Source organism: Sphingobium sp. SYK-6 (assembly GCF_000283515.1).
GTDB lineage: Bacteria > Pseudomonadota > Alphaproteobacteria > Sphingomonadales > Sphingomonadaceae > Sphingobium > Sphingobium lignivorans.
Map to the genome: position 1 here is coordinate 2,821,620 of NC_015976.1, position 111,081 is coordinate 2,932,700.

The following is a 111,081-nucleotide window of genomic DNA, read 5'->3' on the forward strand; positions in this document are numbered from 1 at the left end:
CTTTCCGCTAGAGCAGTTCGTCGACGGCCGGCCCGTCGAAGGCATCGCCGATGTGCTCAAGGCCGTCGGCAATCCGCGCCGTGCCTGGCTGTGGCTGGTCCAGCAAAGCCCGTTGCTCGCCAACAAGCGGCCGATCGACCTGCTCAAGCAGGATCGCAGGGACGAGGTCGTGGAAGCGGCCTGGACGGTCTTCGAACATCCGTGACTTTCGACGCCGCAATCCTGCGGGAGCTGGCGGTCGGTATCGACGTGCCCGGCTATCTGCGGATCATCGAAGCGCGCCGTCGCGCCACGCCGATGGGCGTGGGGCATGGGAAGACGCGCTTCTCCAGCGCGACCAACGCGTTCACCGTGCTCTATGCCGCGCAGGATCTGCCGACCGCCATTGCCGAGAAGGTCATCCGCGATCGCTTTCAGGGCAAACAAGCGCGTGTGCTGCTCGGAGCCGATCTTGATGAGTTGGTGGTCACGAACCTGATTGCGTTGAAACCGCTCAAGCTGCTGGATCTTCGCACCAGCGGAGCGAGCCGGCTTGGCGTGCCTACTGATGCCATTCGCGGCCGGGCACAAAAGGCCGGTCGCAGGTTCAGCCAGCAACTCTATGACGCGACCGACTTCGACGGCGTCGTCTATATGTCCAGGATCACCAACGCCGAGTGCGTCGCGATCTACGATCGCGCTGCCGAGGTGAAGCTCGATCCGCGCTGTCCGGTCGAGGATTTGACGCGCCTTGCCGATCTCATACCCGCACTGACGTCACTGAACGTTCAGCTCCGGCATTGACGTAAGCGCAATCGCTATATGGCCGAAGGAGAGCAAAATGGATTTCGACACCATCGTCATAGCCCGACGTCTGCAGGACACCGGCGCAACGATCCGGGTTCAAACGACCGCGGCCGAAGGCGAGCGGCAATTTCGGTTCGATGCTTCCGATGCGATGGATTTCTTGACCCATCCTCGTGCTTGGACCGCGACTGGTCTAAGGACGCCTGCCGACGGCCGGCTCGGCGATGAAAGGTACGAAGGCGATCCCGACGACTGGATCGAAATCGAGTTCGGCGAGCCGGATCCAGCCATTACTCCCTTTCGTTGAACCTGTGCCGATCAGGAAATGCTCGGCCCACTCCGTTGACGCCCTAGCGACCAACTGATCCCACCGTCGCGCATGATGCCGGACACCGACTTGCCAACATGCGGCCCCAGCACCGGGCGCCAAGGGACCAATGTGAAATCCCGCGAGCGCTCGATCAGCGCATGCCGGCCGCTCACCAGCTCGACCGTGCGTGCGAACCGGCCCTCGATCCGCTCATGCTGCCCTGCCTCGGCGAACGGCAGGCCCAGCTCGTCGGAAAGCTGCCCGGCCACGCGCAGCAACTCGCGCCGCTGAAGCGCGGTGAGCATATCTGGCCGCGGCGTCCATTGTCCGTCCATCTCCTCGGCAAGCCCCTGCGCCATCAGCCATTGCCGCCGCCGCGCCTGCGCCTGAACGGCATCTTGCCCGAACGCGGCGTCGCGCAGCGGCTCCGGCGTGGGCGCGACCAGCTCGCGGTCGAGCCAGGTCGCCGCATCGGCGTCGACCAGTTTCTCCAGGGGCAGGTGCGAGAGTGTTTCCACCGCAATCGGCCGATCCCTGGCGCGCGCCGCTTCATAGGCGGCGGCGCGGTCGAGATGATCGGGCGCGATGATCCAGGCGCCGTCGGGCTCCCGCTCAACCGCCTTCGTCAGTCGCCGCATCGCCTCCAGCCGGCGCACATGACTTTCGGCGAACGCTTCGGTGGCGCTCGGATCGTGGCGAAGATGCGCATCAACCGTAAAACGCCCGCCATTGGCGGCAGCGACTTCAGCCACGGTGCGATCGGCAGCGCGGATGCCCGTTTCGACCGGCGTAATGCGAACGATCGCGCCGGTCGCATGAGCCTCGACATTTTCGCCCTTGCCGATCGCAACATAGTGCGAGCGTCCGTCGGCCGCCTCGACGATCAGGTAATGGCGATCGGCATGTTCATCGGACAGGCCGCGCTCGGCGATACGACCGACCAGCGGACGGGCACCCGGCGCGGTGGGATCGTAGATTGCCTGGTCGGCGATCGCCAGCGCCTGGCCGCGCGCGGCATAAGCACGCTGCATCGTGCGGATGATGTCGCCGCGCTCGCCCATGCGCCGGAGCGTGCCTGCGAGATCCGGCGCAAGCCGCCAATGGGCCGCGCCGAACTGCGTTGCCAGGCCCAGGCGCTCCAGCTTCTTCAGCCGGCCCATGCGGATGGCCTGATCGAAGGCGCCACGCGCGTCCGAGCTGACGAGGATATTGGCGTCGGCCTCGCGGATCAGCGCGCGGTCGATGCTGGTCAGTCGTTCCTGTCCGACCTCGGCGCGCAGTCGCTGCTCGATCGCGTCGTCAGTGCGCGGTCCCAGGTCGAGATCGACCAGCTCGCAGGCGCGCTCGCGCAGGCCGTGGCTGATATAGTCGCGGGCGATGACGAGATCGCGGCCGCGCTCGTCGATCCCGCGGACGATGATATGGGTGTGCGGGTGGCCCGTATTGTAATGATCGACCGCCACCCAATCGAGCTTCGTTCCGAGATCCTCCTCCATCCGGGTCATGAGACGCCGGGTGAGCGGCTTCAGATCCTCATAGTCCGCGCCGTCCTCGGGGCTGACGATGATGCGGAACTGGTGACGGTCGTCCCTGGCCTGGTCGAGCCAGGCGTTGCGATCGACCTTGTCGGTTTCGGCGCCATAGAGCTGGCCGCGATCGCCATCGCGGGTGGTGCCATCACGCTCGACATAGCGAAGATGCGCCTTGGCGACAGCGAAACCCTTGCCGCCCAGGGTGACCGGCCTGATCTTGACGATGACGCGGCGCTGGCGAAACGCGGCGAAGCGGTCGCGGCTGGCGAGCACGCGGCCGACCCCGGCGCCGCGCCCGATCCGGCTGCCGGTGAAGCCCGGCTTGCGCGACAGTCCCGGCGCGCCGCCGCGCGCGAGGTTGGCGGCGGCGATGACGCGGTGGAGAAACTTGCGCGGCGACCGCGACTTGCTACCGCCGCGGATGCGGCCCAGCCGAGGCTCGAACTCGTCTTCGGTGCTCATGGAAAGGGTGATCCGGCCAGCGAAAAGCCGACCATGCGCGCTGGCGAAATCCATGAAAACCGGTGCCGCTGAACATGGCGGAAATCCGCCATTTCTTGCCCAACCGGCACTGCCTTCGCACCGGCGGCACTGTTTTCCGCTCTAGAAAAACAATGTGCAGACAATAACTTATGGCATGGCGGCGGAGCCGGTAGTGCTGTAGCTTCTCTATCTTGCCTTACCCCTTCTGCTCCTGCTCCCCGCCCCTGCTGCCACTTCGTGCTCGATCACGTTCTCCGTGCAACGATCAAAATGGGGGAGCGACGCCCTTGCGGACATCGCTCCGGACCGGTCATTCCAGCGCTGCGTTTCCTGTTCCCAACGCGGCCTCGAGCCGCGCTTTCTCCGTCAGCGCCATCGCCAGTTCGGCCCTGATCTGAGCCTCCTCGACAGGGTTCGATATGGCTCCTAGCTCGGCGCGCAGCTCCTCGATCTGAGCTTCGATTGTCATGTCCGGTTCCTCGCTTTGCTGTGAAAGACGAGGCTGGCCGCTGGGTGGATCGGGTCGGGTCAGGAGATCGTGGCGCTGGGCGCCACGACCGCACGAGCGGCGATGGGGGTCACGATTTTCCTGGCGCCGCGCGACGCTGACGAAGGAGAGCCGACGCTGGTTCGCCAGGAAAATGGTGGGGCCCCGTCGTCTCTTGAGGCGGCCCGATCCAGCCTGCACACTGGGACGAACTGAGCAGACATCCCCTTTCCGGGTTGCGCCGCCCTATGGTCGCGCGCGGTCGGAAGCCGTGTTTAGATCGACAAAAATGCCATTGCCATTCGGCTGTCGGGGGGGCTGTCCAGTAGCCCTGCCCGCAGAGAAAAACAGCCTGTCGCCGGAAAGAATGCCAGGCGGCATGGCAGGCGAAAATGGCATCCGGGCAAGCACCGCGAGATAGGCCCGGGTCTCGCCCGGAAGCGGACGGCCCGTCCGAAGGTGCTCCGCATAGCGTGTTGGGCCGGCATTGTAGGCCCCAAACAGCCCCGGGTAGCCGAACCGATCATGCATCAGCCGCAGATAGGCCGCGCCCGCCAGGATGTTGTCGCGCGGATCATGAGGATCGGGCCCAAGCCCGAGCCGGCCGCGCATTTCCGCATAGGTGCCCGGCATGAGCTGCATCAGGCCCATCGCTCCGGCACGGCTGGTGATCGGTTGGCCATCGAGGGTCGTCCTTCCGCGGCTTTCGGCGCGCATGACGGCAATGATCCAGGCTTCCGGTAGGCCGAAGCGCTGTGAGGCTTCGGCGATGATCGGCTGCCATCTCGAGACCGGATCTTCAGCGACACGAGCGCTTGCCGGGGCCGCGACCAGCAGTGCCAGCGCGACCGCGATCGTCTTCAGCGCCGCCACAAAAGATGCGCCTTGCCGATGATGCCATCCGCTTGGGTCGGCCCGAAATAGCGCCCGTCGAATGACGCCGGGTTGTCCATCAGGAGGAGCAATGCGCCATCGCGCAAGGTGACGCAGCCGGTCCACCAGGGCATCGGACGACCACGCGCATCGGTGGTCAGACGCCGCGCAATTGTCCGATCGTTGACGCTCAACGCCGACCCGGATGCGCAGACCCTGTCGCCCGGCGCGGCGGCGACGCGCTTCACCAGCGGTACATTGAAGGGGATGTAGCGGCGCTCCGCACCAAGCCGGCGCGCGGTCTCGGGTGGCCAGGCGATCACCATATCGCCGGTCCGAATTCGCTCGGGCGCGGTCACGGCATAGAGGCCGACCGGCGCGCTGGCCGATGTATTCCAGACCAGTAGCTGGCGCGGCGGCAGCGCGATCGTTGCGGCGAGACATGCGACCCCGATCCCGAGGATCGCTGCGCGATGGCGGAGCGTGCGGCGGCGCTGCCTGGCGTCCCGCAGCGCATCGCCCCAGCGGGAAAGCCCGCGCCCGCTCATCGCCGGCCTCCGTTGCGCGAGGCCTCGGACCAGGCGATGAGATCGTCGATATGGTAGAGGACATAGCGCGCGTGGCGGCGGAAGGCGGGACCTTCTCCGCGCCGGCGCATGCGCTCCAGTGTGCGCATCGACAGGCCGAGAAAGTGTCCGGCCTGGGCGGTGTTGAGAAACGGATTGCTGGTGCGCGCACGCTCGGCGCGCGTCATATCATCATCGTCCATGTCGGGCTCCGTTCCGGGCGGCGCCGTGCTGGTCTGGGGGCGGCCCGGTACGGCGTACTTCGCCTGCCGACGGCGATGGTGGGAGTGTCGAATCCGCCAGAGGCGAATTCGACACTCCTTTGGCCGGTCAGCGCGACCAGATGAGCTTGTGCTCGCCTTCGTCGCTCTGGGTGAGCGTCGCATAGATCGGGGCCGGGAAGGACGGATCGTCGAGCTTGAGGCTCAGATATTCGAGGCCGGTTTCGCGCGCCGCCTTGGTCCAGCCCGCGCCGAATTCGACGCCGTTGGCGTTGACGCGGTGGTCGGGCGCCTTGTCATGCTCGCGCTCGCAGGGCCGGATCGTGGCCTTGACGCGCAGGGTCAGGGTGCGGATTTCGCCGGTGTAGATGCCGTTCTCGCCGCGGATGAAGCTGCCAATCTGTGCCATGTCGTCATTCCTTTTCAGTCTCGACGCCGCCCGATTGCGGCCTCGATGCGGTTGTCGGGCCGCAGGCCGGACGGCGCGCACCCGCAGGGCCGAAGCGGAAGCGGAGGACGGCGGGAGGCGGGCTTCTTGCCGCGCGAGGAAGGCGTGGCACACGCCGGGGAAGAAGCCCGTCGGTTCGCCGTTGCGCGATGAAGGACGGACAGCGGCAAACCGCTCAATCGAACAGGCCGCCGGCAGCGCAGACCGAAAAGTCGGGCGACAATGAAACGGGAATGCGTCAGCCCCGATGGGACGGCCTACGCCCGAAACCAGCGCCTGTGGTCCCCCTGCCGCCCGTTGCCCGCCCGCCGCGACGCTCCTACAAGCGGCGGACGGAGGGGGAACGATGACGGTACTGGATCAGGTGCGGGGATTGGTCGAGCGGCTGGCGCCGACACCGATCTGCGACGACTGCATCACCGGCAAGCTCGGCCTTTCGGTGCGCCAGCATGCCAATCACAAGACACGCGAGCTGGCTGGCAGTGCGGGGTTCGAGCGCCGCAAGGATGTCTGCTCAATCTGCGGCGAGACACGAATCGTGATCCGCCGCGCGCGGAAATAGCATGCCGATCAGGCTGTCTTTTCCGGTCGGTGCGTTTGCCCTGCCGCTGACCGCGCCATTGGAGCACCTGTCACCGGTCGGATTGCTGATGTAACCGATGGCGATACCTTCCAGCTGGAGAGCGGCGAACGCATCCGGATCGGCGGTATCCATGCGCCGGAACTGCATCAATGCCAGGCGGCAAGAACAGCGGCAAGCGGTCGATCTGGTCCAACGGCAAGCACACGCGCGCAGACTGAGCCTGTAAAGCCGCAATATCAGAAATATGTCGCAACCGGTTTCCGCCGCATCGTCGAGGATGACCCGGACCTGCCCGTTCCCTGAAACGAAATGCCGCGCGCCGACGCCCGTCAGGGCCGAGGCGAGCGGCGAAATTTTCAACCAGCCGGAAAGAAGAGCGGACGGCGGAAAACCGCCGCCCGCATCGAGATCAGGCCGCGAGCGCCATCGGCTCGGCCTCGGCTTCGCCCGCAAGCATCGCCCGCGCCGCTTCGACCCTGGCATGGGCGGCGACGGTGGCGACGCCGCCGCGCGCGGTATAGGCGGCGGGGGGGAAGGCCATCCATTTCGGCACCCAGCGTTCGACCCTGGTCCTCCCATCCTTGCCGTCGAGATGATCGCGGACGATGCGCTTCAGGGTCATGGTCGTCTCGTCCGCATTGGCGCTGGCGACCTGCTCGCCCGCCATTTCGGCGACGATCTGGCCGAGCACTTCCTTATCACGGATCAGCTCGAACAAAGCCGCGTCGGCCTGCCACCAGTCGGCCATATCGACGGTCAGACAGGCGCCGACCGCATCGACGGCGGCGCTGCCGACTGCCAGCGTTTCGCCCATGACAAGGACGATGACCTCCATCAGCGCCGGGTCGGACAGGTTGAGCAGGCGCAGGAACAGGCTCGCCACGCCATAATCGTCGCCATTGCCGCCGGTCACGGTCGCTTCCTCGGGCGAGAAACCGAGCAGCGCGAACACGGCGCGGCGATGCTCGTCGAAGCGGGTTTCGGCAAGGCAGGTTTCGACGGACTCGCGCACCGCATCGTTGCGAGCGGTCTGCGGGTCGGGCTTCACGCTCCACAGGTGCGAGCCGACGATGGCATGGGCGACCATGAGACGCAGCGCGACCGCCGGATGGCTAAGGAGAGCGGCCCGCACCGCCGCATGGCGATGGAGATGGACATAGGCGGCGAGGGTGCTGGTGAGTTCGGCGCGCACCGGCTTCGTCCCGCTCGCGGGGGTCGCGCCCGTTTCAGCGCGGCGGGCTTCCTTGCGCGTGAGATAGCCCTCATGGAACACCACCTCGCCATTGGCGCGCAGGGCAATATAGACGCGCCCGCCCTTGCGCTTCTGCGCGCGTTCATGCTCCCAGGTCTGGAAATGCTCGCCGGGCGGCACGATCACGACATCGCTCCAGCCATTTTCCAGATAGGCGGCCTTCTTGGTCTCGATCGCCGCATTCTGTGCGGTCCAGAAAGCATCAGCGTCCGCGAAATAGCGGTCCTCGCCGAAAAGATCGCCGGTGATCGGCCCCTTGAAGCTGTCCACGTCGAACAGGGCGTGCCTGACCGGGATCGCCTGTCCTCCGAACAGCCATGCCTTCACCTGATGCCCGGTCGGCGCCCGGGCTTGCGGATCGTCGATCAGCGCCAGCCATGCCTTTTGCTGGCTCTCTCTGGCAAGGGTCAGGTGGCGGACAGTGGCCGCATCGATCTTCTCCCTGCGGTAGAGATCGCGGATACGCGGGAGCAGATTGCCAAGGGCGAGGACGCGCCGGACCGTCAACTCGGGCAGCCCGAAGGTCTCCGAAATGTCGGCCACGTCGCGGCCTTCCCTGACCAGCCGGGCGAAGCTCTCCCACTGGGTCACCTCGTCGGGGTCGAGCCGCGCCATGTTCTCGATCATCGAGGCTTCGATGGCGGCGGCATCATCGCCGTCCCCGAGAATGGCGCAGGGCAAAGGCCCGTGGTCGATGCCTTCGGCGCGGGCAATGCCATCGGCGGTCCAGCGCCGCGCGCCTGCGACGATGCCGCAACGGCCTTCGTCATTGGCGGGCTTGACCAGCAGCGGCAGTATGATGCCGCGCTTGCGGACAGTGGCGATGATGTCGCTCACGTCCAGGGCGCGTCTGCCGTAGCGCATATTTGTCTTGTCGATGAACAGCTTGTCATGATCGATGAAGTCGAGTTTCATGGGACTACTCCTTTTGAGTGCCGGTCCCGTTGATCTTGCCGGATGGCGGGACCGGCTTTCTGATCGGCGGCGAACGGCCGCCCGCGTCATCCGCCGTTGCCGGTCGGAAGCTCGGAAGCGCCGCGCGCTGCGCGGCGGAGCAGCGATTCGGCTTGGAGGATCGAACCGGCGCGGCGCGCCCATTCGGCCCAGACCGACAGCGGCCGGTCCGTCCCGAACGCGATGTCGCGTTCGATGCGCAGGCCGTACGGCAGGCGGACGCTGGCGATTTCGGACAGGCTGAACACCCCGAGCCCGGGGCAGCCGAACCCGAGATCGGCAAGGCCGAACAGGGTGTCGCCATCCTCGTAAAGCTCGGTCGCCAGCCATGTGGCCGCGCCCAGGGGATTGAACAATTTGACCAGGGGCAGCGGATCGTGGCCGGGCAGATTGATGTTGCCGGCGTTGGCCTGCAGGGCGGCGCGAAGCCCGGGCGTGAGGAGGATCATGCCGCGATCCTCCCTCCGACGCGCGCATCCTGCGCTTCGCGATGCCGGGTCAGCAGCCAGTCGGCGGCCTTGCTTGCCTGACTGGCGGCGCGGAAGATCGCCCGGCTGTCCTCCTGGCAAACCTCAAGCCATGACGCGAGGTAGTCGGCATGGCGGACGGTCGGCACGATGCCCAGCGCGGCGCACAGGAAGGCCGATCCCATTTCGGCGACCAGTTCCTCGCGGGCATAGTCGTTCGATCCGAAGGCGCCGGTCAGGTTGCGATTGAGCCGCCTGGCGTGGCCGGTGGCATGGGTCAGTTCGTGCAGGCAGGTGCGGTAATAATTGATCTGCTCGAAGAAAGCGGGCTGCGGGGGCACCTGTACGAAGTCATGGGCGGGCACATAGAAGGCGCGATCGCCGCCGATGCGAAAATCCACGCCGCTGGCCGCGATCACCTCTTCCGCAACCGGCACGATCTCGCGCGCGGGAAGCCGCACCGGATCAGGCATGAGACCGGGCCGCAGCCCCTCGCACTGCGCGACATTGAAGACGGTGAAGCGTCTGAGGAACGGGATCGCCCGGGCCTCGTCGCCGCGTTCCCGCGCGCGCTCGGCCTCGGCTTCGGGGACGAAGCGGTCGGCATAGACAACGGTCGTTCCGCGCTCGCCCTTGCGGACCGCACCGCCCGCTTGCGAAGCCTGACGGAAGGTGAGCCAGCCTTGTGAGGGCCAGCCCCGCTCGATGACCGCGCCCCACAGGATCAGGATATTGATGCCGGAATAAGCGCGGCGGGTCAGCGCGTTCATCGGCAGACCGGGAACGGGCGAACCGTCCCCGACCTTTCCCCACGGCTGTACCCAGGGGAAGCGGCCCGCCTCCAGTTCGGCGACGATGCGGGCGGTGACGGTCTGGTAGAGATCGGCGCGCGGCGAGGAGCCCTGTTCGCGTTCCTGTTTCCCGGCTTTGCCCCGCACACGGGCGTTGGATTGGCGCATGACGTTTCCTCCTTCGCCACCCAAAATGCGCTTGGCCTCCCCGGAAAGCGGGGGTGGGCGGCGAGATGCGGACGGAAAGGGCCGGCAGGCGACGGCGGCACCCGAAGGGGCGCAATGCAATGGAGCACCCGGCGCGAAGCGCAGGGTTGCAAGCCGGCGACCGCCGGCCCTAGCCGGGAGCGCTGCCCACTCCCGCGCCACCGGGAGAGGCTCCAGGCAACGCCGTCGCGCCGATGAGGCGCGGCGACTGCATTACGATCGTGACCGTCAGGCCGTGACCTGCAGGGGCCCGGCGGAGGCCGGCGGCAACGCCCCGGCCGGAGTAGAGCGCGGTCGCGCGTATGGGCGAGGCGCTATCGACCTTTTGGCCACCGACAGTCGACGCTCTTTCCGGACCGCCAGGCGATCCCGAAGCCGCTGACGAGGGCGAGTTCCATATCTTCCTTGCAGGGCTGATCGTCGATGACGATCAGCTTCGCGGGATTCCCCTTCGCGCGCTGATGAAAATCGAGAAGCTGCCCGATCGCGGCCCGAATAGCGAACCGGACCGTTGCCGGTTCCGTCGGCGTGATCCCGGCCAGGACCGGACCTTGCGTTGCATCCCGAAAGCGCACATCGACGCGGTCGGGCCTGGCATGGACGCCTGTGTCGCCAGCCGCCTTAAGGAAAGTCTCGAAATCCTGTTGCAGCAGATGATGCCCGGGCGAGATGACCAGCTCATGTTCCTGCATATGGCGAACCATCGGGTCGGTGGCGGTCGATGCCGGGCGGCGCCCTTCGTTCTATGGCGGCCGTGCGCTCTGGACGCCTTTGTTGCGGACGGGGTCGAAATCAGGCGTGGACTGCCAGGCACTCACGGAGTGATCCGGTGAGAGCGCGCGCTGAACAATCGACAGCGCCTGATCGGACGGGACAAACGACTATGCCGGCGATGGCGTGAAGGTGACCGCCCTGTTCGATACGGTGTGTGAGGGTCATTTCGGCCCGGCATCAAAAGGACAGGAGCAGACCGGACCTGAGCGCGGGCTATCGTCCTGGCGCGCCCGCAGCGCGCTAAGGCAGGAGCAGATGCCGATATTCACCGCTGGCCATCCGCCGCGCTTCGGCCACACGACGACGCACGCGGGAAAGGAGAAAGTCCGAGCGGCCACCCCATTCCTCGCGAACACGCCTGATGCCAAACAGCGCAATGGCGACATCCCGATAGGAGGCGCCGTCCGCCAGTGCGTCGGAGACGCGCAGGGCTTCCAGCCGCTGTGCCATCCGGGGGAGACGTGGAAAGAGAGAAGGATCGAAGCCGTCGTCGCGTTGGAGAGCGAGTAACTGGCGAAGTGCGCGAAGACGGGGCTCAAGGCCGGTAAAGCCGGACAGCTGATAGTGCAGCCTGACCTGCCTGGACGCGCATATTGAACCTTCGATCACATCGAGCCGGACACGGTGCCACCCATTCGACAGGGCAAGATATTCGCGGCCATCGTCGTCGCGGGCAAGGGTTGCCTGATGGCCGAGCCGGGTCAGATCAAGCGCTTCGGGGTCGTCAGGGGCAGTCGGCTCGGCGCGCACCCGCAGCACGTGCGGGTCAAAAGCGGCACGCCAGAGCAGCCGTGCGGCGGGCGCCGGACGATCTGGACATTCCGCGAAAGTGGAGCCCCCACGGCCGTGCCGACGCATCTGCCTGCAAAGGAAATACCTGCGTTCCGGGGGCCGAAGTCCCTCCAAAACCGTGCCAGGACGCCACATAGCCCGGATCGCGGCGCAACCATTCCCAGGCGAGGCCGGCACGATCGATGCCCTCCAGCGCGCAATAAGGCGCGCCGGAGCGCCAGTCAGGGCGATGATCAGCCCCGCGCTCCGCCGGCATGAAAGGAACAGCCGTACCGGGAACGAAAGCAAATATATTTGCACAGTCGCAACGGGCTACATAGCATTCCGCACTTGCCGAACGATCTGCCGCGCCGACTGAGAATCGGTGTCTGCAGACTCTTGAATGCTGTCACGGGAGCATCGCAGCCTGGGGCGTCTCCCGCATCGATGTGGCGCATGCTATGTTGCTGACCAGGATCGCCCGGGAGTTTGCAGATGCGGTGGATGAGGCGCAGACGGCCGAGGCGCTGGCCACGATATTGCACGATGTGGCGCGCGAAATGGGGTTTCACTATTTCGCGCTGACCCACCATGTGGACGTTCCTCTCGCGCCGCAACCGGCAATCAGGCTGCACAATTATCCTGCAGCATGGGTCGACTATTTTGACGCGCACCATCTGGGACTGTCCGATCCCGTGCATCGGGCAAGCCAGCAGACCAACGTTGGCTTTTCCTGGTCGCGACTGGCCGGGATGATCGAACTGACGGCGCGCGACCGCGACATTCTCGAGCGCTCGCAGCGTGCCGGTATCGGCGAAGGATTTACGGTGCCGGCGCATGTCCCGGGCGAATCCGCGGGCTCCTGTTCTTTCGCCGTTGCAGCGGGGCAGCCATTGCGGGAAGAACGGCTCCCGCTCATCCAGCTTGTCGGGGCGATCGCATTCGAAGGCGCGCGCAGGGTCTCGGCCCTGCGCATGCCGGCACCCGCCCGGCCGCGGCTCACCGACCGGCAGCGGGACTGCGTCTACTGGGCCGCGCGCGGCAAATCCGACTGGGAGATCGCGAAGATACTTGGCATCAGTCATGAAACGGTGATCCAGCATCTCAAGCAGGCGCGCGAGCGCTATGGTGTCGGCAAGCGGGCGCAACTGACGGTGCATGCGCTGTTCGACGGAACGCTGACCTTCGTCGATGTGCTGCGGCGTTGATATCCCCATTTCTGGGGAATGGTCCTGGCGGGCAGCCGGGCGGATGATCGGGGCCTTTCACGAGGCAGGGAGCTCCGGTCATGCTCTTTACGGTCAGTGCGGGCAGCAGCAGCGAGGACGCGGCGATGCGCGCGATGTTCGAGGCGCGCAAGCGCGTGTTTGTCGACCTTCTCGGATGGGACCTTCCCATTCTCGACGGGCGCTATGAAGTCGACCAGTTCGATGATGTCCATGCGCGCTACCTGATCCTCACCGACGGCGAGGGGCGGCATCGGGCATCGGCGCGGCTGCTGCCGACCACACGGCCGCATATCCTCGACAGCCTGTTCGGTACGCTGTGCGAGGAAGCGCCACCGCGCGGGGAGGATATTCTCGAGATCACCCGGTTCTGCCTCGACCGCGGCCTCAACGCCGCGCGGCGGCGGCAGGCACGCGATACGCTGGTCACGGCACTTGTCGATCACGCGCTGAAAACGGGGATTTCGATGTATACGGGTGTGGCCGAGATCGGCTGGCTGCAGCAGATCCTGGCCTTCGGCTGGCGCTGCCGGCCGCTCGGGCTGCCGCAGAGGATCGACGGCATGATGCTGGGCGCGCTTCGCATCGACATCACGCGCGATACGCCGGCGCTGCTGGCACGGGCGGGTATTCGCAGCGAGCAACCCGAAACGAGGCGGGAGGCGGCGTGATGCAGATGATCCGCCCGGTGCCATCGGCCGATCGCGACATGGAGATCGACGCCTGGACCACGCGCCTGCTCGATCAGGGCTATTGTGTCATTCCCGATGTCATGTCGCCCGGCACCATTGCGGCGCTCGACCAGGATCTTGCCGGGGACTTCGCAGACACGCCCTTTTGTCAGGGCGGCTTCTACGGCGCGCGGACACGGCGGTTTGGGCGCCTGCTCGCCCGTTCATCACATGCGGCAGCGCTGGTCATGAACCCGCTGGTCCTCGGCATTGCCGGACGCGTGCTGGGGCCATGGTGCGAGAACATCCAGCTCAACCTGACGCAGGCGATCGCCCTGCATCCGGGGGCGCTTGCGCAACTCCCGCACCGGGATCAGGACATGTGGCGGGGAACGCCCGGCGAAGTCGAATATCTGGTCAATGTGATGTGGCCGTTCACGCCGTATCGCGAGGAAAACGGTGCCACGCTTGTCTGGCCGCACAGCCACGGACAGCATGCGCTGCAGCCCGGGCCCGCCGGATCGCCGGTCACGGTCGAAATCGATCCCGGCGCGGCTCTGCTGTTCCTGGGCTCGACGCTGCACGGTGCCGGCGGCAACCGGAGCGACAGCGTGCGGCGCGGGACGATCGTGAGCTACTGTCTGGGCTGGCTCAAACCCTATGAGAATCAGTGGCTGGCCTATCCGCCTGCGATCGCGCGTCACTTTGCGCCCGACCTTGCCGCGCTTGTCGGATACCGGCAGCACCGTCCCAATCTCGGCAATTACGAAGGTCAGTGCCCGTCGGTGCTGCTGGCGGACAATCTTGCGGCTCATCTCGGGGCGGTCGACGCGTTGCGGCCCGACCAGCAGGCGCTGGTCGACGCCTATGTTGCCGGCCAGGAAGAATGCCGGTCGGCGGGAGAATGAGCCCCGGCGTCACATTCGAGCGCATTTACCGGGAGCTGAAACGCCAGCTTCGCGATGGCGTGCTCGCCCCGGGCGCGCCGGTCGAGCCGGCCGTCATCGGCCATGAACTTGGCGCAAGCATCACACCGGTCCGCGATGCGCTCCACCGTCTGACCGGCGAGCAGCTGGTGGAGACGCCGCAGCACAACGGGTTCCGGGTGCCCCGGCTCACCGAGATGGAGCTGCGCGATCTCTATGCCTGGAACGGACTGGTGATCGGGGTCGCCACGAGCCGGGCGAAAGTCGATATGGTCCGCGATATCCGCCCGCCGGAAGACGCAGAGACCATCGCCGGAAGAACCGCGGCCATGTTCCTGCGGATCGCTGCTGCAACCGGCAGTGGTGAAAATCTGCGGGCGGTCGGACAGCTCAACGACCGCCTGGCGCCCTTCCGGCGTGCCGAGCAGCAGGTGCTCGATGGACTGGCAGAGGAACTGGAGGAAATGACCGGACTGGCAGCCGCCATCGGACGGACCCGTCTGAACCGCGCTCTCGCGCGTTATCACCAGCGACGAACGACCGAAACGCCGCGCATCCTTGCGGCGACCCTCAACGCCCATGCCTGATCTGCTTTCACCAGGCACCGTTCGGGTGACATCCTGGTAGACGACCAGCTGAAGCATGCTCCTCTCCGGGAGGAGGCCGGTGGTATTTTTGTGCACCCAGGGATGCGAAGACGACGATCGCGGCGCTGACGAATCTGATTCCAGCATTTCGCGACCGAACCCCGGTTCGTCGCGAGCTGATCCTGGAACGACTCGTTCGTCGCGTCATTTCGAGCGGTGTGAAGATTGCGACCTACAATGTGAATGGGGTCAACGGCCGCCTCCCCGTCCTGCTTCGCTGGCTCCAGGAAGCCGGGCCAGATATCGTTTGTCTCCAGGAACTGAAGAGCCCTGATGAGCGCTTTCCGGCGCAGCCGATCCGTGAGCTGGGTTACGATGCGATCTGGCAGGGCCAGAAAAGCTGGAACGGCGTCGCGATTCTGAGCCGCGTCGGCGAGATTCACGAGACACGTCGCGGCCTTCCGGGCGATCCCGATGACCGTCACAGCCGCTATATCGAAGCAGCTGTCAACGGGATCCTGATCGGAGCGCTCTATCTCCCCAACGGCAACCCTCGCCCGGGACCTAAGTTCGATTACAAGCTGCGCTGGTTTGAGCGACTTATCGAGCACGCCAGAGGCCTGATCGAGACGGGCCTGCCCGTCATGCTGGCCGGGGACTTCAATGTGATGCCGACTGACCTCGACGTATACAAGCCGGAGCGCTGGCTCGACGACGCGCTGTTCGCACCCGACGTGAGAGCGGCCTATTCCCGGCTTCTGGATCAGGGCTGGACCGACGCGCTACGCTCGGTTCATCCCGGGGAGACGATCTACACTTTCTGGGATTATTTCCGGAATGCCTATGCCCGTAATGCAGGCTTGCGGATCGACCACCTTCTCCTCAGCCCAACGCTGTCGGATCGGCTTCTCGACGCGCAGGTCGACCGCCATGTCCGGGGCTGGGAAAAGACCAGCGATCATGCGCCGGTCTGGATCGAACTGGCGGACAAGGCATAGGCAGGCGACGCAGGCCCGGAGACTGACGATGGCGGTGATCGGCTGGAAACCCGATGTGATCGATCGCGCAGCGCTGCTGAACCGATTTCCGCCCATATGGCCCGATATCATCGCGGATCATGTGACATTCGGTGGCAAGCTGGCGAGCGGTCAGCTGCCGCCCTCAGTTGCAGCCCCGGATTGTCGGCCCCGCTGATGACGGCATCGGCCTGGAGGCCTGGTGGTTGCGATCGACGGGACGACCACCCGCATCGAGGGCAGCAGTTGTCATATAACCTGGTCTCCTGATCGTACCGCAGGGTGAACCGCGCCGGGTCTGCCGGAGGCATTGGGTGGTGAGACACGCTGCCATATCGATGTTGGCCGCGGCAGCATAATATTGTTCTTCGGCTTCGGCAGGAGGGATGTTGCCGATGGGCTCCAGCAGCCGACGATGGTTGAACCAGTCGACCCATTCGAGCGTGGCATATTCGACGGCTTCGAAGCTGCGCCATGGTCCACGCCTGTGGATCACCTCAGCCTTGTAAAGGTCATTGATCGTCTCGGCCAAAGCGTTGTCGTAGCTATCGCCGACGCTGCCGACCGAGGGTTCTATCCCGGCTTCGGCGAGGCGCTCGGTGTACTTGATGGAGACGTATTGCGACCCGCGATCGCTATGATGGATGAGGCCGCCCCGATGGGCCGGCCGACGATCGTGAAGCGCCTGCTCCAGAGCATCGAGCACGAAGCTGGCATGGGCCGTTCTGCTGGCCCGCCAACCGACAATCCGCCGAGCTTTGTCATAGCCCCTCTTTCTTGGCGTGAGTTTTAAGAGGCCTTGAAGTCGAGGCGTCATGCCGTGACCGCCTCGATTTATCGGCATTCTCAGATGCCCGTCGGCGCCTCGAACGTCACATCGCGCGCATGGTCAGACATGCCCTGCTCCCAAGTACTCCAGCCTGAATTCAACCCATAAGGCGCGCGTTCAAGCAAGGCGTCGATCTTGGAAATCAAGCCATTCTTCTCGATCTTGAAGATCTCCGCAATCTGCCATGTATGCGGTTGGACCGGCCCGGCGGTGACCGTTCGGCCATTGGCAGTGGTGAAAGTCCGCGTCGCGCCACCCGAATGATCGAAGAAAGCAAAAGCGAATACGAGGCCTCGTTCAGGATCAACGGCAACGAACCGGCGATCGCGAATACGATTGACGAACGCCATCAGCCCCGACTTGAATTGTTCGGTGCAACTCCACTGACCCGAATAACCGGTCGCCGTGGCGGGGTCGGGACGCTTTTCCCCGGCGGGCGTTGGCGCGAGCGTCGCTTGTTTTCCATTTTCATGACGCAGACAATCGGGCGTGAACGGATAATCCCCTTTTCCGTCATTCTTCTGAAGGCCGGTGAAATATTTGTTGGCCTGCGCGATTAACTGGTCGCGTGAAAGCCGTGCGCTTTGAGGGATCACCTCTACGAGCTTGGGATGAACCGCCATGCCATCCAGCCGGTTATAGCTCGCATTGTCGGTCTCGGCCGGATAGCGGAACACGATCTGTTCCACTTCCGTGATTTGCTGATCGCGCACGAGCAGACGCAGTGCAATGAACGAGCCGTTGAACTTGGCGGCGTCGCGATGATCCTCCTGGATAGTCCCGAAGAATGTGACTTGTCCGGCCGCGACGTCCGTGACGAACAGCTTATAGTTGCCGCGGGCTTTCATTGTGTTCCACAAGCCGTCGCCGACTAACAGGCGCTGGCCGTTTTCCGTGAAGCGCACATTCGGCGAGATCGGCACTGCGCTCGGCTGATTTGCCGCAACGGCATCGAGATAGCGACCGACAAAGCCTTCCAGGCACGCGCGCTCACACGGCGCTGCTGCTGGCGCGGGCGTGGTTGCGGGCGCAACACTCGTGCAGAGCAAGGCTGCAATAAGACCGGCGCAAACCCGTCCTCCACGCAAATTCAGTGATTGTGCGCGCATCATCCTCATCCTTCCCATGATCGTGTCGTCCGATAGAAGTGTTTATCGATTGGCTGATATGCCCTGTGCAGGAGTCGCGCGCTGGCGCGGCGGGGCGCTGGGTGTGACAACCGGGTTGGCGTCCTGGGCCGACCATTCGGGGATGGCCTGATTGTAGATGCGGCGACGCGCATACAGCCACTGGCCATCAACCTTGACGAGTTCGTCTTCGTAGTGGCCCCAGAAATCGACCGTGCCATAACCTGTCGGTCCGCTCGTCATATGGGTCCAGTAGGCCAGTCCGTGCGCCTTGTTCCCGTCGAGTTTGACGACGATATTTGAAATGATGTGGCGTCCTCCCTTCGGACGCTCCCCGGCAGGCGCCTTTGCGCGCGCTTCAGCAGTCCGTTTACGGCCTTCTTCAATAAATGCCGCGATCGCCTTGCGACCTTTGATCTCGCCAGCACCATAATCGAGAATGCCATCTTCGGCGAAGGTGGCTGCATAGCTCGCCGCGTCGTGCCAATCGAATGCAAACAAGTAGCGGCCATGAAGATCCTCAATCGCCGCACGATCATCCGCAGGGCTTGCAAGGGCTCCGCTGGAAATGACCACACCGCCAAGCATCGCCAACGCGATCATGAAATTGCCCGGCCGCCCCGTTCGAAACATGTCCGCTCTCCTCTTGTTTGATGCCTCGTTCCTTCGCGACACCATAAGGGCAATTATAGTCTCATTTGGGACCGGATTGCAAAATCTTTGCCGATGGTGAGCGGAAATTTTGCCGGGTTTGGAGAAGCGCCATTGCGCGCGGGATTCAAGGCGCAATCAGCAGCATTCAGTCCGCCAGCGGCTCGTGAGTACCTCGAGAAAAGCGGCGAACAACATTTTCGAGAATGCGACTCACGGGGCCGCCGAACGCGCCATTGCACCAGAGGCTCCCGTTGAAACTTATGGAAGAGGCGGCAAACACAGCGCCGCCGCCCTCGGTAACGAAATAGGTCATGTCACCCCGCACGAGTGCTCCGGCATCCTCGCCGGTAAGCGCTTGAGGGGGAAAGCGCATGTCCTCCATGAGCGGCAGGAAGCCCGCCTGTAGGCCTTCAGACCGAGCGATGACGACTGCCCCGTCCGGTGTGCCCAGTCGCGTGTCAGCACGGTCAAGTTCGTAACCTGCGGCGCCTCCGGAATTGAGGCCGCAATCCCCGAAAACTTCGCCGTCCACGCCCTCGAATATCCACGAAACTGCCGGGTGGCGAGACTCGTCGGTGCGCCGGAACCATGCAGATTCATATCGACCCTGCGTCGAGAATCCGGTCAAAACAAGCTGCTGTGGATCACGCCGGTTGCGCTTCCATAGGCCTCCGAACTTGCCATCGAGCGCATGATAATATTCGCCGGGCTCGGCTGCCCAGGCGCGTACGCCATTTTCAGCGCGACGAACCTCGAGGGCCCATGGCAGCGACGGGTTTCGGCCGATCCGCCAATAAAAGCCGTTGCCACCAAGATAGCAAAGGCGCCCGCCCCTCTGCACATGCGCTTGCAAGGCATCGAGCGTTTCGGCGGTATGATATTCCGGATGGCCGCCCGTCAACACCACCCGATATCCGCCGAGCAGCGCGACTCCTTCCTCATGGAGATCTTCGTCCGTTATCACGTCAAACTCGATCTCCCGCGCCTCCAGCCAGCCGAGCAGGTGCGAATCCGAGGCGTAGTGGCGCACACCTGACCCGCCCTCGGCCCTGTCCTTGAAAGTGAGGAACCCTGGCCGCATCGTCAGGATCGGCCGCGCTCTCGAGGCATAGGCGATACCCGATCCGTCCGGGTGATGATTGTACGTGCAGCGGCCATAGATCGGAAAGTCATCAGGCGTATGAGGGTAAGCCCCCCATTCTGCTATCCGGGCGCGCAGCGCGTCATCGGTCCAGCCAATCGCATGGTTGCCATAGGCCTGATAGGTGAAGGTGGGCGCGAGAAACACCACGTTCGCGCGCGGCCCGTCACGCGGGGCGAGCACATAAAAGGGCAGCCAATCCTCACCATCCTCGCAGCGGAGATGGAGCGCATAGGATCCGCTCTTCAGCCCCTCGGGAACCGCGAATGCGAAGCTTTGCGCCCAGCCGCAATCACCCAGATCATCTTCGTGGAACCTGATCGCGGCATAATGGCCAGGAGCATGCCGCCAGCTCTGCTCGGCGCCAGTCCAGCGTGCACCGACCACGCCGCGCATGGGCAGATTGACGAGCGTCCCGTCGCAGCCTTGCCCGCCGACGCTCACAATCTGCTGCGTATCAATCCCGATCCCGAGATCCCAGCCACAGATGAGGCGATTGCCAAGCTCCTCAAGCGATTCAAGCGGGCGGGGCCATTCTGCGCGGAACGAGGCGAGAATGGCCGGGTCCTCGATCTTCCCGTTGAAAGTCTCCTCCTGTCCGCCGGGTCTGGCCGCCGCGAGCCGCACGAGACCTCGACCAGGCATCGAGGCGTGAACCACCTCCACCTCATTGGAACCGCTCTGGGCTGGCTCATAAAGATGAGCGGGCGTATGGAAGCCAACGAGCAGCCGGCCCGACCCGAGGTCGAGACTGGCCCAGATACGGTGCCAGCGATCATGGCGCAGCCGCCCCGCGACCTCAGCAACGAAGACCCCCTGCCCCGTGTCCAGCCGCGCCTCAACCTTTCCGCTTCCGATGCTCAACGTAAGCTTGGCCGCCGCACCCGCATGATGAAGCACGACGCGCGGCGCAGATTGCGCCATTGAGGGCATGACGAGCGCTGTCCAGCAGGCGGCATCGGTGATGATGCCGGGCCCCGGCGCTTCGGCAAAGGAGCCGAGACGGATCGGCTGGCGATGCCCCAGCTGCTCGGTCTGGTACAGGGATGACAAATCCTCGAACTGCAACCCTGGTCCGGCAGGGTTGGGATCAGCCGAGATGACCCGCACCAGCCGCACCTGATAGCGTCCCCCACGCCGAACGCTGATCCGCGCCTCAAGCTGCTCACCAGGACGTGCAGAGAGGCGGTTAAGATACCCTGTGATCGGCAGCTCGTTCATCGCTCTCTCCGGGGGCGCTGGTCGGCAGGATCAGCCAGGCTCAAATCCTTGCGGATAATCGATGTAACCGAGCGGAATGATTTTGGCGCCAACGGGCCGACTGACGATCCCGCCCTCCGTCCCGCCAAATAGCTGGCCGACATTACGACCTTGGGCGAAATCCATCAGCAATGTCAGTTCGATGGAGCCGCCATCGTGCAGCGCGAGAAGAAAGAGCTCATCGCCGACCTTGCACGTACTCACGGCCTCGATCCCAACCTCCGTCCTCAGCACATCGAAGCGGGGATCGCTCGGTAAGATCAGCCATTGCCACAGGATTGCCCGCGAATTGACGTACACATGTTCCAGCGCGGCTTCTTCACTATATTGGCAGTAAGCGCGCCTGCCGATCAGTTCGCGGCTCTCCGCTATTGGCAGATAATCGACAGTGCTGCCCGCGATCCGCGCCGGACGGACCAGGCGGCGCATCGCGCTTTCACCTTCGATCAATTGGTCCCAGACCGTAATTGCACGCCCCTGCTCGCGGTCAATCACATGCGTGAGGCCGAGTTTGCGCTCCGCCTCGGCGATATGAACGAAGAAGATGCCTGGGCGAACCTCAACCGCATCATAAGGGGCGCCTCCAGAGGCGGGCTCCGCCGCTCCGCTCATCTCCCATGTCACCCTGTCGATCCCGAACCGGAGGATAAGGGCAGCGCCATCGTCATGGTCGAGCTGGATGTCCTGCCCGGCCAGTATCGTGGTCGATTCCTGGCGGTTCTTGCCCAGGTCCATGTCGCGCACCATGGGCGGGACCGGACGGATCGGTGCGACTTCGTACATGACAATTCCTCTCCCGCGCTGGGGCAGGAATAGTCCCAAATGAGATTATGTCAACTCAACGTGCATGCCAGTGGGCGAGGATTTTCATCAGCAGATCGTCCAGCTTGGCCAAATCGCGTCGCGACAAAAAGCCGAATATCTCCTCTTCTCGCTCCCGGAACAGCTTCATTGCCTGCATGTAAAGCGCGCGACCCTCGTCGGTCACGTCGAGCACCATATAACGGCGATCCTCTTCGCTCGGTCGCGCGGTAATGAGCTTGTTGGCCGTGAGCTTGATCACCCCGCGACTGATGCTGTTCTTCGGTCGCCCGCTCATCGCGCAGATCACATTCGCGGTCATCTCTCCATAGTCGGACAGATAGCCAAGAATGGTGAACTCGTCACGAAGCAGACCATGGTCCTGGGCAAGCGCTGCAAAGGCCTCCGCTGAATAATAATTGCCGATGAGGATCATGCGAAGCCCGAACCAGTCTCCGCCCTCCCCCAGCACGCGCTGGCGAAGCTCTGCAGGAATGCGGTCGATTGCCCCTGTGGATATCTTTCGCCCCAAGTCCGTTCCGCCCTCAATTTCCAATCGCAAGACGTCTGTTCGTGCACGTTCAGGAAGCCCGGCTAGCCGATGTGAACGGCGGGGGTCAACTGCCCAACTTGACAGTCCCGTTTGGGACCATCACTATTGCGGTGAGGAGAATGCTTGATGCACTATAACCGCGATGATCTTGAACAACTCGGTATGCGATATCTCGATGGGCTGATCGCGCGTGACCCCGGCAACTTACCTCTTCACCCAGAGTTCCGCCTCACAGAAAATGGGCAAGAGCTGACGCTGGGCGATGGGCTGTGGGGCACCGCGAATGGCACCGGCCGCTATCAGCATATTGTCATCGATCGCGAAACGGGCGGCATCGCGATGACGGCGGTGATACTTGAAAATGACCGACCTGTGATCGCCGGAATTCGCCTTGCATTGCGCGGCGATCGCATTGCCGAGGCGGAAATGGTGATCTCGCGCACCGACATCCTGTTCTACAAGGATGGCCCAAAAAAGTTGGCTGCCATGGGCAAGCCCCTCCCCATCTGGAAGGAAGTGCCTCCGGAGCAGGACCGCATGTCGCGGGAGGCGCTCGCCGCTCTGGCCGATTCCTACTTCCGCACGCTCGAGCGCAACGACGGGCATTTCATTGCTCCATTTGAGGAGGGATGCCGTCGGCTCGACAATGGCGTCTATGCCACGCAGGCGCCAGAGTTCGACAAGGAGGGCTCGCCACCCTTTTATGGCCTCGGCCCGGCAGAACAGTTCGCTCTTGGCTATTTCGTGTTCGTGACGCAGGTGCGTGATCGGCGCTTTCCGGTTATCGACACAGAGCGCGGCGTTGTGGCCAGCCTGCCCTTCCTCGATCATGCAGGAACCGTCCACGAAGCAAAGCTGACCGACGGCCGCACCGTGCCGATCAGCGTGCGACAGCCCTATTCCTGGCAAATCTTTGAACTGTTCAAACTACGGCGCGGCAAGATCGCGCAAATAGAAGTTGTGCTCAATATGGTGCCTTATGGCATGAGATCGGGCTGGTGAACCGCAGCTGCCCTTGATCTGTCGCTTGGCGCGAGGGGCTTGGCTCGCGCACACCCGCATTTATCTTAGGCCTCGGCAAACCGGACCTTCGTGACGACCCATCCATCATCATGTTTGGCCAATGTCGTAATCAGCACACGGCGCTCGGTCTGGCGCATGCAACGATTGCCTTGCGCCAAGGCCATTTGCGCGAATGTGCAATCTGCCTCCAGCGTCGACGCAGACTCGACGACACAGGGCTGACGGGCGATGGCACTGCGGCCATCGTCTGCAATCTGGATCGCGAGGGGCTGGGCATCATGGTCTGGGGTCACCGCGCTCGCGCCATCAAGATGCGTCACGGCCCCTGCGGTGTCGCGCAGCCAGCGCTCATGCACTTTGCGCACGGCCGCCTCGTCCTCCAATTGCGCCAGCCGCACAGCAGCGCCGTCGTCGGCGAGCGCGGCAGTGGGCACGGTGATGAGCGGCATTGCGATGAACGCGCTGCTTTTCAGGAATGAGCGGCGGGATGCAGTGGTGTCGGTGGTCATGCGTCGCTCCTCTTTGTCTTTTGCGCGTAGAACCGGTCGAGGTCCAACTTGCCAGCGTGGCGCGAATGCGCACCGATGGGGCCAAGGCTCAGCCCCTTCTCGTCACAATGATAGCCGATGCCGGCGTCATGCATGGTGCGCATGTTGATCAGGAAGGTGCCCATCGACCCGTTGCACGCTTCTTCAAGCCAATGCGCAAAATAGATCTGATCGCGAATTTTCACGAAATCCCCCGAACCGCTCCACTCCATTCCCCCCGCGTTTTCATCGGTGAAGATGATCCAGGAGACAGTGCGCGGTGTCGAATAGAGGTGCATCGACGTGAGGCCGGGCGCGTAATTCCACGTCAACGCACGACCGAGCAATTCATTGGTTCGCTCATGACGTCTGAACTTGGGCGGCTGGATCCCCTCCCCTTCCACCGTGCCGAACAGCGTCCGGGCGGCAGCCTCATTGGCGATATAGGGTGTATTGACGTAGCCGTTGAAACAGGTGGCCAGCCCCGCATCGAGATCGATCACGGTCGAATGGCAGTCGTGGTTCGGCGCGCCTTCCAGCAGATGGCCGAAAATATACAAGCCCGGCGCGGATTCCCAAGCATTGTAGCGGGCAGTGATCCAGTTTACCTCCCCCACATAGCGCCATCGCAAACGATCGGCCTCATCAAAGCGATATTCGATGGAGGGGCCATTGTCGTAACGGACGGTCAGCGCCTTGCCCGTCAGCTTGTCCGTGGGGGGATTGCCGTTTTTTGCCATTTGGCTCGGCTTGTCGAACACCAGCTTCGTCTTCGCCGCTTCATCGACCTGTGCCTTGGTGAGCGTCTTCCAGGTGCGCAAAGGACGATACACGCGGCGCGCGCCTTTACCAGGCTCATCCGGGGGCACGACATTCCCCCTTGTATCGCCGAATTTCTCAAACTGGGCGAGCTGACCAAGCCATTCGCCCTGGCCGCGGAACATGTAATATTCCAGCTTGTCGCGCTGATCGAAGCCTAATCGAAATCCAATCTGCTCAATCCGGTTCACATCCATCACGTAAAGGGTGAAGATCCCCGAGAACTCGCACTCGGTGCGTGTGTAGATATAGGCTTCTTCGGACAGGCGGATATAATCGGAGGGTCCGCAAAATCCCAGTTCGCCGCCTGTGCGGGTGAGTTCCACGAAATGAGAATAGGCCGCGCTCGGATAAAATTCGAGCGTCTCTATGCCATTGTCCTGCGTCCAGTGATAGGCCTTCCCTTCAACGCGATTGGTCGCTGCGTGGCGAGCGGCTGGCGGGCCGCTACCCGCAACATCGACATAACCGTGGTAGATTTCGCGCATCACCTCGCGCTTGTCGACAAACCCGCCGAACCAGACCTCAAACACCGTCGCAAGATTGGTGGCTTGGTCGATGATCACAGCAAAGCCGCGCTCACTGTTCGGGATCAGGTGAGTGAGCACGACAATCTCGTCCAGTGCGAGTGCCCCATAGCCTGCAGTCACGGCCTTGGCGCCATTCTCCGCAACCGTCAGCCTGTCTGCGCCGGTAAAACGATAATTGAGCGTGAGCCCCTTGTCGGTCACGATGCGCAACTGCTTGCCCGCGAGCAGATCGGGCCTCTTGCCGTGGCTCGCCGGCCCCGTCTCAGCCACTGGCCGGAGTGCTGACAGGATCTGGGCGTCGCTGAGCTTGGTCCACGGAATGCGGTTATATTGTTCCTTGGGATAGGGTGTGCCCGCCATCCGAATTCTCCCTTGCAGTCTCTGTTATCTGGACGTCACCCTCGTTCAGCCGCGCGGCGGATTGGGGATGGGCTTGACCGGGAAACCGCAGTTGAGCGTCTTGCAGACCGTGATGGTATGCACATAGCGAAGCAGGCCATTTTCAACCCGGAACAGGTGGCTGTCGGGCAGGCTGCTGTTGCCGAAGCGCAGCAACACGACGACCGAGCCAAGATCCTGGTCGACAAGATAGCGACGGTCGACCAGCGGCGTGTTCTTAGGCACACCAACGGCGCAGCTATCCTCTTTGCTTACCACGCCGGGCGCGCCCTTGGCGGTATAGATGCCTCCCTCCAGTCGCGCGCATGGACTGCCCCACGGCACTCTGACCGTCGGGTCGTTGAAGAGGTTGAGATAGGCATCGGCGGCGGCGATGATTGTCTCGCGGTTGTCCTGCTTCTCCGTGGGGATCATGTCCCACTTCTCTGCCCGTGAATAAGCCAGCGTGTTGGACGCCTTGAACAGCCAGTCATCCGCATCCGTAACCAGTGTTTCTATTTCGCGGACCAGATCGCCCGTGAGCTTGATCCGCGTGCCCAGCACATAGGGATGCGCTGGATCGGTGATGATCACTTCCACGAAGCTTTCACAGCCCTGGGTGTCATGAATCGCGCGATGAAAATCTATTTTCTGCGGTTTGTTGAGCAGAGCAGCGGCAAGCGTGATGGGCTCCATCTGCTCCTGAAGCTTGGCATCGGGAGCCAGCTTGATCAGGCTGGGATTTCCCGCCTGCTGAGCTGCCACATAGGATTGGGTTGCTTCCTCCAGGGCCGTGCGTGTGCAGCTTTGCTGCGCCATCGCAGGCATGGCGGTGAGAGCAATACAAGATCCGAGCGCCAGACCGGCTATCTTTCTCAGCATTCCCATCCCTTCCGTAATTGAACATGTCCATCCTGCGCATGATGTTGACGATCCGCAGGCTGCATCTTGTGAGAAATTGGCGAGCGCAGATTGCGCGCTCGCCAGAGTGAAAATCGGACTGCCTACAGTTGCACCCGCACGCCGACGGTGAAGGAGCGCCCGATCTGGTCGTAAAGGAAGGTATTCGTGGGCCGCGTCGCGAACACGAAGAAATTCCCGGCATTGCCCGGAGGATCCTGATCGAGCAGATTGTTCACTGTCGCGAATATCTGGAACTTCCGGCCATTCTCGGTTGTGATATCCTGCGTCAGGCTCAGGTCCGTGTAAGTAATTGCCGGAACATGATTATCATCGATGGTCACGCCTTCCACGAACGTCGCGTCATATGTGCCGGCGCCGATAATCCGCTCGTCCACACTCGCGGTGAAACCGCCGAATTTGAGCGTGGCATTGATGTTGAAGGTCCACTTCGGCACACCGCCATCGACACCGACCTGACCTGCGCGATTCACGACCGTCGACCCCGGAATGAGCGTCGAAAGCTCGAACACGCGCGATGCAATGGCCCTGAGGCCAAGCGAACCGCTCCCCAGCTCGGTGCGATAGCTGCCTTCGATATCCAGGCCACGCGTTTTCAGGCGATTGATGTTGAGGAAGCCATTATCGACCCGGAACAGAACGCCATTGGGCGCGCGTTCGAGCCTTGGGCACAATGCCGTGGCACCTCGGAAGCACTGATCGATGATGTTCTGGACGCCAAGCTGTCCGATCGCATCATCAATCTGCACCGTATAATAATCAGCCGATATGTTGAGTCCGGGAATGAAGGAAGGCGTGAATACACCGCCGACAGTGAGCGTGTCGGCCACTTCCGGCTTAAGCGCGGTCGAGCCATTTGCCTGGCTGACGACCACTGGTGTTTCATTGTTGCGAAACGGGTCGACCGCGGCGGACGCCCCCGCAGCGGATGTCGAAAACAGCTCGCGCAAGTTTGGCGCACGGATATCACGCGACCGGGTCGCGCGGAAGCGGATATCATCGATCGGCTGCCAGTTGAGCCCGACCTTCCAGGTGTTGACGCCGCCGCTGGTGCTGTAGCTCGTGTGCCGACCAGCAAGGTTCAGGTCCAGCTTCTGCGCGAATGGCACTCCATCGGCGAGCGGGATCAGCGCTTCGCCGAAGACTTCCCACAAATCATATCCGCCCACAATCGGGCGTTGATTTGAGAGGAAATAGGCGCCGAACGTGCTGGTGGCATAACGCGTATTCGCCACGCCGCGCGGCTGACCGTTCGGGAATTTGAGCCCGTCCGAACCCGGGTCAACAGTCCGATTGACCGATTCCTTTCGATAGCCGCCGCCAACGGCGATCGCGACGTCGCCCGCCCAGGTCGCAAAGGGCGTACCGCTCAGGACGATTTCGGCCACATGCTGCTTGGTGCGTTCGAAGGTCCGCGATCCGGTTCCCCCGTAAGGGCTGGACCGGATATAGTCGATGGCGGCCTGCGACGCGGCGTCTGGGCCGAACACGTTGAACGGCACACAGCCCTGCACGGCTGGCACCGTCAACGAGCGATTGCAAACGATGTTGCCTGTCACAGGATCGCGGACCGCATCGACCGCATCGAACACGCGTTCGATCGTCAGATTGCCTTCCGCGCGGATCGTCTGGAGGTTGGTACCGTAGCCATAATGGCCATCGAGGCTCCAATCGCCACCGACCTTCGCTTTGAAGCCGCCAGAAAAGCGCACCGTTTCGCTCTCGCCAAGGTTCCGTAACAGACCGGTCTGGCGCATGGTATGACCCAACGTAAATTGGGTGATGCCCGCCGCATCCATCTGCGCCGCCACGGATGGCGGAAGGAAGGCGTTGTCGCGATAAATGGTGAGCGCCGTATTGCCGTAAAAGCCCATCAACGTGCCGCCAAACTTGGCGAGGCTGTTGCCGTAGAGCGCGTCGGCATAGAGATCGATGGAATCACTCGCTTCGTAAAGCGCATGGGCATAGGCCGTCTTGCGTTCGATCGCCGCAACCGGTGTAAAGTCGAGCCCCTGATCCTCTCCGCTGCCGCCGACCATCTGACTTGGCGTCAGCGGATTTCCGAACGTGAATGGCTGCGGCACGCCGCCAGGGCCGAACTGGATTCCGCGCAAGGGGCCGGAAACGATCAGGCCGCCATCCGCCTCGAGCGGCGTCTTGAGGTTGCAGGTGCGCACGCGCAGCGGCGTCTGACCCGCAAGCACCAGCGGCGCGCAGGACTGGAACCAGTCGCGATCGCGATAGTCCCGCACGCCAGATTGCATGAAATAACTGCCGCTCGCGACAATGTGCAGCCGCTCGCCGACATTGGCGCCAACCGTCAGCGAGATTTTCTGGGTCTCATTGTCGCCGCGCTGCGTAATGCCCGCCTGCGCTGCAGCCTTTATGCCCTTGAACCTTGTATCGAGCACGAAGTTGACAACGCCGGCCACAGCGTCCGATCCGTAAGCGGCAGAGGCGCCGCCGGTGACGATGTCAACGCGCTGCACCAGCTCTTCCGGCAAGATCGACACATCGACGATGCCATCGGATGTGCTCGGCGTAACCCGGCGCCCGTCCAGTAGGATCAGGCTGCGCTGTGCGCCAAGCGAGCGCAGGTTGAGCTGGGTCGCCGCACCGCTCTCAGGCGCAAACTGCGACGTCGTTGGACGCACCGAGTTGGCGAACTGCGGCAGCTTGTTGAGTGCTTCGCCAATCGTCGAGGGTGTGCTGGTAAGAAGCTGCTGCGCCGCTACGACCGTGACCGGCGAGGGCGCGGAAAAGCCATCGCTGATCACGCGCGAGCCGGTGACGACGATGTCGTTATTGCCGCCCTCGATCGATGCGCCAGCGGCAGCCGAATTGGTGCTGCCCCCAACAGCAGGATCGGTGGCTTCTTGTGCAAACGCCGCGGACGGCATGACGCAGACCAGCACCGTCGAGAAAAGCGCGGCAGAGCTCAACAGATAGTGACGAAAAAAACGCTGTGATTGTACGGCCATTCAGACCTCCCCTTTTTGGAGCTGTCCCGCTCCATCCCATGTTTATGTCGCAAATTTAGCTTGAGGATGGCTCACGGCGGGGCGCGCTTTCGTCACCCTCGCGACGCGGGTTCATCCGCACAACGATCACTGTACGATGGCTCAGTATCCGTCCCATATGAGACGATCATTTGATGCCTGTGTCAACTGGCTTGCGGTGGACGATCTCCGATAGATGCCAAGTTATTTGTCCCAGACATCCGAATGCATGCCGTAAGGGACGGTATTGATGACAGCCTCGATCTGATCATGCTTGCCTGCATCGATCTGAAAGAGCTCTGCCACCTGAAACGTCAGAGGAGCGCGGAAGGGTGATGGCACGGTGAGGCCATTGGTCAGCACCAGATCCTTCACTACACCCGTATGATCCCAATAAGAAAAGCTCAGGACCAGCCCGCGCTGACGATCCACGACCGGATAGCGCCGATTCCTGATGCCTGTCACAAAAGCATAGAAGCCACTGAGTTGCTGGCCCTCGCAACTCAATGTCAGCGCGTCAAACCGCTCGCGGCCCGGCCTCACCGTCTTCAGATTTGTGGTCTGTCCGCCATTCTCAATGCGCTCACAGCCCTTTGCAAAAGGAGCGCTGGTCTTGCCCGTGCTCCCTTGGAGATTGGCGAAATAGGCATCTGCGACACGCAGAAGCTCTTCGCGTGACATGCGCTGGCGCTCCGGCACGTTGCGCTCGAACTGCGGGCGCGGCGTACCGATCTCCTCGATTTTCGCGCCAGGCGATGTAACGGAGAGACCGGCCGCTCCCCCGCGCGCGACCACCGTTTCGATCTCACCGATCTTCTGCTCGCGTACGCCGATGCGGAGGGCGATATAGACGGGTCGCCCGTCCTCCATCATGGTCCCGACGAAGCCCGCCTGGCCGGTCTCAGCATCGATGGCGGTGATGCGATAGCGACCGCGCGCATTGGCCGTCCCCCATAGCCCGTCCCATAATGCGCGCTCAACGCCATTCTCGGTCGCCTTCACATCGCCGGCGAGCGGGAGCCGGCTGATGTCGTTCGCTGCCATTGCATCGAGCGTCTGATCGAGCAGCGCTTCGAGGCAACCACGATCGCATGAGACCGGAACTGAATAGGATGCAGGGTTGCTCTTGGCCGCGACGCCAGAGACAGCGAGGCATAGCGCGGCAGTCGTGGCAGGAATGCGGGCTGACATCGCCTTACCCCGCCCGACTGAAGAACAGCCCGCGGCTTGGCAGCGCAGCAGGGATCGTGATGCCCGCCTTCAACCCCATCAGGTCATCGGCAAGGCCGCTCAAATGCTCCATCGCGCGCGCCTCGGAGAACCTGAAGAGCTCTTCTTGAAGCGACGACGGCAGGGCACATGCGGCCACCGACAGTCGCTCGATCCATGTTCGTCGAGACATCCCACTCTCCCGGCAACGCTGGGAGACTTGCAGCGCGCCATAGCAATTTCTTATTTTCTAACGCTGTTAGCCTAACGACGATAGGGCAGGTGTCAACCCACGAAACATCACTTGCCAAAGGAGCCGCTGGTGAGGAAAGTTCGCAGGATGCCACTCGACCGACAGCAAATTATCGCAGCGACGTTCGACCTGCTCCGCGAAGGCGGGCTGGACGGGCTGAGCATGCGTACGCTGGCGAAACGGCTCGATGTCCAAGGCGCCACGCTCTACCATCATTTTGCGAGCAAACGGGTTCTGCTGGATCATGTGGCGGAGGAATTGCTTGCGCCCAGTTGGCGTGATCCATTGCCCGGAGAAGACTGGCGCGCATGGATCTTGGCCATCTCGACAATGACGAGGGGCGCAATGCTGTCTTGCAAGGATGGCGCAATTCTCTGCGCTGGTGGAGGGCCAACCGGTACGGAACGATCGCAGCGGCTCATCCAGACATTGTATCAGCCGCTCCTCGAAGCTGGCTTCGCTCATTCGCAGGCAAGGTTCATTCGCATGTCGGCCTATCGCTTCACGCTCGGCTGGACCATCGATGAGCAAGCATCGCTCGCAGCGAAGCGCGGCCGCGAAGTAACGTCAGCGGACGACGCCTTCCATTTCGGCCTGTCTGCGCTCATCCGCGGTTTCCCGGACCCTGATCCGCAAACCTGAGGCATCAGCCCTCGCGCAACAATTTCGCTTGCGCGTTCGCATCGTCCCGCTACCAATAGTTAAAACCTAACAGTGGTAGGGTGGATCGGGAGAGGTTCGATGTGTCGCATGAAACTATTCGTGACGCCGGCAATCGCGCTGATGGTGGGGTCGACGGCACCTGCTCAGCAGCCGGCCCCTCCCTCTTGCACGCGCACTTGTCTTGAAGGCTGGGTCGACCGCTATCTGGTCGCCATGCGCGACGCCAAAGTGGACGAAGCCATGTTTGCGCGAGACGTGAAATTCACCGAAAACGGCATCCAGCTGCCGCTGGGTGATGAAGGCCTGTGGCATTCGATGAGTGCGCTCGGCACGTATAAATTCACCGTACCGGACATCGAAACCCAGCAGGTCGCGTTTCTTGGCACGGTTCGTGAAAAGAATCGCGATGGTAAGGAATCTGTCGTCGCAATCGCCTTGCGACTGAAAATACGCGGCGATCGGATAACCGAGATCGAGCAGCTCGCGTCTCGCCCTGCCGACACGAACAGCAGCCGCAGCGACATCCCGCCGACCGGCGTGGGCGTTGAAAAGATGGGGCAGCCCCATCCATGGTTCACGGCGCCGATCCCGGTTGCGCAACGTCAAACGCGCGAAGAGCTGGTGAAAACCGCAAATTATTACTTCACCGGGCTCCAGCGGAACGACGGCAAAGGTTATTATCCCTTCACGGATGACTGCATCCGCTTTGAAAACGGCATGGATGTTCTTGCCAATGCGCTTGATCCGACGACAGGCAAGCGCGGGCGGATGACCTGCAAATATCAGTTCGAAGCCGCGCTCAAGAACATCGTTTCCCGCGTCCGCGACCGTCGCTTCGTAGCCGTTGATCGAGAGCGCGGGATCGTGTTCGCATTCGCCTTTTTCGACCATGAGCAGATTAACTGGACGTGGCAGTTAGGTGAGCTTTTCCGAATCGAAAATGGTCAGATCCGTCGGATCGAAGCGATCTTCCACCGCGCGCCTTATGGCATCAACTCGGGGTGGAGCACCTACGAACAAGGTCTGTCCGACCAAATTCAAGATATACGTTGAACCCTAATGCCTCAAATGCCCAAAAACAGAATGTTCGCCTTCGGCCACTTCCCACTGGTTACCAAACATTGCTCTCCTAAACTCAACCTCCGCAATCATACGTTGAAGTTAATAATAACTCTTGTCTCACTATTTAGATCCGCAATTTCGTCGCACTTTGGTTCGGATTTCATAAGAATATCGAAGGATACCAACATGCTCCCGCCCTCATCGAGTACTGTTGAGGTTCTCAGTCTTACTGAATTATAAAGTTCTCGTACTATCCACTTTAGATTTAGAATATCTACCTACCCAGCTTATAAATGCAGCATGGCGCCGAACATTCGCCCAGTTCTTTAATTCAAAGCGGACATTCTGGATCGTTCGCAATCACAGGCATTCGCGAGCGGACGTTCAACGGGATGCCCGAAGGGCGGCTTGGGCGAGATGGGGCTCGTAAGGAGACTTACCGGAGTGTCCGAAGAAGATGACGCTGTCCTAGCCTCTCGGTAGTCCGGTGACCTGGCCATGCAACGTACCCTAAATCACCAGGGGCACGGGGTAGGCGAGCCACCTTTGTTGCGCATCACCGACTGGACTAGACATTCATTTCCGCCCTCACACAAAAACGAAGGGCCGCCCCAGCCGGGACGACCCTTCCATTGTCTGTGCCTTATGCGGCAGGCTTAGAGCCTGACCCCCGCGGAGGCCATGTCCAGACAATCTCCCGCACGTAGCGTGGGACAATGAGACATCTGACCACCTCCTTTCCGTTGTTGAACGATAGGTTGGATGTGGGGCGCGCCTTGCCCCTCTTCAAGATACCGGCCCGTCAGTCATCGTGCGAGACTTCGAAACGTGATTGACCATCGGGGGAGCTCCATCGGTGCAATGCTGTGCTCCCAATTGTGTCGCACCTCGCCAGAGAGATGGTAGATCGACCGGGGCGGGAGTTCGATCTTGGCCCGCGTGAAGCCGTCCGCGCGGCGCTGTCGCAAGCGAAGGGTGGCTGCATTGCCTAAGGAAAGACCGACGACGTGCCCGAAGACCGGACGGTCCCTGTGCCAGCCGATGCCGGCCCCCGGATCGTAGCGGATGAGAAGTGCCTGGACGAGATCGCCTTCGGCGAGGCCCGCAAATCGCTCGGCCCGCCGTTTCACGGTATAAAGCCACTCGGGTATCGGCTCCGTCTGCGTGAAGGATCCAGTCTCGAAATCGTAACTCCAACCGAAGGATCGCGTCAGGCGTTTGCCGGTCCACTGCTGGAAGCGGAACGGACTGAGCGACTGTTCATCGATCCGCTCGATGAGGTCTGCTTCTTCGCCGGACGCGACTGCCTCCCCCTGAAAGGCCAGACCAGAGACGACAGGCGTCGGAAACAGGTCTAGGTTAGAAGCCATGTCAGCGTAGCTGGCTATCCTTGCTGCCCCGGCGATTGATAGCAGAATAGCCTGGACGCCTGTCGCGCGCCGACTGGCAACCGACACATGTTCGCGCCCCAGGAAGGGCAATCCGGCGCGCATCCGGAATTGGCTCGCCGCATTCCTCGCATTCGGACAACCCCTCTCCGGTGGGCAGACGCGCACGCGCCATCGCCAGCGCGTCCTTCACGCTGTCGTCGATCTGATCCTGAACGGCGCCATCGGGCGCCCAGCCATTCGCCATGGGCATTCCCTCTCATTGCTAAGCCAGTGTCTATGTAGGATGCCTGCCGAGATTTTCATCCTCCCGAGCCCCGGCTTACAACGATCGCCGGGAGGGATTGCGCAACGAGCGCCCTATCGGCCTTGATCATCGTTCTTCTTTCGTTCTACCCAAGCCGACCATGAAGATCGAATCGACGCGCGGGAGTAAAAGCAGTGCAATCCGGTGACCGGCCCTATGATCCGAACGAGCGGGCCGAAGACAGCAGCCTTTTTGAGATCATGATGGGCATGACGCCGGAGGAATGGAACACGCCCGTTCTCCCGAAGGGCAGTGAGGCGGATGACTAAGCCCGCTCACGCACCGATCCATGGATGAGGCAATGGAGGTTTTGCGCGCTGCGGTGAGCCGCAGCGGCGCAGGAAAACAGACTGGCGCCGATGTGCGGCTCGCCCTCAAGGCCCTTCGGTTCGTTGGCATTCCAGCAGAAGCGATCCGTTATTTCTGGGACTCGTGTCAGTCAGACAATGAGATCGGGCGCTCCCAGAATATGAGTGCTGCTCTACGACGCATTGAGTTGCTGAGCGCTGCCGCGCGTCTGCGGCAGGACTAGTCTGGAGGGCCTGAGATCTCGGCCAGTCCGGCGAACCATGGTGCATAAGGGGTGCTGCGGACCATGTGGCGATTATAGTCAGGCGCGCCATCGTCCCACCAGACCGGTCCCCGTTCGCCCGGTGCGCGCTTCAGCCGGTCGACCTCCGTTCGCGCAGTCGCCCGGCCAGCCTCGTCATTCGACCGACTGGCCTGTGCAACCGCGCGGCGGGCCCTCATGAGGGCGCGAACCAGCGCATCTTTTTCCGTAGTCGGCAGGGCAGGATTTGCCAGGCGCCACAGCCGGCCACGGACGACGAAATAATCTCCGTCAGGCGTGACCGGACGGCCCGATCTTGGGGGCTCGTTTGCTCAGGCATGGCAGGAGCGATCCAGCATTCTCACCGTCTCGTGAGCCGCCAGGCTCCGGAAATCTGTTCGAGCACCGAGGTGATCAATTCACGACGCTCCGGATCCCGGGTGATTTCAAGCATGGCACTGAGGCTCTTGCGGGCGGGATCGATGTGTCCTGCCGTGAGCTGCAGTCGTGCAAGTGACCACCAGCCGTCCGGATTGCTCGGGGCAACCAGTGTCATGCGTTGGTAGATTGTCATGGCCCGGCCCGGATCGTTCGCGCTTTCGGCTCGCATGGCCTGGTTCATCAGGAGGCGGACCAGCGTGTTGCGGTTGCTCATGGGGCCGGATTGTTTCGCAGATACCGCGACACCTGCGGCTGCGGCCCTGCCGAGGAGCGCGAGGAGCTGTTCCGGTCGGACAATCGCGCCGCCGTTGAATGGATCGATCACCACCGCATCATCTCCGCCGAGGCGGACCAGAACATGACCCGGTGTATCGAGAGGGTCGGCGGTCCATCCGACCCGCCGCGCTGCCGCGACATAGAGGATAGAGAGGCTCACCGGCAGACCCTGACGTCTGTCGAGCACGCGGATCAGATCACCATTGAGCGGCGCATCATAGCTCTCCACGTCGCCTTTGAACCCGAACTCCTCGTGAAGCACCTTTGCCAGAACGGCTGCCTGGTCCGCCGGACGTGTCGCGTCAACGCCGTCGTCCGCAAGACGGCTCGAAATATCCTGGAGCAGACTGGCATAAAGCTCAAGGTCCGTGCCCGGATGATCGAGCTCACTGAGGGCCAAAGCTGCCAGATCGAGGGTGATTTGCTCGTCATCGAGCAGGCCGATAGTCGCAATGGTCATTAGCCTTATGTCGGCGGCGGGTGACTTCGCTTCAAGGCGTATGCGCAAGCCGTCGCGATCCGAGGATTTCGACAGACTGACAATTTAGATATGCGGCAGCTGCGTTTGGCAGTTGATGCCCGATCAGCTCGGCGTCAGAAGCGACCGATGAAATTCCTCCTCGCGCTTCCCCTCGCCTGCCTTGTTGGCCTCTCCGCCTGCGCGACGCCAGCGGCACCGCCATCTCGCGCCGAAACACGCGCCGACCGTCCGCTCAAGCTTGTGAGCTGGAACATGGAATTTCTGGCCGAAAAGGATGGCGTCGGTTGCGAGCCACGTGTCGAGAGTGATTACGCCGCTATGCGCAGGATCGTCGATGGTCTCGATGCGGACGTCATCGCTTTCCAGGAAGTCGAGACCGAGGCGGCAGCGGCCCGCGTGTTCGATCCTGCGCGCTACACCATCGTCATAGAGGCGCGAAAGGGCTCGCCTGGCGGCACCTGTGGCGGGCAGTTCAAAGAGCAGGCCGTCATTCGTCAGGCCGTGGGATTTGCCATTCGCAAGGGCCTTGCCTTTGAGCGTCATCCTGATGTGACATCGTTGATGCTCGGCAATGAGCAGCTTCGCTCGGGCGTGGACCTGACATTGAGGCCGGCCGGCCGCAAGCCGCTGCGCCTTCTCTCGGTTCACCTCAAGTCGGGCTGCTTCACCGGGCAGGATGCGAAAGCTTGTCCTGTCCTGCTCGACCAGATTCCGAAGCTTGAAGCCTGGATCGACGAGGCCGCGAGAGGTCCTCTCCCGTTCGTGATCCTGGGCGACTGGAACCGACGCCTTGGCTTGCCTGATGACCGGGTCTGGGCAGAGATAGACGATGGTGAACCAGCAAATGCGGATCTCAGGCTCGCCGACGCCGGCACGCCGCCGACCTGCGATCCCCGCTATGACAGCTTCATCGATCATATCGTGCTGGATCGCCGTGCCGCGGGCCGTATGATCGCGTTCGGGGAGACCCGCTATGCTCCAGGCGAGAAGCATTATTCAGATCATTGCCCGGTCTCGGTGACACTGAGCGAGTGACCAGCTGATCCCGATACTCAGCGCGTCAGCGTGCGCCGCTCCGGCCGGGCTGATGCTGCGCGTCAGATTTGCTCGACGATGAATGTGTTCCTGGGCGGCGTGATCAGCAGTTCCTCATTGGAAAGGGTCCGATCCAGCCAGTGCATGACCTGTCGCGGAAAGAGGATCGCGCCGTGTCGATCCTGGAAAGGCGCGACCTCAATATTAGCCGCAACCGTCACGATCCGGAAGAAGGGGAGATCGGAGTCCGTCCCCATGGGCGGCTCCCAGACCCCGGCCAGATAGAAATGCTGGCCACTGTCGAGCATCACCCGGTAGCGCTTCCTGCCGACCTTCATGTGGAATTCGGAAGCCGGCATCAGACAGCGATGGCTGGGAAATGTCTGTCCCTCGGATCGAACGAAACGATAGTTCACCCCGTCGCTGAACCGGGGATTGGAACCCCAGCGCGCTTCGATCATCTCAAGCTCATCGACATCTTCCGGATTGCGCCGGATGATCGGTCGCGTCGCGCCCAGAGGCGCGTCGGAGTCGAAGGGTGTTGCAGTGACGCTCATGACTGGAACATACAGGGAACAAGAACGATGAACAAGGGCCCCGGACGATGTGCAATGATTATCGCCTGCTTCTCGACATCGCCACGATCGCCGATGACTTTGAAGGACTGAAGATCAGGATCAGGATGCCGGAAGGCGCGCCAAACGTGCAGGCGCGTCAGGACATCAGGATGACCGATATGGCTCCGATCGTGCGGACGCCCGCCGATGGGCAGCGCGGCGCCGGGGAGCTGGTGAACCGACGATGGGGTTGGCCGGGCAAGTCGGGGCCGGTCTATAATTTCCGGACTGAGGGCTTTGGCGGCCGACCTCCCGATCTCAGCGTCCAGCGCTGCCTTATCCTCGCCGACGGCTTCTACGAATTTACGGATCCCGAAGTCCCGCGCCCGAAGGACAAACGCCTCGACAAATGGCTGTTCACGATGAGGGACCATGACTGGTTCTGTATCGCCGGGATCTGGCGGGATAGTCCCGTCGGCGAATGCTTCTCGATGCTAACGATGGACGCTGGCGAGGAGATCGCACCCTATCATAACCGGCAGATCATTCCGCTGACGCGCGACCAGTGGGCGGACTGGCTCAATCCCGAAGTGCCGGCGCAGGACGTGCTGCGTTATTTGCCGGCTGGAAGCCTGCCAGTCGAGCGCGTCTACCCGCCACCCGGCCTGCTCGCCCAGGCAACGCTTTCACTCTGACGCAGCCGCCTTGACGGAACCTTCACATGAGTAGAACATAATGGGAACATCTGAGTCGATGTCTCACTATGACAGAACCAAACATCTCTCCCGATCGCCTTCGGGCCGATCAACTGTCGGCGCTTCGCGCCGAGCTCATGCACGCGCAAAGCGTGCGCGGCCCCGTGCTGCCATTTGGCGTGCCTGCGCTCGATGATCGGCTCGTCGATCATGGCCTGTCGGGCGCTGGTCTGCATGAAATGGCGCCCCGGTCCGCCGAGCTGACCGACGATGCAGCGACCAGCCTGTTCATCGCCGGGATTGCCGCGCGCTTCGCGGCGAAGCCTGGAGCCAATGTGCTCTGGGCCCTCTCGACGTTTGATCTTTATGCGCCTGCGCTCGAACATGTCGGCCTCGGTCCGGATAAGCTTCTCTATGCCCAGGGACGCCGTGACAGCGAGGTTCTTGCGCTTGCCGAGGATGGTCTGCGCGACGGATCGCTGGCCTGCGTGGTCGCGGAGGTGAAGGGTGCCGACCAGGTGGCGACTCGCCGTCTGCAACTGGCTGCATCCGATGGCGGCACGCCGATCCTGCTCTATCGCCGCCACCGCGCGCGCGATCGGTGCCCGCTGGCGCAACCTTCGTCGGCCATGACCCGCTGGCTGATCGGCTCCGCCCCGTCCGGCCCCCTGCCCCATGCCGGCGTCGGCCGCGCGCGATGGTCGGTCGAGCTGGTTCGCCAGCGGGGCGGCAATCCCTTCCAGCTTGAGATCGAGGCCTGCGATGATCAGGGTCGCCTCGCTCTTCCTGCCGCAGCTCCCCATCGAGCGCCTGCGCAGGATGGAGCGGCCATCAGCGCTGCTGCCTGAGCCGTTTCCGCAGTCCGCTCAGACGCCTCTGCCGCCCATCGATGATGAGCCAGGCGCCTGCTCGGTTCCGCGCGGCGGAGGCTGGAGGCCCGGTGCGCGCTGGGCACGCGACGGCGCGCTGGGTCGCCGCCCCTCGCAGGCCGAACCGGATGCCATGCCGGGTCATCAGCGGCCCACCATGCGCGAGATGGGACGCCGCAGCGAAGCAGCGGACAATCCATACAAGGCCATGCGGCCTGACGATGGCAGCACGGGCGGCGGCCAGGTCCTGCCAACGACGATGACAAATCCATGGGCCAGGCCGCTCATCCTGATCGAGCGGATCGGGCAAAAGGAAGTGATCAGTGCGGCCTGCCCGATCGCAATCGATCTGGGCCTGCGCCCCGGTATGCCGGCGGCGCAGGCCCGGGCACAGGTCACCGGCCTGGAAGTACGCGACGCAGAGCCGGATGCCGATCGGGCCTTTCTCGATCGCCTGGCGTTTCATGCGGTCGGGCATTGGACGCCGACCGCAAGTGTAGCCGGTCCCGACAGCCTTTGGCTCGACCTGACGGGCACGACGCATCTGTTCGGCGGCGAGGCGCGCTTCTGCCAGCGGCTGCTCAATTTTCTGCGCAGGCTGGGCTTCACGGGCGGGATCGCAATCGCAGGAACGCCCGGCGCGGCCCATGCGCTCGCCCGGTTCAGCGGGCGCGCGACAACGATCCTCCAGTCCGGCCAGGAAACGCAGGCGCTTGCCGACCTTCCCGTTGCTGCTCTGCGACTGTCTCCGGCCGCCCTGGTCTCGGCGGCGCGCTTTGGTCTGGAGCGTGTCGGCGATTTCTATCCGATGCCGCGCGGCCCGCTCGCTCGTCGCTTTGGTCTCGAAACGGTCCAGCGTCTGGATCAGGCGCGAGGCCTCTCGCCTGAGCCGATCGCTTCAGTCGTGCCGTTCGAGGAGCCCTCGGTCGAACGGCGACTGCTCGAGCCGATCGGAACAGCCGAAGCCATTACGCAGGTCATCGGCGATCTGGTCGACGATCTGGTTGAACTGCTGCAGGTGCGCGGCCTCGGCCTGCGCACTCTGGTGCTCTCCTGCACAAGGGTCGATAGCAACGAACAGCGCATCGGCCTCGGCACAGCACGAGCAACCCGCGATGCCAGGCATCTGAAACGCATGCTGGGCCTGCAGATCGAGCGGATCGAGCCAGGCCTCGGTATCGAGGCGATGCGGTTGCGCACCCCGCGCGTCGAGGATCTTCAACCCGAAGCGCTAGGGGGCCCGCTCGGCGGCGAGACCGCCGCGCCGGACATCGCTCAGCTGGTGGACCAGCTTTCGGGCCGCGTTGGTGAGGAAGCGCTGTTTCGCGCGAGGGGCATCGAAAGCGACGTTCCGGAGCGCGCGGTCGGTCGCGCGCCGCCCCTGTCGACACCAACGGGATGGGCCCCCTGGCGCCGACCGGTCCGCCTTCTGGCGCGGCCGGAGCCCTTGGGCCAGGTCATCGCCTTGCTGCCCGATCATCCGCCACGGCGTTTCATCTGGCGCCGCCAGCTCTACACGGTCGTTGCTGGCGATGGTCCGGAACGCGTCCATGGCGAGTGGTGGCAGCGGCCCGGGGAGCTCTGGGCCGTGCGGGACTATTTCGCGGTCGAGACGCACGGTGGCGCGCGCTTCTGGATCTTCCGGCGCGGCGATGGCGTCGAAGCGCCCACGGGCGATCTCAGCTGGTACATGCACGGGGCGTTCGGCTGATGGCGATTTATGTCGAGCTTCAGGTCACGAGCCACTTCTCCTTCCTGCGCGGGGTCTCATCTCCCGAAGAGCTGTTCGCCGCAGCCCGGCTGCTCGGCCACAAGGCGCTGGGCCTGGCTGATCGGGGCAGCGTGGCGGGCGTGGTGCGCGGCTGGGAAGGCCAGAAGGCCACGGGTGTTCGCATGATTCCCGGCGCGCGCGTCGATCTTGTCGATGGTCGCGCCCTGCTGCTCTATCCCACGACACGTCCGGCCTGGTCCTGCCTCACCCGGCTTCTCTCGACCGGGAAAGCGCGCGGCGGCAAAGGACATTGCAGGCTCGAATGGAGCGACGTTGCTGCGTGGGCCGAGGGCCTCGTCGCTATACTTCTCCCCGACGAGCCGGATGATGAGCTCGCCGGACAGCTGAGAGAGTTGCGCGATGTCTTCGGGTCTAACGGCTATCTCGCCTTAACCTTGCGCCGCCGACCGAAGGACGCGGCCCGGCTTCACGCTCTCGCCGCCGCTGCCGACGCCCAATCCATACGCTGTGTCGCGACCGGCGACGTCCTGTTCCATTCGCCCGAGCGGCGCCCGCTCCAGGATGTCGTGACAGCCATCCGGGAGCGAACGACGATCGATGCGCTGGGCTTCAGGCGCGAGCGGTTCATGGACAGGAACCTCAAATCGCCACAGGAAATGGAGCGGCGCTTTTCGGCCTTTCCTGACGCAATACAGGCCAGTGCCGATATCGCCGCGCTCTGTGCATTCGACCTCAGCGAGATCCAGTACCAATATCCCTATGAGCAGGTGATCGAAGGTCGATCGGCGCAGGAGGCGCTGGCGATCCTGACAGAACAGGCCGCCCAGGTGATGTTCCCCGACGGTCTCCCCCCGCCCTACCGCAATCAGATCGATCATGAGCTGCGGCTCATCGGTGAGCTTGGCTATGCGCCCTATTTTCTGACGGTGAATTCGATCGTCGCCGAGAGCCGCAGGCGCGGCATCCTCTGCCAGGGTCGCGGCTCGGCCGCGAACAGCTGCGTGTGCTTCATGCTCGGCATCACCTCCATCGATCCGATCAGACATGAGCTGCTGTTCGAGCGTTTCGTCTCGGGCGAACGCAAGGAGCCGCCCGATATCGACGTCGATTTCGAGCATGAGCGGCGCGAGGAAATCATCCAGTGGATCTACGAGACCTATGGTCGCACGCGTAGCGCGCTGACGGCAGTCGTCACTCGTTATCGCACGCGCGGCGCGGTGGGTGAGGTCGGCAAAGCGCTGGGCTTGCCGGCCGATCTCACCAAGATGCTGACGGGCCTTGTCTGGGGCTGGTCGGAGGACGGGATCTCGCAGGAGCAGATCGCCTCCCTGAACCTCAATGATCAGGATCATCGCCTGCGCCTCACGCTCGAGCTCTCCAGGCAGTTGATCGGGACACCTCGCCACCTCTCGCAGCATCCCGGCGGCTTCGTGCTGACTCAGGAGCGCCTGGACGATCTCGTACCGATTGAGCCCGCGGCTATGGAGGATCGTCAGGTCATCGAATGGGACAAGGACGATATCGACCGCCTCAGGTTCATGAAGGTCGATGTGCTCGGCCTTGGCATGCTGGGTTGCATGAACAGGGCCTTCAATCTGCTTGAGCAGGACAAGGGGATCAGGGTCAGCATGGCTGACCTGCAGGACGATGATCCCGATGTCTATCGCATGATCCGGAAGGCCGACACGATGGGCACTTTTCAGATCGAAAGCCGCGCGCAAATGTCGATGCTGCCGCGCATGAAGCCGGTCCGTTTCTACGATCTTGTCATCGAGGTCGCGATCGTACGGCCTGGCCCGATCCAGGGGGACATGGTCCACCCCTACTTGCGTCGCCGCGAGGGCAGGGAGACGCCGGACTATCCCAAACCCGAGCTGCGCGCCGTCCTCGAAAAGACGCTTGGCGTGCCGCTGTTCCAGGAACAGGCGATGAAAGTGGCCATCGTCGGCGCCGGCTTCACGCCCGTCGAAGCCGACCAGCTGCGCCGTGCCATGGCGACCTTCAAGCTCACCGGCGGGGTCAGCCATTTCTACGACAAGCTCGTCAACGGCATGGTCGAGCGCGGCTACCCCAGGGACTTTGCCGAGCGGACCTTCAGGCAGATCGAAGGGTTCGGCTCCTATGGTTTTCCCGAAAGCCATGCCGCGTCGTTTGCCAAGATCGCCTATGCGAGCTGCTGGATGAAGCATCACCATCCCGATGTCTTCTGCGCTGCGCTGCTCAACGCCCAGCCCATGGGCTTCTACGCGCCTGCCCAGCTCGTGGGGAATGCGCGCGATCATGGCGTCGAGATCCGTCCGGTCTCGGTCAATCACAGCCATTGGGATTGCACGCTCGAAACGACCGGGGGGCGATATCTTGCGGTCCGGCTCGGCTTCCGGCAGGTGCGCGGTCTTGCCAATGCCCACGGCGCAGCAATCGCGGGCGCACGCGGCCCGGTGCCCTATGACAACGTCGAGGATGTGTGGCGGCGCGCTGGTGTGCCGCGCGCCGCGATCGAACGTCTGGCGGAAGCCGATGCCTTCCACGTCATTGCTGAGGACCGGCGCCAGGGTCTCTGGAAGGTGAAAGGCCTGGGCGAAGCGCCGCTGCCTCTGTTCGCGGCGGCAGATGCGCGCGAGGGCAAAGTGAGCGCGGAAGGGATCGAGCCTGACGTGGCTTTGCGCCCGTTGACCGCTGGCCGCGAGGTTGTCGAAGACTATCGGTCGACCCAGCTTTCGCTGCGCGGACATCCGGTGAGTTTTCTTCGCGAAGAACTGGATCGAATGGGCATCGTGCGGTGCGGCGACCTTGCCGGCATCCGCGATGGCCGGAATATCGAGGTCGCGGGGGTGATCCTCGTGAGGCAGCGCCCAGGCTCGGCAAAAGGCGTCCTGTTCGTCACGATCGAGGACGAAACCGGAATCGCCAACGGCATCCTGTGGCCCGACCGGTTCGAGATCTATCGCCGGCCGATCATGTCGAGTTCGATGATTACCATGCGTGGCCGGCTGCAGAAGGAAGGCGAGGTCATTCATGTGATCTGCGACCGGATCCTCAATCAGGACGATATGCTCCGCTCGATCGGCCGGACCGATTTCCTCGTCGCGCCCGGCAGAGGCGATGGCGCATCAAATGGCGGCGGACCGGATCCGCGCGGTCCGGCATTCCCGCGCGGGCGGCCCCTCGCCTCCCCGCCCCGCGGCACGGCGACCGAACAGGATGAGATTGTGCGCATCAGGAGCCACGACTTTCATTAAACGCGCAATCCTGATCCGCCAGAGCTGCGTCGCTGCCCCTCTGGTCTGACGTCGCATTCCCCGCGACCGGGACAGCAACTGTCAGGCTTTGCCGCCACGGGGTCAAAGTATTGCTTTGTTGGCGAACACAGATATTCCTGCTTCAGACTAGACCGGCTTTGGCAAGAGCAAGAGGTGCTTGTCCAGGGTCACCGGATAATCGTGCAACCGCACGCCGGTCGCATTGTAAATGGCGTGGGCGATCGCCGCTCCCACACTGCAAATTCCTGATTCTCCGACGCCCTTCGCCTTCATCGGAGTGGACCAGGGGTCGGTGGGATCAAGGAAGATGACGTCCTGGTGCGGGATATCGGCATGGACACGTACTTCGTACCCAGCGAGGTCATAATTGACGAAGAAGCCTTTAGCATATCCGGATCGGTGTCTGCCGACGCGGCACGGAACTCAATCGCTTCCGGGGCGTCGCGACAGAGCGGCGCCGGTTGTGAAGCGCCGCGGATCGGCGCCTCCTCGCACGCAGACCGCAGAAAGGCATGGACGAGCGTGCGCACCCCGGACCCTCGGGGGGCTTGCTTCTGTCCCCCAGCATGCCGCGCAGCAGATCGGACGTGCAGCGCCTCTCGTCGCTCTGGAGGCGGAAGAGGATCGACGCCTTGTTGCGGAAATATTGGCAGAGCGACCCGGGGGCCGTGGTGAATGGCTTCGCGCCTTCGGTCGTCAAAACCTGAACAGCAACATGACTTCGCGCCTGTCACTTACCGTTGGTTAAGCTGCTCCCCCGCATTATAGGGCTATGTCCAGGCTCTCAACGCCCATCATCATCGGTACGGCGGCGGTCATCGGACTGGGCGCTGGAGCGCTCTGGTCAAACGTCGAAGGCCGTCAGGCGCAAGCGCAACCTGCAGCAACAATGGTGTCGATCGCACCACGCGTCTTCAGCCTCTGCCATACGGGTGGGGGCACCAATTGCGTGGTCGATGGCGACACCATCTGGGTGGATGCTGTCAAAATCCGCATCGCGGACATTGACGCGCCTGAAACCCATCCACCGCGTTGCGATCAGGAAGCCGAGCTTGGCCGACGCGCAACGGGACGGCTGCTCCAGCTTGTGAACGCCGGGCCCTTTGAGATGCGCGCCCTGAATGGCCGCGATGCGGATCTCTATGGCCGAAAGCTCAGGGTCTTCCTGCGGAACGGCCAATCCCTTGGCGATCAGCTGGTTCGCGAAGGGCTTGCCCGGGCCTGGTCCGGGCGCCGGGAACCCTGGTGCTGACCCTTCGATGGCTGTCTGGCCAGGAAGGACCGGTCGTGTGATTGCTGCTTTCGAACTTCGGGCTTGCGCCCATGCGGTGTTACAGGATCAGGGTCCTAATGCGCTGACCTTCGTGACCAAACGCATCGGCCCGCTGGCCATTAAAGGGATGTCGAGGGCGTAGAGACATGGAAGCAAATCGCGCACCGGTTGGAGCAGCCCATGGGAACCCCGCTTCGCTGAGCTGAAGCGTCGCCCTGAATCAGGGCTGCCTGCCACAGCCAGCCAGGTCATCATTCTGTCGCTGTCGCTCATCTTCTCTCCATCAAAGACGGCTCAGCCAGTTGATCACGGTTGCAGACCGCTTAGGAGAGCATATCACCGTGAAACCATCTTTGCCGGCGCCGCGGCGATGTCAGTTGCTCGCGATGCGCAGAGCATCGAGCACCTGAGGCGTGATTGTACCGGTGACGGTCAAACCATGACTTGTCTGAAATCTGCGCAAGGCGGCCCGCGTGGCAGGGCCGACATCACCATCGATAATGCCTCGATATTCGCCCTGGCCCATCAACCCGATCTGCACCCGTCGCACGATCGCCCTGAACCGATCCGCGCGCGCCTGGATCGCAGCGCCTGGGCCCAGTTGCGGCGGCGTAGCGCGGTCCGGCGCTGCCGAAGATGGCATCTCCAGCAAAGAGCGCGGCCCCAGGGTTGACGTTGAAGAGGGAGCGGCAGTGTCCGCTGGCGGCGTTGGCGTGGAGGTTGGCGATGGCTCGCTCGGCCTGGGAGCGGGCGCCTGGTAAAAGGACCCGCCACTGTAGCCCCCCGTGCTCGATCTGTGACTGGTATGGCTCGTGTGACTATAATGACCGCCACTGCCGGAACGATGGCTACTATGGCTGCGGTGACTGCTGTGACTGCGATGGCTTCTGTGGTCGGCAAAAAACAGCGGATGATCCTGGGTGAATATCTGAAACAGCCTGGCACCCTCATCGGTCGGCGTTGAGGCGGCCTGGATCAGCTGGGCCTGGATCGTCTGGGGTTTGAAAAACCCGGCGGCCAACAGGCTCGAGACGAGAAACTTCTTAGGGATCATAGCGGCGATATCCAGGCATTGGCGTGCTCATCAGGATGCCATTCGAAGAACCCGCAGCACTGGTCCTGCTCCCGGCAGGTGGCGCAGGCGGGTGCAAATTTCCGCTTCCAGTCGGAAATGGAGGCCGGCGCGAGCGCACGATACTGAGCTGGGACCGTACAGCGGGGAAAATTGAACAGATGCACCGCTTTGCCATGCAGCAGCGCATAATCCAGAGCAGCAGCAACCGGTTCGAAGCCGACCTTGTGATCCGCGAACAGACCAGCCCAGCGATTGCGGGCAAAGCCGGTTTTCTCCAGTTGCATGATCGACCAGCTCTCGATGAAGCGCAGCCGGCTTGCGACCAGCCGGGCCAGTCGCGGCAGGTCGTCGATATTGTCCTGGATGAGCACCGTGCGCAGCTCGATCCGCGCCCCGGCCAGAAGCAGCACATGAAAGCTGCGTTGCAAACGATCGAAGGCGCCAGTCTTGCCGACAATCTCATCATGGCGCGCGGGTTCGTGCGAATAGAGCGGGATGCCCCAGCTTACGCGCCGGAACACGTCCTGGCGCAGGCGATCGACGTCGGACGCTTCAAAATGCTGCGCATTGGTGAGGATATGGAATTCGATATCCGGGCGTACCGTTCCAACGCGCTCAATCAGGCCAAACAAGTCGTCCTTGTAAAGAGTCGGTTCGCCCCCGGTGATGCCAATAACGATATTGGGCCGGGCCAGCAGGCAAGCCTGTTCAAAGAGCGCGAAACGATCAACGTGCGTCTTCCTGGGCGGCTGCGAGCACATGACACAGAGCTGATCGCAGCGTTCAGTCACAAGCAGCGTATTGTGCGAAGACCCATGGCGCAGCAATCGGTCAGCCCGACCAGTATCGGGTTGCACGAGCATGACATCGCCTTCGAGCGCGTCAGCACACACACCTTCCAGGGTCAGCAGGCCGTGCAGGCCGCTAAAGCTCGCTCCTTCCTCGTCTTCAACAACAAGGACAGCGTCAGCCTCATCGATCGCCGTTGCCGGATCAACCCGCAGGCGCGCCACATAAGGCATGGTCGCTTCCGACACGGCCGGAAGGCTGAGCGGGATCACAGCCTGGTCCCGAAGCTTGCAGGAACGCCTGGCAAACGGAGCCACCGGGCCAGCGAATAGTGAATCGCCGGCTCGTCCGAATAAACCATCTCGAAGATGAGATCGAACATATGCAGGTGCCGACGGCAGAACTCGGTCTGGGTCCGCTCGACGTCAATGCGACCATAGCGGGCCAGGTCATCGACCAGATCGCGCCCGCAAAATGGCTGGTAGGCGCAGCGACGACAGCTCTCGTCGAACTGGTTGGTCGCATGCGCATTGAGCAGTTGCCGCTTCTCGCTGTCCCAACCCGAAAAGACATTTCCGATCGAGAGGTCAATGATCCCCGAGCGCGTCAACATGCGGCTCTCATCAGTCGGGTAGACGGTCCCGTCATGGTCGATGACTACATAATCGACACCCATCGGATTGGGATTGCGCAGATCGACATGACGATCATGGCCGGGCTGGAAAATCCGTCGCAGGCAAATGCTGAAATAGGTTTCCTCCAGCACCACCTCCCGATCGGCCCAATTGCGTTCGATGATCCGTCGGACGAAACGTTCATGAAACCGTCGCCAGTCATTCGACTGCTCGCGCGCGCCGCTATGTCGTTTGCGCGCGAAGCCCTGATAGTTGATGGGCCGCAGAAAGATGCTGTGAAGGCCGCGCCTAGCATAGCTGTCGATCAGGGCATCGATCGCAGGGGGGGTCTGCGGATCGATCGTCGGGAGCGCGGAAACCTTATCGGGACCGAATTCACTCAGAATGCGCTCGAGATTGTCGAGGAACTGCTGCGTTCCTGCGCCGGTGCGGTTATGGGCATGTGTGTCGACATCCCCATCGAGCGACGTGCTGATATAGACATCTGGTCGCGCCAGTATGGCGAGAAAATCGCCGTGCAGGTCCTGAAGATTGGTGCAGATGACAAACTGCTTATGCTCGAACCGCTCGCAGCGTTCGATGACGGCCGTGATGAGATCAGGACGTAAGCTCGGCTCGCCACCCTGAAACTCGATTTTGATACGCTGCGTCGGAAGTGTGTCGAGCAAAGTCAGGACGGCATCCAGCGTCTCGCCACTCCAGTCAAACCCTTTACGTTCCAGCCCCACGCGCGAAACCTGACAATAGCTGCAGCTTAAATTGCACCGCAAAGTGGGGACCAGGATCAGATAATCGAGTTCTCCGGTCCGGTCCCACCGCGAGGCGCAGCCATAGGCGTGCGCATCGAACGCGAAGGCATCATCCTCCGAAAAGAAGTGTCCGCCACAGGCAAGTTCAGCCCGGTCACTCTGCGTGAGGGCATCTCCGATGACACGCTCGACCAGATAATCCGACGCGAGAAAGAAGCGTCCGGTGTCATTGACTGCGAGCGTGCCCCGATCAATCGCCCGGAACCTCAGCGGAATGACGCTCATTGCAGCAACCGTTCGATCACAGCCAGACGCGCCGACTCACTGCGCCGCACACTCCACTCATTCACGATCATAACCTGAAGAATCCGGCGCAGAGCATCGTCCGAGCGCGCATCACTCGACAAAGTCACCAGCTGCTCGTCAATGGACACGGTCACGTCGGGATAGAAACGCACAGCCATATCGGCCAGTGATGTTTTGAGTTCGCGCATTTGTGGCGCGAGCAGATGTTGAACCACCCCCATGGCTTACCCCCTCCCTGCCATGTCTAACAGGAAGTCCTGGTCCGCCAAAGACCCTTTGCATCGTCATTGACTTGAATATCGCAACCGCTGCACATTCATGCCCGGGATCAATATTCCTGGGAGCACAGATTCCCCGGGGATGTTTCGAAAATCAGGGGAAGTCATATGGCGCCAATGCCACATGGCACACAGAACGGATTGGGGGCATGGCTCGGGCTGGGCGCTATCGTCATCATTCTCGTCGCTGTGGCCTCCCAATGCTCCACAGAAACGCAGACACCGGCGCAACTGGCGGCGGCCGAGTTCGCGCAGAACACCAGCCAAGGCATCGCAGCGCAGACGGCCGATCCGATTGAACCGATGAATCGTGCCAGTCTCCGGCAGGGACTTGCCGATATGCGGGCGGCGATAAAGGCCGAAGGCATCTCCGGGGCCATGATCTACAGTCAGAATTGCTACGAGGGCTTGTCGCGGAAATTCACATGGGTGCGAATGGATGTTTGCGGCGCCGCAGACATGTTGGCCGTTCAAGCCGTCGATGTCGCCGACAGCATTCGATTATCGGAAATTGGCTATTTCGAAAGCGAGGTGGCAGCCGGGCGATATCTGGCGGCGGCCACGAGCGCCGGCCAGGATGCGTCCGAGGCCGATCAGCGGCTCGAGAAACTGAAAGCACAAACGCGCGATCGTGTGGAAGCGATAGATCCTCAACAATCAAGCGCGGAAAATGAAGATAACGGTATCAGCTTCTAACACTACCTGGCAGAAGTTCATTGAGACGCCTGGCTGCATCCGCATGAGGACAACGGTCCGGCGGTGAGCGAAACAGGCGCTCAATGATGGCCTGGCGTACTGCCGGCAAGGTGGGTGAGGAGGTGGGCTGACGACTCTTTTGTCTGCCCCGCCTGGCCGCCGGCAACTCACCCCGCCCTACGTAGTTCAGCTTATTGACAGGCGTCGTGAATGGGGCCGACACCGTCTCCGGGAGTGGGCGGAAGCTGGCTTCCTGGTGGGGGGGGAAGCCTTGGGAGAAGCGTTTGGGTCCTGCCGGACATGACAACAGGGCCCTTGGTGCTCGGTAAAGGTCCAGACCAGCCGAGTATTGTCATCCGCCGTTGGGTAATGCCACAAGCACGACCAGCCGCCCGGCCTGGACGGCTCCAGCCTTGTCTCAAGGTGCCTTCATCTCACCCAGTCGTTTTGCACGGTCGAGGGCGTCGCGATCGTCCATTGCCAGGCGTTGCTACCATGTGGTTGGCGCCTTCGTAGTTGGCGCTGGGCGCGGTTTGGGTTCCTCCAGGCGCGCAAGTCTAACATCCGTCGTGGCGTCCGCCGCCCCACTGGCAGAACTGGCGGGCCCGAACTAGCGCTTGCTGACGCCTTCGTCGGGCCGGATTCAGCGAAGCTGACTGCCGAGCTGATTGCGAACGCGAACTGGGATCGCGCGAAGCCGATCTTTACGGCGACCCTCGAAATCTTCCCCTGAAGAGCAACGCGCCGGCGATCTGGTCGGCGCTCGCGGAGGACATCATGCCCCCGATGAGCGCGCTCATGCCTGCAGAAGGTGCCATGATCGTCTGGCGCGACGATGAGATTTCGCGTTTCCGTGCAATCGATGCCGCTGAACTTCGCGCGATCTTGAACATCAGAGCCTGCACAACATTTGCCGATTTTTACGCTGCGATGGTTGAGCATGCCGGGGAAGCTGAAGGCGTTACAAAAGCTGGCGCCTGGCTTGGCGAATGGCTCAAGGACGGCCTGCTCTTCGACATCATCGAATGAGCCTTGGCTGATCACGCCCCGATGCCGGCCATTCGCATCCAATGTTGAGGTTCCAATAGCCGTCAGCTGTTCGAGCGGCCTTGCGACGGGGTTGTGCGTTAATAAGCTCAACTGGAAACCCTTCCTTGGCGACCGCGATAGAGGGCGGCGCGGCCAAGTATAGCGACCGAGACCCTTGAGGTCTCGGGCCAGCTTGCTGGCGTGGCTCGAACGCCGGGCGGCACGGTGAACGACTATGTTTTCCCGAGCCGGGTTGATCACAATAGGCACCTGAGCAACGGCAGTATGCTCGGCTTGTCGACGAATGCGTGACCGGTGTCGACCTCATGCGAAGCGAGTATGGCATCCACTCGCTTAGGTGTTTAGTCCCGGCATCTGGTGGATCGGGTTGATGATGAACCGGTCTGGTTCTGACGTCCATATCTTGGCGATGTATTCGTAGGGTGTGAGGCCACTGAGCGTCTTGAGCCGGCGGGCGAAGTTGTAGGCGGCCATGAAGTCGGCGAGGTGCGTCCGCAGCTGGTCGTGGCTCTAGTAGTGGATGCGTTTGACTGTCGCGTCTTTGATGGTGCAGTTCATCCGCTCGACCCGACCGTTGGTCCACGGATGGTTCGGTTTGGTGAGCCGGTGCTCGATGTCGTTTGCCTCGCAGATCATGTCGAAGCGCATCTGGCGCGTAACCGTGGGCTGCAGGCCGCCTTGCACGGCGCGGGATTGAGGCGCTGATAGCCGCTCCTTTTGATGGGGTGGCCTGGATGGACGGTAGCGAGGCGGAGCGAGCAAGTAGTCATATGAGTGGTCATATGACTACTCGGATTGAGGTCGTGGGCCGGGTGTCCGGCCGCCGTCGCTGGACGGTGGAGCAGAAGCTGGCGATCCTGCGGGATGCGTTTGGGCCGGAGGGTTCGGTCCGCGCAGCGTGCGACCGGCATGAGGTTGGCAGCGGCTCGATCTACACGTGGCGCCGACAGGCGATGTCGGGAGAACTGACCGGCGTCCGGCCACCGGCCTTGCCGGCATTCTCCGAGGTTGAGGTTGCGGATCCGGTCGTCCGCGATGTTGCACCGTCGGTGCCATCGCGTTGCGGGCAGATCGGCATCGAACTGCCGACGGGTGTCCGCCTGACCGTGGATGCGATGGTCGATGCCGACGCCCTTGCCCGGGTGATCGCCGTGCTCGGCCGATGATCCCGCTGCCACCTTCGACGCGGGTTTACCTGGCCTGCGGCGCGACAGACATGAGGAAGGGTTTTGACGGGCTGGCGGTACTGGTCCAGCAGGTGCTGGAGCAGTCTCCGCATTCCGGCGCGCTGTTTGCCTTCCGCGGCAAGCGCGGCGATCTGATCAAGCTGCTCTGGTTCGACGGCCAGGGGATGTGCCTGTTTTCCAAGCGCATGGATCGCGGCAAATTTGTCTGGCCGGTGACGAAGGCAGGCAAGGTCAGCCTTACCTCGGCCCAGCTTTCCATGCTGCTCGAAGGCATCGACTGGCGCCGTCCCGAACGCACCGCTGCGCCGCTTCTGGCAGGATAAAAAGTCCCAGATTTGCGCGGTTTTTCTGGTGCGGGATGGCCCACTTTGCTAGTGGGTCACGGTGTCGGACACAGCCACTTCCAACCTTGATAAAGATGCCCGGATCGCCGAGCTGGAAGCAGCCTTGGCAGCTCGTGACACGCTGATCGACACGCTGCGTTTCCAGCTGGCGCAGTTGCGCCGCATGACGTTCGGCCAATCGTCGGAGAAGATGTCGGCCCAGATCGAGCAGCTCGAACTGACACTCGAGGAGCTCGAAGGCGAAGCCGCTGTCGCCGATGCCCGCAAGGATGCGCCAGCAGCCAAGCCCGAACGGCCAGCGCCGGTCCGCAGCCTTCCGCTCCATCTTCCTCGTGCCGAGCAGCGGATCGAACCGGAGGCAGGCCACTGCAATTGCCCCGATTGTGGCGGCGTCCTGCGCCCGCTGGGTGAGGACAGCGACGAGATGCTCGACGTCCTGCCGGTGCAGTGGCGCGTGATCCGCACCATCCGCCCCAAGTACAGCTGCCGGTCCTGCGAGAAGATCGTGCAGGCGCCGGCCCCGGCGAAGGCCATTGCCCGCGGCAAGGCGAGCTTCGCCACGCTCGCCCATGTGGTCGTGTCCAAGTTCGACCATCATCTCCCGCTCTACCGGCAGGCCGAGATGATGGCAGCGCAGGGCCTCGACATCGACCGCTCGACGCTGGCCGGGTGGGCAGGACAAGCCGCACATCTGCTCGACCCGGTCGTCTCCCGGATCCGCGAGGAAGGCCTGAAGGCCGGCAAGATCCACAGCGACGATACGCCCGTGCCGATGCTGATCCCCGGCAAGGGCAAGACCGCGCAGGGCCGGTTGTGGACCTATGTCGTCGATGACCGGGCCTGCGGATCAACCGCTCCGGCGCTGGTGTGGTACAAGTTCACGCCCGACCGTAGCGGCATTCATCCGCAGACCGAGCTGAAGAGCTTCACCGGCCTCCTCCAGGCCGATGGCTATGCCGGGTACGAGAAGCTCTATGCCGGCAATCGTATCCAGGAGGTGGCCTGCTGGGCCCACTTCCGGCGCAAGATATTCGACAACCACCAGACCAGCCCGACGCCGTTGACTACCGACCTGCTCGGGCGGATCGCCGCGCTCTACCGGATTGAGGACGAGGTTCGCGGCCAACCACCGGATATGCGCCGGCAACGGCGGCAGGAGAAAACCAGGCCGCTGGTCGATGAGCTGCGCGCGGCCATCGACGATGCCTCGCGCCGCCTGTCGCCCAAGTCCGCGATGGCCAAGGCGCTCGCCTATGGTCGCAAGCGCTGGATTGCGCTCACACGCTTCCTCGATGACGGCCTGGCCGAGATCGACAACAACATTGCGGAACGCGCGATGCGCGGCGTCGCAATCGGCCGGAAAAACTGGCTCTTCGCAGGATCGAAGGCTGGCGGTGAGCGCGCCGCCGCCATTTATTCGGTCGTCGAAACGGCAAAGCTCAACGGCATCGAGCCGCAGGCCTACATCGCCGATGTCATCGCAAAGATTGCGGGTGGTTGGCCAGCCTCGCGCTGGGATGAACTCATGCCGTGGAATTGGGTTGCCACCGAGCAACCGCTGATTGCTGAGGCAGCATAACCTGCGGCCTTCAGGCCACGCTTACTCTGGCGCGACTAGGCGGTGTTCCGATTGCGGGGCTGCTCGGCAAAAAAGGATCCCATTATCGGTCAGGATCGTGTGGATGCGGTAATCTCTTTGTCCGCCTTAGCGGAAAGCCCAAATCTAGCCGCTTCGCGAAGCGATGCACAATTCGCCTGCACCTGGGGTGACGGCTAGATTTCCAGTGATATTATGAAGCGTACTCGCCGGCTCCCGACGGTCGGCTATCGAGGTCCAGGCAGAAGAGCTCACTCTCCAGATAGGGACGAACCGCTGTATGCCATTCTGCGCGAGCCTTGGCGAATTGCAGTATCCGGGCGCTCGCCTCGACGGGATTCATCTTGAGCGTGAAATTCGAATTGGTCCTCCAAGCTGAACGCGTGTCAGCCGCGCCGTGCCGGCCCGAATCTTGGCTGCCATAGGCGTGGAACTCGAGGATACGGCCGTGTGGACAAACAGGCGATGAACCGTAATCCCGCGTTGCATGGGAGTCGGAGAACGAATCCTGCACCACATGGAGTATCGACCCGAGCGCGACGTCTGGGATAGTGGAGCGGCCAAGCGTGAACTTGGGCGCGAACAGGTGATTTACCGTCCAGCCGGACTGTTTGGTGAAATACTCGGTCATTACGGGATCGTCGATATCACCGAGCTTTGTCTCGGCCTCGATGTTGCCGATCGCCACAGCATAGGCGAAGCCGATCCAGTTGATTGCCCGACGGCGCACCTCGGCTGCGGCCTCACCGTCGGCATTCGCCATCGCATGCAGGAACTGGAGATCACCGTAGTGGCTGCGATACTGCATCTTGTATGTCGCGTTCAGCGCCTTTGTTCGGCCTAGCCAGTCCCTATGGGTCTTCGCGATGCCTTGTGCGTCCCGCATCCAGATGGCCCATGTCGCGTAATGGACACCGAAGAGATGCTGATTGGGGTCGTCGTTCCACCACACCCCGCGGATCAATGCGTTCCACTTGTTGCCTTTCGTGTCAGCGGTCCGCCCTGGCGCGTCCAGTGAGCACGGCGCGCTAGGCATCGCGGTCTCCCGCCCGGCCATGCACCAGACTGCCGCGTCCGTGATATCCTCATGCACCGTTTCGGAGATGCGCTCCCAAAATCCACCCTCCGGCCGACCACCATGATACTTATTCTTAAGCGGGTTGAGTTCGTAGGCGCGTACCGCGCCTGAGCCAAGGCTGGAGATCACCGCAGCGATCGCGGCAATACGAAGTATTTGCATCAGACTTATCCCCCGATCATGCCATCACCTAGGTGGGCAGCACGTTGCACTTGGCGCTCCCGTCAGCGCGTTTCGCGGCAGCCGTGAGCGCGACGAGCGCAAGATCGCCGTTGGCCGACGCGTCTATCATTGTCTTCTCGAATGGGTCCGCGCCCGCAAAGGCCGTCCGGTCGGCTCCTGTCGTCGTCCATGGCAGGAAAAAGGTCGAAACGAGCGACACGAGCTTTTCGCGGTCTGCCTGCTGGAACTCGGGTCCTATCGCCTTGCCGGTTTCGTCCTTGCGCTCGGCTGCGGCGGCCTGCTGGTACTCTGCCCGAAAATTCCTGATGGCATCACGGGCTTCGCGTTCGGAAACATCGAGATCGCGCAGCATCTGAACATCATCGCACTTGGTCGTTAGAGCGGCATATCGAATACCATAGGTTTCGAGTAGGTTTCGGGCCGTCGACCATTTCAGAGCCAACCCATTGCCCCAATTTCCGGATCGAGCCTTAACGAGCATCCTGCCGACGTCGGCTGTGACGGCATCGATCGGCGCGGCCTTCACGTCGGCGGCGATCTGAAGCGCACCGCGAAAGTCGGACCAGTCCTTCTGAAGATAGAACTCGGGGGCAGTCCCCGCCGGATAGCGGCGGACATTCATTACCATGTAGAGATCGGACCGAACCTCCACGTAGGGATCGTTATCCAAGGCGTCTTTTTTCTTCTGGAAAAGCCGAGAGGTGTTGTTGTCGAGGCGCAAGTTTGCCCAGTCCATATCCATGTCACGGACCTGAGAGCGCCGGAGCACATAGCGACCAGGCGCAAAGGTTGCCTGTACCGCGCGTGTATCCGCGACACCTGATGAGAGCACGAACCGATATTCGAAAAGCTTATCGTCCTTGCTGCCCGCGAGCAGGCTCTCGCCTAGATCAAAAAGAATGTCTTTTGCCTCGCCAGGACCGGGTAGAGCCTGTTGTCCAAAGCGGGCCAGCGTCGTGAGGAGCGACGAGATAGGACCAGCCTGGGCGTCCACCTCCATCACGACGATCTGGATGCCGATAGAGCCGCCACCGTATGCAGTGCGAGCGCGGAGCGGGATATTGCTGAAGTTGAAGGCCTGCTGGCGTCGAATGTCCTCACCAAAGTAGACGAGCTTAAGCTCGACATCGCTAGGATCATCCGACTTGCCCGGGTACTCGCCCGCCTCCAGGAACCGGCGGGTCGCCGCATCTCCGCTCTGCCCCGCAAATTCGAAGACATTGGCGAGGATCGCGATTTCCGCGGTCTTGCCGAATTCCCGTCCTAGTATCTTCCCCTCAAGAATATTGCTGCCGATCATGCCCTGTTCGATCTCGATCGAGTAGACGTCGTTCGACTGGAACGCGTCCCATCCAGTCTTCGGATCTGGCATATAACGGCGCACAACGCGCGACGGCAGGATTGGGTCGCACAGTGTTGTCATGGCGCCACTGCAGTTGTTAGTGGCGTCTGCAGCCATGGACTTGGTGGATAGAGTGGTGGGTGGTGCATCGGCGATACGATAGTCGATCTGCCCTGTATCGACATGTGAGCAGGCCGATGAGGTCAATAAAATAGCCAGTAAGCCAAGCCGCTTCATTTCCATACCCCCTGTGGCGTAATTGAAACGCTCTCATATTAGTAGCAGATTTTCGTGTGATTGGGAGGGACTCGTAGAAAGATTGCCTGCCGAACTGCGGAAGCCTGACAATCCGGGAACTTAATATGTCGCCCATCCCCATGGCGACTTCGGGGTGAGTTTCAGACTTCCAAGCGAGGGTATGTGAACGGCCAACAGCGGTCGGCACCTGCCGCCGACATTTCAGTCGTTCCCTTGCCATTTTGCGCGCGCTAATATCTGCCATCCGTTCAGGGGCTTTGTTGAGAACTGTTCTTGCCTCATTCACTCACGCCGACAAAGCAGAAGAGCCGGAACTGCTCACCGCTCTCACCGCCCAGATCTAATACCAGCAGAGTCAATGCCTAGCTTATCTACTTGGGCAGCTTCGTACCCGTAAGCTGTTCGACGACGGTGCGGGTAACATCGGCCGGCACGGCAAGACCGATGCCGACATTGCCGTCGCCCGGCGTGATGATGGCGCTGTTCACCCCAATCACTTCACCGCGCATGTTGATGAGCGGCCCGCCGGAATTGCCGGGATTGATCGGCGCATCGGTCTGCACATAGCGATAGCGGCCGTCAGAGGAGGTGCGGATCGCGCTTACGATGCCGGACGTCACGGTCTGACCGACTTGAAAGGGATTGCCGATGGCCACGACATAGTCGCCGACCTCGGTGCGCCGCGCCTCGGCCAGCGGAAGTTGGCGAAGACCACGCGCGGCAATTCTCAGCACCGCGAGATCGGTGCGGGGGTCGCTGCCAATCAGTTCGGCCTCAACTCTGCGATCCCCGATACCGACCGCTATGGCGCGCGCATTGGCGATCACATGATGATTCGTGACCACCAACCCGCGCGCAGCGTCCACGATAAAACCTGAACCGGCCGAGACGCGCGGCGCCAGCGCCTCGTCAGGAACGCCCATGAACATGCGGTAGTAGGGATCGCGCAGAAGCGGATTCTGAAGATGTGGCGACGCTTGCAGGACGGCGATGTTGACCACCGCCGGCGACACCTGCCTGACAAGTGGCGCCAGCGTAAGCTGATCGAGCCGAACGGCATTGACCGGCAGAGACCCGGCGGCCCGCGCTTCCGGTTGTTCGAACAGCGTGGTCATCGCGGCGCCACCGGCAAAACTGCCAAGCCCGCATATGGCGAGAAGCGCAAGCGCGAAGCTCCGCGAACGCCCGGATGATGCCGATCCCCCGTTCACGACCAAGTCTCCCATGCGAAAAAGCCGCTGTCACGCGGAGCCCGCTTCATCTCTGGAATCGCGTTTGGGGCCGGCGCGGAGCCAGCCCCGCCTTTCTCAGAAGTCCATCGCCGGCATGGCGGGCGATGCCTTCTCGTCCTTCGGCAGTTCCGCGACGAGCGCTTCGGTGGTAATGAGCAGCGAAGCAACCGACGCTGCATCCTGCAGCGCGGTGCGCACGACCTTGGCGGGATCGATCACGCCGGCTTTGACGAGATCCTGATACTCGCCGGTCGCGGCATTGAAGCCCCAGTTATAGTCGTCGCTCTCCAGCAGCTTACCGACGATCCACGCGCCGTCCTCGCCAGCATTGTCGGCGATCTGACGCACGGGCGCGCGAAGCGCGCGGCGGACGATGTCGATGCCCGACTGCTGGTCGTCGTTTGCAACCTTCAGCCCCTCGAGCGCCTTCAGTGCGCGCAGCAACGCGATACCGCCGCCCGGCAGAATGCCTTCCTCGACCGCGGCGCGGGTTGCGTGAAGCGCGTCATCGACGCGATCCTTCTTTTCCTTGACCTCAACCTCGGTCGCGCCACCGACCCGGACGACGGCGACGCCGCCAGCCAGTTTCGCGAGACGCTCCTGCAGCTTCTCGCGATCATAGTCGCTGGTGGTCGTTTCGATCTGCTGACGGATCTGTGCGACCCGACCATCAATGTCGGACTTCTGGCCCACACCGTCGATAATGGTCGTGTTGTCCTTGTCGATCGTGACCTTCCTGGCCCGGCCCAGCATGTTGATCGTGACATTCTCAAGCTTGGTGCCAAGCTCTTCGCTGACCACATTGCCGCCCGTGAGGATCGCGATGTCCTCAAGCATCGCCTTGCGCCGGTCACCGAAGCCAGGCGCTTTCACGGCCGCGATCTTCAGACCGCCGCGCAGCTTGTTCACAACCAGCGTCGCGAGGGCTTCGCCTTCCACATCCTCCGCGATGACGAGAAGCGGCTTGCCGGACTGCACGACCTGTTCAAGCAGCGGCACCAGCGCCTGCAGGTTGGAAAGCTTCTTCTCGTGGATCAGGATGTAGGGATCGTCGAGTTCCACCTTCAGCTTTTCGGCATTGGTAATGAAATAGGGCGAGAGATAGCCGCGATCGAACTGCATGCCCTCGACCGTTTCCAGTTCGGTCTCCAGGCTCTTGGCTTCCTCGACGGTGATGACACCTTCGTTGCCGACTTTTTCCATTGCTTCGGCGAGGATGCGCCCGACCTCGGCGTCGCCATTGGCCGAAATGGTCGCCACCTGGGCGATCTCGCTGTTCGCGCCGACTTTCTTCGCGTGGGCCTCAAGGTCCTTTACAACCGCGCCCACGGCCAAGTCGACGCCGCGCTTGATATCCATCGGGTTCATGCCCGCTGCGACGGCCTTGGCGCCTTCGCGCACGATCGCCTGGGCGAGCACGGTTGCGGTGGTCGTGCCGTCTCCTGCCTTGTCATTCTGTTTGTTGGCGACTTCGCGCAGCATCTGCGCGCCCATATTCTCGAACTTGTCGGCCAGTTCGATTTCCTTGGCGACCGTCACCCCGTCCTTGGTGATGCGGGGCGCGCCGAAACTCTTGTCGATCACGACGTTGCGGCCCTTGGGACCCAGCGTCACCTTCACTGCATTCGCAAGCGTATCCACGCCGCGCAGCATGCGATCACGCGCGTCCGACGCAAACTTCACTTCCTTGGCAGCCATCTGCCTTGCTCCTTTCTATTGATATCCTTCCTGAATGTTTGTGGTGAGGGCGGTGGATCAGGCCGCCTGCTTGAGCGGTACGACGTTGTCGAGGACGCCGAGGATATCGCTCTCCTTCATGATGAGCAGATCCTCGCCATCGATCCTGACTTCGGTACCGGACCATTTGCTGAACAGGATGCGATCACCCGCCTTGACGGACAGCTCGACGAACTGGCCCTTATCGTCGCGCGCCCCTGGGCCAATGGCGAGAACCTCGCCCTCTTGTGGCTTTTCTCTGACGGTGTCGGGGATGATGATGCCGCCCGAGGTCTTTTCCTCGGCGTCGATGCGGCGGACGACCACACGGTCGTGCAAGGGGCGGAAATGCATGGCAAAACCTCCAGATGCAAAACAGGATGTGATGGCCCTGGCCGTTCATACGAACGACAGGTGTGGCGGAGCTAGGAAGTCATATTTTTCCATTCAAGAGCCGGAATGAAATTTTTGGCACTCTCCTGCACAAAGTGCCAATCTGTTTGTTATCGGTGGCTTAGTCGCCAATTCCGCTCTTGACGCGACTCATCCAGGTACCAAAATTTGCCAGCGCGGCAGCGCGCCGCACTCGTGAAAGGAGCGACATCAGGAAAGGAGGCAAAGCCATGTCGCAGCCATTTTCCCGTTTCCTGCATCCCTTCGACGTTGCGCGCCATCCGAGCCTGGAGCCGGAAGTGAAGCGCGCCATCCTCGCTTCATGGGCATCGGATCGGTCGGCGGTGAAGGATCAGCCGGCAATGCGCAAACCGCCCGGTGCCCGCCGTGCCGTGCCGGTCGACGACATCTTCGCCGCGATGCGGACGCTGGAAAAACGGCTGGATCACACGTCGCTGCAATGACCGATCGCGCGTTCATGATGCGGTTGCAGGGCTATGGCCTGACGACGGCCGAGATCCATTATTATCGCCCCGATGCGCCGTCGCTGCTGCAACTGTTCGTCTGGCAGGAATATGACCTGGCGCCGGACTTTCCGGTATTGTTCGATTTCATCGACCATTGGAACCGGGAGATCGAGGCGGCGCTCCATTCCATCCGCATCGCTCATGACCAGTTGGTCCGGCCGACGGAATGGCGTGCCGCGCGTGGCGAACTTCGGCTCGACTGAACGACCACGCGCCAAAGGCCCGCCGTCCCGCTTCCGGGATGACGGGCCTTTCTTTGGCGTCCGCTTCAGGCGGCGGCTTCGCTCCTGCCAGCCTCGCGCTTGCGTAGACGCAGGCCGAGCGCGATCAACACACACCCGGCGAACAACGCCCAGACGGCAATCATCGTCCCCACGGAGAGGATGGTCGCGACCGGGTGCAGCCAGAGGAACGCCCAGACACCCAGGCCAAGTAGGAACGACAGCGCTCCGGAGAGACCCAGCAACCATTCGCCCTCGATCTCCTTGCGCAGCCGAATGGCGGCCGCGATCTCGAACGCGCCGGTCAGCAGCGCCCAGGCGATCACGGTGCCTAGCGTCACGAGCGCATAGCTGACCACGGCGAGACCAGGCAGGATCACGAAGATCACGGTGCAAGCGATCCCAACCACGCCCCGGAGCAGCGCGCTCCACCAGCGCTTTTCCTTGCGCGAAGCGCGCCGGATGCCGGCGATCAAAGACAGGATGCCGTCCGCGCCGGCATAGGCCGCGAACAGCAAGGTGAAGGCGAGCAGCGCATTCGCCGGGAACAGGAATGCCGCGACGCTGAGCGCGAGCGCGAGCACGCCGCGCAAGATGAACCAGCCGGGATGACGGGTGGTCAGCACCGGCTCAGACGGGTTGTCCCGCCCCAATTCCTGGAGCGGGAGAGTAGCGGATGATCCAGTCATCTACTTCTCCCTTCACTATTGATATGACGTTGATTGTGATCCCCGGGCCAAGCCCGCACCGTATAGGGCAATCCCTGGCGCATGCAGTATCCAACCGCCGCTTCCGCGTTGGGAAAGCGCAGTCCAACATGGACGAGAGGATCGCTGCCACCGGTCCACCCGGTCAGCGGGTCGGCGAACGCCGGCGCCTTCTGCTCGAACCGCAGACGCCACTGGTCGCGCAGCTTGCGTGGCACGCGATCGCCGAGCAGCCGGATCGGCTCGATGATCGTGTGCGCGTCCGGTGGGAAAGTGCTTCCCCACGCCGGATGAGCGCCGCGATTGTCATTCGCCGCCGATTGCCGCGGTGCGTGACCGTAACGGCACGGCCCGGGGCTCACGCCCCGGACCGACGGATCAAGCCGCTTTCGCGTTGACCGGGATGCGCCGGACATTTTCATTCGCCTCCGCGGAGCGGGGCAGCGTGACGGTGAGCACACCGCTCCGGAAGCTTGCCTGCGCCTTGTCGCGTTCGATCCCGCGCGGCAGGCCGATGCGTCGCTCGAAACGGCCGTAGCTGCGCTCCGAATAGCCGCGTTTCTTGTCCTCGACCTCGGCCCGCTTCTCGCCGCGCAGCGTGAGCACGCCGTCCTCCACCAGGATATCGATGTCCTTCTCGTCGAGGCCTGGCAGTTCCGCGGTGATGCGGATTTCGGTGTCGTTCTCGTCCAGCTCCACCTGCGGCCAGCTCGCCGTGCGGCCCAAGCCGGCGAAAGCGGGCACGCCAAAGCCACGAAAAACGTCGTCGAACAGCCTGTTCACCTCACGATGGAGCGAGAGCAGGGGATGGGACTCCAACGCCGCTTCCCGCTCGGGTTCGACCGTCGCGGGCAGCCGGTTCTCCTGCCGGCTCCAGGGAATCAGATCACGCAATGCCATGATAGTCATCTCCTTTTCTGGCTGGAATGGCATGACCCGCCGGCCCACCCGAAGGCAGCGCCGGCAAGTCACTTTTGTTTATGGATCAGGCCGCTTCGAGCGCCTTTTCCTTCGGCGCCTCGATCCGCTCGCCAGCGGGCTTCGCCCCGCCAATCTCGATGCGGCGCGGCTTCATCGCCTCGGGAACCACCCGCTTCAGCGCAATGCTGAGCAGGCCGGTGTCGAAGCTGGCCTCACCGACCTCGATATGGTCGGCAAGCTGGAAGCGCCGCTCGAACGCGCGCGTTGCGATGCCACGGTGCAGATATTCGCCCTTGCCGTCCTCATCGGCGCGCTTGCCGGTGACGGTGAGCTGATTCTGCTGGGCCACCACCTCGATTTCGTCGGGGCGGAAGCCAGCTACCGCAAGCGTGATACGATAGCTGTCCTCGCCTTCCTTCACGATGTCGAAGGGCGGATAGCCATCGGTTGCGTCGCCGCGCATGCCGGTCTCGAGCAAATCGAACAGACGATCGAAGCCGACCGTGGAACGCCGATAGGGCGTGAAGTCAAAGTTGGTTCTCATTTCCAAATCCTCCTAAAGCGATCTGGGCATGAGCTGCGTCGGTAAAGGAGAGCCGACGCCCCCTATGTCCCACCGGACCCGAACACGGCGCCCGGCAAGGATGAGTTAGAAAGCATTTTTTTCGTTTCAAGACCTGTATCGGTAGGCACGTCGACCTCAAGCCAGCCGACCTGGATTCCAACATCCTTTCCAGCAAATCCGGCCGTATTGATCGCTAAACGCTGAACGCCGTCCGTTGCAAACGAGGGAGGGCTCGCATGATGTTGATGGCGTTGCGCCTGCTAAGCGACCTTGTAGGGGAGACGTTCCTGGAGATTGACCGCCAAACGGGACGTAAAGCAGCAAAGGCTAAGGGGGAGAGAGGAAGGCGATGACATTCGAGTAAGAACCGCCCTGCGCGCTCTCGCCAACAAAGCCGCCGTTCGCGATACTTCGCTTGGCCGTTCAAACCGGCCGTACATTCACTCGGCGAGGTTTGGCGCCTCCATGGCCGATAGCAACTACTGTGGACGAGAAACCGGAGAAAAACTGACCGTCTGCTCATCGTCCTTTCCGGGGGCTCTCGCCGATAGAGACTTCTCTAGCCTTACCACGAGTGCGCCAAGACCCGCATCTATTGACTCCCAAGTGAGGGAGTGAACTAAACGCCTCCTCCTGCGAGCGCATTTTTCTTGCGCAATCGGCGGTGATCGACGATCGTCGCATCATGGCGCTTCACGACCCCGATAGTCTCCCCTCGAATTCACGACGCGAGCCCCTGAAAATCGTGGATTTGTTCTGCGGCACCGGCGGATTCTCGCTGGGTGCGCACGCGGCCGGATTCGAGGTGGTTGCCGCCTATGATCGCGATCCGATCCTCACTTCCTCGTTCGGGCTGAACTTTCCTTCGACGCCGCTGCATCTTCGCAACCTCGCGTGGACGTCGGGAGAGCGTCTTCGACGCGATGCGGGCGGCGACGTCGACGGAATTATCGGTGGGCCACCGTGTCAAGGCTTCAGCGAGATGGGCCTGCGCTGCAAGGAGGATCCGCGCCGGGATCTGCTGCGCCACTTTTTCCGACTGGTCGCGGGAGTGCGCCCGAAGTTCTTCGTCATGGAGAACGTGCGCGGTCTGGGATTCCCCTCTGCCCGGCCGACGCTCGATGCCGCCCTCGATCTAGTGCGGGACGACTACGATATTCTCGGCCCGGTCGTGTGGGACGCGGCCTCGTTTGGTGCGGCGACCACGCGGCCCCGTCTGTTCGTGATCGGGACGCGCAAGGACCTTAAAGCCCCGGTCCGGCGGTCCGACGTCGAAGCCGGGATGCGGCCTGCGGCCACCGTCGAGGACGCGATCGCCGATTTGGAGGCAGCGCGCGAACTCGCCGTCGATCCTGAGGGTTTCGACCAGTGGCAAACGACCCGTCCGTTCCGGCCATCGACCTATGCGATGAAACTGCGTCGGGGCGGCCTGTTTACTGGTCATCGGCCTACGACGCATACCGAGGGCGTGGTCCGGCGCTTCGCTTCGGTTCCGACGGGCGGCTTCGACAAGGTCGGTCGGCATCCGCGATTGGCATGGGACAGGCAGTGCCCCACGCTGCGTGCAGGGACGGGCGCCGACCGCGGGAGCTTCCAGTCGGTTCGCCCCATCCATCCTGAAGAGGATCGCGTCATTACGGTCAGGGAAGCCGCGCGACTCCAAGGCTTTCCCGACGACCATCGCTTCCACCCGACGGTCTGGCACAGCTTCCGAATGATCGGCAACAGCGTGTCCCCCGTTATTGGAGAGGCGGTGCTGGCTGCTGTGCGGGACCGGCTTGCCGCGTCGCCAAGCCAGGAACCGAAATCCGACACCGTTCCGGAGCTTGCTGCCGCTTCGGTGAATGGTTGACCGCCTGACGCCCGAGCGACGCTCGTGGCTGATGTCGCGAGTCCGAGGGAAGAGCACGATGCCGGAGATGGCGGTGCGCCGCATGGCGCACGCCATGGGCATGAGATTTCGACTGCACAGGCGCGATCTGCCCGGGCGCCCCGACCTCGTTTTCCCTCGGTATCGTACCGTCCTGTTCGTCCACGGATGCTTCTGGCATCGTCACGCCGGATGCCGGAAGGCGACGTCGCCGAAGTCGCGTACGGAATATTGGCAGGCGAAGTTCGAGGGCAACGTCGCCCGCGACGAGAGAAATGAGACCCAACTGATCCGGATGGGCTGGCGAGTGTTGACGATCTGGGAATGCGATACGAAAGATTCAGAGCTTTTGAGAGAGAAGCTCGAATCGGTGCGGTCTATCAGAGGGGGGAAGGATGACGGACTCGACTGAGCAAGAGGCGGCCCCGCCGACGATCTTCGCGGGACCGACGAAGCGGTTCTTCATCTCGATGTTCACGCGGGACATCGAACTGAAGGACGCCATTCTCGACATGCTCGACAATTGCGTCGACGGCGCAATGCGTCATTCGGGCCGAGACCTCAACGCGGCAAATCCGTACAAAGACTATTGGGCGAAGATCGAAGCCAGCCCAGAGCGCTTCGCTATGTCCGATAACTGCGGCGGTATTCCGCGGGATATCGCGGCGGGCAGCGCGTTTCGTTTGGGACGGCCAGACATGGAACGCGACAAGGCGCTGCCCACGATCGGCATGTACGGCATCGGCATGAAGCGTGCGATCTTCAAGCTCGGGCGCGATGCCAAAGTGCACTCGCAGCCGGAAGGCGGTGCGTTTCTCGTCCACTACGACAGAGCCTGGATGGACGAGTCCAACGAGACGTGGGACCTTCCCATCGACTGGTCAGCCGAGCAAAGAGCGGACGGCGCCGGCACGACCATCACCGTCGAGGATCTGCTGCCTTCGGTGAAGGAGGACTTCTCCAAGGACTCGTCGTTCCTGGATGAGCTGCGGGACGCCATCTCGACCTACTACGGCTACATCATCTCGAAGGGGTTTTCGGTGGAGCTGAACGGGACGCCGGTCGAGCCGCGCATCCTGTCGCTTTTCGCCACGGACGACGTCGGCAAGGACGGAATGGCGCCTTACTTGCTTCAAGGCGAGCTGGACGAGGTCCGCTACCTCGTGGCCGTCGGCTTCCGTCGTCCGCTGGCTACCGAAACTGAGATCGACGAAGAGCAGGACGCGTCGCGGACGAGCGACGACGCCGGCGTCACGATCATATGCAATGACCGTGTCGTCACTCTGAACGACAAGAGCCGGCTGACGGGGTGGGGAGACAACAACGTCCCCAAGTACCACAATCAGTTCATCGCGATCAGCGGCGTCATGAGCTTCACCAGCAACAACGCGAGCAAGCTGCCGCTTACGACGACCAAGCGCGGCGTTGATGCAGCGACGGAAGTCTACTTGACGGCCAGGAACTACGCGATGGAGGGGCTCAAGGGCGCGACATCGTTTACGAACAAGTGGAAGGGAATGGAGGAAGAAACCGAGCAGTTCTTCCAGAATGCCAAGCCCATGACCGTATCGCACTTCGAGCGTGCGGTCGCGGCGGAGCTGCGCGACGTTCGCGAAGTCGCCGCGAAGCGGTTCAGTCCCAAGCTGCCAATGCCGCCGGCGGAAAAGCCGACGCGCCGCGTTTCGTTCACTCGCACCGCCGCTGAGATCGCGGAGGCTGCCGAGTATCTGTTCGATGATCGCGCGAAGAAACCCAGCGACGTGGGCAACGAGTGCTTCTCCTACGTGCTGAAGGACGCCCGCTCGTGAGCGGTATCGACGTCCCCTATCACCTCCGGCCGAACAAGTACGTCGACCGGCAGATCTTCGTCGACCTCCTCAACCGCCTCGACCGCGTTCGGCCGCTCTCGCAGAGCGTGTACGTGTCTATGGGCGGTAAGTTTCTCGACGACCACAAGGCGATCCGCTTCGCCTTCGAGCTGGCAGGGTCGGTCTCGATCGAGAAGTTTGCGCGCGTCGTGCCGCGGCAGAACTTCAACAAGCCTTTCGAGGACGTGAGCTGCCTCGAGCGGGAATCGAAGGATTTCGTAAGTGGCTTCTCCGAGTTCCGTTCGGAATATCCAGAGGACGCCAACTTCATCGTTTGGCTCGATTTCGTGAAGCCGTCAGAGCGTCTGATCCAACTCGAGGAATTTTCTACCCTGGTAGGCTTCGGTCGACCCTTCGATGTGTTCCGGATTACCATCAACGCGAACGCCGAAACGCTTAAGGGGTCCGATGCGAAGAAGCCGGAACAGTACAAGACGATTAGGGACTGGCGGCTGGCGATATTCGAGAGCCAGCTGCGCAAGTTTCCTTGCAACGCGACAGCCGACGAGATGACCACCGCCGGCTTCCCTGCGGCCTTAGCGAGGGCCGTGGGCGTAGCTGCCATGGAAGGGACGAAGCGCAAGAAGTTTGTGGTCAGGCCGCTTGCCGTCACCTCCTACTCGGACGGCACAACCATGCTGTCGGTAACGGCCATTCTGCTTCCTGCGGAAGAGGCGGACGCGTTCATGGCCATGCCGTGGATAGCGGAATGGAAGCACCGAGCGGCTGGTTGGGGCAGCGTCACCCGGATTGACGTGCCGGATCTCTCCCTGAGGGAGAAGATGCTGATCGATCGGCACATCAACGTAATGGACGACCGCCAGATTGCGGGCGAACTCGGCTTCGAACTCGGGGACGACGAGCCCTCGACGCTCACGAAGCTATCGCAGTACCGCGAGCACTTCCGGTTCTATCCGCAATTCGTGCGGATGGCCTGAGGGGCTGGCGCCGCGACGGGTTCGTTCGACCCTTCGGAGGCCGCTCGCTTCATCTGTTTGTGTCGGATGCGATGGCAGTTGGCGCAAAGGCACTCCACGTCGGCAAGTTTGGTTCGGTGACCGGGAGCCATACGGGAGACCTCGGTTGCGCGATGGTGAACCTCGATGCACGCTTCCCCATCCGGACCGAACTCGGCGACGGGATCGAGACCGCATCTCTCGCAGAAGAGCTTTCCGTGTGATCGGCGCATCTCGGCCTTCTTAGCCCGGGCGACGCCGGGGTGCCTTTCACGGCGCAGATGGGCGAGCCGCCGCTCGTCGCCTTCCGCCCACTCGCGCTCTTCGCTGTCGGCATCCGCAGGGTCGCCCGGATCGGCTCCCCCTTTTCGAATGATTGCCCAGCCGGCCCTCTCGAGCATTTCGAAGCAGACAGTCCCGACGCCGCCGGTGAAGTTCGCGGGCCGTACCGGAAAGCCGAGGGCGTCCGAAGCGGCGAGGCCGAACACAGCCTTGGGCGGGAAACGTCTGCCGTCCTCCGCAACCAGTTCGTATTCGAGCGCATCGTCGAAGCCGTGATCGACGTCTCCGTCGCGAAGACGCTCGATAGCGGACCATATGTCCGTCTCAGAAATCCTGCGGAGATCGCTGGCAGGTAGCCGCAGGGCCGAGCGAGGGACGTTCGCTTCGGGCCTTGCGCCGATCACGGAGGCGAGCTCGCCGATCGAGCCGGTGCCGACAGCGATGCGCGGCCGCTTGTTGCGATTGCCCTTGTTCGGAATGGCATTCGGCGCCTTCCCGATCCGTTCCATGCGCCTTCCGAAAAGTGAAAACAGCGACTTCGCGTCTTCCGCGGCATCCTCTGGGAAGTAGATCTGGCGCTCGGGCAAGGGCAGCGCTTGGACCGGCGCGCTGTCGACCCACGCGCCCGTGATCGCGCGGCCGCGGGCCCGAAGCCGTCGGAGGATCAGGCGCAACGCCGTGGGGTAGTCCTGGTTCTGGGAGTTGCTTGAACCAGCGGTGCCGCCCCGGCTGAGCAGCGTAATCGCGCCCGCCTCGAGCAGGACGTGGGCGTCGAGAGGAGCTCCTCCCTCCTCGGTGATGCGAAACTTCATTCCCGGGCAGATACCGGATGATAGCGGCTTAGCGAAGCATCATTGATTACCCTGAGGCGATACGACGTGCGTCGACCAGTGCTCGCCTTTCCTCGCGGTTTGACCTGCAAGCGCGCGTACAGCGCAGATGCGAATGGCAGCACTCTGATCCCGTGGTGCGACGGCTAAACGAGCGACTTTAGGGCGCCAAGCTGTCTCGACAACCCTTCGCGAGAATCGTCCGCTATTCCAATTTGCGCACCTGAAAGGAGCCGTTCCGGAGTGTCCAACATCTCGGTCGTGTCCTACCGGTTGTCCCCTCAGATCGTGCGTAGTGTAGCAGCTACCTGCGAGCGGCCCTCTCAAGTTCGGCGATGCGCTCGGAGCAGACGGCGTGGACCACGCGCCCGAGTTCCTCGATATGGTCGGCCAGCCAGGTCAGCTCTTCCATCGTGATCCGGTAATGCTTCGAATAGCGGGCTTTGACGTAGGCTTCCTTAAGTTTGGAAAAGATCGCACGCTCGCGGCGATTATCCGACGGCCAGACCTGAGCCAGCCGCGCATCCAGCCTCTCGGCCTGACTACGCAGAAAGGCGAGGTTATGGACGTGAGGAGTATAGAAGGTCACGACCAACAGCACGCAGTGATAGAGCCTTTCCGCAGCCTGATGGAGGAGAAAGGCTGGTTCTTTTGATCGTCCCTGTGTGATCAGATCACGTGCGCTGCTGAAGTATACGAGAGCACTGGGATACCATTCCTCGTAATATTCCTTCGCCATCTCCAGCGCCTTTTCGGGCGTCTTGGGCATGGGCGTACGCAGTTTCCGGTCGTCGCTTTCGTAGAGGACGATTCCGTCACGGGCGATATCCATGAAAAAGTAGCGACCATGCGCCAGCCCGTCGTTCACTTCCTGGAGCGAATGGACGATGAAATTGACGGGCGTACGCAGCCTGTTGACGATGCTGGTCTCGCGCATCAGCCGGTCATCGGCATTCGACCAGTAATCGACGCGGTCGGTCAGCCGCTTGTCGTTGACGATCACCAGCAGATCGAAATCGGAGCGATAGCCCTTTGCGGTATGCGGCTCGTCGACCCAGCCACCGCGCGCATAGGAACCGTAGAGGATGACCTTGAGGATGCGCCCCTTCTTTTTCCAGTCCTGCGTCGCCAGTGCGCGCGCTTCATCGAACTCCTCGAATAGAATCTGGAGCACGCGCTCCAGCTCGCGGCGTTTCGCAGGGGGAAGATGATCGAGATCAGTATGCATCGGAAGAGGAATCCTAACCGGGACCGGCGCTTATGCAACCGGATTGAGAAGGAAAGCGGTCCGGAACGTTGCCGGAACGGCTGGGGAGACGCTCACCCGTCGGGCGCGTTGCTCAACGTCCGGCCAATCTCCACGATGGCGGCGGCCAGCTGACGTTCGACCTCGCATACGCTGATGCCCAGCCGATTGCCGATCGTCGGATAGTCCAGCCCGTCTGCAGAATGCAGTCTGAACACCGAGCGCATCGGTTCGGGGAGCGCTGCGACGGCTGCGCGTATCCGGTCGGGGTCCTCATCGATTCCGGTCATACCTGTCTGCTCCTTTCTGCGGCGCCGCCGGGGCTGGCGGCAGGCAGCGATCCCCAGGAGCGCGACGCAGTGAGGCGGACCGCACCCGCAGGGGCGCAGCGCCAGCGGAGCAGCCGGGCATCGGCTTGCGGTTCGCCGCGTCGTGCCCAGGGTCGGCTGCCACCGGCCCGGCGATCCGCCTGCAGCAGGCAGTTCCGAGGGGAGATGAAGGGCAGCCACCGCTGTCAATTGCATCGCCCGCCAATCTCGCGCAGGATGGAGGTGCAGCCGGACAAGGCCGGCAGCCGGCTGCGGAACCGACCGCCAGGCATCACGAGCGTCCATCCATCCTGGTCGGACGACATATCCGAGGCATCGCCCGGCACGGGACCTGATCTCGTGCGATCCCTTTTGCGTGCCTCCGCTCCGGGCGGATGCAATTCACCGTGCAGCTGACGCAATGGCGCAGCCCCCTGACGATGACGATGTACCGCCCGCCGATGCCGGCAACGGTGTCAGGGCGCACCTCGATATCCTGTACCGCGATCAGGCCCCGCAGCTCCGCCGCCGGCTTCGCGGGCAGCTGCGCTCCTCCGAGGAAGCGCACGACCTCGTGCAGGACGCGTTCGTCAGGCTGCTGGGCGCGGCTGCGCGACAGGCACTGCGCGAGCCGGAGGCCTTTCTCAACCGGATCGTCCGTAACCTGCTCATCGACCGGTCGCGCCGTCTCGCTGCGCGCGCGGCGCATGTTCCGCTCGACGAGGACAGCGAACCTGGCGTGCGGCCCTCGCAGGCCGACACCATCGAGCTGGCACAGATGCGCGACCGCTACCAGGCCGCAGTGAACGCGCTTCCCGAACGGATGCGCGAGGTATTTCTGCTCCACCGGATCGAAGGGCTGAGCTACAGGGAAATCGCGACGCGGCTCGGGATCAGCCACCGGACGGTGGAATGGCATATCGCCGAGGCGATCGTCCGGATCGGCAAGGGCCTGGAGCAATGAACGAACCTGAAGCACCGCCGGCAGAGCCGCCCGAACGGCTCGCGCGCGAAGCCGCGACCTGGTTCGCGCGGATGCGCGGTCCCGATGCGGACGCGCACCGGGCAGCGTTCGATGGGTGGCTCGCGCAGGGTGCCGCGCACCGCAGTGCCTATAACCGGGCGGCCGAGATTTTCGCGTTGGGCAAGCTGCTTGCCGAACCCGGGACAGCCGCGCGCGCTCGCGGACGGCGCAGACCAGGGGTTGCCGCGCTGACGGCCGGCATCGCGCTTCTGCTCAGCGCCGCCGGCTGGTTCGCCCTGTACAGGCCAGGCCCTGACGGCGCGGTACCCGCCGTCGTGGCCGGTCGTGGCAACGACACGCGGCTGCTGTCGACCGTCGCGGGCGAGACGCGGACGATCCGCCTTGCCGATGACTCTGTCGTCCGGCTCGAGGGCGACAGCATGGTCAGGACCGGGTTCAGCGCGGACATGCGCCAGCTGCGCCTCGAACGCGGCAGCGCGAGGTTCGAGGTCGCGCATGAACGCCGGCCCTTTGTCGTTCTCGCCGGGGGCGGCAGCGTCACGGCGCGCGGCACGATCTTCGAGGTCGCCCTGACAGGCCGGGGACATGTCGACGTGCATCTGCTGCAGGGTGCGGTCGATGTCGCGCTGCCGGGGCGGAGCAGCGAGAACAGACCCGAAGCGGTCCGGCGGCTGGCGGCGGGCGAGAGCGTGTCGTTCGCGGCGAAGCCGGCGGTTTCCGGGACGGGACTGTCGGTCCCGGGCGCGGCGAATCCGCCGCCGTCCCCCCTCCCCTCTCCTGCGCGCGATTTCACGGGCATTGCGGTTGCGGATCTGGTCACCGAGGCGAACCGCGATGCCGTGCGTCCTATCCGGCTGGCTGACGCCTCGCTCGGCGCCCGCCGCGTATCGGGACGGTTCCGGGTCGACGACACGTCGCTGCTGGCGCGGCGCCTCGCGGCCCTGTTCGACGGGACCGCAGATTTCAGCGATCCGCAGGAGATCGTGCTGCGACCGTAAGACGGCGACAGTTTTTCCTTCCCCGCACCCCGTAGTTCCGCAATCGCTGCGTCAAGCCCCGTGACGCCGGCCTGAAGCCGGCAGGAAAAGGGGTGACGATGACAATCAGCAAGGGGGCGTTCACGGCCGGCTGCCTCGTGGCGGCGGCAATCCAGGCAGGCATGCCAGCATCGGCGAAGGCGCAGACGGAGAGCGTCGCGACCTGGGATCTTCCCGCGCAGGCGCTGGGAGAGACATTGCGGGCGATCGCGCGCCGGTCGGGGCGCGACATCCTGTTCGCGGAGGCGCTTGTCCGGGGGCGCCGGGCACGAGCGGTACGCGGCCGCCTTACGGCCAGGGCCGCAGTGCGCGCAGCCCTGGCCGGCAGCGACCTTGTCGTCGAAGAGCGCGACGGCGCATTGCTGGTACGGGCCCGGCCGCATGCCGCCCGACAGGACGATCCGGGGCCGGGCGAGATCGTGGTGACCGGCACGCGCATCCGTGGCGCGCAAAGCCCGTCGCCGGAGATCGTTGCGACACGGCAGGCGCTCGAGGATGCGGGCATCGACGATATGGCCGGCTTCTCGCGTATCCTGCCCCAGAATTTCTCAGGCGGGCAGAATCCCGGCGTGGCGGGCGGCGGCGACCAGGGCGGCCAGAGCAATATCAACAATTCGACGACGCTCAACCTGCGGGGGCTTGGTGCCGACGCGACGCTGACGCTGATCAATGGCCATCGCATCGCCTATGACGCGCTGAACCAGGGCGTCGACGTATCGGCTATTCCGCTCGCCGCGATCGACCGGATCGAGGTGATCGCGGACGGTGCCTCGGCGCTCTACGGCTCGGATGCGGTCGGCGGCGTGGTCAATCTGCGGCTGCGACGCGACTATAGCGGTCTGGAGACGACCGCCCGGTTCGGTGCCTCGACCGAAGGCGGCAATGTCCAGCAGCAATATAGCGCTGTGACCGGCGCGCGCTGGGCGTCGGGCGGGTTCATGGTCGCGGCGGACTATGATCATTCGACACCGGTCCTGGCCTCGGACCGAAGTTATACGCGCAAGCTCAACGGATCGCAGACATTGCTCGCGCGACAGTCGCAGACCAGCGTCGTGCTGGCCGGCCATCAGCAACTCACGCCAGGTGTCACCTTCGAGCTCGACGGGCAGTTCTCCGACCGCAGGCTTCAGAAGACAAATGCCTTCACGGCCACGACCGACCCGTTCGTGAACGGTCTCGTCAACCATCCTGCCGCTCGCTCATGGTCGGTCACGCCGACATTGCGCGTCGATCTGTCCCCGGACTGGACCGCCTCGCTGGAGGCGACCCGCTCGGTCAGCAAAACGGATATCCGCTCGCGCAATTTCCGGAGTGGCATCGAGACCCCGGGGCGGCTGATCTACGAAAACAGGCTTATCAATATCGAGGCCGGCGCCGAAGGCCCGCTGGTCCGGATGCCCGGCGGCGACGCCCGTCTCGCCGTCGGCGGCGGCTGGCGCCAGTTTGATCTCGGGATCGACGTCACGCAGACGAGTGCGGGCGTTACCCGGACGACGCGAAGCGGGAACGAAACGCGCAGGAGCCTCTTCGCCTATGGCGAGCTTTCGGTGCCGCTGGTGGGGCCGGACAACCGCATGCCGCTTGTCGAGCAGCTGCAGCTCAGTGCGGCCGTGCGATATGAACGCTACCAGGGCATCGAACAGGTGGCGACGCCCAAGCTCGGCATCATCTATGCGCCGCATCGCGATGTGACGCTGCGGTTCAGCTGGGGCAGGTCCTACAAGATTCCGACGCTCGATCAGGTCAACCGCGTCGAAGCCGGCGGGCTTCTGCCCGGCAGCCTGTTCGCGCCCCAGCCGGTGCCGGCGCTGCCGTCCGGTGCGACGGTTTTGGTGCTGAGCGGGGGCAATCCCGACCTCCGCTCCGAGCGAGCGACGACCTGGACCGCGTCGTTCGAGGTGCGTCCGCAATTCCTCGAGGGCCTCAAACTGGGCGCGAGCTGGTTTGACGTCGATTATCGCGACCGCATCGCCTCGCCGATCTCGGATACGCTGTCGGCGCTCGCCAATCCGGCATTCGCCGATTTCGTCCTCATGGCCCCTTCAGCGGCAGCGGTGCAGGCCATCGTCGATGGTCTGCCGCAGGCAATCACCAATGCGACCGGACAGCCGTTCGATCCGGCAAGGGTCGGCGCGATCCTCGATGGACGTCTGCGCAATTCAGCGCATGAGCATGCCCGCGGCGTGGATCTCGACATCGAATACCGGATCAGTCCGGGTCCCCGCGACAGGCTGACGCTCAGCGCGACTGCAAGCTATCTCGATGCCAGCCGGCAGCTCAGCCCCGGCCAGCCCGTGCTTGCGCGATCGGGGGTGATCTTCACGCCTCCCACGTGGCGCGTGCGGACAGGCGGTAGCTGGGATCGCGGCAACACCGGGTTCACGGCCTTCTTCAACTATTCCGGTGGGGTCTATGACAATCGCCTCGCGTCGCCGGGCGATATCCCGGCCTTCCCGACAGTGGATCTCAGCGCGCGCATCCGTACCACGGACGACCGGGGCCTGCTCCATGGCCTGGAATTCCGGCTGTCGGCGCTCAACGTCCTCGACGAGAAGCCGCACACCATCTTCACCTCCGACCCGGCGGCGATCCCCTATGATTCGACGAACCAGTCGTCGATCGGACGGTTCATCAGCCTGGCCGTGACCAAATCATGGTGAGCGCGATGCGGATGCTGCTGGCGGGCCTTGTGCTGCTCGCTCTCCTGCCCGGCAGGGCGCTTGCCGATACGGCAACGCCCTGCGGCGATATCGTTCCGCAGGCGGAGGGACCGTTTCCCGTGCGTCCGGTCACACCTGATGATCTCGTCAGGCTGCGCGACATCGGCCCGGTGGATGCTTCTTCGCTCGACGCGCGGCTGTTTACGCTGTCCCCCGACGGCAGGAGCGTCGCATTCCAGCTGCGCCGGGCCGACCCGGTCCGCAACGGCTATTGCCTGGCGATGGTCGTGCTTGATCTGCGGAAGGGCGCGCATCCACGTATCATCGATTCCGGCGGCGAATTCATCCGGATCCATTTCGACTTTCGCGACAAAGCGGATTTCCCGACCGGCATCGCCCGGCCGATCACCCCGCGATGGTCTCCGGACGGGCGCTGGATCGCGTATCTGAAGCGCGAACACGGCCTCACCCAGGTCTGGCGCGCCAACGTGGATGGGTCCGGCAGCATGCCCCTCACCCACAGCGCCAGCGATGTGGAGGATTTCCGGTTCGCTCCGGATGGTCATACGCTCGTCTTCTCGAGCCGTCCGGCACTCGATGCCGCCCGACGGGCGATCGACCGTGAGGGGCTGTCCGGCTTTCATTATGACGATCGCTATGCACCGATGGCCAGCGACCGCCCGTTTCCGACCGCGCCGCTCCCGCGCGAGGTCGTCGCACAGGAGCTCGGGACCGGGACAATCCGTCCGGCGACCGCAATCGAGACCGCATTGCTGCCGGGGTCCCCGGTCACGGAAGTCGCATGGACCGAAACGCGTGGTCGCGATGGACGAAAGGCGTGGCTCGCCATTCCGTCCGCGACATTCTGGGCATGGCGCGGGCGGCTGATGGCCGAAGACCGCAATGGCAAGGCAGTCACCTGCGCGGCACTCGTCTGCGCGGACGCGCGGCGGCCCTGGTGGACGCACAACGGGCGCGTCCGGTTCTTCCATCAGGAAGGCTGGGCACACGGGTCGGTGGCCATCTACGAATGGACGCCCGGCGTCGCCGCACCACATCGCCTCTACATAACCGACGATGTTCTGGCCGACTGCCAGCCCGATGGCGATACCCTGCTGTGTCTGCGCGAGGCGTCGCTGACGCCGCGGCGGCTTGAACGGCTCGATCCGGCGACCGGGCGCCGCACGGTCATCTTCGACCCCAATCCCGGCTTTGCCATGCTGCAGAAGGGACAGGTCGAACGGCTGCATCTGCGCAACACCTTCGGCCTGCCGTCGATCGCCGATCTCGTGCTGCCGGTCGGCTACCGGTCAGGCACACGCTATCCGCTGGTTGTTGTGCAATATGAGACGCGCGGCTTCCTGCGCGGCGGCACCGGTGACGATTATCCCATTCAGGCCTTTGCGGGTCGCGGCTACGCCGTCCTCAGCGTCAGCCGGCCCGCGTTCACGGGGTCGGAAAGCGGCAAGGCGGATGTCGTGAAACTCGAACGCGGCAATCTTGCCGATTTTTCCAACAGGAAGAGCGCCCTCTCCTCGATCGAGGCCGGTGTCCGGCTCGCCATAGAAGGCGGGATCGCCGATCCCGGACGGGTCGGCCTTACCGGCATGAGCGACGGCGCGACGGTCGCTGCCTATGCGCTGCTCCACAGCCGGACCTTCGCCGCGGTCGCCATGAGCAGCTGCTGCTTCGACACGACATTTCCGACGCGGGTCGGACCGGTCGCGGCACGGCATTTTTATGCAGTCGGCTATCCGGGGATGACCGACGAGGCCGGCGAAGCCTTCTGGGACCAGATTTCCCTGTCGCGGAACGCCCGGAAAATCCGGACGCCGATCCTCCTTCAGGTGGCCGACGATGAGTTTATGAGCGCGCTGGAAAGCTACACCGCCCTGCGCGAGGTGAACGCGCCCATCGATCTGTTCGTGTTCCCGGGCGAGCATCATGTGAAATGGCAGCCTGCCCATCGTCTTGCCATGTACCGCAGGTCGCTTGACTGGTTCGATTTCTGGCTGAAGGGCGAGAAATCGGCTGAGCCCGACCGGCAGGAGGACATCAGGCACTGGGAGGCCCTGCGTGATGCACCGCCGGCTGTGAAGTGAGGTCCGCCAGTTTCCGGCTCCATACCCCTGTCCATGCCTCGGTATCGAGCAGATCGAGAAGGCGTACCTGCTCTTCACCTGTGAAAGGCATGTCGCTGCGAAACCGGCGGTCGACCGCATCGCGGTCGATGATTTGCTGCCGAGCGAGATTGCCTTCGAGGAGCCGGGACCGGATCTGCTCGCGATGGTTACGAAGGATGGTGGCGCTGACGCCGTCAGGACCACCCTTGGTCCGGCGAAAGAGCACAGCATCCGGCAGATCGGCGGCGAAGGCCAGCCGGGCGACGGCGCGATCGCGGCCGCCCGATCGCCATTGCCATGACGGAATGGCGAGGCAGGCCTCCAAGACGGGTTGCGAGACGAGCGGTGTCAGGACGGGCGCGAAAGCGCCCCGGCCGGGGTCGAGAACATGCTGTACGCGCAGCAGCGCCGCGATGTGCGCAGCCTTGCCTGGCAGGGCATCGGGCGGCGCCTCGAACCAGGGATGCGCGATCTCCCCTGTCGCAAGGCAGGCATCGGAATCGAGAAACATCGCCGAGCATGGCCAGGGATAGCGCCGCCGTCGGCGCGTCCGCCAGGCGGCCCGCAGCGCTTCGCCCGGGCCGCCTCCGGTCTGGCGGCAGACGTCCAGAAATGTCATGAACAGACCGGGCGTGAAGCCACGGGCGAAATAGCGGTCGGTGATGGCGGCAGCGGACTGGGAATAGCCAAAGACATTGTCGCCGCCATTGCCGGTGATGAAGGCATCGCTTCCTTCGGACCGGGCCACTTCCAGATGCGCCCGTTCATAGGCCTGAATGAGCGTGCGTCCGATCGGCCGTGGCAGATGCGGACTGACAGGCCTGTCGATGTCGATCTCCTCGAGCGCATAGCGGCATTCCGTGAGGGGAAGACCGAGGTGGGCACAGAGCACCCGTGCATGGCTGCGTTCGTCGCCGGCGGGATCATCGGTGTACATGGTGATGCAACGGACATCCCGGCCCGAACGGGCAAGACACGCCGCGACGATCGAGGAGTCGAGGCCACCTGAGACGCTGACAAGCGGGCGCGCGCAGGTTGCGGCCCAGCTCCCGACGGTATGGAACACCAGGCGCCGGAGCCGTTCGGCAGCGGATGTGTCATGTTCGTCCTGACGACAAGCGACATGCTGCCAGGGCGCCCACTCGGGCCGCTGGCCCGGCTCATGACCGGGCACGCCAATCGAACATCCGGGCAGCAGTTCACGGATGCCATCGAGAGCCGTGCCGGCCTCCGGCAGACCGCGACTGTAATGGTGGCGCAGAAGCGCGCGCCAGTCGATCGCCGGCCGGACTTCTCCCGATGCCAGCAGGAGCTCGACGTCGGACGCGAACAGGGTCGCTGTCGGGATCTCAGCATAATAGCAGGGCAGCAGGCCGGATGGATCACGCAGCACGCGATATCCGCCAGCGTCTGGGAATATACCCGCCCAGGCACCCCAGCAGCGCATCAGGGCGGCGCTGCCGCCACCGGCGAGGATCAGGCCGGCTTGGCCGTCATCGAGCACGCCGAACGGCCGTGCCGGTCCGTGTCGGGGAAACAGGGTGCCGACGATCACGCCCCGATCGTGAAGGAGTGGCCGTCCGCAGGTGCTACTCGCCAGCACGGTCAGGGGAAAGTGTTCATGCACCACCTCAAGACCAGTTTTGCGAGCAAGGAAGTTCGGGTCCGGCGCCGGGGCATGGCTGTGCGCGATGGCGAACAGGTAGCGGGGTTTCACGATATCACCCGGATCGGTGTGAACATGCGCGCTTCCTCGAGACCGCCCACAACGACGGCATCGTTCCACTGCACCCAGCAATGGGCGGCGAACGGCTCGAGCCGCACGCCGAACACGATCGCAGGAGCAACGCCGACACGGCGACAAAGCGCCCATGCCGCAAGCGCGCGCGGCAGGCATTGATCCGCCTTGCGGAACGAGAGTGCAGTGGAAGCGAAGGCGGCAGCGATGCGTGCGATGCGCGCTTCCGCATCGTCAGTTCCGGGCACGGTTCCGGTGTCTGCTTCCATTTCGCATACGATGTCGGCCAGATGCCGTCGGCGGAGCGAAGCCGAAGAGCGGCGCCATGCCAGATGGGCGCGTACGATGTCGAAAGTGCGCACGGCACGTGGTGGCTCCGTACCGGCCTCCCTGGCCGGAAGCGGATGCGACACAGCTATCGGCGGGCGTGGTGCCCCGGCCGTCAGCAAGCCGCACCCGGCAAGCCGGTCGAGCCCCTCGGGTTCCGTGCCTGTATCTGCCCATTGCAGGAACAGCGCATTCTGCTCCGGACGCAGGCGGACATAGCGGTCGCGCCGAAGGTCGAGAAAGACGGCCTGCCCGGCACAGACGCACCATGAGATATCGTCGGATATGTGGAAGGACATGGCGGGGTCCCGCGAAAGGGTGCGCGCGCCGGTGGCACGCGCACCGGTATCGTCAGTCGTCGGTGAGGCCCGTCTGGAGACTGAGGCTCCCTTCATTGTCCTCGACGATGAAGGCACCGCCCTTCGTGTCGGTGCTCGCATTGCCGAGTTCGATCAGATCGTCCGTCTCATGTTCGTGGTTCATGGCTTTCCTCCATTTGAGAGAAACGTCATGGCCATGACCGCTGCAATGTAGCGCGTCTGATAATTATACGAAGCTTATAATCCTGTTATATCGCGATTATTCCGCGATCGCTGCTTCGACATCCCGATCCGCCCGAAGCCGGGTGTGAGAACATGCCTGGACATGCACCGTCACCTTTAGTCGCAAGACCTGGACATCCGCGACGGCCACCCGGCAGCGCACCGGTCGGGCGTGCCTCGAGTCGTCATTGAGGCATTGCGAATGATGCGTTGCAACATAATTGTCACAAACCGGAGGCTTCCGACGCCGCCAGCTACGCCCCCGGCCAGATCGTCACTGGTCCGGCGCGGGAACCGCGAGCAGCGGCTGAGCCGGGGACGCGCCTATAGGGTAGAGAGCATCGACGCCGAGGCGGGCACGGTCTCGCTCGCCAGGCCGCAGGGCAAGAGCATCGCCTGGTCGCCCGCTAGATGGGGCGGCGACCAGGCGGAGGCGTTCGTCGAGGTCGAGCAGGCTGCGCACTGGGACCCCATCCAGTTCACCCTCAACAACCGCCGCGCGGGACGGTTGAACGGACACACCGCCAGCGTGGTCGGGATCAATCCGCAGCATGGCGGCATCGTGGTTGAGCGCGAGGACGGCAAGCACGAAGCCCTCGATCTCTCCCGCCTCGCCGATCGGAATATCCGGCCAGGGTGGGTCCGCACCATCCACCCAGCCCAAGCGACGAGACGCCGCCGCAGGCGATGGCACAACGAGATGGAGTTAACAGTCTTCGCCTCGAATGCCTTGTATAAAGGTCGGAGCCTGCGGGTTCCTGACGTGATTTCAGCGGACACGAAACCTGTGCCATAATGCTAAATACGATTACCAGAATGGTCGACGAGATGTTGCGAGCTATTTCGAAGGCGATGCCACCTCCTTCAATTTCCTCCACTCATCGCGCATCTCAGACCACCGCTGTGCTTCAACTCGCTGGGTGGGATCACTTGGCAACTCGTCCTTCAGCCAGAAATTGAACCACGAAACATTCCTATTATAGACAGTGCCGCATCCCGATGCTGGCAAACGCGAGTATCTGCTCATCGAGCTGAAGCGGCCGCTGCTGAAGCTGGGACGCAAGGAGCTGGACCAGGTCGAGGACTATGTGAACGCGATCCGGGAGGAGGTGGAGTTCACCCACACTGATACCAGCTGGAACTTTTTTCTCGTCGCGAGCGAATTCGAACCGGAAATTCACAGCCGTATCTACCAGAAGGACGGGCCCCACGGCCTTTTCCTCCATGGCGACAATTTCAGGTTCTGGATCAAGACATGGTCTGAAGTGGTGCGCGAGAATGAGGCACGGCTCCAGTTCGTCCAGCAAAAGCTGCAGGTCGAGGTCTCCGACGAGGAGATCGAGCAGCGCATTTCCGACATGCGGCAACTCGTGGTCAAATAGACCGGAGCGCGTTTCGCAGCGTTAATCGAAGCAAGCGTCACCGCGCCCGAGGGCGCGGCCCGCGCTCTACGGCCCTGACGTGCCGCCGAGCCCCGTGATCCGGGTCTCGGCCAAAGGTAACGATCGCTGACGTAGTCGCGGTCGCCGCGTGCTGTCGACGCGGCCGCGTTCTCTTGTGGGCCTTCCCTTGTCGGCGGGAGTGGCCGGCGCTTCCGCCTGAGGCCCGTCGCGGCGGGCGCAACCCCGCTGCGCGGGGTGCTTCATGCCATTGCGCCACTACGGGTTCTCTCTCCGCTGAAGCCGGGCCTCCTCTGGTCGCGTCTCGCCGCCCACCCCCGCCGGGGCTTTTGGGGCGGGTCTGGAGGCATATCGCCGCCAAGGACGACTGACGGACCATCGCGCAACTAAGATTGCGCGAAAATTGACGTGATTGCGCGATTCTCAGAATAGTTGCGCATTGACTCGTTTAGTTGCGCGATTCAGGTTGCGCGCAACTAAGGAGATCGCGTGGCACGACCGATACCCGAAGCCGATCTTGAGGCGATCGAAGCCGTTGTGGCGCAGCACGCAGGCGGTGCCTCAGCTGCGCAAATTGCCGCGGCGCTCGCCAATCCCGGCGCGCGCCGCACCCTTCAATATCGCCTCCGCGCGCTCGTCGATGCCGGTCGATTGCGGCTCACCGGCGACGGTCGCGCTGCGCGCTATCATCTCCGGGGGGAAGCGATCCCCGAGCCGGAAGCCGCTGACGCGATCCCCTTGTCGCCAGAGAGCCAAGCGCTCTTGGCCTATGTCCGCCAGCCGGTCGCGGCACGACAGCCGGTCGGCTATGATCGCGCCTTTCTCGATGGCTATCGGCCAAACGAGACCTTTTATCTAACCGAGGCCCAGCGCGCCCAGCTGGCAACAATTGGCAAACCCCAGATCGAGGCTGCAGCTGCCGGCACCTACGCGAAGCAAATTCTGAACCGGCTGTTGATCGACCTCGCCTGGAATTCCAGCCGGCTTGAGGGCAATACCTATTCTCTGCTCGACACGCGCCGCCTGCTGGATTTCGGTGAGGCCGCCGAAGGTCGCGGGCAGCTCGAAGCGCAGATGATCCTCAATCACAAGGACGCGATCGAGTTTCTCGTCGCCAATGCCGACGACATCGGGTTCAATCGCTGTACCATCCTCAATCTACACGCGCTGTTGGCCAACAACCTGCTGGCCGATCCGGCCGCCGTCGGCCGGCTGCGAAATATTATCGTCGGCATCGACGGCTCGGCATTTCATCCGCTGGAGGTGCCGGGCCTTATCGAGGCATGCTTCGATCAACTCCTAGCTACGGCGGCGGCGATCGGCGACCCGTTCGAGCAGGCGTTCTTCGTCATGGTTCAGCTGCCCTATCTGCAGCCCTTCGATGACGAAAACAAGCGGGTCTCCCGTCTCGCCGCGAACATCCCGATGATCAGGGCGAACCTCGCGCCGCTGTCCTTTACCGATGTTCCCGGCGATCTCTACACGCGCGCGACCCTTGGGATTTACGAGCGAAACGATGTCGCCCTGCTGCGTGATGTCTTCCTGTGGGCCTATGAGCGATCCTGTGGGCCTATGAGCGATCGGCCGCCCGCTACGCGGCCGTTCGCCAATCGCTGGGTGAACCAGACCCCTTCCGCCTGCGCTATCGCGAGCGCTTGCGCGACATCGTTCGGGATGTGGTGCGCGGCCCCATGGATCGAAAGACCGCGCGCGCGCACCTCTCGGCAACCGCGCGTGACGAAATCCCAGAGGGCGATCAGGAGCAGTTCGTCGAGGTTGCAGAGACGGAACTGCTCGGGCTGCATGAGGGCAATTTCGCGCGCTACCAAGTCCGCCCGTCGGAATTCGCGGCCTGGCGTCTGATCTGGAGCCCGGCATGACTGTTCCGATGATCCTGCGCTTGAAGATCGAGCGCTACCGCGGGCATCCTCACGGACCGGAAAGCAGCCTGGAAGGCCTCGAGGACCATCCGGTTGTCCATGTCGCTCACCAGGATGCCGACGCCTACGCACGCTGGGCCGGAAAGGTGCTGCCGACCGAAGCGGAATGGGAATTCGCAGCCTGCGCCGGCAGCGATGAGACGGACTATGCCTAGGGAGATGCGCTGGCGCCGGACGGTCAAATGCTCGCGAACTACTGGCAAGGCCCCTTCCCCCACGGCAACACGCGGGAAGACGGTTATGAGCGCACCTCTCCGGTGCGGAGCTACCCGCCCAACGCCTATGGCCTGTACGACATGATCGGCAATGTCTGGGAATGGACCTCCGACTGGTTCGCGCAGCCCCGGATCGAATCCAAACGTCGCGGCAACTGCTGCGTCCCGGCCAACCCCAGAGGCGGGCTGAAGCGCGAGAGCCTTGATCCCGTCGCACCGTGGATTACCATTCCGCGTAAAGTCCTGAAAGGCGGGTCCCATTTGTGCGCGGAAGCTACTGCCGGCGCTATCGCCCGGCTGCTCGCCATCCGCAGGCGATCGACAGTTCGACGAGCTATATTGGCTTTCGCTGCATCGTGCGTGCTCCTCTTGCAGCGCGATCCAGTCGACGTCGCAAATCCTGAAACTTCGCCTCCTGGTTTTTACCAGCGACTGTGCAAATCAATCGAAGGTCTATAGCGAGGTTGGGCTGCGCAGAAGGACTCGAACCGCTCTGTCCGTTCACGTCCAGCCCTTTCCACGAATCCAAATCATGTTATAGCTGGCTTCGGCAAGTCGATGATTTGATTGATAGATCAGTTACTTGACCACCCGCCCCATTTTATCTTCTGGGGGCACCATTTTTGGACGCCATGTGCGTCCAGCAAGCGTCTGGTTTTACAGCACAAATCGACTGATGCTCGCCGGCTGAATGTCCGGTGACGTCCGGTCAGAACCATCAACAGCACAACATTCCTGATGGTGCTATAGATGGTCCCGGATCGACCGGGCCTGCTGGGAAGACTCCAATGCTGACTCACATCAAAATCACATCCGCCAGGCCCGCAGCGAATTCCTATCTCCTGCCCGCAGACGTAGCCCGTCGAACGGCTCATATACTGCACCGACCTTCCAGGTGGTCACACCGCCCACGGTATTGTAATGTGTATAGCGGAAAGCACCATTGACCTCCAGCAGCCGTGCAAACGCCAGCCTGTCCGAGGGTCAGGCCATTCCCTTCCGGCCATCCTTGCCCCTCGCCGGCATCGCCATGGGCGGAGACACCGGTGTCGCCCGTGTCGACGTCTCGAGCGACGGCGGTCGGCAATGGCATTCCGCAAGCCTTGGCAAGGACCACGGCCGCTACAGCTTCCGACAATGGGAAGTGCAGGTACCTCTCAAGGCGCCGGGCAAAGTGACATTGATGACACGCTGCACCAACAGCGCCGGGGTCACGCAGCCCATGCGGCCCGTGTGGAACCCGAGCGGCTACATGCGGGGCAATGTCGAAATCACCCATATCGAGGTGCGCCAGTCATGAGAGGCAGGTTCCTGGCAGTTGTTGCAACCCTCGCGCTCGCGCTTGCGGCGCTTGTCTGGGTGGTTGTGCGCCCTCGAGCCGACCATGCGCCGGCACCGTCGACACAGGCGAGGTCAGTCGCCAATGAAAGCAGCGTTTCGTTGCGGTCCGAACAGGTTGACCTTCCCGCCGACCTGGAGGAATTCCGCGATCGACCCGGCGTGGCGGCCGTCAGCGCCAATTGCACCGCCTGTCACTCGGCAGGCATGATCCTCACGCAACCGCCGCTCTCCCGCAAGCAGTGGACGGCGATCATAACGAAAATGCAAACGACTTTCCACGCCCCGGTGGTGGAAGACGATATACCCGCAATCCTGACCTATCTCGTCGACCTGTCCGCCGTGGTTGAAGCGGAAAGCGATGGTAATTGAACGTGCAGGGCAATTTCGCCGGGCGACAGCATTTCGCAATCCGTTCGCGCGATGAAGTTCGCGCATTCCTGAACCATCCCGTGCTCGGACCACATTGCCGTAAATGTGTTCGAGCGTTCGAGGATTTGCGCACAGGGGACTCGGCCCCTGTGCTTGGCACTTTGGACGCGGACGTGAAAATTGCGAAGTGCTTAGATTGGCGTGACCGCATTTGCCCCGCCCTCCCGCTTACTAGTTTGAAGAGGGCCGCTCGGCGCCCTTGAGCGAGGCGGGATCATGACCAACAAGACCAGTGGAAGGAAGTTCATCGTCGGTTGCGGCTTGGTAGGCGTGGCACTGGCGACGATCCTCATGTCCGAAGAGACACGAGGGGGGGCCAGCACTCCTGCCCGTCAGGCAGCTACGCAGGCGTCGCCGACGACCAGCCGGTCGCCGCAGCCCCAAGCCCTCCCGCCTTCCTCATCGCGGCTCAGCGGCGCCCAGCAGGCTCTCCATGGCCTCACCCAAATCCGGCAGCAGCAGTGTCAGAGTGGCAACCATCTGGCCTGTCAGGTCCTTCCGCAGATGCCTTCCTACGGTCTTAAGCTCACGCAACTGGACGGAGCGTGCCAGTCAGGCGACCACAACGCCTGTGGAGACTTCGACAAGCTCTCCGGCCAAATTTCCACGGCCTACTCCGAGAGCGCCACCGTGATGCAGGCAGGCGAGGCGGGCATGGCCCAGATGAACGCCTGGCGAGCGCAGATGAACTCCAACGCTGCGGCCAGTATGGCGAACTTGAGAGCCCAAGGTGCGGCAAGCCAAGCAGCTCAGGAGGCGCGGCAGGAGTCCTACGACACAACGAACCGCAACTGGAAGGCAGGACAGGACAGCCTCGACCGGAATCATGGCCGTGCCGTTGATGGCGTCTACGAGGGGACCACGATGGACGGCGCCGGGGTTCAGGCTCGCGTCCCCTATGGGTCCACCGGGTATACCGATGGTAATGGGAATGTTCTTGCGGTGCCGAAAGGCGGGAGGGCGCCTGATGGCTGGCAGGAGATGAAGGAGACCTACAAAGCGCCTCGGTAGATCGTGAGCCAAGAGCGTTTTGAAGATGGAAAACGCGTGAGATTCATTGCGATAACTTTTCTGCGGATAGTCCTAAGCGTCTGCGGATAGTCCTAAGCGGCGTGGACAAATTTGAGCCAATATCTAGCTGTGGCGAGATGGACCATTCCGAGCAAGCTGTTGGCCAGTTGATCGTATCTGGTGGCGATGGCGCGGTTGATCTTGAGGTGGCGGAAAACCCGCGCGTCAACGGTGCCAATCAGTGTGAAGGCAACCCATGTCGAAAGGACCCAAGCCTCTTGAACTTAGGAAAGTTGGCGGCTCAATCCGACACACTAATATGGGGCACGCCCGAACGAGACTTGATGGTGGACCCGCCGTGGACCCGCAAATCTGGCTGAGCCGCGTGACGGGGCGGTTACGTCGCCATAAGACTTTGATTTTCAGATCGGGCGAGGGATTCGAACCCTCGACCCCAACCTTGGTTGGGTTGGGTAACAGTGCGCTGGGGCGTGATCGGTAAACAGGAGGATGGCTATCTCCGGCGCTTGCTCATCGTCGACGCCACGGCGGTCATGCGGATGGTTTGTGAGAACATCGCCCACTCTTCGGGCCATTCATGTGACTTGTAGAACGGCCGCCCCCGGACTCGAACTGAGTATCCAAGTACATCCAGCCCTTTCCACGAATCCAAATTATGTTATAGTTGGCTTCGGCAATCTAAAGTTGATTATTTTGGTTGATAGATCAGTTACTTGACCATCCGCCCAATTTTATCTTCTGAGTCCGTTTTCATCTATTAACGTCCACTTTCGTCTGGGTAGTTCGGCATGGCGCTGCGTTCCCACGCCGCCTGTCTCTCTTGTAATTTGTCAGAAATGTGTATACACGTTTCTGACAAAGGAAGTTGGCATGCGCGGACCGGGTCTCGATCTCAAAGGTGCCATATCGGGCCGGATGGTCTCTGGAGGTGTGCCTTCAGTCTGGACGCCGCAGGACTTTCTCGATCTTGGCTCTCGCGATGCCGTCGATCAGGTGCTCCATCGACTGACCCGCAATGGCGACATTCGCAGGATTGCCCGCGGCCTCTATGACAAGCCGAAACTCAACCCCCTCACGGGCAAACCCACGCACCCCGATCCGCGCGCCGTCGTCGATGCGCTGGCTCGCCGGGATCAAGCCCGTATCCTCGTCGATGGCGTAACCGCAGCCAACGATCTAGGACTTTCCGATGCCGTCCCTGCTCGCATCGTCGTCCATACCGATGCAAGATTGAAGCCCATCACGCTCGGCAACCTCAAGATCGATTTCAAAACCACTGCGCCAAGTCGGCTTCATTGGGCTGGGCGGCCAGCGATGCGTGTCGTTCAGGCCTTGCATTGGTTGCATGACGCCGGGGGCGATACCGATCCGGATGTTGCCAAGCGTCTGCGCAACATCTTCGCCCACCCTGATCACGGCGCCGACATCGTCAACGACCTCCAGGCCGATATGCTGACGCTTCCGCTCTGGATGCAGAATATCCTGCGCAATACGATGCCGGTTACCTCGCCGACTGACCGCCTGAAGGCCGAGCGAGCATGACAATGAATGCCGCTTACGCCCAGTTCCTGGCGGCCGATCCAACAGATCGACGAGATGCGTTCATCGGCGCCGGGCAGCGGCTCGGCACGGCGCCCCAGAATATCGAGAAGGATTTCTGGGTCTGCTGGACCCTTGATGCGCTGTTCAACGGTCCGGCGTCCCACGGCCCACGCTTCCTGTTCAAAGGGGGTACGTCGCTGTCGAAGGGCTTCGGCCTGATTCAACGTTTCTCCGAGGACATCGACATCACGGTGTTTCGCGAAGACATCGGCCAAGACGCAAGCGTCGAGGCGCTGCAGGAGATGTCCGGCAAGAAGCGACAGGCCAAACTCGATGCCATCAAGGCGGCATGCCAAGCCTTCATAGGCGGAGACCTGCTCGCCCAGCTTTCGGAGACCCTAGCCGGTGCAGTTGGCGAGGGCATGGCAGGCGCGAAGGTCGAACTCGATCGGGACGATGAAAGCGGACAGAGCCTTCTCCTTTGGTATCCAAGCGTGACCGCCGAGTCCGATGGCTACATCCGCAAAGCCGTCAAAATAGAATCCGGGGCCAAATCCGCTCTCGACCCTCATGCCCGCCATAGTGTCGTTCCCTATCTCGCCGATGATCTGCCCGGCCTCGATCTAACGGTCGCCAACGTGACCATCGTCGACGCGGAACGGACCTTCTGGGACAAGGTCGTCATTCTCCATGGCCTCCGCCGCTGGTTCGACGCCCGCCAGGTTCTGCGTGCGGGTGGCCAGCGCGTCTCACGCCACTATTACGACGTGCATCAACTGATGGTCGCCGGAGCGGGCGCTTCCGCAATGGCCAATCAAGAACTCGGCAGGGATTGCGTCGCGCACGCCCGGATGTTCTTCAACAGCCGCGACCTCGACCTCGCTCACGCTGAACCCGGCAGCTTCTCCCTGACGCCGACCGATGCGATGATCGCTGACCTCCGCCGCGACTATGGTGCCATGGCCGGCATGATCTTCGGCGATGTGCCCGACTTCGATGCCGTCCTCGCGACCGTTGAAACGCTCCAGCGCTCGCTGAACGAACCGGCTGCTTGATTATCGCGGGCGGCTTCGCCCTTTGTCCGAAATTTGTAGGCGTATTTCTGACAAAGAGCAGCCGGATGCCCGAAAAGACTCGAACCATCCCGTCATGCGGGGTCCAAGCTCGTTTACCGGCGTCCAGATACCCAATGATTTAATCGGCATGGCACGGCCCAATGATGACCTTCTGAGGCATCTTATTCATTGCGACAGTCGCCATCTGTGATCAGCGGGTTGCGGCTGCTTCCGACCAGAGCCGGTCGTTCAGTTTAGCCACCGAGATGTCCGTTTCTGGCGGAAGCTGTCGATGGGACGCATCGAGGCGGATCGTCAGCAACACGCCATTCTTGTACATTCCAAGGAGACGTCAACTTGCTTCAAAAACGTATGATAAAAAAATAGTCAATTTTAAGGTGATAATTTAGGATTCCTGCGCGCTCGGCTAATCGCGCAAAGGCGGCGAAAATATAGGCAGAAAGCGGGATCTATTCCCGCACCCTTTTCCTGAGGTTGCGTATAAATTCTGCGCCATAATAGCTTTCTAACCTACGCAAATAATCAGGCTCGACATCTTCAACGAAGGCTAAAATCCCCTGGACATGCATTAATTGATCATTTGTCAACTGACCGATAAGTGCCCGATGCACTTCCGCCCTTATCTCCCGTTTGCGCTTTCTTCCGAGAGAAACCTTGCCATCGTTGGTTAATATCAAACCTGTAACCTGTCTCTTGTATTTTTTTGTAGCAGATATGGTCTTGTCTGGATTTATATTGAGCCGTGGATAATGATTATTTTTTATCGCGCGCGCTATAACCTTAGGAACGTCAATCATGTTCCACATCCGTGAAGCGGAAAACGTTAGATCGTCGGCATATCGTGTGTATATGACTTCATCTTTGGCAACCTCGTCAGTGATAATTTTGTCAAATTCAAACATGAGAACATTGGAAAGTGCCGGGGAGGATGGCGCGCCAATTGCAAGCCTTAATATCGTGGAATTGGCTGGCTGGTGAAATAAGATATGCGTGCTCAAACCGACATCGACAGTATCGGCGAATACTCCGTGATCTCCGCAGTATTTAATCCAATCTCGACCCTTTATAGAAGGGAAGAAGTCTTTGAAGTCAAATTTCTTTATACTTTCGTTGTGAACATGTCGAGTGGCGTTCTCTTTCAACGAAATGCCTTGCCGGTAAGCCGTTGCTGCTGAGTGCACGGGAAGTTTGTAAAGCACGTGTTCAAGCAAAATTTTCTGCAGTACTTTAACTTCTCGAGCAGGCTGAGAAATGGTTCGTTTCCCACCATTCCTCTTAGATATGGTATAGGTTTTATACCGCTGCGGAGCATTTCGCGCGATTGACAGTATATCCGAGCGGGAAAGACCGGTGTGTTCGATCATCAAGTTTAGCAAGAATGTCATCGTACGGCCCCGCTCATAACGGCCTGGATTCCCGCCCAGCGGTTTTGGTCTTCATTTTGCCAATGCTCACGTATTGAAAGGCGACGGCGCTCTTTCTTTTTTTCTCGGGCTTGGGGGGCAGCTTTGATTTGCGCCGCGTCCTTTTCAAGGTCAGCAGCGACATAGAAGGTTTTGATCCCTCTACGCACTTCGTGAACCCAGCCCACTGATATTGCGCACAGGAGATACGCCCTAATCTTCTCTGTCTTAACGTAAACGTTAAGATGAAGTAGAACCTCATCAATTTCATTTATGGTAAGCGCGCCCCATTCCTGCAGAACGCCCACTATTAATTTTATGATATGGCCAGGGTTATTTTCATTAAATGTCGTAGAACTCTTCTCTTTTTCTACGTGATATTTAATGGGCTCTTCAAGTAATGCTTTTAACCGTGAGGGATCGGCTGTAACCCTATATTGATCTATTCTAATGATGTCCTCACTGCTAATGACGCAGACGCGGTCATCACCGTGGCGCTTCGACAGATAGGTCAGTGGGCCCAACTTAACAAAAGAGTCATCAGACCAGTACTTATCTTCGACTATAACAAATAGCCGTGATGCTATTTCATCTATTGCGCAAAAAGCACCAAGCTCCGCCAAGCTTCCACCACTTTCGCAAAACAGAATTATCAATTCTGTTATTTGCGCTAAGTCAGTTTCAAATTCCAGAATGTTTTCATAATGTTCGGAGAAAACGGAGAGCTTCGTAAAATCCTCGGCTTGAATAACATTTCGGGATCGAGTGCTTGGGAAATCCGCAATTTTCAGGAACGCATCGCGTAACGACACGGGGTTAGGCTCGTCCACGCCAGTGAACATGCCGCCACAAAGAAAAATGACGCCTGTGGGAGCTTGGACGTGGATTTTACCCCCGTCCAAGTTATCCAGAAATGGCACCAAGGCCATTAAATGCTTACCCCAAGCCCCACAAGAGAGCGCTGTGCGTTCGAGCGGAGCGGCCCCATGGGCGAGCGCGCAGCGCTCTCTTGTGGGGCCAAAAAACTAGCCAATATAATGATGTCTGGCGAAACGCCAGACCAAGCACCGAAGTGCTTACCGCGTAAGCGCGTCCTAGCTATCAGCTTCATTCCCCCTGTCAACCGCCACTACCGATAACGAAAAAAGGTTCGTTTCGACAAGTCGCTATTTTTTGATCGCCGGAATGCTCTGTCAAATCGATCTGCTCAGCCGCAGTCTCGGCGTATGGGAGTCGACTGACTTCGATGCAGCTTAAAGGCATAGCAGAGTTAGATCACTCGGAGCTTCGTCGATAGCAGCTAATTAAATTTCGAAAATCGACCTGCCCGCTGTCGACCAAAAGACATTAATCGTCTGGCACGTCTACTTATACCGATTGATATTATCCTTGGTGGATCGATCTGGATTGTCGCGCACCTGTTCGCGTCCATTAATTTTCACTACATGCGTGTCGGGGTGTTCGCCGCGCTTCACCTCGGCTACGACATTTCTCCGAGGTACGTCCTTCCTGCCGCCAATATCATAGTGCTCATTACGCCCACCGGGGCCATCGTTTTTGCCCTTAATCTTCGTACTCTTTTGCTCTCATCTCAATTGCAGCGTTAGCCACGAACGTACCTACTGCCATGTGCTATTCAACGCGCCAGCTTGCAGTCGTTCCGCTTTCGGCCACTTCTGTCGTTCTGAAATGTCGGTGGGGCGAACGTTGAGAGTCGGCTTCTGATAAGAGCTGGCGTACCACATGTCACAGGTGAACGGCAGCAAAGTCCCAAGATCGGACGCGGGCCGGCCCCGAACAAGGACTCAAACCAGTTCGTCCATCGCCGTCCGGCCTTTTCCGCGAATTGAAAGCATGCTAGTGCTGCCCGTGGCGGCTTCGCAAGTCCATGATTTGACTGCGAAATCAATCGCTTAGGCTGCCCCGCAGAAAGCTCTTCTGGGCACCATTTCTGGCCGCTAAGTGCGTCCAGAACCGTCCAGTAAGCCACTGGTTTTACAGCATAAATCGCCTGATGATCGCCGGCTAAATGTCCAGTGACGTCCGGTCAGAACCATCAACAGCACAACATCCCTGATGGTGCTATCGATGGTCCCCGGATCGACCCGGCCTGCTGGGAAGACTCCAATGCTGACTCACATCAAAATCACATCCGCCAGGCCCGCAGCGAAGACCTATCTCCTGCGCGACACCCAGGGCCTGTATCTTGCCGTTCAGCCTACAGGCTCGAAGCTGTGGCGCCTCAACTACCGGTACCTCGATAAGCAGAAGACTCTCCACCTCGGCCGCTGGCCTGAAATCGGCCTGGCCGCTGCACGCGCCAGACGAGATGAGGCCCGAAAGCAGATTGCGGAAGGCATCGATCTCGCGATCGAAAAGAAGCACGCCAAAATCGCTGCGAGATATGCGGCGGCCAACACGTTCAGCGCTGTCGCGGAGGAATGGCTCCTGGAATGCGAGCGCGAAGGCCTCGCAGCTATTACCATCGACAAAATCCGCTGGCTGCTCTCCAAGGCCTATCCGGTCATCGGCAGTCTGCCGATCTCCCAAATCACTCCCCGCGAGGCCCTCGCCGTGCTGCGTAGGATCGAAGCCACCGGCGCCTACGAAAGCGCACGGCGCATGCGCAGCGGGCTTAGGCTCCGAATCCATGGATTGGCGGGAGGGGATGTGATTCAGGTTCCGTTAGGAGACTGATCATGAGCGACCTGTATTGGCTGACGGACGAGCGCGATATGATCGATCCCCAACAGTCTACTTCTCTGCTCTCGCACTGGCCGCCACCGTCATCTTTTGGCTGTGATCAGTGAGTCCTGAGCCTAAACCGGCTTTGGCAAGCGCGAGAGATGCTTGTCCAGGGTCATCGGATAATCGCGCAACCGCACGCCGGTCGCATTGTAAATGGCATTGGCGATCGCCGCTCCCACCCCGCAGATTCCTAATTCTCCGACCCCCTTCGCCTTCATCGGAGTGGACCAGGGGTCGATGGTATCAAGGAAGATGACGTCCTGGTGCGGGATGTCGGCATAGACCGGTACTTCGTAACCAGCCAGATCATGATTGACGAAGAAGCCGAACCGCTTGTCGACCACGAGTTCCTCCATCAGCGCCGCGCCTGCGCCCATGGTCATGGCACCGATCACCTGACTTCGGGCTGACTTTGGATTGAGGATACGCCCGGAATCACAAACTGCGAGCATCCGCCTGATCCGCGTCTCGCCCGTGAAGGCGTCGACGGCGACCTCGACGAAATGGCCAGCGAAAGTGGATTGCTGCGCACGGTCAGCAAAGTCGTTCGCATAGTCGATACCATCCTCGGCGACGAGTTCCCCATCATGCGCAGCGTTGCGCAAAGGCAAAGCTCGATCGCCCGAGCGGACTTCCCCATCCGAAAAAGTCACATCCGCGTTGTTCAGCCCCAGGCGCGTCGCCACCTGGTCGCGCATCTTGATGCACGCGGCATAGACGCCGGCGGTCGAGTTGGCTGCGCCCCATTGGCCGCCAGAGCCGGCTGAGGCAGGAAAGTCCGAGTCGCCCAACCTCACAATGACGTCATCCAGGTTCACGCCCATCATCTCCGCAGCGGTCTGTGCGATGATCGTGTAAGTGCCGGTCCCGATATCGGTCATATCGGTCTCGACGGTGATCTTGCCATCGCGCGACAGCCGGACCCGTGCCGCGGATCTGGTCAGCTGATTGTTGCGAAAACCGCCCGCGACGCCCATCCCGATGAGCCAGCGGCCCTCACGCACGGAGCCCGGGGTCGCCTTGCGCTTGTACCATCCGAAGCGCTCCGCTCCGGTCCTGAGGCATTCGACGAAATGACGCGCCGAAAAGGGACGCTCAGGCTTCATCGGATCGACCTGCGTATCGTTCAGGATACGAAACTCCACAGGGTCCAGCCCCAGCTTTTCAGCCATTTCATCCATGGCGATCTCAAGCGCCATCAGCCCGGGCGCTTCACCGGGCGCGCGCATCGCATTGCCTTCCGGCAGATCGAGCTGCGCCAGTTTCATGGAGACTTCCCGACTTTCCCCCGCGTAAAAAAGTCTGGTCTGCTGGACAACGGTCTCCGGCTCCCCATCCGGGAGATTCCCCGAGATGCTCTCATGCGAGATTGCGAGAATCCGCCCATCCCTGTTCGCGCCGATCCGGATATGCTGAAGCGTAGCTGGCCGATGGGTCGTGTTATTGATCATGAGCGGGCGCGTGAGGGCGACTTTCACCGGCCGCCCAACGGTCCTGGCCCCCAGCGCCGCAAGAACGACATCGGCGCGCAGAAACAGTTTTCCGCCAAAGCCGCCCCCGACATAAGGCGAGTCAAGGCGCACCTGCTCGGGCTTGAGGGACAGTGCCCTGGCAAGATCGCGTTTCCCCCAGGCAATCATCTGGTTCGACGTCCAGACGGTGAGCTTCTCGCCTTGCCAGGCGGCGATGGTGGCGTGGGGCTCCATCATCGCATGGCTCTCATCCGGCGTGCTGTAGCGCTGGTCGAGCTTGACCTCGGACCTGGCGTAGCTGGCTGCAAAATCGCCGGCTTCGTTGGTCTCGTCCTCATCCGGAACAGGCTTGGCCCGGGCAGCCTCGCGCTCGAGATCGAATTTGCCGTCTTCCCGGGCATAATCGACCTGAATCAGCGATGCGGCGGCGCGGGCCTGCTCGAACGTCTCGGCGACCACCAGCGCGATTGCCTGATGATAATGTTGGACCGTCGCTCCACCGAACAGGTTTGCGGTGTTCTGGCCGCCGAGCGGCAGCGGCTCGTGATCCAGCGTGGTGATGATCGAGAGCACGCCGGGCGCGGCCCTGGCGTCAATGAGGTCGAACGACCGGATGGTCCCCTTGGCGATGGCCGCGCCAAGGACGAAGCCATAGGCCTGGTTCGCGGCGACGTCATGCCGTTCATAGGCATAGGGTGCCCGCCCCGTCGTCTTGAGCGGCCCGTCGATGCGATCGGTAGACCTGCCGACAACCTTGAGCTGGTCGATCGGGTTCTGGGTGGCGGGGGCATCGAACTTCACGGCATCAACCCTTCGCGTCGTGCAAGATGCCGGCGAGCGTCCGCTCCACCAGGTCGATCTTGAATGCATTGTCCCTGGTCGGCGTGGCGCCGGCGAGGAGGTGCCGCGCCGCCGCCTCTGCTCCTTGCGGGAGCGCGGCATCCGCAGCGTCCACGCGCCAGGGCCTGGGCGCAATCCCGCCTACTGCAACGCGACCAGAGCCATCCGCCTGGAGGATCACGGCCACCGACACGAGCGCAAAGGCGTAGGAGGCCCGGTCGCGCACCTTGTGGTAGAAATGCCGGCCGCCAACCGGCTTGGGCAGCAGCACGGCCGTGATCAGTTCGCCCGGCGCCAGCGCGGTTTCCCGATGCGGCGTCTCTCCGGGCAATTTGTGGAAGTCAGCGATGTTGATCGACCGGACATTGCCCTGTCCATCGACCGTCTCCACGCGCGCATCCAGCAACCGCATCGCAACCGCCATGTCGCTCGGGTTCGTCGCGATGCAGGCCGCGTTGCCGCCGATCACCGCCAACTGGCGGGATGCCCCCTCGATGGCCGCACAGCCAGTCCCGGGCTGACGTTTGTTGCAGGGCTGGTTGGTATCGTAGAAGTAGGGACAGCGCGTGCGCTGCAGCAGATTGCCGCCGGTGGTCGCCTTGTTGCGCAGCTGTCCCGACGCACCGGCCAGAATAGCCCGGCTCAGGACAGCATAATCGCTGCGCACGCGCCGATCTGCCGCCAGCGCCGTATTGGTGACGAGCGCGCCAATCCGCAGCCCGCCGTCGGGCTCCTGCGTGATCTGATCGAGCTTCAGATCCTGAACATCGACCAGATGGGTCGGCGTTTCGATCTGGAGCTTCATGAGGTCCAGCAGGTTCGTGCCGCCGGCAATGAAGCGGGCGCCCTGCTGGCTCAAGACAGCCGTTACGGCCTGGGCGGGCGAGGTCGCGCGCTCATAGGTGAACGGCCTCATGCCTTGGCCTCCGCGACTTCGGTGATCGCCTCGGCAATGTTGGAATAAGCGCCGCAGCGGCAGATATTGCCACTCATCCGCTCTCGCAGTTCCGCATTGCTCAGTTGCGGCGTGGCCGACAGATTATCGGTGACATGGCTGGGCACGCCGGCCGCGATCTCGTCCAGCATGGCGACCGCAGAGCAGATCTGGCCCGGCGTGCAATAGCCGCACTGATAGCCATCATGCCTGACGAAGGCGCGCTGCATGGGGTGGAGCTGGTCCGGCGTGCCCAGCCCTTCGATGGTGGTGACCTCGTCGCCATCGTGCATCACTGCAAGCGTGAGGCAGCTGTTGATCCGGATACCGTCGACCAGCACGGTGCAGGCGCCGCACTGGCCATGATCGCAGCCTTTCTTCGTGCCGGTGAGTTTGAGCTCTTCGCGCAGCGCATCGAGCAATGTTGTGCGTGTATCAGTCGTGAACCTGCGCAGCGTGCCATTCACGCTCAGCGCGACCTCGACCATCGCCGCGGGAGGTTGCGGCAAGGGGCGCCGGGCATCGGCCTTTTTCAAGCTCATGGCCGCCGCCGTGGCCGAGCTGCCAACGAGCACGCCGCGTCGGGAGACGCGCCACTCCTCCGGTCGATCCATGGCTTCATCGTCCTTCGCAACTGCTGACTGGATAGTCCCATGCTGGCCGAACGCAGCAACCGCGAATTGGCTTCCAGACGATCCCGCATCGCAAACAGGCGTGGCCCCGCGTGCACTTCCATGCGGCCGTATCCATGCATCTCCGCCTGTCGCGACGATCGCCATCGCAGACTTTAGGTCGCGCGCGGACGTGCTTTAATCGCTCCCCCAAACTTTGTACGAGCACCGGATGTGTTGCTTCAATCGCCTCGCGTCCGTGCCGGGCAACTCGTATCCGGATTGCGTATCACAATGAATTATCGCCACTCTTTCCACGCAGGCAACAGCGCCGATGTCGTGAAGCACAGCCTGCTGATCGCCCTCGTGCGGGCCCTACAGCACAAACCGGGCGCGCTGACGCTGATCGACACCCATGCCGGCTGCGGGTTGTACGACCTTGGCGGCGAGGAGGCCGGACGGACCGGCGAGGCTGTGCAGGGCGTGCTGCGGGCCTTTTCCGATCCGAATCCCTTGCTGAACGACTACCGCGCCGCCGTACAGGCGGTAAATGCCGGGGCCGGGCCACGCCTCTACCCCGGCTCGCCGCAAATCCTGGCGCAGCTTCTGCGTCCGCAGGATGTCCTGATCCTCAACGAGAAACATCCCGAAGACGCCCGTGCCCTGCGCGACGTGATGCGCGGCACATCGGTTGCCGTGCATGAGCGCGACGCCTACGAGCTGTGGCTGGCGATGGTGCCGCCCCGCACCGCGCGCGGCGTGGTGGTCGTCGACCCACCCTACGAGCAGCCGGACGAACGCGCCCGCGTCACAGCCAGCCTCGCCGCCGCCCACCGCAAATGGGCGCATGGCGTGACGGTGATCTGGTTTCCCTTGAAAGACCGCGCGATGCATCAGCGCTGGAAGGGGCAGTTACGCAGGCTCGGCATCCCGAAATTCCTGTGCATCGAGCATTGGTTGTACGATGCCGATCGGCCCGGCATCTACAATGGCGCGGGCCTTTATATCGTCAACCAGCCCTACGCCTTCACGCAGGCGCTGCCGGCTCTGCTGGAAGCCCTGCGCGCCGCGCTGGCGCCGGAGGGGCACAGGGGCGAGATCACGACCGATTGGCTGGGCGATTAATGTAACCCCTCCGACGCCACCGCGCGGCTCGGCTTCAGCTGCCAGACCGACCTCACGCAGCGTTTCGACATGCTGGTGCGGGGCTATGCTCGCTATGTCGGCAAGTCGATGCTCGGGGTCGGGCCGATCCTCGGCTAGCTTCAGGGCAATTATGTCGACAGCGGACTGGAACTGCGGGTGGGCGACGAGACGCGCAGCATCAGCCTGAGTCTCACCAGTCTGCTCGACACGCGCGGCAACCGCTTCGCCTTCGGTTCGTCCTTCCTGCTGCGGGACGGCAATCAGAACAACCCGCTTCAGCCGCGCAGCACAAGGCTCGGTTTCGATCTGGCTTTTGATCGGGGACGTCACCGGCCCGACAGCGCTCTTCGCAAGGCCGCAAACCGACCTCCCGGCGGCGGCGCAAGGGAATGCCGCCGCCGGGTGCGCCGCGCTCACTCGTAGCGCAGCGCCTTGATGGGGTTGGTGCGCGCCACCCGCACGGCATGGGCGGCGATTGTCACCACCGCGATCAGCAGCGCGAGCAGGCCAGCCAGCAGGAAGGGCGTCGGCCCCAGGGGCATGCGCGCGTCGAACTGGTTGAGCCAGTCGCGCATCGCCCACCAGGCGATGAGGTTGGCGATCACCACAGGCCGCGTGAACTGCCACACGAGCAGCCGCACGATGTCGAACGTGCCCGCGCCCAGTACCTTGCGGATGCCGATCTCCTTGGTCCGCCGCTCCGCCGTGAAGGCGGCGAGACCGAACAGGCCGAGGCAGCCAATCACCACCGCCAGCAGCGCGAACATGCCGAACATCTGTGCCCGTGCGTCGATACGCTGGTAGGTTCGCGCCATGATGGCATCGCTGAACTCTGCCTTGAAGGGCACATCCGGTGCAAAGCTGCGCCAGACACGTTCCACGCCCGCGCGCACCTCCGCCGGATTGCCATCGTAGCGCACATCGAGCCAGTAGGTGTTGTTGGTGTTTACGAAGAACATGATCGGCTCGATCGGCGTGCGGACGCTGCGGAAGCGGGAATCGGCCACCACGCCGATGATCGTGAGTTTCATGATGCCGCCCTCGTCGCCGCGATCATAGTCGATGATCTTGCCCACCGCGTCCTGCGGGCTGGTGTAGCCGAGGCGACGCACGCCGGATTCGTTGAGGACGATATTGGCGCCGCGTGCCCCCATGGCCCGCGCCGCTTCGGGATCGGGCACGGCCGGCTCGGTCGCGTCGTCCGCAGGACGATTGCGATCGAAAATGCGGCCCGTGACCGTCCGGATCTGCATGGTCGGGAAATAGTCCGCGTCGATCGCATAGATGCCGATCTGGACCGGCTCGGGCTGACCCGGCACGCCCACCACCGTGCTGGAGGTGTTGCCGGTGTTGACGCCGATGCCCGTGCGCGCCGCCGCGGTCACGCCGGGCACCTTGCGAATCTGCTGGATCAGCGCTTCCTCGCGACCCTGCAGGCTGGTCGCGCCGATACCGTTCACCTGCAGCAGCCCGTCCCGCTTGAAGCCGGGGTCAACGGAGCGGGCATAGAGCGTCTGACCATAGACGATGGCGGTGCAGGCCATCAGCCCGATTGAAACCGCGAACTGGACCACGACCAATATGCCGCGCAGCCGCCCCGATCCTTCCGCCTCCGATGCCGACTTGTTGGCCTTGAGCACGCGCGCCGGCTGGAAGCGCGAGAGATACAGCCCGGGATAGAGGCCGCCGGCGGCGCCGACCAGCAGCACTAGCGCCAGGATCGGCAGCAGGAGACCGCCGTGCCCGAAATAGTGCAGCGCTATGTCCGCATCGAGAAAATGCGCGAACCAGGGCACCGCGATCTCGGCCAGCGCCAGCGCGACCAGCGTGGCGATGGCAGTGAGCAGGATGGATTCGCCCAGAAACTGCATGATCAGCTGTTTGCGCGTGGCGCCCAGCACCTTGCGCAGCGCCACCTCACGCGCCCGCTGCCCGGCCCGGGCGGTAGCGAGATTGGTGAAGTTCATGCAGGCCATTGCCAGAATCAGCACGGCAATCACGGAAAAGGTAGCGATCGAGGTCCGGTCGTTGCCCGGCGTCATGTCCGAGTTCTGCGCCTTGCCCAGATGCACGTCGCGCACATTCACCAGCGCATAGGTCCGTCCGTCGCCCTCGTTGCTGCGCTGGCCGTTGGTCGTGCTGTCGGGGATGTTGCGCTTCTTCCAGGCATCGAACTGGCTATTGACCGTCGCCACGTCCACGCCGGGCTTCAGCTTTACATAGACCCAGCCGGCGGTCCATCCCCAGCTCTCCAGGAACGCCTCATTATGGCCCTGCGCATAAAGGCTGGGCATGTCGGCTCGCAGCAGCATGCCGAACGCCATATGCGTGTTCTTGGGCAGATCCTTGAAGACCCCCGTGACGCGATAGTCCGCCTTCACGCCCATGATGATCGTGGTGAGCGTGCGGCCGACCGCATTGGTCGTGCCGAAGAAGCGGATCGCCTGCTTCTCGCTCAGGATCGCCGAGCCGGGACTGACCAGCGCCCGGTCATTGCCGTGGAGCATCGGCAGCGCCACCACATCGAGGAAGCGGCTGTCAACCAGTTGCCCGTCCTCGGGCGTGTAGGCCTGCCCATCTTTGAGGACGGTGATCCCGACGCCGCCGCCCACATAGGTCGCCGCCTCGATCTGCGGGAAATCCTTGAGCAGCGCGCCCTTGGTCACATAGGGCACGCCCTGATTGTCGAATTTGTCGGACGACGTCAGGCTCTGATAATAGCTCTGGAACTGGAACACCCGGTCATTGTCCGGCAGCCAGTCGTCATAGCTGCTCTCATAGCGGACATAGAGCAGGATCATCAGGCATGCGGCGATGCCGATCGCCAGGCCGAAGATGTTGATGAAGGCATAGACCTTGTTCTTGGCCAGGGCCCGCAGGCCCACCGTCAGATAATTGCGCCACATGGCTGCGTCCTTCCCGTTCCCGTCCCGTCTTTCCTCACGCCGCCCGGCGGCGCTCCTGCAGGATGCGCCCGTCGAGCATGTTGACGATGCGCCCGGCATAGTCGGCATGGGCGGGCGAATGAGTGACCATGACGATGGTCGAGCCTTCCGCGTTGAGCTGCTGGAGCATGCGCATCACTTCCTCGCCATGCTGGGTGTCGAGATTGCCCGTCGGCTCGTCCGCCAGGATGAGCTTGGGCTCGGCGACCAGCGCGCGGGCGACCGCCACGCGCTGCTGCTGGCCGCCGGAAAGCTGGCTGGGGAAATGCTTGGCCCGATGAGCGATGCCGACCCGGTCCATCACAGCTTCCACGCGCGCTTTGCGCTCGGAGGGCGCCACCTTGTGATAGAGCAGCGCCAGCTCGATATTGTCGCGCACTGAGAGCTCGTCGACCAGATTGAAGCTCTGGAAGATGAAGCCGATATTCTCCTTGCGCACGACCGCCAGCTTCGTCTCGGACAGGCCGGCGACTTCCTGCCCGTCGAACAGGTAGGAGCCGCCTGTGGGGCTGTCGAGCATGCCGATCATGTTGAGCAGGGTGGACTTGCCGCAGCCCGAGGGGCCCATGATTGCGACGAACTCGCCAGTCGCGATGTCGAGATCAATGGCATCGAGGGCCGTCGTCTGCACCGTGTCGGTGCGATAGACGCGGGAGAGTTCGCGCATGCGCAGCATCATGGATGTCCTTTCATTTCGCGAGGTCGAGGCGGCTCTTGTCGGTGAAGCCGGTATAGGGTGAGGTGATGACGCGCTCGCGGGGGCTGAGGCCATCGAGCACTTCGATATAGTCGCTGTTGCGCCGGCCGAGCCGCACATTGCGTCGTTCCGCGCTGCGCCCGTTCGGCGCCACCACGAACACCCAGGCGCCCTGCGTATCGTTGTAGAAGCCGCCGCTTGGCAGCAGCAGCGCGGGGGTGGGATCGCTGAGCGTCAGCCGCGCCTGCAGGCTCTGGCCGCGCTGGATCTGTTCCGGCTCGGCTCCGATGAACTGGAGGTCGACCTGGAACTGGCCATTCTGCACCTGCGGATAGATCTTGGTCACGCGGGCCGTGTAATGTTTGCCGCCCCAGTCGATGGCGGCGCGCTGGCCCAGCGAGACGCGGCCGAGATAATATTCGTCAACGCCGGCCTGCAGCTTGTTGTGGCCGGGAGAATCGATCTGGCCGATGCGCTCGCCGCGCTGGAGCGACTGGCCGACCTGGATGTTGAAGCCGGAGAGCTGGCCATCCACCGGCGCGCGCAGGTTGAGCGCTTCCAAGTTCATATGGGCCAGTTGCAGGCTAGATTGCAGCGATTCCACGGATTCGCGCAGCTGGGCGAGCTGGCGGCCCTGCATCTGCGTGTTGGATTGCTCGGTGCGGCGCAGCACGGCGGCGCGCCGCACCTCGAAATCATATTGGTCCTGCGTGTCGGCGAACTGCCGCCGCGAGACGAAGCCCTGCTCGGCGAGCGGCGATTCCAGGTCGAGCTGGCGCTTGGCCTTCTCCATGGCGAGGTGGGATTCGAGCACGGCGCGCTCATCGGCGAGCTGGGTCTGGGAGAGCGCCAGCTCCTGGCTACGCATCGCGTTGATCTGCTGCTCCACTTCCGCCTGGTCGCGCAGCGTGGAAAGCTGGAGATCGGCATTGGAGAGCACGGCGATGAGCTGCCCCTTACGGACTACCGCGCCATCCTCGACCAGTATCCTGTCGACCCGGCCGCCCTCCAGAGAATCGATAAACACGGTGAGCAGCGGCGTCACCTTGGCGCGCTGCGGGATGAAATCGTCGAATGTGCCGCGCTTCACTTCCGAGATGGCGAGCTGGGCGCTCTGCACCGTCTGGCTCGCCCCGCTCGGCGCGAACCACCAGAAGCCGGCGCCCAGCAGCGCCAGCGCCACCGCGCCGCCGATCAGCTTGAGCCGCGCGGGCAGGCGGCGGCTCTCCACCACCTGATCCATGCCGCTGCCGCTCGCCGGTCCCGCGGATGCGTCCTCCTTCCTGTCCGTCCTGATCCGCACGATGCTCATGCCACCGCTCGTCGCAAGCTTCATGCCATTCGCCGCGCGTGCCAGAATGTCCCGCCCGATCATGAGAAAACGCCCCGCCCACTGTCCGTTTTCGGACGATGGTGTTCGAAATCGAACGCCAGCCGGATGACGGCGGCGGTCAGCACGATGCGGGTGCGCTCCTGCTCGATGTCAAAATCCAGCCCCAACGGGCGATAGCCTCCTGCTCCCGGCACCCCAAGCAACAGCAGGGACAGCCCCGCCAGAACAGCGAGAATGCTGCTGCGTTTTTTGTCCATGAGAGCGTTCCTTTCGGCTCTTGGTATTGTGGTTGCCTCTCAAGGAGCATGAGCCGTGCCAGTTTCGGTTATTCGCGAAAATCCATGAGACTGGGGAACTGGCACGCATTTTGATTGTCCGAAATCGCACAGTCACCTTATGGGAACGGACAGATGGAGCGCAGCAACGAATTCGATCTCTGCATCGTCGTCGACGATGACGAGGACATCCTCATGGCGGCGCGCATGCTGCTGCGGGGCCTGTTCGCCGAGGTCGTCACCGTCCGCACGCCGCAGGAGGCGATGCCCCTGCTCGCCCGTAAGCCCGAGGTGGTGCTGCTCGACGCCAATTTCGCGCGCGGCGCCACCGATGCCGCGGAGGGTCTCGCCTGGCTGGACCGGATACTGCTCGCCGATCCCGATCTGGTGGTGGTGATGATCACGGCCCATGCCGGCGTGCAGATCGCCGTCGCCGCCATGAAGCGCGGCGCAACCGATTTCGTCTCCAAGCCTTGGGCGAACGAGCGGCTGCTCGCCACGGTGCGCACCGCCGCCATGCTTCGCCGCTCCCGCTCGGCGGTCTCGACCGAGCGCGGCAAGGTGGCCACCGTCGCCAGCTCCGGCACCGGCGAGACGCCGCTGCTCGGCGACGCGCCGGCCATGACCCGCGTCCACAGCCTGATCGCGCGCGCGGGGCCGACCGACGCCAATGTCCTCATCCTTGGCGAGAATGGCACAGGCAAGGAACTGGTCGCCCGCGCTCTGCACCGCGCCTCGCTGCGCGCTGAGCGGGCGATGGTGACGGTGGATCTGGGCGCCATCTCCGAGGAACTGATCGATTCCGAGCTGTTCGGCCATTTGAAGGGCGCCTTCACCGATGCGCGCGCCGACCGCGTCGGCCGGATCGAGGCGGCGGACGGCGGCACGCTGTTCCTGGACGAGATCGGCAACCTGCCGCTGCACCTCCAGCCCAAGCTGCTGACTGCGCTCGAACAGCGCAAGGTGACGCCGGTGGGCGCCAACAAGCCGGTGCCGGTGGATATCCGCGTGATCGCCGCGACCAATATGAGCCGGGACCGTCTTACGGACGAGGGCCATTTCCGGCAGGACCTGCTGTTCCGCCTCAACACAGTAGAGATCGACCTGCCGCCGCTGCGCGAGCGGCGCGAGGACATCCCCCTGCTCGTCGCGCATTTCCTCGCCCTTTACGCGCGGCGCTACGACCGGCCGCCGCCCGAGCTGAGCGAGGGGGCGCGTGCGGCGCTGACGGCGCATGACTGGCCCGGCAATGTCCGCGCGCTGCGTCATGCCGTCGAGCGCGCGGTGATCCTTTCAAATGGCGGCCCGCTCCAGCCCGACGACTTCCCGCTGAGCGCCAGCGCGCCGCGCGTGCCGGTGACCGCGCTCACCGCTGCGACGTCTGCCGAGGCCGGCGACCTCAACCTCGACCGGGCGGAAAAGCGCATGGTCGAGGAAGCGCTGCGCAAGCATGGCTACAATATCTCGCTGGCAGCGGCCGAACTGGGCCTGTCCCGCGCGGCGCTCTATCGGCGCATGGAAAAACATGGGCTCTGACCGCCGCTTCACATTCGCGCTGGCGGGCTGGATCGCGCTGCTCGGCGCCGCGCTGACGGCCAGCGTGGGCGCTTTCATGCTGCCGGGGCTGGGCGCCGGGCGGATCGTCGCGCTGCTCGGCGTGGCCGGCGCCACGGCGGGGCTGTGGCTAGGGTCAGGACCCGTTGATCAAAGCCAGAAGAATACGGTGGCAGCGAGGGCGATGGCAGAGAAGAAGGCAGTGGGACACCTGTCGTAGCGAGTGGCGACCCGCCGCCAGTCCTTCACGCGGAGCCGTAACTTAGGAGGCCGTGAGTTCTTTTCGGACAATGTCCGCGCCAGCGCCCAGAGCATTGAGCTTGCCCCTTGCCACGCGCCGGGAAAGAGGCGCCATGCCGCAGTTGGTCGAAGGATAAAGCTTGTCGGCATCGACAAATTTGAGGGCCTTCCGCAGGGTATCGGCGACATCCTCCGGCGTCTCTGTGGTGTCGGTTGCCACATCAATGGCTCCCACCATGACTTTTTTGCCTCGAATGAGTTCGATCAAGTCCAGCGGCACACGAGAATTGTGGCATTCCAGAGAGATGATGTCGATCCTGGATTTCTGCAGTTTGGGGAAGGCTTCCTCATATTGCCGCCACTCCAACCCCAGGGTCTTCTTCCAATCTGTGTTAGCCTTGATGCCGTAGCCGTAGCAGATGTGTACGGCAGTTTCGCATCGGAGCCCTTCCATCGCCTTTTCCAACGTGGCGACTCCCCAGTCGTTCACCTCATCGAAGAAGACGTTGAATGCGGGCTCGTCGAACTGAATGATGTCGACGCCAGCAGCCTCCAGTTCTCTCGCTTCCTGATTAAGGAGCTTGGCGAATTCCTGGGCCAGCTTCTCACGGCTTTTATAATGGTCATCGTACAGCGTATCGATCATGGTCATGGGCCCCGGCAGCGCCCATTTGATCGGCCGATCAGTCTGCTGACGCAGAAACTTCGCGTCCTCGACAAAGACCGGCTTCGGGCGCTCGACGGTGCCCACGACTGTCGGGACGCTCGCATCATAGCGATCGCGAATCCGAACAGTCTCGCGTTTTTCGAAATCGACGCCGCTGAGTTGCTCGATGAAGGTCGTGACGAAATGCTGGCGCGTCTGCTCGCCATCGCTGACAATATCGATGCCCGCCTCAGCTGATCTGCCAGCGACAGGCGCAACGCATCCTGCTTGCCTTCGACCAATTCGTCGTCCTGCAATTTCCAGGGGGACCAAAGTGTCTCGGGCTGCGCAAGCCAGGAGGGCTTTGGCAAGCTGCCAGCAGTCGAAGTCGGCAATAGTGCTTTCATACATGGATGACCTTGTTAAGCAGCCAGATTAGCGCACAGTCTGTCCAGAATGGCCTGATATGGTTTGATGAAGTGCTCCTGAGCAAACTTGCCTTGCTCGACCGCCAGCCTGCTACGCTCTTCCCGATCATAATTGATTCGAGTGAGCGAATAGTCCTGATATCTGAGACTCGGCTTATACATCTCCGCCGCCACGGAGTTGGCGTTGTATATCTCAGGACGATAGATTTTCTGGAAAGTTTCCATCGTGCTGATCGTGCTGGCGATCTCGAGATTGGTGTAATCGCTGAGCAAATCGCTGATATGATAGAGGGCGAAAGGCGCGACACTGTGTCGGGGCATGAAATAGCGAACCTTCATGCCCATCTTCGCGAAGTAATCATCCGTCGCAGAAAATTCGTCGTTCCGATATTCCAGACCCAGCAAGGGATGCTCGTTTCCCGTGCGACAGTAGGTTTTGCTGCTCGACACGCTCAGGCAGATGACCGGCAGCTTTCTGAAATTGTCCCTGTAAGCCTCTGAACTCAGGAACAGCTTGAACAGATTTCCATGCAGGTCGCCGAACCCCTCCGGCGGACCGGAATTCGCGTGCTTCTTGCTGTGCTCCAGCAGGAGCACAATGAAGTCATAGTCCCGGACATAGGACGAGAAGTTGTTCCCGACGATCCCGTCGATGCGCTTGCCGGTCCTTTTGTCGACGATCGTCGTGTGAAGAATCTCGATCAGCGGGAAGAAATCTTTGCTTCCGGAGGCGCTGATATCGATCTCGACCGTGATGATCTCAAGCTCGACCGAATAGCGATCGCCTGTGGGATTGTCCCAATGCGCAGGGGAATTGAACCGGTTGTCGATCATCCGCAGGGTGTTGCGCAAATTCTCCTGACGACCCTCCCCCCTTGCCAGATTGGCGAAATTGGTGGTCACACGCGTATTTTCGGCAGGGCGATAATCCTCGTTGAAGGGCGTGCGCTGTATGGAGAATGCAAAGGCGCTGTGGGTCATGGCCGAATATCCTGGTTTCTGGGATGGGCTCTGGCTGAAGGGGACATGGAAGGTCATGCTGGAACGGCCCGCAGATGGGCGGAGCGAGGCTCTGCCGACCAGATCGTCACGGTAAGCGTGCCGCCGGCGAGATGGTCGACCACCCTGCCCCTCAGAGTCGCCGCCTTCATGAAGTCGAGAACCTCATCATCTCCAAAACCGAGCCGCGCATGGGCATGTTCGCGGCGCAGTTCCTCGCGATCATGCGGCGCGACGTCGATGACGATCAGCTTCCCGGTCGGCTTCAGAATCCGTGCGGATTCGGCGATGACCGCGGCCGGCCGCTGCGCATAGTGCAGGACCTGGTGGAGGACGACCGTATCCGCCGAGCCGGAAGGCAGATCGAGGGCGTTCATGTCGCCTTGGCGCAGCTCGGCATTGGTGACGCCCGCCTGCAACAGCTTCGCCCGGCCAAAGCGCAGCATCTCGGGTGATCGGTCGATGCCGATCATGGAGTCAGCACGACCCGCAAGAAGATGGACCATCGTCCCGGTCCCGGTTCCGATATCGACAAGCGTGCCCACATGATGATCACCGATTGCCAGCAGGATCGCCTCGTCGACATCCTCTGTAGGAACATGGAGCGCGCGGAGCCGGTCCCACTCCGCGGCGTGCGCAGCAAAATAGGCGGCCGCTTCGGCTGAGCGATCCGCGTTGATCGCTTTGAGCCGGGTCGCATCTGCCGCAAGCCAGGGATTTCGGCCATGCACCTCCGCCCAGCGATCGAGCAATGCGAAGACAGGGTCGACGAGCGAAGCCGCGCCAAGCCTGAGGAAAACCCAGTTTCCCTCCTTGCGCCGGCCAACCAGACCGCAGTCGATCAGCATTTTGAGGTGCTTGGAAACCGTGGGCTGCCCCTGAGCGAGCGTGTGAGCGAGTTCTCCCACGGACAGCTCCATCTCCTGAAGCAGATAGAGGATTCTGATGCGGACAGGATCCGCCAGAGCCTGGAGCGTGAGGACATCTCGATTCATACATGTCTATATGCCAATATAGGAATATAGAGTCAAAGCAATTCGTTCCGGCACAGGCGCTCATTCGGAGCGCTGCGGCGTTACAGCCAGGTCCGGGACCAGAGGCGATAAAAACGGTCGGCTATGGTGGCGCGACCGCACCTGCCTGACGGCACCAGCGTCAAACGAGACCGGGCAATCGATCAGGAAAAGCGGCAAGGCGCCACCTGCCGTTTCGCTTCTCGACAACGCCAGCTCCCGCGACTAGTTTTCGCGGAACGTCCCGCGATTTTTCCAACGATGGAGGGCGGCATGAGCAAGGCCAGCGCGCATCATGGCGAGGCGGTTCTGGAAGCCGTACGGTCGCCAAGCAGCGCAGGCGTGTCCGCGATTGCGGCCTCATGGTGCCGGTCTGTTCTGAATCACGGGCTTGATCCCGAGCGGCATGATCAGCGTGAGCGGATCGCCAGCGGTGTATTGTCAGCGCTGCGGGCTGAGCATGAGGGCATGCTGGCGGTTGCCGCGCCAGTGCTCGATCATATGTTTCGGTCGGTTGGGCGGTCGGGCTGTGCAGTGATCCTGAGCGACGCGCGCGGCGTCATCCTGGAGCGCCGTGCGGGCGATGGCGATGCAAAGGGCTTCGCTGCCGCGGGTCTTGTCGAAGGCGCGATGTGGGGCGAAGCCGAGGAAGGGACCAATGGTATCGGCACCTGCCTCTTCGAAGACAAGCCAGTCATTATCCATCGCAATCAGCATTTCGCCAGCCGTAATGTCGGCATCAGTTGCATGGATGCCCCTGTGCACGACCCGCACGGGCGGCTTGTGGGCGCGCTCGATGTGTCGACCTGTCGTGATGACCATGGCCCGGCAATGGCCGAGATGATTGCTGCGCTGGTCCGTGACGCAGCGCGCAAGATCGAGCGTGATTATTTCTGCCGCCATTTCGAAGGGAACCGCATCATATTCCTGTCCGACGATACCGTCGCAGGCACCGCACTGCTGGCCGTCGATCGCGACGACCTGGTGATCGGTGCCAGCCGGGCGGCCCGACTGCGGCTGGGGCTGAACGACGCCGCTCTGGCTGCGCCGCGCGTGCTTGCTCAGCTGCTTGGAGAAGGCGCCCCGCCCTCATTCGAGGATGCCGACCGGGCGGTGCTGCGTCAAGCATTGGCGCAAGCCGATGGTAATGCCAGCAAGGCCGCACGATTGCTCGGCATCGGTCGGGCAACCCTGTATCGGCGGATGGCACGGGCCGGGCTGACGCATTGACAGATTGTTGGCTTGACCTGTCTCGCTAGCGAGACAGAAGCCGCCCGCCTCAGGCCCCGCCCCTCTTTCATGTCGCTGGGGCGCTCCTAGCTTTGCTGACAGACGCCCACCCAACGGCGCCTTACCAGCAAAGGAAGAGGATCAGGCACAATGGCCTCCATCGTTCAGGATCGACCAATCGCGAGACTCAAGTCGCCATTCGCGGCGCGCTATGACAATTTCATCGGCGGTCAATGGGTCGCTCCCAAAGCGGGGCGCTATTTCGAGAATGTCTCGCCGGTCACCGGCAACCCGGTGGGCGAAATCGCCCGATCGCAAGCCGAAGATATCGCTGCCGCGCTCGATGCCGCGCATGCCGCCAAAGATGCATGGGGCCAGACCTCCGTCACGGAACGCGCGCTGATCCTCAACCGCATCGCGGACCGGATGGAGGCCAATCTCGAAAAGCTCGCCACGGCCGAGACATGGGACAATGGCAAGCCGATCCGCGAGACCATGGCCGCCGATCTCCCGCTCGCCATCGATCATTTCCGCTATTTCGCAGGCGCCATCCGCGCGCAGGAGGGGTCTCTTGGCGAGATCGATCATGACATGGTGGCCTATCATTTCCATGAGCCGCTAGGCGTGGTCGGCCAGATCATTCCGTGGAATTTCCCATTGCTGATGGCCGCCTGGAAAATGGCGCCCGCGCTGGCTGCCGGCAATTGCATCGTGCTGAAGCCGGCCGAACAGACACCGGCCTCCATCATGGTGTGGATCGATCTGGTAGGCGACCTGCTGCCGCCCGGCGTGCTCAACATCGTCAACGGCTTCGGGCTTGAAGCGGGCAAGCCGCTGGCCACCTCACCGCGGATTTCAAAGATCGCCTTCACCGGCGAGACAACGACCGGCCGCCTCATCATGCAATATGCCAGCGAGAACCTCATCCCGGTGACGCTGGAACTGGGCGGCAAGTCGCCCAACATCTTCTTCGAGGATGTCGTGCGCGAGGATGATGACTATCTCGACAAGGCGATCGAGGGCTTCGTCATGTTCGCGCTCAATCAGGGCGAGGTGTGCACCTGCCCCAGCCGCGCGCTGATCCATGAAAAGATCTACGATCGCTTCATGGAAAAAGCCCTGAAAAGGGTGGCCGCCATCGTGCAGGGCAGCCCGCTCGATCCGGCCACGATGATTGGGGCGCAGGCATCATCGGAACAACGCGAGAAGATCCTCTCCTATATCGATATCGGCAAGCAGGAAGGCGCCGAACTGCTGATCGGCGGCGGGGCGGCGGATCTGGGCGGCGAGCTGTCGGGCGGCTACTATGTCCAGCCGACGGTCTTCAGGGGCCACAACAAGATGCGTATCTTCCAGGAGGAGATCTTCGGCCCGGTCCTGTCCGTCACCACTTTCAAGGATGAGGCCCAGGCGCTGGAGATTGCCAA

General features: G+C 62.5%; 112 protein-coding genes and 6 pseudogenes (2 of these 118 running past the window's edge). 53 read left to right on the top strand and 65 right to left on the bottom strand.

The window, feature by feature from the left end; all coding sequences use genetic code 11:
• The 3 genes in view from SLG_RS12940 to SLG_RS12950 are tightly spaced (at most 37 nt apart) and all read left to right on the top strand, a layout consistent with a single transcriptional unit that may run on beyond the window.
• Positions 1-205, top strand: the 3' portion of a protein-coding gene (locus SLG_RS12940; protein ID WP_041393299.1) for an antitoxin Xre/MbcA/ParS-like domain-containing protein. 497 nt of this gene lie to the left of the window's left edge; 205 of the gene's 702 nt are visible here — the last part of the coding sequence; its start codon lies off the left edge, out of view; the stop codon is at positions 203-205.
• Complete coding sequence (locus SLG_RS12945) at positions 202-783, top strand: RES family NAD+ phosphorylase (protein WP_014076930.1); 582 nt, start codon at positions 202-204, stop codon at positions 781-783. Before SLG_RS12940 ends, SLG_RS12945 begins: the two co-directional genes overlap by 4 nt.
• A 37-nt stretch (positions 784-820) precedes the next feature.
• Entirely contained in the window at positions 821-1,093 is a 273-nt protein-coding gene (locus SLG_RS12950) for a hypothetical protein (RefSeq protein WP_014076931.1), read from the top strand.
• 11 nt (positions 1,094-1,104) lie between these two features.
• Here SLG_RS12950 and rlxS read toward each other — a convergent pair whose 3' ends face one another.
• From rlxS to SLG_RS12975, 6 genes are all read right to left on the bottom strand, one after another.
• Positions 1,105-3,144: a relaxase/mobilization nuclease RlxS gene (rlxS, locus tag SLG_RS12955; protein ID WP_014076932.1), complete on the bottom strand. Its 2,040-nt coding sequence runs from the start codon at positions 3,142-3,144 to the stop codon at positions 1,105-1,107.
• Positions 3,145-3,421: 277 nt separating this feature from the next.
• The gene (locus tag SLG_RS21935) at positions 3,422-3,580 is read right to left on the bottom strand and encodes a hypothetical protein (protein ID WP_014076933.1); all 159 of its coding nucleotides are present in this window, start codon (positions 3,578-3,580) and stop codon (positions 3,422-3,424) included.
• Positions 3,581-3,844: 264 nt separating this feature from the next.
• Complete coding sequence (locus SLG_RS22205) at positions 3,845-4,471, bottom strand: lytic transglycosylase domain-containing protein (protein WP_014076934.1); 627 nt, start codon at positions 4,469-4,471, stop codon at positions 3,845-3,847.
• Positions 4,459-5,019 (bottom strand): S26 family signal peptidase, encoded by a 561-nt coding sequence (locus tag SLG_RS22210; RefSeq protein WP_014076935.1) that lies wholly within the window; start codon positions 5,017-5,019, stop codon positions 4,459-4,461. The genes SLG_RS22205 and SLG_RS22210 overlap by 13 nt, the downstream gene beginning before the upstream one ends.
• The gene (locus SLG_RS12970) at positions 5,016-5,240 is read right to left on the bottom strand and encodes a helix-turn-helix domain-containing protein (protein WP_014076936.1); all 225 of its coding nucleotides are present in this window, start codon (positions 5,238-5,240) and stop codon (positions 5,016-5,018) included. Before SLG_RS12970 ends, SLG_RS22210 begins: the two co-directional genes overlap by 4 nt.
• A 127-nt stretch (positions 5,241-5,367) precedes the next feature.
• Positions 5,368-5,667, bottom strand: coding sequence for a DUF736 domain-containing protein (locus tag SLG_RS12975; RefSeq protein ID WP_014076937.1), 300 nt, complete (start codon positions 5,665-5,667; stop codon positions 5,368-5,370).
• Positions 5,668-6,052: 385 nt separating this feature from the next.
• On the opposite strand from SLG_RS12975, the gene SLG_RS12980 reads away from it, so the two are divergent.
• A complete protein-coding gene (locus tag SLG_RS12980; protein WP_041392015.1) occupies positions 6,053-6,268 on the top strand; it encodes a hypothetical protein in 216 nt (71 codons plus the stop codon).
• Here the strand turns inward: SLG_RS12980 and SLG_RS21760 are convergent.
• The 4 genes from SLG_RS21760 to SLG_RS12995 form a co-directional block, all read right to left on the bottom strand.
• Positions 6,221-6,742, bottom strand: coding sequence for a hypothetical protein (locus SLG_RS21760; protein ID WP_158512718.1), 522 nt, complete (start codon positions 6,740-6,742; stop codon positions 6,221-6,223). The two genes, SLG_RS12980 and SLG_RS21760, sit on opposite strands and share 48 nt — an antisense overlap.
• Complete coding sequence (locus tag SLG_RS12985) at positions 6,699-8,456, bottom strand: ParB/RepB/Spo0J family partition protein (protein WP_014076939.1); 1,758 nt, start codon at positions 8,454-8,456, stop codon at positions 6,699-6,701. Before SLG_RS12985 ends, SLG_RS21760 begins: the two co-directional genes overlap by 44 nt.
• A gap of 86 nt (positions 8,457-8,542) precedes the next feature.
• Positions 8,543-8,944 carry a DUF2958 domain-containing protein gene (locus tag SLG_RS12990; RefSeq protein WP_014076940.1) on the bottom strand — a complete coding sequence of 134 codons (402 nt, stop codon included), beginning with the start codon at positions 8,942-8,944 and terminating at the stop codon, positions 8,543-8,545.
• Positions 8,941-9,921, bottom strand: coding sequence for an ArdC family protein (locus tag SLG_RS12995; protein ID WP_014076941.1), 981 nt, complete (start codon positions 9,919-9,921; stop codon positions 8,941-8,943). The genes SLG_RS12990 and SLG_RS12995 overlap by 4 nt, the downstream gene beginning before the upstream one ends.
• A gap of 500 nt (positions 9,922-10,421) precedes the next feature.
• On the opposite strand from SLG_RS12995, the gene SLG_RS21420 reads away from it, so the two are divergent.
• On the top strand, positions 10,422-10,793 hold the full coding sequence (locus SLG_RS21420) for a hypothetical protein (protein WP_148276585.1): 372 nt from the start codon (positions 10,422-10,424) through the stop codon (positions 10,791-10,793).
• Between the two features lie 181 nt (positions 10,794-10,974).
• Here SLG_RS21420 and SLG_RS21765 read toward each other — a convergent pair whose 3' ends face one another.
• Together SLG_RS21765 and SLG_RS22485 are read right to left on the bottom strand one after the other, a co-directional pair.
• A complete protein-coding gene (locus SLG_RS21765; RefSeq protein WP_158512719.1) occupies positions 10,975-11,484 on the bottom strand; it encodes a DNA -binding domain-containing protein in 510 nt (169 codons plus the stop codon).
• Positions 11,485-11,500: 16 nt separating this feature from the next.
• The gene (locus SLG_RS22485) at positions 11,501-11,782 is read right to left on the bottom strand and encodes a transcriptional regulator domain-containing protein (protein WP_221414700.1); all 282 of its coding nucleotides are present in this window, start codon (positions 11,780-11,782) and stop codon (positions 11,501-11,503) included.
• 184 nt (positions 11,783-11,966) lie between these two features.
• Here SLG_RS22485 and SLG_RS13010 point away from each other — a divergent pair, with 184 nt between their 5' ends.
• The 5 genes from SLG_RS13010 (at position 11,967) to xth (ending at position 15,913) form a co-directional block, all read left to right on the top strand.
• Positions 11,967-12,713 carry a LuxR family transcriptional regulator gene (locus tag SLG_RS13010; RefSeq protein WP_014076944.1) on the top strand — a complete coding sequence of 249 codons (747 nt, stop codon included), beginning with the start codon at positions 11,967-11,969 and terminating at the stop codon, positions 12,711-12,713.
• An 80-nt stretch (positions 12,714-12,793) separates the two neighbouring features.
• Positions 12,794-13,402, top strand: coding sequence for an acyl-homoserine-lactone synthase (locus tag SLG_RS13015; RefSeq protein WP_014076945.1), 609 nt, complete (start codon positions 12,794-12,796; stop codon positions 13,400-13,402).
• A 5-nt stretch (positions 13,403-13,407) separates the two neighbouring features.
• Entirely contained in the window at positions 13,408-14,310 is a 903-nt protein-coding gene (locus SLG_RS13020; RefSeq protein ID WP_443018058.1) for a phytanoyl-CoA dioxygenase family protein, read from the top strand.
• Positions 14,307-14,915: a GntR family transcriptional regulator gene (locus tag SLG_RS13025; RefSeq protein WP_051003759.1), complete on the top strand. Its 609-nt coding sequence runs from the start codon at positions 14,307-14,309 to the stop codon at positions 14,913-14,915. The genes SLG_RS13020 and SLG_RS13025 overlap by 4 nt, the downstream gene beginning before the upstream one ends.
• Positions 14,916-15,133: 218 nt before the next feature.
• Positions 15,134-15,913, top strand: a complete 780-nt coding sequence (xth, locus tag SLG_RS13030; RefSeq protein ID WP_014076948.1) for an exodeoxyribonuclease III — start codon at positions 15,134-15,136, stop codon at positions 15,911-15,913.
• 343 nt (positions 15,914-16,256) lie between these two features.
• Here xth and SLG_RS20950 read toward each other — a convergent pair.
• From SLG_RS20950 to SLG_RS20445, 6 genes and pseudogenes are all read right to left on the bottom strand, one after another.
• A pseudogene (locus SLG_RS20950) lies at positions 16,257-16,688 on the bottom strand (DDE-type integrase/transposase/recombinase); the annotation flags it as partial.
• Positions 16,689-16,777: 89 nt separating this feature from the next.
• Positions 16,778-17,872 carry a hypothetical protein gene (locus tag SLG_RS13040; protein ID WP_148276587.1) on the bottom strand — a complete coding sequence of 365 codons (1,095 nt, stop codon included), beginning with the start codon at positions 17,870-17,872 and terminating at the stop codon, positions 16,778-16,780.
• Positions 17,873-17,911: 39 nt separating this feature from the next.
• Positions 17,912-18,520, bottom strand: coding sequence for a nuclear transport factor 2 family protein (locus SLG_RS13045; RefSeq protein ID WP_014076951.1), 609 nt, complete (start codon positions 18,518-18,520; stop codon positions 17,912-17,914).
• Positions 18,521-18,686: 166 nt separating this feature from the next.
• Positions 18,687-20,903: a N,N-dimethylformamidase beta subunit family domain-containing protein gene (locus SLG_RS13050; protein ID WP_014076952.1), complete on the bottom strand. Its 2,217-nt coding sequence runs from the start codon at positions 20,901-20,903 to the stop codon at positions 18,687-18,689.
• A gap of 30 nt (positions 20,904-20,933) precedes the next feature.
• The gene (locus SLG_RS20440) at positions 20,934-21,689 is read right to left on the bottom strand and encodes a MoaF N-terminal domain-containing protein (RefSeq protein ID WP_158512721.1); all 756 of its coding nucleotides are present in this window, start codon (positions 21,687-21,689) and stop codon (positions 20,934-20,936) included.
• A gap of 91 nt (positions 21,690-21,780) precedes the next feature.
• Complete coding sequence (locus tag SLG_RS20445; RefSeq protein ID WP_158512722.1) at positions 21,781-22,299, bottom strand: MarR family winged helix-turn-helix transcriptional regulator; 519 nt, start codon at positions 22,297-22,299, stop codon at positions 21,781-21,783.
• 123 nt (positions 22,300-22,422) lie between these two features.
• On the opposite strand from SLG_RS20445, the gene SLG_RS13065 reads away from it, so the two are divergent.
• On the top strand, positions 22,423-23,298 hold the full coding sequence (locus tag SLG_RS13065; protein WP_014076955.1) for a hypothetical protein: 876 nt from the start codon (positions 22,423-22,425) through the stop codon (positions 23,296-23,298).
• Positions 23,299-23,363: 65 nt separating this feature from the next.
• Here SLG_RS13065 and SLG_RS13070 read toward each other — a convergent pair whose 3' ends face one another.
• From SLG_RS13070 to SLG_RS13090, 5 genes are all read right to left on the bottom strand, one after another.
• Positions 23,364-23,828: a hypothetical protein gene (locus SLG_RS13070; protein WP_014076956.1), complete on the bottom strand. Its 465-nt coding sequence runs from the start codon at positions 23,826-23,828 to the stop codon at positions 23,364-23,366.
• Positions 23,825-25,555 (bottom strand): MoaF N-terminal domain-containing protein, encoded by a 1,731-nt coding sequence (locus SLG_RS13075; protein WP_014076957.1) that lies wholly within the window; start codon positions 25,553-25,555, stop codon positions 23,825-23,827. Before SLG_RS13075 ends, SLG_RS13070 begins: the two co-directional genes overlap by 4 nt.
• Before the next feature lie 45 nt (positions 25,556-25,600).
• Positions 25,601-26,455: a hypothetical protein gene (locus SLG_RS13080; protein ID WP_148276588.1), complete on the bottom strand. Its 855-nt coding sequence runs from the start codon at positions 26,453-26,455 to the stop codon at positions 25,601-25,603.
• 122 nt (positions 26,456-26,577) lie between these two features.
• Complete coding sequence (locus tag SLG_RS13085) at positions 26,578-29,475, bottom strand: TonB-dependent receptor plug domain-containing protein (protein WP_014076959.1); 2,898 nt, start codon at positions 29,473-29,475, stop codon at positions 26,578-26,580.
• A 222-nt stretch (positions 29,476-29,697) separates the two neighbouring features.
• Entirely contained in the window at positions 29,698-30,684 is a 987-nt protein-coding gene (locus SLG_RS13090) for a hypothetical protein (protein WP_014076960.1), read from the bottom strand.
• A gap of 358 nt (positions 30,685-31,042) precedes the next feature.
• Between SLG_RS13090 and SLG_RS13100 the strand changes: the two genes are divergently transcribed.
• Entirely contained in the window at positions 31,043-31,597 is a 555-nt protein-coding gene (locus SLG_RS13100) for a TetR family transcriptional regulator (protein WP_051003760.1), read from the top strand.
• Positions 31,598-31,717: 120 nt separating this feature from the next.
• The gene (locus SLG_RS13105) at positions 31,718-32,671 is read left to right on the top strand and encodes a hypothetical protein (protein ID WP_041392024.1); all 954 of its coding nucleotides are present in this window, start codon (positions 31,718-31,720) and stop codon (positions 32,669-32,671) included.
• An 815-nt stretch (positions 32,672-33,486) separates the two neighbouring features.
• On the opposite strand, the gene SLG_RS13110 is transcribed toward SLG_RS13105, so the two are convergent.
• Both SLG_RS13110 and SLG_RS13115 read right to left on the bottom strand, forming a co-directional pair.
• Positions 33,487-34,050, bottom strand: coding sequence for an alpha-ketoglutarate-dependent dioxygenase AlkB (locus SLG_RS13110; protein WP_014076964.1), 564 nt, complete (start codon positions 34,048-34,050; stop codon positions 33,487-33,489).
• 1 nt (position 34,051) lies between these two features.
• Positions 34,052-34,315 carry a DksA/TraR family C4-type zinc finger protein gene (locus tag SLG_RS13115; protein ID WP_014076965.1) on the bottom strand — a complete coding sequence of 88 codons (264 nt, stop codon included), beginning with the start codon at positions 34,313-34,315 and terminating at the stop codon, positions 34,052-34,054.
• Between the two features lie 349 nt (positions 34,316-34,664).
• Between SLG_RS13115 and SLG_RS13120 the strand changes: the two genes are divergently transcribed.
• Positions 34,665-34,907: a hypothetical protein gene (locus SLG_RS13120; protein ID WP_148276589.1), complete on the top strand. Its 243-nt coding sequence runs from the start codon at positions 34,665-34,667 to the stop codon at positions 34,905-34,907.
• Here SLG_RS13120 and SLG_RS20955 read toward each other — a convergent pair.
• Positions 34,904-35,125 (bottom strand): hypothetical protein, encoded by a 222-nt coding sequence (locus tag SLG_RS20955; RefSeq protein WP_014076967.1) that lies wholly within the window; start codon positions 35,123-35,125, stop codon positions 34,904-34,906. The genes SLG_RS13120 and SLG_RS20955 overlap by 4 nt on opposite strands.
• Positions 35,126-35,286: 161 nt before the next feature.
• A complete protein-coding gene (locus SLG_RS13125) occupies positions 35,287-36,102 on the bottom strand; it encodes a SirB1 family protein (protein WP_014076968.1) in 816 nt (271 codons plus the stop codon).
• Between the two features lie 147 nt (positions 36,103-36,249).
• On the opposite strand from SLG_RS13125, the gene SLG_RS13130 reads away from it, so the two are divergent.
• Entirely contained in the window at positions 36,250-37,158 is a 909-nt protein-coding gene (locus SLG_RS13130; RefSeq protein WP_014076969.1) for an endonuclease/exonuclease/phosphatase family protein, read from the top strand.
• A gap of 62 nt (positions 37,159-37,220) precedes the next feature.
• Here the strand turns inward: SLG_RS13130 and SLG_RS13135 are convergent, their stop codons facing one another.
• Positions 37,221-37,715, bottom strand: a complete 495-nt coding sequence (locus SLG_RS13135; RefSeq protein WP_014076970.1) for an SOS response-associated peptidase family protein — start codon at positions 37,713-37,715, stop codon at positions 37,221-37,223.
• A gap of 47 nt (positions 37,716-37,762) precedes the next feature.
• Here SLG_RS13135 and SLG_RS13140 point away from each other — a divergent pair, with 47 nt between their 5' ends.
• The 4 genes from SLG_RS13140 (at position 37,763) to SLG_RS13155 (ending at position 44,250) form a co-directional block, all read left to right on the top strand.
• Positions 37,763-38,410, top strand: coding sequence for an SOS response-associated peptidase (locus SLG_RS13140; protein WP_014076971.1), 648 nt, complete (start codon positions 37,763-37,765; stop codon positions 38,408-38,410).
• 68 nt (positions 38,411-38,478) lie between these two features.
• A complete protein-coding gene (locus SLG_RS13145; protein ID WP_014076972.1) occupies positions 38,479-39,258 on the top strand; it encodes an ImuA family protein in 780 nt (259 codons plus the stop codon).
• Positions 39,173-40,990: a Y-family DNA polymerase gene (locus SLG_RS13150; protein ID WP_148276591.1), complete on the top strand. Its 1,818-nt coding sequence runs from the start codon at positions 39,173-39,175 to the stop codon at positions 40,988-40,990. The genes SLG_RS13145 and SLG_RS13150 overlap by 86 nt, the downstream gene beginning before the upstream one ends.
• Complete coding sequence (locus tag SLG_RS13155; protein WP_014076974.1) at positions 40,990-44,250, top strand: error-prone DNA polymerase; 3,261 nt, start codon at positions 40,990-40,992, stop codon at positions 44,248-44,250. Before SLG_RS13150 ends, SLG_RS13155 begins: the two co-directional genes overlap by 1 nt.
• A 147-nt stretch (positions 44,251-44,397) precedes the next feature.
• Here SLG_RS13155 and SLG_RS20960 read toward each other — a convergent pair.
• A pseudogene (locus tag SLG_RS20960) lies at positions 44,398-44,652 on the bottom strand (xanthine dehydrogenase family protein molybdopterin-binding subunit); the annotation flags it as partial.
• Positions 44,541-45,005, bottom strand: a complete 465-nt coding sequence (locus SLG_RS22490) for a hypothetical protein (RefSeq protein WP_443018053.1) — start codon at positions 45,003-45,005, stop codon at positions 44,541-44,543. The pseudogene SLG_RS20960 and the gene SLG_RS22490, both read right to left, overlap by 112 nt.
• A gap of 38 nt (positions 45,006-45,043) precedes the next feature.
• On the opposite strand from SLG_RS22490, the gene SLG_RS13170 reads away from it, so the two are divergent.
• Positions 45,044-45,523 carry a thermonuclease family protein gene (locus SLG_RS13170; protein WP_014076976.1) on the top strand — a complete coding sequence of 160 codons (480 nt, stop codon included), beginning with the start codon at positions 45,044-45,046 and terminating at the stop codon, positions 45,521-45,523.
• Positions 45,524-45,917: 394 nt separating this feature from the next.
• Here the strand turns inward: SLG_RS13170 and SLG_RS22495 are convergent, their stop codons facing one another.
• Positions 45,918-46,187, bottom strand: a complete 270-nt coding sequence (locus SLG_RS22495; RefSeq protein ID WP_443018059.1) for a peptidoglycan-binding protein — start codon at positions 46,185-46,187, stop codon at positions 45,918-45,920.
• Between the two features lie 180 nt (positions 46,188-46,367).
• On the opposite strand from SLG_RS22495, the gene SLG_RS22215 reads away from it, so the two are divergent.
• Entirely contained in the window at positions 46,368-46,508 is a 141-nt protein-coding gene (locus SLG_RS22215; protein ID WP_231848672.1) for a hypothetical protein, read from the top strand.
• A gap of 86 nt (positions 46,509-46,594) precedes the next feature.
• Here SLG_RS22215 and hxsC read toward each other — a convergent pair whose 3' ends face one another.
• The 3 genes from hxsC to SLG_RS13190 are packed head-to-tail and all read right to left on the bottom strand — an operon-like array spanning position 46,595 to position 49,319.
• Complete coding sequence (gene hxsC / locus SLG_RS13180) at positions 46,595-47,680, bottom strand: His-Xaa-Ser system radical SAM maturase HxsC (protein ID WP_014076978.1); 1,086 nt, start codon at positions 47,678-47,680, stop codon at positions 46,595-46,597.
• Complete coding sequence (hxsB, locus tag SLG_RS13185; RefSeq protein ID WP_014076979.1) at positions 47,677-49,077, bottom strand: His-Xaa-Ser system radical SAM maturase HxsB; 1,401 nt, start codon at positions 49,075-49,077, stop codon at positions 47,677-47,679. The genes hxsC and hxsB overlap by 4 nt, the downstream gene beginning before the upstream one ends.
• On the bottom strand, positions 49,074-49,319 hold the full coding sequence (locus tag SLG_RS13190; protein WP_014076980.1) for a hypothetical protein: 246 nt from the start codon (positions 49,317-49,319) through the stop codon (positions 49,074-49,076). Before SLG_RS13190 ends, hxsB begins: the two co-directional genes overlap by 4 nt.
• Before the next feature lie 165 nt (positions 49,320-49,484).
• On the opposite strand from SLG_RS13190, the gene SLG_RS13195 reads away from it, so the two are divergent.
• The 3 genes and pseudogenes from SLG_RS13195 to SLG_RS22220 all read left to right on the top strand — a co-directional run.
• Entirely contained in the window at positions 49,485-50,072 is a 588-nt protein-coding gene (locus SLG_RS13195) for a hypothetical protein (RefSeq protein WP_148276592.1), read from the top strand.
• A gap of 786 nt (positions 50,073-50,858) precedes the next feature.
• Positions 50,859-51,101 (top strand): hypothetical protein, encoded by a 243-nt coding sequence (locus SLG_RS20450; protein WP_051003761.1) that lies wholly within the window; start codon positions 50,859-50,861, stop codon positions 51,099-51,101.
• 181 nt (positions 51,102-51,282) lie between these two features.
• Positions 51,283-51,460 (top strand): annotated as a pseudogene (locus SLG_RS22220) (integrase); the annotation flags it as partial.
• Here the strand turns inward: SLG_RS22220 and SLG_RS13205 are convergent.
• Positions 51,456-51,764, bottom strand: a pseudogene (locus tag SLG_RS13205) (integrase core domain-containing protein); the annotation flags it as partial. The pseudogenes SLG_RS22220 and SLG_RS13205 overlap by 5 nt on opposite strands.
• Positions 51,765-51,904: 140 nt before the next feature.
• On the opposite strand from SLG_RS13205, the gene tnpA reads away from it, so the two are divergent.
• The 3 genes from tnpA (at position 51,905) to tnpC (ending at position 54,232) form a co-directional block, all read left to right on the top strand.
• A complete protein-coding gene (gene tnpA, locus SLG_RS13210; protein WP_041391853.1) occupies positions 51,905-52,288 on the top strand; it encodes an IS66-like element accessory protein TnpA in 384 nt (127 codons plus the stop codon).
• Positions 52,285-52,632, top strand: coding sequence for an IS66 family insertion sequence element accessory protein TnpB (tnpB, locus tag SLG_RS13215; RefSeq protein ID WP_014072621.1), 348 nt, complete (start codon positions 52,285-52,287; stop codon positions 52,630-52,632). The genes tnpA and tnpB overlap by 4 nt, the downstream gene beginning before the upstream one ends.
• 61 nt (positions 52,633-52,693) lie before the next feature.
• Positions 52,694-54,232, top strand: coding sequence for an IS66 family transposase (gene tnpC / locus SLG_RS13220; RefSeq protein WP_014072622.1), 1,539 nt, complete (start codon positions 52,694-52,696; stop codon positions 54,230-54,232).
• A 211-nt stretch (positions 54,233-54,443) separates the two neighbouring features.
• Here tnpC and SLG_RS13225 read toward each other — a convergent pair whose 3' ends face one another.
• The 5 genes from SLG_RS13225 to SLG_RS13245 form a co-directional block, all read right to left on the bottom strand.
• A complete protein-coding gene (locus tag SLG_RS13225; RefSeq protein ID WP_014076985.1) occupies positions 54,444-55,490 on the bottom strand; it encodes a hypothetical protein in 1,047 nt (348 codons plus the stop codon).
• A 28-nt stretch (positions 55,491-55,518) separates the two neighbouring features.
• Positions 55,519-57,090 (bottom strand): hypothetical protein, encoded by a 1,572-nt coding sequence (locus tag SLG_RS13230; RefSeq protein ID WP_148276593.1) that lies wholly within the window; start codon positions 57,088-57,090, stop codon positions 55,519-55,521.
• Positions 57,091-57,482: 392 nt separating this feature from the next.
• On the bottom strand, positions 57,483-58,226 hold the full coding sequence (locus SLG_RS13235) for a trypsin-like peptidase domain-containing protein (RefSeq protein ID WP_148276594.1): 744 nt from the start codon (positions 58,224-58,226) through the stop codon (positions 57,483-57,485).
• Between the two features lie 192 nt (positions 58,227-58,418).
• Positions 58,419-60,041, bottom strand: coding sequence for a chaperonin GroEL (groL, locus tag SLG_RS13240; protein ID WP_014076988.1), 1,623 nt, complete (start codon positions 60,039-60,041; stop codon positions 58,419-58,421).
• A gap of 57 nt (positions 60,042-60,098) precedes the next feature.
• The gene (locus SLG_RS13245; protein WP_014076989.1) at positions 60,099-60,413 is read right to left on the bottom strand and encodes a co-chaperone GroES; all 315 of its coding nucleotides are present in this window, start codon (positions 60,411-60,413) and stop codon (positions 60,099-60,101) included.
• Positions 60,414-60,682: 269 nt separating this feature from the next.
• Here SLG_RS13245 and SLG_RS13250 point away from each other — a divergent pair, with 269 nt between their 5' ends.
• Positions 60,683-60,916, top strand: a complete 234-nt coding sequence (locus tag SLG_RS13250) for a hypothetical protein (RefSeq protein WP_014076990.1) — start codon at positions 60,683-60,685, stop codon at positions 60,914-60,916.
• Positions 60,913-61,182 (top strand): usg protein, encoded by a 270-nt coding sequence (locus tag SLG_RS13255; protein ID WP_014076991.1) that lies wholly within the window; start codon positions 60,913-60,915, stop codon positions 61,180-61,182. Before SLG_RS13250 ends, SLG_RS13255 begins: the two co-directional genes overlap by 4 nt.
• A 65-nt stretch (positions 61,183-61,247) precedes the next feature.
• On the opposite strand, the gene SLG_RS13260 is transcribed toward SLG_RS13255, so the two are convergent.
• The 4 genes from SLG_RS13260 to SLG_RS13275 form a co-directional block, all read right to left on the bottom strand.
• Complete coding sequence (locus tag SLG_RS13260; RefSeq protein ID WP_014076992.1) at positions 61,248-61,889, bottom strand: HdeD family acid-resistance protein; 642 nt, start codon at positions 61,887-61,889, stop codon at positions 61,248-61,250.
• A complete protein-coding gene (locus tag SLG_RS20975; protein WP_184154224.1) occupies positions 61,886-62,323 on the bottom strand; it encodes an NADH dehydrogenase ubiquinone Fe-S protein 4 in 438 nt (145 codons plus the stop codon). Before SLG_RS20975 ends, SLG_RS13260 begins: the two co-directional genes overlap by 4 nt.
• Positions 62,286-62,807 (bottom strand): Hsp20/alpha crystallin family protein, encoded by a 522-nt coding sequence (locus SLG_RS13270; RefSeq protein WP_014076994.1) that lies wholly within the window; start codon positions 62,805-62,807, stop codon positions 62,286-62,288. Before SLG_RS13270 ends, SLG_RS20975 begins: the two co-directional genes overlap by 38 nt.
• A gap of 85 nt (positions 62,808-62,892) precedes the next feature.
• A complete protein-coding gene (locus SLG_RS13275; RefSeq protein ID WP_014076995.1) occupies positions 62,893-63,372 on the bottom strand; it encodes an Hsp20 family protein in 480 nt (159 codons plus the stop codon).
• 685 nt (positions 63,373-64,057) lie between these two features.
• Between SLG_RS13275 and SLG_RS13280 the strand changes: the two genes are divergently transcribed.
• Genes SLG_RS13280 through SLG_RS13295 form a run of 4 tightly spaced genes read left to right on the top strand, consistent with a single transcriptional unit; the run spans position 64,058 to position 68,069 of the window.
• Positions 64,058-65,245 (top strand): DNA cytosine methyltransferase, encoded by a 1,188-nt coding sequence (locus SLG_RS13280; protein ID WP_231848673.1) that lies wholly within the window; start codon positions 64,058-64,060, stop codon positions 65,243-65,245.
• Positions 65,238-65,675, top strand: a complete 438-nt coding sequence (locus tag SLG_RS13285; protein WP_014076997.1) for a very short patch repair endonuclease — start codon at positions 65,238-65,240, stop codon at positions 65,673-65,675. The genes SLG_RS13280 and SLG_RS13285 overlap by 8 nt, the downstream gene beginning before the upstream one ends.
• On the top strand, positions 65,659-67,071 hold the full coding sequence (locus SLG_RS13290) for an ATP-binding protein (RefSeq protein ID WP_014076998.1): 1,413 nt from the start codon (positions 65,659-65,661) through the stop codon (positions 67,069-67,071). The genes SLG_RS13285 and SLG_RS13290 overlap by 17 nt, the downstream gene beginning before the upstream one ends.
• Positions 67,068-68,069, top strand: coding sequence for an O-methyltransferase (locus SLG_RS13295; RefSeq protein ID WP_014076999.1), 1,002 nt, complete (start codon positions 67,068-67,070; stop codon positions 68,067-68,069). Before SLG_RS13290 ends, SLG_RS13295 begins: the two co-directional genes overlap by 4 nt.
• On the opposite strand, the gene SLG_RS20455 is transcribed toward SLG_RS13295, so the two are convergent.
• The 3 genes from SLG_RS20455 to SLG_RS21770 all read right to left on the bottom strand — a co-directional run bounded on the left by SLG_RS20455 (position 68,042) and on the right by SLG_RS21770 (position 70,735).
• On the bottom strand, positions 68,042-69,181 hold the full coding sequence (locus SLG_RS20455; protein ID WP_014077000.1) for an HNH endonuclease: 1,140 nt from the start codon (positions 69,179-69,181) through the stop codon (positions 68,042-68,044). The genes SLG_RS13295 and SLG_RS20455 overlap by 28 nt on opposite strands.
• A gap of 322 nt (positions 69,182-69,503) precedes the next feature.
• On the bottom strand, positions 69,504-70,427 hold the full coding sequence (locus tag SLG_RS13305; RefSeq protein ID WP_014077001.1) for a nucleotidyltransferase and HEPN domain-containing protein: 924 nt from the start codon (positions 70,425-70,427) through the stop codon (positions 69,504-69,506).
• A gap of 92 nt (positions 70,428-70,519) precedes the next feature.
• Positions 70,520-70,735: an RNA polymerase sigma factor gene (locus tag SLG_RS21770; protein WP_014077002.1), complete on the bottom strand. Its 216-nt coding sequence runs from the start codon at positions 70,733-70,735 to the stop codon at positions 70,520-70,522.
• Positions 70,736-71,174: 439 nt separating this feature from the next.
• Here SLG_RS21770 and SLG_RS13315 point away from each other — a divergent pair, with 439 nt between their 5' ends.
• From SLG_RS13315 to SLG_RS13330, 4 genes are all read left to right on the top strand, one after another.
• Positions 71,175-71,717, top strand: a complete 543-nt coding sequence (locus SLG_RS13315) for an RNA polymerase sigma factor (RefSeq protein ID WP_014077003.1) — start codon at positions 71,175-71,177, stop codon at positions 71,715-71,717.
• Positions 71,714-72,736, top strand: coding sequence for a FecR family protein (locus tag SLG_RS13320; RefSeq protein ID WP_014077004.1), 1,023 nt, complete (start codon positions 71,714-71,716; stop codon positions 72,734-72,736). Before SLG_RS13315 ends, SLG_RS13320 begins: the two co-directional genes overlap by 4 nt.
• Before the next feature lie 98 nt (positions 72,737-72,834).
• Positions 72,835-75,435: a TonB-dependent receptor plug domain-containing protein gene (locus SLG_RS13325; protein WP_014077005.1), complete on the top strand. Its 2,601-nt coding sequence runs from the start codon at positions 72,835-72,837 to the stop codon at positions 75,433-75,435.
• Positions 75,429-77,537, top strand: coding sequence for an Atxe2 family lasso peptide isopeptidase (locus tag SLG_RS13330; RefSeq protein WP_014077006.1), 2,109 nt, complete (start codon positions 75,429-75,431; stop codon positions 77,535-77,537). The genes SLG_RS13325 and SLG_RS13330 overlap by 7 nt, the downstream gene beginning before the upstream one ends.
• Here SLG_RS13330 and SLG_RS13335 read toward each other — a convergent pair.
• From SLG_RS13335 to SLG_RS21430, 4 genes are all read right to left on the bottom strand, one after another.
• Entirely contained in the window at positions 77,491-79,275 is a 1,785-nt protein-coding gene (locus tag SLG_RS13335) for an asparagine synthase-related protein (RefSeq protein WP_014077007.1), read from the bottom strand. The genes SLG_RS13330 and SLG_RS13335 overlap by 47 nt on opposite strands.
• A complete protein-coding gene (locus SLG_RS20460) occupies positions 79,272-79,922 on the bottom strand; it encodes a lasso peptide biosynthesis B2 protein (RefSeq protein WP_014077008.1) in 651 nt (216 codons plus the stop codon). Before SLG_RS20460 ends, SLG_RS13335 begins: the two co-directional genes overlap by 4 nt.
• A gap of 52 nt (positions 79,923-79,974) precedes the next feature.
• Positions 79,975-80,106, bottom strand: a complete 132-nt coding sequence (locus tag SLG_RS21425) for a benenodin family lasso peptide (RefSeq protein WP_148276595.1) — start codon at positions 80,104-80,106, stop codon at positions 79,975-79,977.
• Positions 80,107-80,439: 333 nt separating this feature from the next.
• On the bottom strand, positions 80,440-80,829 hold the full coding sequence (locus SLG_RS21430) for a hypothetical protein (RefSeq protein WP_148276596.1): 390 nt from the start codon (positions 80,827-80,829) through the stop codon (positions 80,440-80,442).
• 322 nt (positions 80,830-81,151) lie between these two features.
• On the opposite strand from SLG_RS21430, the gene SLG_RS13350 reads away from it, so the two are divergent.
• The 10 genes and pseudogenes from SLG_RS13350 (at position 81,152) to SLG_RS13385 (ending at position 89,119) form a co-directional block, all read left to right on the top strand.
• A complete protein-coding gene (locus SLG_RS13350) occupies positions 81,152-81,547 on the top strand; it encodes a hypothetical protein (RefSeq protein WP_014077010.1) in 396 nt (131 codons plus the stop codon).
• Between the two features lie 507 nt (positions 81,548-82,054).
• Positions 82,055-83,428, top strand: a complete 1,374-nt coding sequence (locus tag SLG_RS13355) for a Fic family protein (protein WP_014077011.1) — start codon at positions 82,055-82,057, stop codon at positions 83,426-83,428.
• Positions 83,429-83,489: 61 nt separating this feature from the next.
• Positions 83,490-84,124, top strand: a pseudogene (locus tag SLG_RS13360) (formylglycine-generating enzyme family protein); the annotation flags it as partial.
• A gap of 539 nt (positions 84,125-84,663) precedes the next feature.
• Positions 84,664-85,020 (top strand): oxidoreductase, encoded by a 357-nt coding sequence (locus SLG_RS13365; protein WP_014077014.1) that lies wholly within the window; start codon positions 84,664-84,666, stop codon positions 85,018-85,020.
• Entirely contained in the window at positions 85,017-85,430 is a 414-nt protein-coding gene (locus SLG_RS13370) for a c-type cytochrome (protein WP_014077015.1), read from the top strand. Before SLG_RS13365 ends, SLG_RS13370 begins: the two co-directional genes overlap by 4 nt.
• Before the next feature lie 2 nt (positions 85,431-85,432).
• A complete protein-coding gene (locus SLG_RS21440; protein WP_269453900.1) occupies positions 85,433-85,693 on the top strand; it encodes a DUF1810 family protein in 261 nt (86 codons plus the stop codon).
• Positions 85,694-85,706: 13 nt separating this feature from the next.
• Positions 85,707-86,501, top strand: a complete 795-nt coding sequence (locus tag SLG_RS13375; RefSeq protein WP_041392031.1) for a hypothetical protein — start codon at positions 85,707-85,709, stop codon at positions 86,499-86,501.
• A gap of 137 nt (positions 86,502-86,638) precedes the next feature.
• Positions 86,639-86,881, top strand: coding sequence for a hypothetical protein (locus tag SLG_RS21775; protein ID WP_158512723.1), 243 nt, complete (start codon positions 86,639-86,641; stop codon positions 86,879-86,881).
• Positions 86,882-87,392: 511 nt separating this feature from the next.
• Positions 87,393-88,064: a DUF6088 family protein gene (locus SLG_RS13380; protein WP_014077017.1), complete on the top strand. Its 672-nt coding sequence runs from the start codon at positions 87,393-87,395 to the stop codon at positions 88,062-88,064.
• Positions 88,061-89,119, top strand: coding sequence for a nucleotidyl transferase AbiEii/AbiGii toxin family protein (locus tag SLG_RS13385; RefSeq protein WP_014077018.1), 1,059 nt, complete (start codon positions 88,061-88,063; stop codon positions 89,117-89,119). Before SLG_RS13380 ends, SLG_RS13385 begins: the two co-directional genes overlap by 4 nt.
• 211 nt (positions 89,120-89,330) lie before the next feature.
• Here SLG_RS13385 and SLG_RS22370 read toward each other — a convergent pair whose 3' ends face one another.
• The 3 genes from SLG_RS22370 to SLG_RS21445 form a co-directional block, all read right to left on the bottom strand.
• A complete protein-coding gene (locus tag SLG_RS22370; RefSeq protein ID WP_269453882.1) occupies positions 89,331-89,459 on the bottom strand; it encodes a hypothetical protein in 129 nt (42 codons plus the stop codon).
• A 130-nt stretch (positions 89,460-89,589) separates the two neighbouring features.
• Positions 89,590-90,504, bottom strand: coding sequence for a retron St85 family RNA-directed DNA polymerase (locus SLG_RS20995; protein ID WP_158512724.1), 915 nt, complete (start codon positions 90,502-90,504; stop codon positions 89,590-89,592).
• A 17-nt stretch (positions 90,505-90,521) separates the two neighbouring features.
• Positions 90,522-91,472, bottom strand: coding sequence for a retron St85 family effector protein (locus tag SLG_RS21445; RefSeq protein ID WP_014077020.1), 951 nt, complete (start codon positions 91,470-91,472; stop codon positions 90,522-90,524).
• 1,198 nt (positions 91,473-92,670) lie between these two features.
• Here SLG_RS21445 and SLG_RS13390 point away from each other — a divergent pair.
• Positions 92,671-93,240 carry a tyrosine-type recombinase/integrase gene (locus SLG_RS13390; protein ID WP_014077021.1) on the top strand — a complete coding sequence of 190 codons (570 nt, stop codon included), beginning with the start codon at positions 92,671-92,673 and terminating at the stop codon, positions 93,238-93,240.
• Positions 93,241-93,362: 122 nt separating this feature from the next.
• On the opposite strand, the gene paoC is transcribed toward SLG_RS13390, so the two are convergent.
• The 3 genes from paoC to paoA are packed head-to-tail and all read right to left on the bottom strand — an operon-like array spanning position 93,363 to position 97,151.
• Positions 93,363-95,564 carry an aldehyde oxidoreductase molybdenum-binding subunit PaoC gene (gene paoC / locus SLG_RS13395; RefSeq protein WP_014077022.1) on the bottom strand — a complete coding sequence of 734 codons (2,202 nt, stop codon included), beginning with the start codon at positions 95,562-95,564 and terminating at the stop codon, positions 93,363-93,365.
• Between the two features lie 4 nt (positions 95,565-95,568).
• Entirely contained in the window at positions 95,569-96,519 is a 951-nt protein-coding gene (locus tag SLG_RS13400; protein ID WP_014077023.1) for an FAD binding domain-containing protein, read from the bottom strand.
• Positions 96,516-97,151: an aldehyde dehydrogenase iron-sulfur subunit PaoA gene (gene paoA, locus SLG_RS13405; protein ID WP_014077024.1), complete on the bottom strand. Its 636-nt coding sequence runs from the start codon at positions 97,149-97,151 to the stop codon at positions 96,516-96,518. The genes SLG_RS13400 and paoA overlap by 4 nt, the downstream gene beginning before the upstream one ends.
• A 291-nt stretch (positions 97,152-97,442) precedes the next feature.
• Here paoA and SLG_RS13410 point away from each other — a divergent pair, with 291 nt between their 5' ends.
• Both SLG_RS13410 and SLG_RS13415 read left to right on the top strand, forming a co-directional pair.
• On the top strand, positions 97,443-98,273 hold the full coding sequence (locus SLG_RS13410; RefSeq protein ID WP_014077025.1) for a 23S rRNA (adenine(2030)-N(6))-methyltransferase RlmJ: 831 nt from the start codon (positions 97,443-97,445) through the stop codon (positions 98,271-98,273).
• 177 nt (positions 98,274-98,450) lie between these two features.
• The gene (locus SLG_RS13415) at positions 98,451-98,717 is read left to right on the top strand and encodes a hypothetical protein (RefSeq protein ID WP_014077026.1); all 267 of its coding nucleotides are present in this window, start codon (positions 98,451-98,453) and stop codon (positions 98,715-98,717) included.
• On the opposite strand, the gene SLG_RS13420 is transcribed toward SLG_RS13415, so the two are convergent.
• Genes SLG_RS13420 through SLG_RS13435 form a run of 4 tightly spaced genes read right to left on the bottom strand, consistent with a single transcriptional unit; the run spans position 98,708 to position 103,526 of the window.
• Positions 98,708-101,200 (bottom strand): ABC transporter permease, encoded by a 2,493-nt coding sequence (locus SLG_RS13420; RefSeq protein WP_014077027.1) that lies wholly within the window; start codon positions 101,198-101,200, stop codon positions 98,708-98,710. The genes SLG_RS13415 and SLG_RS13420 overlap by 10 nt on opposite strands.
• Positions 101,201-101,234: 34 nt before the next feature.
• Complete coding sequence (locus tag SLG_RS13425) at positions 101,235-101,915, bottom strand: ABC transporter ATP-binding protein (RefSeq protein ID WP_041393334.1); 681 nt, start codon at positions 101,913-101,915, stop codon at positions 101,235-101,237.
• A gap of 13 nt (positions 101,916-101,928) precedes the next feature.
• The gene (locus tag SLG_RS13430) at positions 101,929-103,272 is read right to left on the bottom strand and encodes an efflux RND transporter periplasmic adaptor subunit (protein WP_231848674.1); all 1,344 of its coding nucleotides are present in this window, start codon (positions 103,270-103,272) and stop codon (positions 101,929-101,931) included.
• A gap of 35 nt (positions 103,273-103,307) precedes the next feature.
• The gene (locus SLG_RS13435; protein WP_014077030.1) at positions 103,308-103,526 is read right to left on the bottom strand and encodes a hypothetical protein; all 219 of its coding nucleotides are present in this window, start codon (positions 103,524-103,526) and stop codon (positions 103,308-103,310) included.
• 153 nt (positions 103,527-103,679) lie between these two features.
• On the opposite strand from SLG_RS13435, the gene SLG_RS13440 reads away from it, so the two are divergent.
• On the top strand, positions 103,680-105,080 hold the full coding sequence (locus SLG_RS13440; RefSeq protein WP_014077031.1) for a sigma-54-dependent transcriptional regulator: 1,401 nt from the start codon (positions 103,680-103,682) through the stop codon (positions 105,078-105,080).
• A 168-nt stretch (positions 105,081-105,248) separates the two neighbouring features.
• Here the strand turns inward: SLG_RS13440 and SLG_RS21450 are convergent.
• From SLG_RS21450 to SLG_RS13460, 4 genes and pseudogenes are all read right to left on the bottom strand, one after another.
• Positions 105,249-105,350 (bottom strand): annotated as a pseudogene (locus SLG_RS21450) (IS5 family transposase); the annotation flags it as partial.
• 10 nt (positions 105,351-105,360) lie between these two features.
• Positions 105,361-106,395, bottom strand: coding sequence for a methionine synthase (locus SLG_RS13450; RefSeq protein ID WP_014077033.1), 1,035 nt, complete (start codon positions 106,393-106,395; stop codon positions 105,361-105,363).
• Between the two features lie 11 nt (positions 106,396-106,406).
• Complete coding sequence (locus SLG_RS13455; RefSeq protein ID WP_014077034.1) at positions 106,407-107,393, bottom strand: DUF1852 domain-containing protein; 987 nt, start codon at positions 107,391-107,393, stop codon at positions 106,407-106,409.
• Between the two features lie 53 nt (positions 107,394-107,446).
• A complete protein-coding gene (locus SLG_RS13460; protein WP_014077035.1) occupies positions 107,447-108,406 on the bottom strand; it encodes an ArsR/SmtB family transcription factor in 960 nt (319 codons plus the stop codon).
• A gap of 291 nt (positions 108,407-108,697) precedes the next feature.
• On the opposite strand from SLG_RS13460, the gene SLG_RS13465 reads away from it, so the two are divergent.
• Both SLG_RS13465 and adh read left to right on the top strand, forming a co-directional pair.
• On the top strand, positions 108,698-109,654 hold the full coding sequence (locus tag SLG_RS13465) for a GAF domain-containing protein (RefSeq protein ID WP_041393338.1): 957 nt from the start codon (positions 108,698-108,700) through the stop codon (positions 109,652-109,654).
• Between the two features lie 150 nt (positions 109,655-109,804).
• A protein-coding gene (gene adh, locus SLG_RS13470; RefSeq protein ID WP_014077037.1) for an aldehyde dehydrogenase crosses the window boundary here: on the top strand, positions 109,805-111,081 show its 5' portion. The gene runs 250 nt beyond the window's last position; only the first 1,277 of its 1,527 coding nucleotides appear in the window; its start codon is at positions 109,805-109,807; its stop codon lies off the right edge, out of view.

Excerpts from the sequence above, each read along its gene's own strand:
- SLG_RS12950 (WP_014076931.1), top strand. The coding sequence starts at position 821 with ATGGATTTCGACACCATCGTCATAGCCCGACGTCTGCAGGACACCGGC.
- rlxS (WP_014076932.1), bottom strand. The coding sequence starts at position 3,144 with ATGGATTTCGCCAGCGCGCATGGTCGGCTTTTCGCTGGCCGGATCACC.
- SLG_RS21935 (WP_014076933.1), bottom strand. The coding sequence starts at position 3,580 with ATGACAATCGAAGCTCAGATCGAGGAGCTGCGCGCCGAGCTAGGAGCC.
- SLG_RS22210 (WP_014076935.1), bottom strand. The coding sequence starts at position 5,019 with ATGAGCGGGCGCGGGCTTTCCCGCTGGGGCGATGCGCTGCGGGACGCC.
- SLG_RS12970 (WP_014076936.1), bottom strand. The coding sequence starts at position 5,240 with ATGGACGATGATGATATGACGCGCGCCGAGCGTGCGCGCACCAGCAAT.
- SLG_RS12975 (WP_014076937.1), bottom strand. The coding sequence starts at position 5,667 with ATGGCACAGATTGGCAGCTTCATCCGCGGCGAGAACGGCATCTACACC.
- SLG_RS12980 (WP_041392015.1), top strand. The coding sequence starts at position 6,053 with ATGACGGTACTGGATCAGGTGCGGGGATTGGTCGAGCGGCTGGCGCCG.
- SLG_RS12985 (WP_014076939.1), bottom strand. The coding sequence starts at position 8,456 with ATGAAACTCGACTTCATCGATCATGACAAGCTGTTCATCGACAAGACA.
- SLG_RS12990 (WP_014076940.1), bottom strand. The coding sequence starts at position 8,944 with ATGATCCTCCTCACGCCCGGGCTTCGCGCCGCCCTGCAGGCCAACGCC.
- SLG_RS12995 (WP_014076941.1), bottom strand. The coding sequence starts at position 9,921 with ATGCGCCAATCCAACGCCCGTGTGCGGGGCAAAGCCGGGAAACAGGAA.
- SLG_RS21420 (WP_148276585.1), top strand. The coding sequence starts at position 10,422 with ATGAAAATCGAGAAGCTGCCCGATCGCGGCCCGAATAGCGAACCGGAC.
- SLG_RS22485 (WP_221414700.1), bottom strand. The coding sequence starts at position 11,782 with ATGCCGGCGGAGCGCGGGGCTGATCATCGCCCTGACTGGCGCTCCGGC.
- SLG_RS13010 (WP_014076944.1), top strand. The coding sequence starts at position 11,967 with ATGTTGCTGACCAGGATCGCCCGGGAGTTTGCAGATGCGGTGGATGAG.
- SLG_RS13015 (WP_014076945.1), top strand. The coding sequence starts at position 12,794 with ATGCTCTTTACGGTCAGTGCGGGCAGCAGCAGCGAGGACGCGGCGATG.
- SLG_RS13020 (WP_443018058.1), top strand. The coding sequence starts at position 13,408 with ATGATCCGCCCGGTGCCATCGGCCGATCGCGACATGGAGATCGACGCC.
- SLG_RS13025 (WP_051003759.1), top strand. The coding sequence starts at position 14,307 with ATGAGCCCCGGCGTCACATTCGAGCGCATTTACCGGGAGCTGAAACGC.
- SLG_RS13040 (WP_148276587.1), bottom strand. The coding sequence starts at position 17,872 with ATGATGCGCGCACAATCACTGAATTTGCGTGGAGGACGGGTTTGCGCC.
- SLG_RS13045 (WP_014076951.1), bottom strand. The coding sequence starts at position 18,520 with ATGTTTCGAACGGGGCGGCCGGGCAATTTCATGATCGCGTTGGCGATG.
- SLG_RS13050 (WP_014076952.1), bottom strand. The coding sequence starts at position 20,903 with ATGAACGAGCTGCCGATCACAGGGTATCTTAACCGCCTCTCTGCACGT.
- SLG_RS20440 (WP_158512721.1), bottom strand. The coding sequence starts at position 21,689 with ATGGTGCGCGACATGGACCTGGGCAAGAACCGCCAGGAATCGACCACG.
- SLG_RS13065 (WP_014076955.1), top strand. The coding sequence starts at position 22,423 with ATGCACTATAACCGCGATGATCTTGAACAACTCGGTATGCGATATCTC.
- SLG_RS13070 (WP_014076956.1), bottom strand. The coding sequence starts at position 23,828 with ATGACCACCGACACCACTGCATCCCGCCGCTCATTCCTGAAAAGCAGC.
- SLG_RS13075 (WP_014076957.1), bottom strand. The coding sequence starts at position 25,555 with ATGGCGGGCACACCCTATCCCAAGGAACAATATAACCGCATTCCGTGG.
- SLG_RS13080 (WP_148276588.1), bottom strand. The coding sequence starts at position 26,455 with ATGCTGAGAAAGATAGCCGGTCTGGCGCTCGGATCTTGTATTGCTCTC.
- SLG_RS13085 (WP_014076959.1), bottom strand. The coding sequence starts at position 29,475 with ATGGCCGTACAATCACAGCGTTTTTTTCGTCACTATCTGTTGAGCTCT.
- SLG_RS13090 (WP_014076960.1), bottom strand. The coding sequence starts at position 30,684 with ATGTCAGCCCGCATTCCTGCCACGACTGCCGCGCTATGCCTCGCTGTC.
- SLG_RS13100 (WP_051003760.1), top strand. The coding sequence starts at position 31,043 with ATGCCACTCGACCGACAGCAAATTATCGCAGCGACGTTCGACCTGCTC.
- SLG_RS13110 (WP_014076964.1), bottom strand. The coding sequence starts at position 34,050 with ATGGCTTCTAACCTAGACCTGTTTCCGACGCCTGTCGTCTCTGGTCTG.
- SLG_RS13115 (WP_014076965.1), bottom strand. The coding sequence starts at position 34,315 with ATGGCGAATGGCTGGGCGCCCGATGGCGCCGTTCAGGATCAGATCGAC.
- SLG_RS13120 (WP_148276589.1), top strand. The coding sequence starts at position 34,665 with ATGGATGAGGCAATGGAGGTTTTGCGCGCTGCGGTGAGCCGCAGCGGC.
- SLG_RS20955 (WP_014076967.1), bottom strand. The coding sequence starts at position 35,125 with ATGAGGGCCCGCCGCGCGGTTGCACAGGCCAGTCGGTCGAATGACGAG.
- SLG_RS13125 (WP_014076968.1), bottom strand. The coding sequence starts at position 36,102 with ATGACCATTGCGACTATCGGCCTGCTCGATGACGAGCAAATCACCCTC.
- SLG_RS13130 (WP_014076969.1), top strand. The coding sequence starts at position 36,250 with ATGAAATTCCTCCTCGCGCTTCCCCTCGCCTGCCTTGTTGGCCTCTCC.
- SLG_RS13135 (WP_014076970.1), bottom strand. The coding sequence starts at position 37,715 with ATGAGCGTCACTGCAACACCCTTCGACTCCGACGCGCCTCTGGGCGCG.
- SLG_RS13140 (WP_014076971.1), top strand. The coding sequence starts at position 37,763 with ATGTGCAATGATTATCGCCTGCTTCTCGACATCGCCACGATCGCCGAT.
- SLG_RS13145 (WP_014076972.1), top strand. The coding sequence starts at position 38,479 with ATGACAGAACCAAACATCTCTCCCGATCGCCTTCGGGCCGATCAACTG.
- SLG_RS13150 (WP_148276591.1), top strand. The coding sequence starts at position 39,173 with ATGATCAGGGTCGCCTCGCTCTTCCTGCCGCAGCTCCCCATCGAGCGC.
- SLG_RS13155 (WP_014076974.1), top strand. The coding sequence starts at position 40,990 with ATGGCGATTTATGTCGAGCTTCAGGTCACGAGCCACTTCTCCTTCCTG.
- SLG_RS13170 (WP_014076976.1), top strand. The coding sequence starts at position 45,044 with ATGTCCAGGCTCTCAACGCCCATCATCATCGGTACGGCGGCGGTCATC.
- SLG_RS22495 (WP_443018059.1), bottom strand. The coding sequence starts at position 46,187 with ATGCCATCTTCGGCAGCGCCGGACCGCGCTACGCCGCCGCAACTGGGC.
- SLG_RS22215 (WP_231848672.1), top strand. The coding sequence starts at position 46,368 with ATGACCGCCACTGCCGGAACGATGGCTACTATGGCTGCGGTGACTGCT.
- hxsB (WP_014076979.1), bottom strand. The coding sequence starts at position 49,077 with ATGAGCGTCATTCCGCTGAGGTTCCGGGCGATTGATCGGGGCACGCTC.
- SLG_RS13190 (WP_014076980.1), bottom strand. The coding sequence starts at position 49,319 with ATGGGGGTGGTTCAACATCTGCTCGCGCCACAAATGCGCGAACTCAAA.
- SLG_RS13195 (WP_148276592.1), top strand. The coding sequence starts at position 49,485 with ATGGCGCCAATGCCACATGGCACACAGAACGGATTGGGGGCATGGCTC.
- SLG_RS20450 (WP_051003761.1), top strand. The coding sequence starts at position 50,859 with ATGAGCGCGCTCATGCCTGCAGAAGGTGCCATGATCGTCTGGCGCGAC.
- tnpA (WP_041391853.1), top strand. The coding sequence starts at position 51,905 with ATGACTACTCGGATTGAGGTCGTGGGCCGGGTGTCCGGCCGCCGTCGC.
- tnpB (WP_014072621.1), top strand. The coding sequence starts at position 52,285 with ATGATCCCGCTGCCACCTTCGACGCGGGTTTACCTGGCCTGCGGCGCG.
- SLG_RS13225 (WP_014076985.1), bottom strand. The coding sequence starts at position 55,490 with ATGCAAATACTTCGTATTGCCGCGATCGCTGCGGTGATCTCCAGCCTT.
- SLG_RS13230 (WP_148276593.1), bottom strand. The coding sequence starts at position 57,090 with ATGAAGCGGCTTGGCTTACTGGCTATTTTATTGACCTCATCGGCCTGC.
- SLG_RS13235 (WP_148276594.1), bottom strand. The coding sequence starts at position 58,226 with ATGACCACGCTGTTCGAACAACCGGAAGCGCGGGCCGCCGGGTCTCTG.
- groL (WP_014076988.1), bottom strand. The coding sequence starts at position 60,041 with ATGGCTGCCAAGGAAGTGAAGTTTGCGTCGGACGCGCGTGATCGCATG.
- SLG_RS13245 (WP_014076989.1), bottom strand. The coding sequence starts at position 60,413 with ATGCATTTCCGCCCCTTGCACGACCGTGTGGTCGTCCGCCGCATCGAC.
- SLG_RS13250 (WP_014076990.1), top strand. The coding sequence starts at position 60,683 with ATGTCGCAGCCATTTTCCCGTTTCCTGCATCCCTTCGACGTTGCGCGC.
- SLG_RS13255 (WP_014076991.1), top strand. The coding sequence starts at position 60,913 with ATGACCGATCGCGCGTTCATGATGCGGTTGCAGGGCTATGGCCTGACG.
- SLG_RS13260 (WP_014076992.1), bottom strand. The coding sequence starts at position 61,889 with ATGACTGGATCATCCGCTACTCTCCCGCTCCAGGAATTGGGGCGGGAC.
- SLG_RS20975 (WP_184154224.1), bottom strand. The coding sequence starts at position 62,323 with ATGTCCGGCGCATCCCGGTCAACGCGAAAGCGGCTTGATCCGTCGGTC.
- SLG_RS13270 (WP_014076994.1), bottom strand. The coding sequence starts at position 62,807 with ATGGCATTGCGTGATCTGATTCCCTGGAGCCGGCAGGAGAACCGGCTG.
- SLG_RS13275 (WP_014076995.1), bottom strand. The coding sequence starts at position 63,372 with ATGAGAACCAACTTTGACTTCACGCCCTATCGGCGTTCCACGGTCGGC.
- SLG_RS13285 (WP_014076997.1), top strand. The coding sequence starts at position 65,238 with ATGGTTGACCGCCTGACGCCCGAGCGACGCTCGTGGCTGATGTCGCGA.
- SLG_RS13290 (WP_014076998.1), top strand. The coding sequence starts at position 65,659 with ATGACGGACTCGACTGAGCAAGAGGCGGCCCCGCCGACGATCTTCGCG.
- SLG_RS20455 (WP_014077000.1), bottom strand. The coding sequence starts at position 69,181 with ATGAAGTTTCGCATCACCGAGGAGGGAGGAGCTCCTCTCGACGCCCAC.
- SLG_RS13305 (WP_014077001.1), bottom strand. The coding sequence starts at position 70,427 with ATGCATACTGATCTCGATCATCTTCCCCCTGCGAAACGCCGCGAGCTG.
- SLG_RS21770 (WP_014077002.1), bottom strand. The coding sequence starts at position 70,735 with ATGACCGGAATCGATGAGGACCCCGACCGGATACGCGCAGCCGTCGCA.
- SLG_RS13315 (WP_014077003.1), top strand. The coding sequence starts at position 71,175 with ATGGCGCAGCCCCCTGACGATGACGATGTACCGCCCGCCGATGCCGGC.
- SLG_RS13320 (WP_014077004.1), top strand. The coding sequence starts at position 71,714 with ATGAACGAACCTGAAGCACCGCCGGCAGAGCCGCCCGAACGGCTCGCG.
- SLG_RS13325 (WP_014077005.1), top strand. The coding sequence starts at position 72,835 with ATGACAATCAGCAAGGGGGCGTTCACGGCCGGCTGCCTCGTGGCGGCG.
- SLG_RS13330 (WP_014077006.1), top strand. The coding sequence starts at position 75,429 with ATGGTGAGCGCGATGCGGATGCTGCTGGCGGGCCTTGTGCTGCTCGCT.
- SLG_RS20460 (WP_014077008.1), bottom strand. The coding sequence starts at position 79,922 with ATGTCCTTCCACATATCCGACGATATCTCATGGTGCGTCTGTGCCGGG.
- SLG_RS21425 (WP_148276595.1), bottom strand. The coding sequence starts at position 80,106 with ATGAACCACGAACATGAGACGGACGATCTGATCGAACTCGGCAATGCG.
- SLG_RS13370 (WP_014077015.1), top strand. The coding sequence starts at position 85,017 with ATGAGAGGCAGGTTCCTGGCAGTTGTTGCAACCCTCGCGCTCGCGCTT.
- SLG_RS13375 (WP_041392031.1), top strand. The coding sequence starts at position 85,707 with ATGACCAACAAGACCAGTGGAAGGAAGTTCATCGTCGGTTGCGGCTTG.
- SLG_RS21775 (WP_158512723.1), top strand. The coding sequence starts at position 86,639 with ATGGACCATTCCGAGCAAGCTGTTGGCCAGTTGATCGTATCTGGTGGC.
- SLG_RS13380 (WP_014077017.1), top strand. The coding sequence starts at position 87,393 with ATGCGCGGACCGGGTCTCGATCTCAAAGGTGCCATATCGGGCCGGATG.
- SLG_RS13385 (WP_014077018.1), top strand. The coding sequence starts at position 88,061 with ATGACAATGAATGCCGCTTACGCCCAGTTCCTGGCGGCCGATCCAACA.
- SLG_RS22370 (WP_269453882.1), bottom strand. The coding sequence starts at position 89,459 with ATGTACAAGAATGGCGTGTTGCTGACGATCCGCCTCGATGCGTCCCAT.
- SLG_RS20995 (WP_158512724.1), bottom strand. The coding sequence starts at position 90,504 with ATGATCGAACACACCGGTCTTTCCCGCTCGGATATACTGTCAATCGCG.
- SLG_RS21445 (WP_014077020.1), bottom strand. The coding sequence starts at position 91,472 with ATGGCCTTGGTGCCATTTCTGGATAACTTGGACGGGGGTAAAATCCAC.
- SLG_RS13390 (WP_014077021.1), top strand. The coding sequence starts at position 92,671 with ATGCTGACTCACATCAAAATCACATCCGCCAGGCCCGCAGCGAAGACC.
- SLG_RS13400 (WP_014077023.1), bottom strand. The coding sequence starts at position 96,519 with ATGAGGCCGTTCACCTATGAGCGCGCGACCTCGCCCGCCCAGGCCGTA.
- paoA (WP_014077024.1), bottom strand. The coding sequence starts at position 97,151 with ATGGATCGACCGGAGGAGTGGCGCGTCTCCCGACGCGGCGTGCTCGTT.
- SLG_RS13410 (WP_014077025.1), top strand. The coding sequence starts at position 97,443 with ATGAATTATCGCCACTCTTTCCACGCAGGCAACAGCGCCGATGTCGTG.
- SLG_RS13420 (WP_014077027.1), bottom strand. The coding sequence starts at position 101,200 with ATGTGGCGCAATTATCTGACGGTGGGCCTGCGGGCCCTGGCCAAGAAC.
- SLG_RS13425 (WP_041393334.1), bottom strand. The coding sequence starts at position 101,915 with ATGCTGCGCATGCGCGAACTCTCCCGCGTCTATCGCACCGACACGGTG.
- SLG_RS13430 (WP_231848674.1), bottom strand. The coding sequence starts at position 103,272 with ATGAAGCTTGCGACGAGCGGTGGCATGAGCATCGTGCGGATCAGGACG.
- SLG_RS13435 (WP_014077030.1), bottom strand. The coding sequence starts at position 103,526 with ATGGACAAAAAACGCAGCAGCATTCTCGCTGTTCTGGCGGGGCTGTCC.
- SLG_RS13440 (WP_014077031.1), top strand. The coding sequence starts at position 103,680 with ATGGAGCGCAGCAACGAATTCGATCTCTGCATCGTCGTCGACGATGAC.
- SLG_RS13450 (WP_014077033.1), bottom strand. The coding sequence starts at position 106,395 with ATGTATGAAAGCACTATTGCCGACTTCGACTGCTGGCAGCTTGCCAAA.
- SLG_RS13455 (WP_014077034.1), bottom strand. The coding sequence starts at position 107,393 with ATGACCCACAGCGCCTTTGCATTCTCCATACAGCGCACGCCCTTCAAC.
- SLG_RS13460 (WP_014077035.1), bottom strand. The coding sequence starts at position 108,406 with ATGAATCGAGATGTCCTCACGCTCCAGGCTCTGGCGGATCCTGTCCGC.
- SLG_RS13465 (WP_041393338.1), top strand. The coding sequence starts at position 108,698 with ATGAGCAAGGCCAGCGCGCATCATGGCGAGGCGGTTCTGGAAGCCGTA.